Source organism: Halorubrum shenae, from assembly GCF_051194165.1.
GTDB lineage: Archaea > Halobacteriota > Halobacteria > Halobacteriales > Haloferacaceae > Halorubrum.
This window is the reverse complement of record NZ_JBLZNI010000001.1, coordinates 384,090-494,839: the sequence shown is the minus strand read 5'-3', so window position 1 is coordinate 494,839 and position 110,750 is coordinate 384,090. Positions and strand designations below refer to the sequence as shown.

The 110,750-nt window shown below is 65.1% G+C and carries 115 protein-coding genes, 4 tRNA genes and 3 pseudogenes (1 of these 122 only partly in view); 56 read left to right on the top strand and 66 right to left on the bottom strand.

The window, feature by feature from the left end:
* Positions 1 to 50: 50 nt before the first annotated feature.
* Positions 51 to 3,404 carry an LAGLIDADG family homing endonuclease gene (locus ACNS88_RS02630; RefSeq protein WP_435093616.1) on the top strand — a complete coding sequence of 1,118 codons (3,354 nt, stop codon included), beginning with the start codon at positions 51 to 53 and terminating at the stop codon, positions 3,402 to 3,404.
* A 12-nt stretch (positions 3,405 to 3,416) separates the two neighbouring features.
* Here ACNS88_RS02630 and ACNS88_RS02625 read toward each other — a convergent pair whose 3' ends face one another.
* Complete coding sequence (locus ACNS88_RS02625; protein WP_435093615.1) at positions 3,417 to 4,181, bottom strand: sugar phosphate isomerase/epimerase family protein; 765 nt, start codon at positions 4,179 to 4,181, stop codon at positions 3,417 to 3,419.
* A gap of 133 nt (positions 4,182 to 4,314) precedes the next feature.
* On the opposite strand from ACNS88_RS02625, the gene ACNS88_RS02620 reads away from it, so the two are divergent.
* The 4 genes from ACNS88_RS02620 (at position 4,315) to ACNS88_RS02605 (ending at position 9,022) form a co-directional block, all read left to right on the top strand.
* Positions 4,315 to 6,033 (top strand): thiamine pyrophosphate-binding protein, encoded by a 1,719-nt coding sequence (locus ACNS88_RS02620; RefSeq protein WP_435093614.1) that lies wholly within the window; start codon positions 4,315 to 4,317, stop codon positions 6,031 to 6,033.
* A 94-nt stretch (positions 6,034 to 6,127) separates the two neighbouring features.
* Entirely contained in the window at positions 6,128 to 6,568 is a 441-nt protein-coding gene (locus ACNS88_RS02615; RefSeq protein WP_435093613.1) for a hypothetical protein, read from the top strand.
* A gap of 98 nt (positions 6,569 to 6,666) precedes the next feature.
* Positions 6,667 to 7,737: a Gfo/Idh/MocA family protein gene (locus ACNS88_RS02610; protein WP_435093612.1), complete on the top strand. Its 1,071-nt coding sequence runs from the start codon at positions 6,667 to 6,669 to the stop codon at positions 7,735 to 7,737.
* 82 nt (positions 7,738 to 7,819) lie between these two features.
* Positions 7,820 to 9,022 carry a DUF418 domain-containing protein gene (locus ACNS88_RS02605; protein WP_435093649.1) on the top strand — a complete coding sequence of 401 codons (1,203 nt, stop codon included), beginning with the start codon at positions 7,820 to 7,822 and terminating at the stop codon, positions 9,020 to 9,022.
* A 249-nt stretch (positions 9,023 to 9,271) separates the two neighbouring features.
* Here ACNS88_RS02605 and ACNS88_RS02600 read toward each other — a convergent pair whose 3' ends face one another.
* The 7 genes from ACNS88_RS02600 to ACNS88_RS02570 form a co-directional block, all read right to left on the bottom strand.
* Positions 9,272 to 9,991 carry a fumarylacetoacetate hydrolase family protein gene (locus ACNS88_RS02600; RefSeq protein WP_435093611.1) on the bottom strand — a complete coding sequence of 240 codons (720 nt, stop codon included), beginning with the start codon at positions 9,989 to 9,991 and terminating at the stop codon, positions 9,272 to 9,274.
* A gap of 55 nt (positions 9,992 to 10,046) precedes the next feature.
* Positions 10,047 to 10,481 (bottom strand): DUF8048 family protein, encoded by a 435-nt coding sequence (locus tag ACNS88_RS02595; RefSeq protein WP_435093610.1) that lies wholly within the window; start codon positions 10,479 to 10,481, stop codon positions 10,047 to 10,049.
* Positions 10,481 to 10,822, bottom strand: a complete 342-nt coding sequence (locus tag ACNS88_RS02590) for a MoaD-like domain-containing protein (protein ID WP_435093609.1) — start codon at positions 10,820 to 10,822, stop codon at positions 10,481 to 10,483. The genes ACNS88_RS02595 and ACNS88_RS02590 overlap by 1 nt, the downstream gene beginning before the upstream one ends.
* Positions 10,819 to 11,106 carry a ubiquitin-like small modifier protein 1 gene (locus ACNS88_RS02585; protein WP_435093608.1) on the bottom strand — a complete coding sequence of 96 codons (288 nt, stop codon included), beginning with the start codon at positions 11,104 to 11,106 and terminating at the stop codon, positions 10,819 to 10,821. The genes ACNS88_RS02590 and ACNS88_RS02585 overlap by 4 nt, the downstream gene beginning before the upstream one ends.
* Positions 11,107 to 11,171: 65 nt before the next feature.
* Positions 11,172 to 11,555, bottom strand: a complete 384-nt coding sequence (locus ACNS88_RS02580) for a DUF7971 family protein (RefSeq protein ID WP_435093607.1) — start codon at positions 11,553 to 11,555, stop codon at positions 11,172 to 11,174.
* A gap of 36 nt (positions 11,556 to 11,591) precedes the next feature.
* On the bottom strand, positions 11,592 to 12,341 hold the full coding sequence (locus tag ACNS88_RS02575; protein WP_435093606.1) for an alpha/beta hydrolase: 750 nt from the start codon (positions 12,339 to 12,341) through the stop codon (positions 11,592 to 11,594).
* 11 nt (positions 12,342 to 12,352) lie between these two features.
* Positions 12,353 to 13,351, bottom strand: a complete 999-nt coding sequence (locus ACNS88_RS02570) for a PhoU domain-containing protein (protein ID WP_435093605.1) — start codon at positions 13,349 to 13,351, stop codon at positions 12,353 to 12,355.
* A 248-nt stretch (positions 13,352 to 13,599) separates the two neighbouring features.
* Between ACNS88_RS02570 and ACNS88_RS02565 the strand changes: the two genes are divergently transcribed.
* Complete coding sequence (locus tag ACNS88_RS02565) at positions 13,600 to 14,007, top strand: MaoC/PaaZ C-terminal domain-containing protein (RefSeq protein WP_435093604.1); 408 nt, start codon at positions 13,600 to 13,602, stop codon at positions 14,005 to 14,007.
* Positions 14,008 to 14,165: 158 nt separating this feature from the next.
* Here the strand turns inward: ACNS88_RS02565 and ACNS88_RS02560 are convergent, their stop codons facing one another.
* The 10 genes from ACNS88_RS02560 to ACNS88_RS02515 form a co-directional block, all read right to left on the bottom strand.
* Complete coding sequence (locus tag ACNS88_RS02560; protein ID WP_435093603.1) at positions 14,166 to 14,372, bottom strand: cold-shock protein; 207 nt, start codon at positions 14,370 to 14,372, stop codon at positions 14,166 to 14,168.
* 140 nt (positions 14,373 to 14,512) lie between these two features.
* Positions 14,513 to 15,532, bottom strand: a complete 1,020-nt coding sequence (locus ACNS88_RS02555; protein ID WP_435093602.1) for a 3-oxoacyl-ACP synthase — start codon at positions 15,530 to 15,532, stop codon at positions 14,513 to 14,515.
* Complete coding sequence (locus tag ACNS88_RS02550) at positions 15,529 to 16,713, bottom strand: branched-chain amino acid ABC transporter permease (protein WP_435093647.1); 1,185 nt, start codon at positions 16,711 to 16,713, stop codon at positions 15,529 to 15,531. Before ACNS88_RS02550 ends, ACNS88_RS02555 begins: the two co-directional genes overlap by 4 nt.
* A gap of 154 nt (positions 16,714 to 16,867) precedes the next feature.
* Positions 16,868 to 17,905 carry a branched-chain amino acid ABC transporter permease gene (locus tag ACNS88_RS02545; protein ID WP_435093601.1) on the bottom strand — a complete coding sequence of 346 codons (1,038 nt, stop codon included), beginning with the start codon at positions 17,903 to 17,905 and terminating at the stop codon, positions 16,868 to 16,870.
* Positions 17,902 to 18,600 (bottom strand): ABC transporter ATP-binding protein, encoded by a 699-nt coding sequence (locus tag ACNS88_RS02540; protein WP_435093600.1) that lies wholly within the window; start codon positions 18,598 to 18,600, stop codon positions 17,902 to 17,904. Before ACNS88_RS02540 ends, ACNS88_RS02545 begins: the two co-directional genes overlap by 4 nt.
* Positions 18,597 to 19,487, bottom strand: coding sequence for an ABC transporter ATP-binding protein (locus ACNS88_RS02535; protein ID WP_435093598.1), 891 nt, complete (start codon positions 19,485 to 19,487; stop codon positions 18,597 to 18,599). The genes ACNS88_RS02540 and ACNS88_RS02535 overlap by 4 nt, the downstream gene beginning before the upstream one ends.
* A complete protein-coding gene (locus tag ACNS88_RS02530) occupies positions 19,487 to 20,923 on the bottom strand; it encodes an ABC transporter substrate-binding protein (RefSeq protein ID WP_435093594.1) in 1,437 nt (478 codons plus the stop codon). The genes ACNS88_RS02535 and ACNS88_RS02530 overlap by 1 nt, the downstream gene beginning before the upstream one ends.
* Before the next feature lie 93 nt (positions 20,924 to 21,016).
* Positions 21,017 to 21,718 (bottom strand): helix-turn-helix domain-containing protein, encoded by a 702-nt coding sequence (locus ACNS88_RS02525; RefSeq protein ID WP_435093592.1) that lies wholly within the window; start codon positions 21,716 to 21,718, stop codon positions 21,017 to 21,019.
* 60 nt (positions 21,719 to 21,778) lie between these two features.
* Positions 21,779 to 23,362, bottom strand: coding sequence for an AMP-binding protein (locus tag ACNS88_RS02520; protein WP_435093590.1), 1,584 nt, complete (start codon positions 23,360 to 23,362; stop codon positions 21,779 to 21,781).
* 1 nt (position 23,363) lies between these two features.
* On the bottom strand, positions 23,364 to 24,170 hold the full coding sequence (locus ACNS88_RS02515) for an alpha/beta fold hydrolase (RefSeq protein ID WP_435093588.1): 807 nt from the start codon (positions 24,168 to 24,170) through the stop codon (positions 23,364 to 23,366).
* Between the two features lie 160 nt (positions 24,171 to 24,330).
* Between ACNS88_RS02515 and ACNS88_RS02510 the strand changes: the two genes are divergently transcribed.
* From ACNS88_RS02510 to ACNS88_RS02500, 3 genes are all read left to right on the top strand, one after another.
* Positions 24,331 to 24,441: transfer RNA gene (locus ACNS88_RS02510), tRNA-Glu, on the top strand.
* Between the two features lie 104 nt (positions 24,442 to 24,545).
* Positions 24,546 to 25,772: a cystathionine gamma-synthase gene (locus ACNS88_RS02505; RefSeq protein WP_435093586.1), complete on the top strand. Its 1,227-nt coding sequence runs from the start codon at positions 24,546 to 24,548 to the stop codon at positions 25,770 to 25,772.
* A gap of 40 nt (positions 25,773 to 25,812) precedes the next feature.
* The gene (locus tag ACNS88_RS02500) at positions 25,813 to 26,760 is read left to right on the top strand and encodes a D-2-hydroxyacid dehydrogenase (RefSeq protein ID WP_435093584.1); all 948 of its coding nucleotides are present in this window, start codon (positions 25,813 to 25,815) and stop codon (positions 26,758 to 26,760) included.
* An 87-nt stretch (positions 26,761 to 26,847) separates the two neighbouring features.
* Here ACNS88_RS02500 and ACNS88_RS02495 read toward each other — a convergent pair whose 3' ends face one another.
* The gene (locus tag ACNS88_RS02495; protein WP_435093582.1) at positions 26,848 to 27,618 is read right to left on the bottom strand and encodes a ferritin-like domain-containing protein; all 771 of its coding nucleotides are present in this window, start codon (positions 27,616 to 27,618) and stop codon (positions 26,848 to 26,850) included.
* A 242-nt stretch (positions 27,619 to 27,860) separates the two neighbouring features.
* On the bottom strand, positions 27,861 to 28,427 hold the full coding sequence (locus tag ACNS88_RS02490; protein ID WP_435093580.1) for a peptidylprolyl isomerase: 567 nt from the start codon (positions 28,425 to 28,427) through the stop codon (positions 27,861 to 27,863).
* 341 nt (positions 28,428 to 28,768) lie between these two features.
* Here ACNS88_RS02490 and ACNS88_RS02485 point away from each other — a divergent pair, with 341 nt between their 5' ends.
* Both ACNS88_RS02485 and truA read left to right on the top strand, forming a co-directional pair.
* Positions 28,769 to 29,239: a universal stress protein gene (locus ACNS88_RS02485; protein WP_435093578.1), complete on the top strand. Its 471-nt coding sequence runs from the start codon at positions 28,769 to 28,771 to the stop codon at positions 29,237 to 29,239.
* The gene (gene truA, locus ACNS88_RS02480; RefSeq protein WP_435093576.1) at positions 29,236 to 30,123 is read left to right on the top strand and encodes a tRNA pseudouridine(38-40) synthase TruA; all 888 of its coding nucleotides are present in this window, start codon (positions 29,236 to 29,238) and stop codon (positions 30,121 to 30,123) included. The genes ACNS88_RS02485 and truA overlap by 4 nt, the downstream gene beginning before the upstream one ends.
* Before the next feature lie 7 nt (positions 30,124 to 30,130).
* On the opposite strand, the gene ACNS88_RS02475 is transcribed toward truA, so the two are convergent.
* Complete coding sequence (locus ACNS88_RS02475) at positions 30,131 to 30,664, bottom strand: Rrf2 family transcriptional regulator (RefSeq protein ID WP_435093574.1); 534 nt, start codon at positions 30,662 to 30,664, stop codon at positions 30,131 to 30,133.
* A 444-nt stretch (positions 30,665 to 31,108) separates the two neighbouring features.
* On the opposite strand from ACNS88_RS02475, the gene nadE reads away from it, so the two are divergent.
* From nadE to ACNS88_RS02460, 3 genes are all read left to right on the top strand, one after another.
* Positions 31,109 to 31,933 carry an NAD(+) synthase gene (nadE, locus tag ACNS88_RS02470; RefSeq protein ID WP_435093572.1) on the top strand — a complete coding sequence of 275 codons (825 nt, stop codon included), beginning with the start codon at positions 31,109 to 31,111 and terminating at the stop codon, positions 31,931 to 31,933.
* A gap of 104 nt (positions 31,934 to 32,037) precedes the next feature.
* Positions 32,038 to 32,108: transfer RNA gene (locus ACNS88_RS02465), tRNA-Gly, on the top strand.
* Between the two features lie 130 nt (positions 32,109 to 32,238).
* A complete protein-coding gene (locus ACNS88_RS02460; protein WP_435093570.1) occupies positions 32,239 to 32,556 on the top strand; it encodes an RPA12/RPB9/RPC11 RNA polymerase family protein in 318 nt (105 codons plus the stop codon).
* Positions 32,557 to 32,698: 142 nt separating this feature from the next.
* Here the strand turns inward: ACNS88_RS02460 and ACNS88_RS02455 are convergent, their stop codons facing one another.
* Both ACNS88_RS02455 and ACNS88_RS02450 read right to left on the bottom strand, forming a co-directional pair.
* On the bottom strand, positions 32,699 to 33,109 hold the full coding sequence (locus ACNS88_RS02455; protein ID WP_435093568.1) for a hypothetical protein: 411 nt from the start codon (positions 33,107 to 33,109) through the stop codon (positions 32,699 to 32,701).
* 54 nt (positions 33,110 to 33,163) lie between these two features.
* Entirely contained in the window at positions 33,164 to 34,600 is a 1,437-nt protein-coding gene (locus ACNS88_RS02450) for a KaiC domain-containing protein (RefSeq protein WP_435093567.1), read from the bottom strand.
* 142 nt (positions 34,601 to 34,742) lie between these two features.
* Here ACNS88_RS02450 and ACNS88_RS02445 point away from each other — a divergent pair, with 142 nt between their 5' ends.
* Both ACNS88_RS02445 and ACNS88_RS02440 read left to right on the top strand, forming a co-directional pair.
* Positions 34,743 to 35,570, top strand: a complete 828-nt coding sequence (locus ACNS88_RS02445) for an NAD(+)/NADH kinase (protein WP_435093565.1) — start codon at positions 34,743 to 34,745, stop codon at positions 35,568 to 35,570.
* A gap of 77 nt (positions 35,571 to 35,647) precedes the next feature.
* On the top strand, positions 35,648 to 36,325 hold the full coding sequence (locus ACNS88_RS02440) for a TVP38/TMEM64 family protein (RefSeq protein WP_435093563.1): 678 nt from the start codon (positions 35,648 to 35,650) through the stop codon (positions 36,323 to 36,325).
* Positions 36,326 to 36,610: 285 nt separating this feature from the next.
* On the opposite strand, the gene ACNS88_RS02435 is transcribed toward ACNS88_RS02440, so the two are convergent.
* The 4 genes from ACNS88_RS02435 to larC all read right to left on the bottom strand — a co-directional run bounded on the left by ACNS88_RS02435 (position 36,611) and on the right by larC (position 40,768).
* Positions 36,611 to 37,288, bottom strand: a complete 678-nt coding sequence (locus ACNS88_RS02435) for a DUF4382 domain-containing protein (protein WP_435093562.1) — start codon at positions 37,286 to 37,288, stop codon at positions 36,611 to 36,613.
* A 1-nt stretch (position 37,289) separates the two neighbouring features.
* Positions 37,290 to 37,586 (bottom strand): hypothetical protein, encoded by a 297-nt coding sequence (locus tag ACNS88_RS02430; protein WP_435093560.1) that lies wholly within the window; start codon positions 37,584 to 37,586, stop codon positions 37,290 to 37,292.
* Positions 37,587 to 37,844: 258 nt separating this feature from the next.
* Positions 37,845 to 39,149: an aspartate--tRNA(Asn) ligase gene (gene aspS / locus ACNS88_RS02425; RefSeq protein ID WP_435093558.1), complete on the bottom strand. Its 1,305-nt coding sequence runs from the start codon at positions 39,147 to 39,149 to the stop codon at positions 37,845 to 37,847.
* Positions 39,150 to 39,283: 134 nt separating this feature from the next.
* Positions 39,284 to 40,768 (bottom strand): nickel pincer cofactor biosynthesis protein LarC, encoded by a 1,485-nt coding sequence (gene larC / locus ACNS88_RS02420; RefSeq protein ID WP_435093556.1) that lies wholly within the window; start codon positions 40,766 to 40,768, stop codon positions 39,284 to 39,286.
* 171 nt (positions 40,769 to 40,939) lie between these two features.
* Here larC and ACNS88_RS02415 point away from each other — a divergent pair, with 171 nt between their 5' ends.
* Positions 40,940 to 42,106, top strand: coding sequence for an inorganic phosphate transporter (locus ACNS88_RS02415; protein ID WP_435093554.1), 1,167 nt, complete (start codon positions 40,940 to 40,942; stop codon positions 42,104 to 42,106).
* 19 nt (positions 42,107 to 42,125) lie between these two features.
* Here ACNS88_RS02415 and ACNS88_RS02410 read toward each other — a convergent pair whose 3' ends face one another.
* Complete coding sequence (locus ACNS88_RS02410) at positions 42,126 to 42,791, bottom strand: undecaprenyl diphosphate synthase family protein (protein ID WP_435093552.1); 666 nt, start codon at positions 42,789 to 42,791, stop codon at positions 42,126 to 42,128.
* Positions 42,792 to 42,893: 102 nt separating this feature from the next.
* On the opposite strand from ACNS88_RS02410, the gene ACNS88_RS02405 reads away from it, so the two are divergent.
* The 6 genes from ACNS88_RS02405 to ACNS88_RS02380 all read left to right on the top strand — a co-directional run bounded on the left by ACNS88_RS02405 (position 42,894) and on the right by ACNS88_RS02380 (position 46,660).
* A complete protein-coding gene (locus tag ACNS88_RS02405; protein ID WP_435093550.1) occupies positions 42,894 to 43,439 on the top strand; it encodes a DUF8056 family protein in 546 nt (181 codons plus the stop codon).
* Between the two features lie 56 nt (positions 43,440 to 43,495).
* Positions 43,496 to 44,179 (top strand): hypothetical protein, encoded by a 684-nt coding sequence (locus ACNS88_RS02400; protein ID WP_435093548.1) that lies wholly within the window; start codon positions 43,496 to 43,498, stop codon positions 44,177 to 44,179.
* Between the two features lie 58 nt (positions 44,180 to 44,237).
* Positions 44,238 to 44,321: transfer RNA gene (locus ACNS88_RS02395), tRNA-Ser, on the top strand.
* Between the two features lie 346 nt (positions 44,322 to 44,667).
* Entirely contained in the window at positions 44,668 to 45,267 is a 600-nt protein-coding gene (gene sod, locus ACNS88_RS02390; RefSeq protein ID WP_435093546.1) for a superoxide dismutase [Mn], read from the top strand.
* A 155-nt stretch (positions 45,268 to 45,422) separates the two neighbouring features.
* Positions 45,423 to 45,758: a DUF5827 family protein gene (locus ACNS88_RS02385; RefSeq protein ID WP_435093544.1), complete on the top strand. Its 336-nt coding sequence runs from the start codon at positions 45,423 to 45,425 to the stop codon at positions 45,756 to 45,758.
* Complete coding sequence (locus ACNS88_RS02380; RefSeq protein WP_435093542.1) at positions 45,755 to 46,660, top strand: ATPase; 906 nt, start codon at positions 45,755 to 45,757, stop codon at positions 46,658 to 46,660. The genes ACNS88_RS02385 and ACNS88_RS02380 overlap by 4 nt, the downstream gene beginning before the upstream one ends.
* Before the next feature lie 61 nt (positions 46,661 to 46,721).
* Here the strand turns inward: ACNS88_RS02380 and ACNS88_RS02375 are convergent, their stop codons facing one another.
* The 3 genes from ACNS88_RS02375 to ACNS88_RS02365 form a co-directional block, all read right to left on the bottom strand.
* Entirely contained in the window at positions 46,722 to 47,210 is a 489-nt protein-coding gene (locus ACNS88_RS02375) for a hypothetical protein (protein WP_435093540.1), read from the bottom strand.
* Between the two features lie 83 nt (positions 47,211 to 47,293).
* A complete protein-coding gene (locus ACNS88_RS02370; protein WP_435093538.1) occupies positions 47,294 to 47,641 on the bottom strand; it encodes a 4a-hydroxytetrahydrobiopterin dehydratase in 348 nt (115 codons plus the stop codon).
* Between the two features lie 123 nt (positions 47,642 to 47,764).
* Positions 47,765 to 47,839: transfer RNA gene (locus tag ACNS88_RS02365), tRNA-Val, on the bottom strand.
* Positions 47,840 to 48,009: 170 nt separating this feature from the next.
* Here ACNS88_RS02365 and ACNS88_RS02360 point away from each other — a divergent pair.
* A complete protein-coding gene (locus ACNS88_RS02360; RefSeq protein WP_435093536.1) occupies positions 48,010 to 49,131 on the top strand; it encodes a M24 family metallopeptidase in 1,122 nt (373 codons plus the stop codon).
* Between the two features lie 34 nt (positions 49,132 to 49,165).
* Here ACNS88_RS02360 and ACNS88_RS02355 read toward each other — a convergent pair whose 3' ends face one another.
* Positions 49,166 to 50,554, bottom strand: coding sequence for an NAD(P)/FAD-dependent oxidoreductase (locus tag ACNS88_RS02355; RefSeq protein WP_435093534.1), 1,389 nt, complete (start codon positions 50,552 to 50,554; stop codon positions 49,166 to 49,168).
* A gap of 199 nt (positions 50,555 to 50,753) precedes the next feature.
* Between ACNS88_RS02355 and ACNS88_RS02350 the strand changes: the two genes are divergently transcribed.
* The gene (locus tag ACNS88_RS02350) at positions 50,754 to 52,109 is read left to right on the top strand and encodes a sodium-dependent transporter (RefSeq protein WP_435093533.1); all 1,356 of its coding nucleotides are present in this window, start codon (positions 50,754 to 50,756) and stop codon (positions 52,107 to 52,109) included.
* Between the two features lie 18 nt (positions 52,110 to 52,127).
* Here the strand turns inward: ACNS88_RS02350 and ACNS88_RS02345 are convergent, their stop codons facing one another.
* The 6 genes from ACNS88_RS02345 to ACNS88_RS02320 form a co-directional block, all read right to left on the bottom strand.
* On the bottom strand, positions 52,128 to 52,967 hold the full coding sequence (locus tag ACNS88_RS02345; RefSeq protein WP_435093531.1) for a glycerophosphodiester phosphodiesterase: 840 nt from the start codon (positions 52,965 to 52,967) through the stop codon (positions 52,128 to 52,130).
* A complete protein-coding gene (locus tag ACNS88_RS02340; RefSeq protein WP_435093529.1) occupies positions 52,964 to 53,161 on the bottom strand; it encodes a hypothetical protein in 198 nt (65 codons plus the stop codon). The genes ACNS88_RS02345 and ACNS88_RS02340 overlap by 4 nt, the downstream gene beginning before the upstream one ends.
* A 92-nt stretch (positions 53,162 to 53,253) precedes the next feature.
* Positions 53,254 to 53,910 carry an AIM24 family protein gene (locus tag ACNS88_RS02335; protein WP_435093527.1) on the bottom strand — a complete coding sequence of 219 codons (657 nt, stop codon included), beginning with the start codon at positions 53,908 to 53,910 and terminating at the stop codon, positions 53,254 to 53,256.
* 91 nt (positions 53,911 to 54,001) lie between these two features.
* Positions 54,002 to 54,667, bottom strand: a complete 666-nt coding sequence (locus tag ACNS88_RS02330) for a cytochrome C biogenesis protein (protein ID WP_435093525.1) — start codon at positions 54,665 to 54,667, stop codon at positions 54,002 to 54,004.
* 36 nt (positions 54,668 to 54,703) lie between these two features.
* The gene (locus tag ACNS88_RS02325; RefSeq protein ID WP_435093523.1) at positions 54,704 to 55,267 is read right to left on the bottom strand and encodes a TlpA family protein disulfide reductase; all 564 of its coding nucleotides are present in this window, start codon (positions 55,265 to 55,267) and stop codon (positions 54,704 to 54,706) included.
* A complete protein-coding gene (locus ACNS88_RS02320) occupies positions 55,264 to 55,965 on the bottom strand; it encodes an SCO family protein (RefSeq protein WP_435093522.1) in 702 nt (233 codons plus the stop codon). The genes ACNS88_RS02325 and ACNS88_RS02320 overlap by 4 nt, the downstream gene beginning before the upstream one ends.
* A gap of 213 nt (positions 55,966 to 56,178) precedes the next feature.
* Between ACNS88_RS02320 and ACNS88_RS02315 the strand changes: the two genes are divergently transcribed.
* The 3 genes from ACNS88_RS02315 (at position 56,179) to ACNS88_RS02305 (ending at position 61,117) form a co-directional block, all read left to right on the top strand.
* Positions 56,179 to 56,385 carry a cold-shock protein gene (locus ACNS88_RS02315; RefSeq protein ID WP_004046191.1) on the top strand — a complete coding sequence of 69 codons (207 nt, stop codon included), beginning with the start codon at positions 56,179 to 56,181 and terminating at the stop codon, positions 56,383 to 56,385.
* 198 nt (positions 56,386 to 56,583) lie between these two features.
* Entirely contained in the window at positions 56,584 to 57,291 is a 708-nt protein-coding gene (gene radB, locus ACNS88_RS02310) for a DNA repair and recombination protein RadB (RefSeq protein ID WP_435093520.1), read from the top strand.
* Positions 57,292 to 57,481: 190 nt separating this feature from the next.
* Positions 57,482 to 61,117, top strand: a complete 3,636-nt coding sequence (locus ACNS88_RS02305; RefSeq protein ID WP_435093518.1) for a S8 family serine peptidase — start codon at positions 57,482 to 57,484, stop codon at positions 61,115 to 61,117.
* A gap of 113 nt (positions 61,118 to 61,230) precedes the next feature.
* Here ACNS88_RS02305 and ACNS88_RS02300 read toward each other — a convergent pair whose 3' ends face one another.
* Complete coding sequence (locus ACNS88_RS02300; protein WP_435093516.1) at positions 61,231 to 62,370, bottom strand: CBS domain-containing protein; 1,140 nt, start codon at positions 62,368 to 62,370, stop codon at positions 61,231 to 61,233.
* A gap of 114 nt (positions 62,371 to 62,484) precedes the next feature.
* Here ACNS88_RS02300 and ACNS88_RS02295 point away from each other — a divergent pair, with 114 nt between their 5' ends.
* From ACNS88_RS02295 to ACNS88_RS02275, 5 genes are all read left to right on the top strand, one after another.
* Positions 62,485 to 63,168: an HAD family hydrolase gene (locus ACNS88_RS02295; protein ID WP_435093514.1), complete on the top strand. Its 684-nt coding sequence runs from the start codon at positions 62,485 to 62,487 to the stop codon at positions 63,166 to 63,168.
* 93 nt (positions 63,169 to 63,261) lie between these two features.
* Positions 63,262 to 64,038 (top strand): aldo/keto reductase, encoded by a 777-nt coding sequence (locus ACNS88_RS02290; protein WP_435093512.1) that lies wholly within the window; start codon positions 63,262 to 63,264, stop codon positions 64,036 to 64,038.
* A 131-nt stretch (positions 64,039 to 64,169) separates the two neighbouring features.
* On the top strand, positions 64,170 to 65,096 hold the full coding sequence (locus tag ACNS88_RS02285) for a bifunctional methylenetetrahydrofolate dehydrogenase/methenyltetrahydrofolate cyclohydrolase (RefSeq protein ID WP_435093510.1): 927 nt from the start codon (positions 64,170 to 64,172) through the stop codon (positions 65,094 to 65,096).
* An 83-nt stretch (positions 65,097 to 65,179) separates the two neighbouring features.
* Positions 65,180 to 66,238, top strand: a complete 1,059-nt coding sequence (locus ACNS88_RS02280; protein ID WP_435093508.1) for an N-acetyltransferase DgcN family protein — start codon at positions 65,180 to 65,182, stop codon at positions 66,236 to 66,238.
* A complete protein-coding gene (locus tag ACNS88_RS02275) occupies positions 66,235 to 67,284 on the top strand; it encodes a dipeptide epimerase (RefSeq protein ID WP_435093506.1) in 1,050 nt (349 codons plus the stop codon). Before ACNS88_RS02280 ends, ACNS88_RS02275 begins: the two co-directional genes overlap by 4 nt.
* 25 nt (positions 67,285 to 67,309) lie before the next feature.
* Here the strand turns inward: ACNS88_RS02275 and ACNS88_RS02270 are convergent, their stop codons facing one another.
* Both ACNS88_RS02270 and ACNS88_RS02265 read right to left on the bottom strand, forming a co-directional pair.
* Positions 67,310 to 68,194, bottom strand: a complete 885-nt coding sequence (locus ACNS88_RS02270) for a PspA/IM30 family protein (RefSeq protein ID WP_435093504.1) — start codon at positions 68,192 to 68,194, stop codon at positions 67,310 to 67,312.
* Positions 68,195 to 68,301: 107 nt separating this feature from the next.
* Entirely contained in the window at positions 68,302 to 68,874 is a 573-nt protein-coding gene (locus tag ACNS88_RS02265; RefSeq protein ID WP_435093502.1) for a hypothetical protein, read from the bottom strand.
* Positions 68,875 to 68,967: 93 nt separating this feature from the next.
* Between ACNS88_RS02265 and ACNS88_RS02260 the strand changes: the two genes are divergently transcribed.
* On the top strand, positions 68,968 to 69,939 hold the full coding sequence (locus ACNS88_RS02260; protein WP_435093500.1) for a sugar phosphate isomerase/epimerase family protein: 972 nt from the start codon (positions 68,968 to 68,970) through the stop codon (positions 69,937 to 69,939).
* A 15-nt stretch (positions 69,940 to 69,954) separates the two neighbouring features.
* Positions 69,955 to 71,088, top strand: coding sequence for a Gfo/Idh/MocA family protein (locus ACNS88_RS02255; protein WP_435093498.1), 1,134 nt, complete (start codon positions 69,955 to 69,957; stop codon positions 71,086 to 71,088).
* Positions 71,089 to 71,120: 32 nt separating this feature from the next.
* Here ACNS88_RS02255 and ACNS88_RS02250 read toward each other — a convergent pair whose 3' ends face one another.
* Positions 71,121 to 71,576, bottom strand: a complete 456-nt coding sequence (locus ACNS88_RS02250) for a type IV pilin domain-containing protein (RefSeq protein WP_435093496.1) — start codon at positions 71,574 to 71,576, stop codon at positions 71,121 to 71,123.
* A gap of 155 nt (positions 71,577 to 71,731) precedes the next feature.
* On the opposite strand from ACNS88_RS02250, the gene ACNS88_RS02245 reads away from it, so the two are divergent.
* Both ACNS88_RS02245 and ACNS88_RS02240 read left to right on the top strand, forming a co-directional pair.
* On the top strand, positions 71,732 to 72,346 hold the full coding sequence (locus tag ACNS88_RS02245; RefSeq protein WP_435093645.1) for a YIP1 family protein: 615 nt from the start codon (positions 71,732 to 71,734) through the stop codon (positions 72,344 to 72,346).
* A 107-nt stretch (positions 72,347 to 72,453) separates the two neighbouring features.
* On the top strand, positions 72,454 to 74,673 hold the full coding sequence (locus tag ACNS88_RS02240; protein WP_435093494.1) for a DHH family phosphoesterase: 2,220 nt from the start codon (positions 72,454 to 72,456) through the stop codon (positions 74,671 to 74,673).
* A 33-nt stretch (positions 74,674 to 74,706) separates the two neighbouring features.
* Here the strand turns inward: ACNS88_RS02240 and fer are convergent, their stop codons facing one another.
* On the bottom strand, positions 74,707 to 75,360 hold the full coding sequence (fer, locus tag ACNS88_RS02235) for a ferredoxin Fer (RefSeq protein WP_435093493.1): 654 nt from the start codon (positions 75,358 to 75,360) through the stop codon (positions 74,707 to 74,709).
* Between the two features lie 153 nt (positions 75,361 to 75,513).
* Here fer and fen point away from each other — a divergent pair, with 153 nt between their 5' ends.
* The 4 genes from fen to gcvPB all read left to right on the top strand — a co-directional run bounded on the left by fen (position 75,514) and on the right by gcvPB (position 79,934).
* Positions 75,514 to 76,491, top strand: coding sequence for a flap endonuclease-1 (gene fen / locus ACNS88_RS02230; RefSeq protein WP_435093491.1), 978 nt, complete (start codon positions 75,514 to 75,516; stop codon positions 76,489 to 76,491).
* 183 nt (positions 76,492 to 76,674) lie between these two features.
* Positions 76,675 to 77,058, top strand: coding sequence for a glycine cleavage system protein GcvH (gene gcvH / locus ACNS88_RS02225; RefSeq protein WP_435093489.1), 384 nt, complete (start codon positions 76,675 to 76,677; stop codon positions 77,056 to 77,058).
* 116 nt (positions 77,059 to 77,174) lie between these two features.
* Complete coding sequence (gcvPA, locus tag ACNS88_RS02220; protein WP_435093487.1) at positions 77,175 to 78,503, top strand: aminomethyl-transferring glycine dehydrogenase subunit GcvPA; 1,329 nt, start codon at positions 77,175 to 77,177, stop codon at positions 78,501 to 78,503.
* A complete protein-coding gene (gene gcvPB / locus ACNS88_RS02215) occupies positions 78,504 to 79,934 on the top strand; it encodes an aminomethyl-transferring glycine dehydrogenase subunit GcvPB (RefSeq protein ID WP_435093485.1) in 1,431 nt (476 codons plus the stop codon).
* 76 nt (positions 79,935 to 80,010) lie between these two features.
* Here the strand turns inward: gcvPB and ACNS88_RS02210 are convergent, their stop codons facing one another.
* The gene (locus ACNS88_RS02210) at positions 80,011 to 80,742 is read right to left on the bottom strand and encodes a helix-turn-helix domain-containing protein (protein ID WP_435093483.1); all 732 of its coding nucleotides are present in this window, start codon (positions 80,740 to 80,742) and stop codon (positions 80,011 to 80,013) included.
* An 86-nt stretch (positions 80,743 to 80,828) separates the two neighbouring features.
* Here ACNS88_RS02210 and ACNS88_RS02205 point away from each other — a divergent pair, with 86 nt between their 5' ends.
* The 4 genes from ACNS88_RS02205 (at position 80,829) to ACNS88_RS02190 (ending at position 86,245) form a co-directional block, all read left to right on the top strand.
* Positions 80,829 to 81,860, top strand: coding sequence for a decarboxylating 6-phosphogluconate dehydrogenase (locus ACNS88_RS02205; RefSeq protein WP_435093481.1), 1,032 nt, complete (start codon positions 80,829 to 80,831; stop codon positions 81,858 to 81,860).
* A gap of 179 nt (positions 81,861 to 82,039) precedes the next feature.
* A complete protein-coding gene (locus ACNS88_RS02200) occupies positions 82,040 to 82,384 on the top strand; it encodes a DUF5802 family protein (RefSeq protein ID WP_435093479.1) in 345 nt (114 codons plus the stop codon).
* A 555-nt stretch (positions 82,385 to 82,939) separates the two neighbouring features.
* Entirely contained in the window at positions 82,940 to 83,851 is a 912-nt protein-coding gene (locus tag ACNS88_RS02195; RefSeq protein WP_435093477.1) for a Vms1/Ankzf1 family peptidyl-tRNA hydrolase, read from the top strand.
* A 231-nt stretch (positions 83,852 to 84,082) separates the two neighbouring features.
* Entirely contained in the window at positions 84,083 to 86,245 is a 2,163-nt protein-coding gene (locus ACNS88_RS02190; protein WP_435093475.1) for a hypothetical protein, read from the top strand.
* A gap of 27 nt (positions 86,246 to 86,272) precedes the next feature.
* On the opposite strand, the gene ACNS88_RS02185 is transcribed toward ACNS88_RS02190, so the two are convergent.
* From ACNS88_RS02185 to ACNS88_RS02175, 3 genes are read right to left on the bottom strand one after another with little or no spacing between them, the layout of a single operon-like run.
* Complete coding sequence (locus ACNS88_RS02185; RefSeq protein WP_435093473.1) at positions 86,273 to 86,683, bottom strand: rhodanese-like domain-containing protein; 411 nt, start codon at positions 86,681 to 86,683, stop codon at positions 86,273 to 86,275.
* Positions 86,683 to 87,009 carry a cupin domain-containing protein gene (locus ACNS88_RS02180; RefSeq protein WP_435093471.1) on the bottom strand — a complete coding sequence of 109 codons (327 nt, stop codon included), beginning with the start codon at positions 87,007 to 87,009 and terminating at the stop codon, positions 86,683 to 86,685. Before ACNS88_RS02180 ends, ACNS88_RS02185 begins: the two co-directional genes overlap by 1 nt.
* 42 nt (positions 87,010 to 87,051) lie before the next feature.
* A complete protein-coding gene (locus tag ACNS88_RS02175; protein ID WP_435093469.1) occupies positions 87,052 to 88,038 on the bottom strand; it encodes an alpha/beta fold hydrolase in 987 nt (328 codons plus the stop codon).
* A gap of 269 nt (positions 88,039 to 88,307) precedes the next feature.
* On the opposite strand from ACNS88_RS02175, the gene ACNS88_RS02170 reads away from it, so the two are divergent.
* Both ACNS88_RS02170 and ACNS88_RS02165 read left to right on the top strand, forming a co-directional pair.
* Entirely contained in the window at positions 88,308 to 89,783 is a 1,476-nt protein-coding gene (locus ACNS88_RS02170; protein ID WP_435093467.1) for a sulfatase family protein, read from the top strand.
* Positions 89,783 to 90,205, top strand: coding sequence for a GtrA family protein (locus ACNS88_RS02165; protein ID WP_435093465.1), 423 nt, complete (start codon positions 89,783 to 89,785; stop codon positions 90,203 to 90,205). The genes ACNS88_RS02170 and ACNS88_RS02165 overlap by 1 nt, the downstream gene beginning before the upstream one ends.
* Positions 90,206 to 90,371: 166 nt before the next feature.
* Here ACNS88_RS02165 and ACNS88_RS02160 read toward each other — a convergent pair.
* A pseudogene (locus tag ACNS88_RS02160) lies at positions 90,372 to 90,587 on the bottom strand (restriction endonuclease); the annotation flags it as partial.
* A gap of 91 nt (positions 90,588 to 90,678) precedes the next feature.
* Between ACNS88_RS02160 and ACNS88_RS02155 the strand changes: the two are divergent.
* Positions 90,679 to 91,920, top strand: coding sequence for a hypothetical protein (locus ACNS88_RS02155; RefSeq protein WP_435093463.1), 1,242 nt, complete (start codon positions 90,679 to 90,681; stop codon positions 91,918 to 91,920).
* Positions 91,921 to 92,041: 121 nt separating this feature from the next.
* On the opposite strand, the pseudogene ACNS88_RS02150 reads toward ACNS88_RS02155, so the two are convergent.
* Positions 92,042 to 92,152: pseudogene (locus ACNS88_RS02150) on the bottom strand (restriction endonuclease); the annotation flags it as partial.
* A gap of 210 nt (positions 92,153 to 92,362) precedes the next feature.
* Here ACNS88_RS02150 and ACNS88_RS02145 point away from each other — a divergent pair.
* Positions 92,363 to 93,364 (top strand): DUF4352 domain-containing protein, encoded by a 1,002-nt coding sequence (locus tag ACNS88_RS02145; protein WP_435093461.1) that lies wholly within the window; start codon positions 92,363 to 92,365, stop codon positions 93,362 to 93,364.
* Between the two features lie 134 nt (positions 93,365 to 93,498).
* Here ACNS88_RS02145 and ACNS88_RS02140 read toward each other — a convergent pair whose 3' ends face one another.
* The 7 genes from ACNS88_RS02140 to ACNS88_RS02110 all read right to left on the bottom strand — a co-directional run bounded on the left by ACNS88_RS02140 (position 93,499) and on the right by ACNS88_RS02110 (position 96,592).
* A complete protein-coding gene (locus ACNS88_RS02140) occupies positions 93,499 to 94,107 on the bottom strand; it encodes a hypothetical protein (RefSeq protein ID WP_435093459.1) in 609 nt (202 codons plus the stop codon).
* A 163-nt stretch (positions 94,108 to 94,270) separates the two neighbouring features.
* A complete protein-coding gene (locus tag ACNS88_RS02135) occupies positions 94,271 to 95,359 on the bottom strand; it encodes a tyrosine-type recombinase/integrase (protein WP_435093457.1) in 1,089 nt (362 codons plus the stop codon).
* A gap of 121 nt (positions 95,360 to 95,480) precedes the next feature.
* Positions 95,481 to 95,642 (bottom strand): hypothetical protein, encoded by a 162-nt coding sequence (locus tag ACNS88_RS02130; RefSeq protein ID WP_435093455.1) that lies wholly within the window; start codon positions 95,640 to 95,642, stop codon positions 95,481 to 95,483.
* Entirely contained in the window at positions 95,639 to 95,905 is a 267-nt protein-coding gene (locus ACNS88_RS02125; protein ID WP_435093453.1) for a hypothetical protein, read from the bottom strand. Before ACNS88_RS02125 ends, ACNS88_RS02130 begins: the two co-directional genes overlap by 4 nt.
* Positions 95,902 to 96,207: a helix-turn-helix transcriptional regulator gene (locus ACNS88_RS02120; RefSeq protein ID WP_435093451.1), complete on the bottom strand. Its 306-nt coding sequence runs from the start codon at positions 96,205 to 96,207 to the stop codon at positions 95,902 to 95,904. Before ACNS88_RS02120 ends, ACNS88_RS02125 begins: the two co-directional genes overlap by 4 nt.
* Entirely contained in the window at positions 96,204 to 96,443 is a 240-nt protein-coding gene (locus ACNS88_RS02115) for a hypothetical protein (RefSeq protein ID WP_435093449.1), read from the bottom strand. The genes ACNS88_RS02120 and ACNS88_RS02115 overlap by 4 nt, the downstream gene beginning before the upstream one ends.
* The gene (locus ACNS88_RS02110) at positions 96,440 to 96,592 is read right to left on the bottom strand and encodes a hypothetical protein (protein ID WP_435093447.1); all 153 of its coding nucleotides are present in this window, start codon (positions 96,590 to 96,592) and stop codon (positions 96,440 to 96,442) included. The genes ACNS88_RS02115 and ACNS88_RS02110 overlap by 4 nt, the downstream gene beginning before the upstream one ends.
* A 178-nt stretch (positions 96,593 to 96,770) precedes the next feature.
* Here ACNS88_RS02110 and ACNS88_RS17640 point away from each other — a divergent pair, with 178 nt between their 5' ends.
* The 4 genes from ACNS88_RS17640 (at position 96,771) to ACNS88_RS02095 (ending at position 99,841) form a co-directional block, all read left to right on the top strand.
* Entirely contained in the window at positions 96,771 to 97,106 is a 336-nt protein-coding gene (locus ACNS88_RS17640) for a winged helix-turn-helix domain-containing protein (protein WP_496923264.1), read from the top strand.
* Positions 97,107 to 97,108: 2 nt separating this feature from the next.
* Positions 97,109 to 97,435 (top strand): winged helix-turn-helix domain-containing protein, encoded by a 327-nt coding sequence (locus tag ACNS88_RS02105; RefSeq protein ID WP_435093446.1) that lies wholly within the window; start codon positions 97,109 to 97,111, stop codon positions 97,433 to 97,435.
* 2 nt (positions 97,436 to 97,437) lie between these two features.
* The gene (locus ACNS88_RS02100; protein ID WP_435093444.1) at positions 97,438 to 98,049 is read left to right on the top strand and encodes a hypothetical protein; all 612 of its coding nucleotides are present in this window, start codon (positions 97,438 to 97,440) and stop codon (positions 98,047 to 98,049) included.
* 229 nt (positions 98,050 to 98,278) lie between these two features.
* Positions 98,279 to 99,841, top strand: coding sequence for a hypothetical protein (locus ACNS88_RS02095; protein ID WP_435093442.1), 1,563 nt, complete (start codon positions 98,279 to 98,281; stop codon positions 99,839 to 99,841).
* Here the strand turns inward: ACNS88_RS02095 and ACNS88_RS02090 are convergent.
* Entirely contained in the window at positions 99,833 to 100,843 is a 1,011-nt protein-coding gene (locus ACNS88_RS02090; RefSeq protein WP_435093440.1) for a hypothetical protein, read from the bottom strand. The genes ACNS88_RS02095 and ACNS88_RS02090 overlap by 9 nt on opposite strands.
* The gene (locus tag ACNS88_RS02085; RefSeq protein WP_435093438.1) at positions 100,843 to 101,382 is read right to left on the bottom strand and encodes a hypothetical protein; all 540 of its coding nucleotides are present in this window, start codon (positions 101,380 to 101,382) and stop codon (positions 100,843 to 100,845) included. The genes ACNS88_RS02090 and ACNS88_RS02085 overlap by 1 nt, the downstream gene beginning before the upstream one ends.
* Positions 101,383 to 101,746: 364 nt before the next feature.
* Here ACNS88_RS02085 and ACNS88_RS02080 point away from each other — a divergent pair, with 364 nt between their 5' ends.
* On the top strand, positions 101,747 to 102,958 hold the full coding sequence (locus ACNS88_RS02080; RefSeq protein WP_435093436.1) for a DNA cytosine methyltransferase: 1,212 nt from the start codon (positions 101,747 to 101,749) through the stop codon (positions 102,956 to 102,958).
* A gap of 120 nt (positions 102,959 to 103,078) precedes the next feature.
* Here ACNS88_RS02080 and ACNS88_RS02075 read toward each other — a convergent pair whose 3' ends face one another.
* Positions 103,079 to 103,816, bottom strand: coding sequence for a hypothetical protein (locus ACNS88_RS02075; protein ID WP_435093434.1), 738 nt, complete (start codon positions 103,814 to 103,816; stop codon positions 103,079 to 103,081).
* A gap of 200 nt (positions 103,817 to 104,016) precedes the next feature.
* Between ACNS88_RS02075 and ACNS88_RS02070 the strand changes: the two genes are divergently transcribed.
* Positions 104,017 to 105,207, top strand: coding sequence for a hypothetical protein (locus ACNS88_RS02070; RefSeq protein WP_435093432.1), 1,191 nt, complete (start codon positions 104,017 to 104,019; stop codon positions 105,205 to 105,207).
* 156 nt (positions 105,208 to 105,363) lie between these two features.
* Here the strand turns inward: ACNS88_RS02070 and ACNS88_RS02065 are convergent, their stop codons facing one another.
* The 4 genes and pseudogenes from ACNS88_RS02065 to ACNS88_RS02050 all read right to left on the bottom strand — a co-directional run bounded on the left by ACNS88_RS02065 (position 105,364) and on the right by ACNS88_RS02050 (position 106,658).
* Complete coding sequence (locus tag ACNS88_RS02065) at positions 105,364 to 105,849, bottom strand: hypothetical protein (RefSeq protein ID WP_435093430.1); 486 nt, start codon at positions 105,847 to 105,849, stop codon at positions 105,364 to 105,366.
* On the bottom strand, positions 105,850 to 105,972 hold the full coding sequence (locus tag ACNS88_RS02060) for an SH3 domain-containing protein (RefSeq protein WP_435093428.1): 123 nt from the start codon (positions 105,970 to 105,972) through the stop codon (positions 105,850 to 105,852).
* An 82-nt stretch (positions 105,973 to 106,054) separates the two neighbouring features.
* Positions 106,055 to 106,296 (bottom strand): annotated as a pseudogene (locus ACNS88_RS02055) (restriction endonuclease); the annotation flags it as partial.
* A 53-nt stretch (positions 106,297 to 106,349) separates the two neighbouring features.
* Complete coding sequence (locus tag ACNS88_RS02050; protein ID WP_435093426.1) at positions 106,350 to 106,658, bottom strand: WYL domain-containing protein; 309 nt, start codon at positions 106,656 to 106,658, stop codon at positions 106,350 to 106,352.
* Between the two features lie 581 nt (positions 106,659 to 107,239).
* Here ACNS88_RS02050 and ACNS88_RS02045 point away from each other — a divergent pair.
* A complete protein-coding gene (locus ACNS88_RS02045; RefSeq protein ID WP_435093424.1) occupies positions 107,240 to 108,316 on the top strand; it encodes an alpha/beta fold hydrolase in 1,077 nt (358 codons plus the stop codon).
* A gap of 703 nt (positions 108,317 to 109,019) precedes the next feature.
* Here the strand turns inward: ACNS88_RS02045 and ACNS88_RS02040 are convergent.
* The 3 genes from ACNS88_RS02040 to ACNS88_RS02030 form a co-directional block, all read right to left on the bottom strand.
* Complete coding sequence (locus ACNS88_RS02040) at positions 109,020 to 109,274, bottom strand: hypothetical protein (RefSeq protein ID WP_435093422.1); 255 nt, start codon at positions 109,272 to 109,274, stop codon at positions 109,020 to 109,022.
* 407 nt (positions 109,275 to 109,681) lie between these two features.
* Positions 109,682 to 110,005, bottom strand: coding sequence for a hypothetical protein (locus tag ACNS88_RS02035; RefSeq protein WP_435093420.1), 324 nt, complete (start codon positions 110,003 to 110,005; stop codon positions 109,682 to 109,684).
* Positions 109,998 to 110,750 carry the 3' portion of a hypothetical protein gene (locus ACNS88_RS02030; protein ID WP_435093418.1) on the bottom strand. The gene runs 2,925 nt beyond the window's last position, so 753 of the gene's 3,678 nt are visible here — the last part of the coding sequence; the start codon falls outside the window, past its right edge; the stop codon is at positions 109,998 to 110,000. Before ACNS88_RS02030 ends, ACNS88_RS02035 begins: the two co-directional genes overlap by 8 nt.

Here is a 110,750-nt window from a genome sequence, read left to right as displayed (position 1 = left end):
TCCCGAGCGCGGACGCTACCCATTTCCCCCTCGCGGCCGAAGCGGCGACAATGACCGACGACTCCGGCGACCGCTCCGCCGGCGACCCCACCGCGGGCGACGACTCCGATGCGGGTCCCGATTCTCCCACTGAGGACGCCGTCGAGGACATCTCGCTCGACCGCTTCCACGAGGCGTTGGAGGCCGAGGAGCGACCGGTGGCGACCGCGAGCGAAGTCGCGCGACGGCTCGGGACGACGCAGGCGAACGCTCGCGACGCCCTCGCGGCGCTCGTCGACCGCGGCGACGTGGACCGACTCGACGTCGAGAACGACCCGATCGTCTTCTACCCGACCGACTGGGGCCGACTGGCGACCCGCGAGCGCGTCGTCGCGTTCCCGGACCGCCGAGAGATCGTCGTCGACCGGCCGACGCAGTTCACTCGCGCGCGGCTCTCGCAGTTCGCGCACCTCGTCGACACCACCGGCACCGAGCCCGGCACGCGCGGGTACCTCTACCGGATCAGACAGGAGGACGTGTGGGCCGCGCCGTTCGACGACGCCGACGGCCTCATCGCGAGCCTCCGCTCGGTGCTCCCGCGCCGGTTCGACCACCTCGAAGAGTGGATCCGCGACCAGTGGCGCCGCGCGCACCGCTTCCGTTTATATACCCACGAGGACGGCTACGTCGTCCTGCAGGCCGCCTCGGAGAGCCTGATGGGCAACGTCGCGGACCAACACCTGGAGGACGACCACCTCCGTGCGCCCATCTCCGAGACGGAGGCGTGGGTCAACGAGGACGCCGTCGCCGCGGTCAAACGCGCCCTCTACGACGCCGGCTACCCGGTCGAGGACGACCGCGACCTCGACGTGGGCGACCCGGTCGACGTCGACCTGACGACCGACCTCCGGTCGTATCAGGAGACGTGGGTCGAGACCTTCCTCGACGCGCGCTCCGGAGTGTACGTCGGTCCGCCCGGGTCCGGCAAGACCGTCGCCGCCATCGCGACCATCGCGGCGGTCGGCGGCGAGACGCTGATCCTGGTTCCCTCCCGCGAACTCGCCGACCAGTGGCGCGAGGAACTGCTCGAACACTCGACGATCGACCCGGCCGACATCGGTCTGTACCACGGCGGCCAGAAGGAGATCCGCCCGGTGACGATCGCGACCTACCAGATCGCCGGGATGGACCGCCACCGAGCCCTGTTCGACTCTCGGAAGTGGGGGTTGATCTGTTTCGACGAGTGTCTGACCGGAGATACGATTGTTGAAACACCGTCTGGAAGGACGACGTTCGATGAACTTGATGAGAGGTATGAGTTGGAGGATGGGTGGACGACAGATATCGATCTCTCGGTCCGCACGTTCAACCGAGAGCGAGGCACGTACCGGTTCACTCCCGTCACGGGTATTTATAAATCGACGGCACCGGTCGAACGAATCGAAACACGCCAGGGATACCCGATAACGGCGACTGCGGGACACACTCACTTCGTCTTCGATCCCGAGTCAGGACGTATCTCGAAGCAAAAAGGTATCTCGGAGGGTGATTTCATTGTTAGACCGCAAACAGAATCGAAGAATTACACGGAGATAAACGCGCCCAGTACCGCATCTGCCGAACTGCTTGGTTGGTTCCTTGGGGACGGTCACCGAGATCGTCACGGACACGCAAAGTTCTCGTTCGCACGGAACAAGCGGGAACAGATAGGTATACTCGAAGATCTGTGTGATCGGCTCGGGCTCGACTACTCGGTGTTCGAAAACAGTAGGGGTGACCTCACGCTATGGTCGAAACGCTTTGCAGACAAACTTCCGTGGGATATTCTGTCCGGGAGTAAGGCAAGGAGAGTGACCGTTCCGCCGGAAGCATACGGATGGCACCCGAACCAGGTCGGTGCGCTGTTGAGAGGGTTATTTGACGCAGAGGGATCTGTTGATAAGAAAGGACGAATACAGTTTAACACGGTCTCAGAACGACTCGCTAAAGACGTCATCTTGCTTCTACAGCACCTAGGAATCCCGTCGAGATATCTCAAGATAGACCGAGATGCTCCTCACAGCAATCTGTTTCGGATACTGATTGCCTCGCGGTACGGCGTATTATTCTCTGAGAAAGTCGGATTCAGATTACAGCATAAATCGGACCGGATCTCAGTTGGCAAGACACCTGCAACAGGGGTTCCTGTTGGAACATATCTGAAACGAATCAAAGACGACGTGGAACTCTCGAACGAACAGATCGCAGATATGACCGACGTCTCCCGACAAACGATCGGAGATGTCATCCGTGGAAACAACCGTCTGGGGCAACGGCATCTGAGTTCTCTCGCTGAGGGGCTTCGAGAATATGCGAAGACAGATCCAATCTCAACCAATGATATGCGTGAAGATAATAACGTCACATACGCGGAAATCGGCGACAAACTAGATGTCTCAACCGGTCATGCGTACACTCTGGTTGGCCAAGGAGATGAACGAACAGAGAAAGTGATCGGTGAACGTGATCAAAACTGTCGTATAAAGGCAGCCGAGCATGCAGATCGGTTAGATATATTCAAAAATTTACAGATTGTCGAAGTCACATCGGTCACGGAACAAGGAGTTGAGACGGTCTATGACTTCGAGACTCAGGATCATACGTTCATCGCAGATGGCTATCTAACGCACAACTGCCATCATATTACGGCTCCCGTCTTCTCCAGGTCCGCCGAACTCCAGACCAAACACCGCCTCGGCCTCTCGGCCACCCCGGTCCGGGAGACCGGCAGCGAGGAGGAGATATACACCCTGATCGGTCGGCCGATCGGCGCCGACTGGGACGAGCTGTTCGAGGCCGGTTTCGTCCAGGAGCCGGAAGTCGAGATCCGGTACGTCCCGTGGCGCGACGAGATGGCCCGCAACGAGTACGCCAGCGCCGACGGACGGGAGCGACGCCGGCTCGCGGCCGAGAACCCCGCGAAGATCGAGGAGATCCGGTATCTGCTGGCCGCTCACCGCGACAAGAAGGCGCTCGTGTTCATCGAGTACCTCGATCAGGGCGAGGCGATCGCCGACGCGCTCGGCGTCCCATTTATAAGCGGCGAAACGCCTCACCACGAGCGCGCCGAGCTGTTCCGTCGGTTCCGCGACGACGGGGAGTCGTCCGGCGCGGATCGCGACGACATCGACACGCTCGTCGTCTCCCGCGTCGGCGACGAGGGGATCGACCTCCCGAACGCCGAGCTCGCGATCGTCGCCAGCGGGCTCGGCGGGTCTCGCCGACAGGGTTCACAGCGCGCGGGGCGCACCATGCGGCCGTCCGGCTCCGCGCTCGTGTACGTCCTCGCGACTCGCGGGTCGAGCGAGGAGGAGTTCGCCCAGCGGCAGATGCGACACCTCGCGCGCAAGGGGATCCGTGTGCGAGAGACGAACGTCGCGGAGTAGCGCGTCCCGAATCTACTCCAGCGCGTTTCGCAGCGTCTCCGCCCCGTTCTCGAGCGACCCGATCGGGTCTTCGGGATCGTCGTGTTCGTAGACGAGCCACTCCGCGTCGGCGGTCCGCGCGCTCGCGACGACCGCGTCGAGGTCCACGTCCCCCTCGCCGAGCGCGACCGACTCGCCGCGGTCGACGTCGATGTCGGCGGCGTGGACGTGCGTGATCTGGTCGCCGTGCCGGTCGATGAGCGCCGCCGGGTCGGCGCCGCCGGCGAGCGCCCACCCCACGTCGATCTCGAATCCGACGCGGTCGTCGGTTCGGTCGATCAGCCGTTCGATCGCGGGCGCGCCGTCGACAGGCGCAAACTCTTGATCGTGGTTGTGGTACGCGAGGCGGATGCTCTCTGCGCCGAGAGCGCCAGCAAGGTCGTTCAACCGCGCCGCGACCGCGTCGACCGCGGCTGCGCTCTCGAAGTGCTCCGGGTCGAGCCACGGGACGACGAAGGTGTCGACCCCGAGTCGGTCGTACAGGTCGACGGTCTCGTCGAACTCGTCTTCCAACGCCTCGGTCGGCGTGTCCTCCAACGCCTCGATCGGGACGTGCGCGGACGCGGCGTCGAGGTCGTTCCGATCGAGGGCCGCAAGCACGTCCTCGACCGGCGACTCGCGCACCCGATAGGCGAACTCCACTCCGTCGTAGCCGGCCTCTCCCACGCGATCGAGACGCTCCGGAAGCGGCGCGTCGAGCGAGCGCAGCGTGTACAGCTGAACCGCGATGTCGAGCATACCCGAACTCTCTCGCCCAGCGATGTATCGGTTCGGGTGTCCCGCGACCGCGGCGTAAGCGTCCGCCCGGACGTCGCGCCCTCGGAGTCCGCACCATCGAAGGTTTCAACAGCCGCTCCGTCGACCTCGCGGTATGGACACGGGCGAGTCTCCGACTGACGCGGGTCCGGTCGCGGTCGACGCTCCGACCGTCGGCGAAGCGGTCGTCGACTGCATGCTCGACCGCGGAATCGACGTCGCCTTCGGGATCCCCGGCAAGCAGACCCTCCCGCTGAATCGGGCGCTCGGCGAGCGCGACGCCCGGTTCGTCGTCGCGCGCCACGAGACCGCCGTTACTCATCAGGCGTGGGGGTACGCCGAGACGAGCGACTCCGGGGCGATGGCGGCCTCGATCGTCGTCCCCGGCCCCGGCGACATGAACGCGATGAACGGCCTCAAAAACGCCCTGAACGACTGCGTCCCCCTCCTCCACCTCGCGGTCGAGACCGAACGCGAGGTCCGCGGCGGCGACGGCATCCACGAGACGCCGCCCGAGACGTACGACACGGTCGTCAAGGAGAACGTCCTCGTCGACTCCCCCGCCGGCGCGGTCCCGGCCGTCGCCGAGGCGATCCGAGTGGCCCGCGAACAGCCGCAGGGGCCCGTCCGCGTGGGGATCCCGAAAGACGTACTCGCGAGCCGCACGCCTCAGCCGGCAGTCGGGCAGCGAGAGCCGGCCGCGCCGCCCGCCCCGCCCATGGACGCGGTCGAGCGGGCGGCCGACACGCTCGCCGAGGCCGACGCGCCGGTAATTCTCGCGGGCGGCGGGGTCAGGCGCGCGGGGGCGAGCGACTCGCTCCGCGCGGTCGCCGAGCGCCTCGACGTTCCGGTCGTCACGACGTATAAGGGAAAGGGGACGCTTCCCGAGACGCACCCCCTCTCCGCGGGCGTGCTCTGTGGCGGGTCGAGCGCCGAACTCCGCGACCTGCTCGCCGACGCGGACTGCGGGCTCGTCGTCGGCTCCGACCTCGACGCGGTCGCGACCGCCTCGTGGTCCGTGTCGCTGCCCGAGCGCCTCGTTCACGTCACGCTCGACGGCGACGACATCGGGTTCGGCTACGAGACCGACCTCGGCGTCGTCGCCGACGCCGACCGGTTCCTCCGGGCGCTCGGAGAGCGGCTGGAGCCGAGCGAGAACGGGTCACCTTCGCAGTCGCCCGGCGCCGCGCGGGCCGAGGCCGTTCGCTCCGCTGACCGCGACCGCTTCGCGGCGCTCGCTGACCAGCGCGCCGCCGACGATCCCCTCCAATCCGTCGAAGTCCTCAGCGAGGTCCGCGAGGCGCTCCCGACGGAGGCCGTCGTCGCCGCCGACGCCGGCGGGTTCCGGCTGTGGACGCTCGTCTCGTTCCCCGCCGCCGGGCCCTCTAGGTACGTGAATCCGGGGTCGTGGGCGACGATGGGGACCGGGCTTCCGTCGGCGATCGGCGCCAAACTCGCGAATCCGGACCGCGACGTGGTGGCGCTCACCGGCGACGGCGGGCTCATGATGTGCGTACACGAGCTACACACGTTGGCGGCGGAGGAAATCGACGTGACCGTCGTCGCGTTCACCAACGACGACTACGCGATCATCAGCGAGGAGGCGTCGCGCTCGTACGACCTCCCGGCGGGCGCGTACGGCTGGGCGGAGACCGGAATCGACCTCGTCGCCGTCGCGTCCGGGATGGGCGTCCGCGCTGAGCGGGTGGCGGAGCTGGATGGAGTCGGCGAGGCGGTGGCGTCCGCGCTGGCTCACGACGGGCCCGCGCTGATCGAGGTCGCGACCGATCCGGACGAACCGCAGGCGAGCGAGTGGATGACGCGGGAGCGCTGACCCGGTCGTCCGCTTGCCCGTCTCGGTTCCCTTCACCGCCCTCGTTTCGGAGATCTGAAGCGAGGTATATGTCAGCGGGAGAGTGATAGTCGGTATGCGCAACCCCTGGGTCCACGACGACATGCCGGACGGTGCCGGCATCGGGTACAACGGCCACGTCCGTCTCTTGGCGATGCTCGTCTGGGGGACGCTCGCCGTCGCAGTCGGCGGGTTCGTCGTCCTCTCGGGGACGGGAGTCGTCGATCCGGCACTCGGCGGGTCGGCGGAGACGGTCGTCACGTACGTCGTCGGCGCGCTGGCCGCGGCCCTCTTGCTCCCCCTCATTCTGCGGCTGCTCCTCATCTCGCGGCTCTTGGCGACGATCGCGTTCCTCGGGAGCGGCTGGGTCCTCGGGCGGTTCATGTGGACGCGGGAGTCGGAGCACATCGAGCGGTTCTTGACCGACGGCGAGCGCCTCGGTGCCGGCACGGAGTCGGTCGATCAGCTGATCGAACTCCTCGACGTCCTGCTTGGCGCGCTGACGGCCGTTGTGTGACGGCCGTGTGAGGGCTTCTCAGGGGGCCCAGTTATAAACGATCTTCCTGCCGCTGATCGGTTCGTGAACTTTAACAACATTCGTTGTGAATTCGGCTCATGACTCACCCCAGCGACGTGGCCGTCGGGATCGTCGGTCTCGGCGGAATCGGTCAGCACCACGCGACATTACTCGTCGAGCGCGGCGCCGCCCTCGTCGGCGGAATGGACATCGACGCGGACGCGCGCCGGCGGTTTCACGAGGAGTTCGACGTACGGGCCTACAAGGACGAGTCGGACCTCTACGCGAACTGCGACGCCGTCTTTATCACGACGCCGAATCGGTTTCACGAGGAGTACGCGATTTCCGCGCTGAAGGCCGGCCTCGACGTGCTCTTGGAGAAGCCGCTCGCGCACACCGTCGAGAGCGCGGAGCGTATCGCCGAGGCCGCCCGCGCCGCCGAGGGCTTCTGCATGGTCGGGTTCAACAACCGCTTCGCAGAGCCGGTGCAGGTTCTGAAAGGGTATCAGACAGAGGGTCGGTTCGGCGAGACGACTCACGTCGAGGCCAACTACGTCCGCCGGCGCGGCGTCCCCGGTCGCGGCTCGTGGTTCACGTCCGAAGACGTCGCCGGCGGCGGCGCGCTCATCGACATCGGCGTCCACGCGATCGATCTGGCGCTCTACTTCCTCGACCATCCCGAGGTCGTCGAAGTGTCCGGCGAGACGCGCTCGGAGTTCGGCGGACGCGACGACTACGCGTACGTCGACATGTGGGGGGACGATGCCGGCGCCGACGGGTTCGAAGTCGAGGACTCCGCGACGGCGTTCATCCGCGACGCCGACGGCAACACCGTCTCGCTGGAGGTCGCGTGGGCGACGAACCGCCCGACCAACGACGAGTTCGTGATCCGCGGGACGGAGGCGGGCGCGACGTTCGACCGCGGGAGCAACGAGCTCACGCTCCACGAGGCGACCGCCTTCGACGGCGACCACCACCACTTCTCGGACGCCGCGATCGAGACGCGCGGGAGCGACGGCCACGCCGCCGAGCAGGGGGCCTTCCTCCGGGCGGTCGCGGCGGGCGAGGCGCCCGACATCAACACGATCGACGAGGGGCTATCCGTCCAGCGCGTCATCGACGCGATCTATCGGTCGTCGGAACGCGGCGAGGCTGTCCGGCTGGACTGATCGGTCCGCGTCGCTCCCGGTGTCGCCGATCGGCCGCTATCCGAACCTATTCGGTCCTGCGTCCCAATTCGTGAGTCAACTCGTGACCCGTGACGCCGGCCCGACGCCACCCTCCGAACGCATCGTCAGCCTCGACGCGCTCCGAGGGCTCGCGTTACTCGGTATCCTCCTGATCAACGTCTGGGTGTTCGCGATGCCCGAACAGACGCTTTTTAACCCGACGGTGTACGGCGACTTCACGGGCGCGAACTACTGGGCGTGGGCCGTCAGCCACGTGTTCGGACAGAACAAGTTCATCACGCTGTTCTCGGCGCTGTTCGGCGCCGGGATCCTGCTTTTCATCGACAGCAAGGAGGAGAAGGGACAGGACGCGATGCGGCTCCACTACCGGCGGACCGGGATCCTCATCGCGATCGGGCTCATGCACGCCTACCTGCTGTGGTACGGCGACATCCTCGTCGCCTACGGGGTGACCGCGCTGGTGGTCGTCGCGTTCCGAGACCTCGAAGCCCGGCAGCTCGCAGGGGTCGGCGTTGGCTTCCTGCTGTTTCTCCCCGTGGTCGAGCTGTTCGCCGCGGTCACGCTCGGCGGCGACGCGATCGCGTCGAAGTGGGCGCCCGCGGAGGCCGCGATCGAACAGCAGGTCGCGACGTACCGCGGCGGCTGGCTCGAGCAGCTCGACCACCGCGTCCCCTCTTCGTTCAACCGACAGACGACCAACTACATCAACGGGACCTTTTGGCAGGTCGGCGGCACCATGCTCCTCGGGATGGCGCTGTACCGCTGGGGCGTGTTGACCGGCGAGCGCTCGTCGGCGCTGTACCGGCGACTCGTCGCGGTCGGCGCCGTCGGCCTCGCGATCACCGTCGCCGGCCTTGTCTACATCGAGGCCAACGACTGGAGCGCCGATGCCGCGCTGGTCTGGCGGCAGTTCATCTACGTCGGGAGCTTCCTCCTCGCCGGCGGCTACCTCGGGCTCGTGATGCTCTACACCAGGTGGCGTCCTAACGGGCCCGTGGTCCGCGGCCTCGCCGCGGTCGGGAGAACCGCGTTCACGAACTACCTCCTGCAGACCGTGATCGCGACCACCGTCTTCTACGGCCACGGGCTCGGGCTGTTCGGCTCCGTCAGCCGCGTCGAACAGCTCGGGTTCGTTTTCGTCGTTTGGGTGGTCCAGGTCGTTTTGTCGGTCCTGTGGCTGCGGTCTTTTCGGTTCGGTCCCGTCGAGTGGGTCTGGCGGACGCTCACGTACGGGGAGCGACAGCCGATGCGAAACCCGGAGTAGGTGGACGATGGGCGTGTTGAGCTGTTTGACTGGCGTTCTGACGTGACTTCCTGCTGAACTTCAGCCGCTCGCTTATAAACCGCTACTGGCGGATCGACAGCGAACACCTCCAAAGCCCCAGCCGCGCCGCTCGCTTGGGGCTCCCTTCGGTCGCCCACGTCGCTCGCGGCGTCCCTCGCGCGTGCGAGTCGCGCCCTTCGGGCGCTCCTCGGCACGCGCCACCGCACAACGGCTTAAAAAGGATCGCGGCTACTCTCCGTCGACGACCGGGTTCGACAGCGTCCCGACGCCCTCGTAGGTGATCTCGACGCGCTCGCCGGGCTCAACGAGCCCCGGATTCGCCGGGCTCCCGAAGGCGATGCAGTCGCCGGGCTCGAAGGTAAACCGCTTCGAGAGGTACGAGACGATCTCGCGCGGGCCGAACAACATCAGTTCAGTGTTGGCGTCCTGTCGCTGCTCGCCGCCGACGGTCGTCGAGATGTCGAGGCTCGTCGGGTCCACGTCGGTCTCGATCCACGGACCGAGCGGGCCGGAGCCGTCGAACGCCTTGCGCGCGGTCCGACCCTGCTGGTCGAGCGCGTCCATGTCGTTCATAATGGTGTACCCGCGGACGACCTCGGGTACGTCGGCGGGCTCGACGTCTCGGCACCGCTCGTCGATGACGGCGACCAGCTCGCCGGCGTACGTCAGTTCGTCGGTCCACTCGGGGTACCGGATCGGCTCGCCGTGCGCGAGCAGGCTCGCGGGCGGCTTGATAAAGAAATCCGGCTCCTCGGGGCGTTCGTACTCCATCTGGTCGAGCGTCTCGGCGTAGTTCCGGCCGACGCAGTAGAGCGCGCTCGGGTCGCAGGGCGGGAGAAGCCGCCCGTCGCGACCGACCTCGTAGCGGCCGTCCTCTGTGACCACTGTTCCGTCCTCGTAGCGTCCCGAGACCGGGCCGTCCGGAGTGAGCAGGCGAGCGAGTCGCATGTCGACACGTCCCGCGCGGGGCGCCGAAAAGGCGTCGGTGACCGCAAGCGGGCCGTCACTTCTCGTCGCGGTCGTCCGGGAGACCGATCACGACGCCGGACCGGATCTCGAGGGCGGTCTCGAACTCCGCCCGTTGGTCGCCGTCGCCGGCGCGCTCGACGGCGGCCTCGTGAGCGCGGACGACGGCGTCGCGTTCGCGGTCCGAGAGGTCGAGCCGCTCCGCGACGCCCTCCCAGTGGGTGAGTTCGACGAGGAACGTCTCGCGGTCCGGCTCCGTCGCGATCCGCTCGTACTGCCGCCGATACTCGTCGATTCGCGGGCCGAGGTCGGCCTGCACCCGCGCGAGCAGTTCGGGGAGGCGCTCGGCCGGGACGCTCGCGAGGGCCGCCGCCTTCACGAGGGCCGTCCCCTCGATGGGATACGGGCCGGGTTGGGAGGAGTCCCCATCGGCTCCGTCGCCGTTGACCCCGGGTCCGTTGCCGTCGGCCATCACCCGCCCGCGCGCATCGCCTTCTGCCGGTATTTCGGGAGCAGCTCAGCGAGCGCCTCGGGGTCGCCGGCGAACGACGCGGTCACCTCCGTGAGCGAGATGGCGCCGGCGGCGTCCACCGTCTCGGCGCTGAGCCCGACCCGCCACTCGTCTCCGTCCACGCGGGTCGCCTCTGCGGGGTCGTCGGTCCCCACGAGTTCGCCGCCGAGATTGACGAGGTAGTGCGCGGCGAGCCGCCGCGAGATGCCCCGGTACGCGATCTCCTCGCGCTCCCAGCCCGCCTCGGCCGGCGGCCGGGTCTCAGACCCGCTGGCTGACTCGTCGTCCTCGTCGTCGCTCATGGCTCGCACCCGCCCGCGACCGGCGGGAACACCGAGAGCCGGTCGCCGTCGGCGAGGGGCGTGTCGAGCCCTTCGAGGTGGAGCACTTCGCGCCCGTTCTTCAGCACGTTGATCTGCGGGGCGAGTCTCCCGTCGACTATCAGGCGACCGTTCATTCCCTCGTACTCCGCCTCCAGTTCTCGCAACACGTCGCCGACGCTCGACCCCTCGGCGAACTCCGCCTCGACGATTTTCCCGCCGGCGGCCTCGCGAAAGGTCGCGAAGAACCGCAGTTCGAGTTCCATACGGGGGTATCGGGCCGCGGCGGCTTAAAAACGGGCGACACCGGAAACCGTCGGCGTCGCGACGCCTACAGATCGGACAGCCGGATCCCGTCTTCGACGAGCCGGAAGTTACGTTCGCGATCGAGGTCGTCGCCGAGCCACTCGTGTTCGTACAGCTGGCCGATGAGCTCCACGTAGAGGTTCCGCCACGCGATGGCGTAGATCGGCGACTGGCCCCACGCGCGCAGCTCCGGGACGAACTCGTGGTACGTACTCGCCTGCGCTTCCATGCGCTCGACCGCGTCGGCGACGACCTCGGCCGCCTCCGCGGGCTCCGCGCCCTCAATTTCGTCGTTCAGCCGGGACTGGATCCCGACGATCGCTCGCCGCATGTCTTGCTCGGCGGTTCCGTCCTCCTCGGGTAGCGACTCGACGACTCCTCTCGGCACGCCGAGTTCGATCTCTGGCATACCGATCCGTCCGACGGCGACGCTCAAAAAACCCGCTCACGCGGCGAGCCACTCGCCGGTGACGTTGCCGACGCGCTCGCGCATCGCGGCCGGTTCGGTCGCCACCGCCCGGTCGCCGCGCTGTGGCCCGTACGCGCCGAACCCGGCGTGGTTGACCCCGTCGAGCTCGACGACCCGGGCGTCTGGCGGGAGATTCGCGCGGCTCTCGCGCTCGCGCTCGGCGTCGATCACGCCGTCGGCCGCGCCCAGCACCGAAAGGATGCGGAGCCCGCTGCCGGAGACGTCGCGGTCGCAGTACGAGGCGTGAAGGACGAACCCCGACAGCTCGTCGGCGTTGTCTCCGGCGTACCGGCAGGCCATCGCCCCGCCGAGCGAGTGGCCGCCGACCGACCACGACTCGATCGCCGGGAGCGCCTCCCGAGCGTCGTCGGCGCGGTTCGGACCCAACACGGCCAGATTCAGCGGCACGTCGACGATCACGACCGCCGCGTCTCTCCCCGCGACCGTCTCCGCGGCGGTCGGGACGTAGCTCTCGGAGTTCACCCGCGCGCCGGGGTAGTAGATCAGTCCCTCTGTCTCTGCGGTCACCGGACCACTCCGGACCACGACCGCGCCGTCGAGCCGCTCGACGGTCACGCCCTCCGCGGACTCGACCGCATCGACCGCGCTCTCGTCGGGACCGAGCCCGATTGCGAAGTAGACCCCCGCACCGCCCGCCACGAGCGCGCCGACGAGAAGCAGCGCCGCGAACGCGATGCCGACGGTTCGGCGGTCGGGCCGCCTCACGGAGCCGAGCCTCACGGCGTCGGCGCGGCCTTCTGCAGCGCCGTCTCCGCGATGTTCCCGCCGTAGTCGGCCGAGCGGAGCACGGAGTCGACGACCAGCCCGAGCAGCTGTGCGCGGGTGGGGTCAAGATCGCGGAGCAGCTCGTCGATGGCGCGCACTCGCTCGTCGATCGCCCGGACGCCGGTGCGCGCCTCGTTTGCGAGGCGGGTCGCCTCGTCGCTGTCATCGTTGAACAGCGCGTCCATCGCGGTGTCGACCACTTCAACCGCGTCGTCGTGGAGGTCGCTGACCGCCGCAACGACGTCGTCGGGGAGGGGCTCGTCGATGTTGAGCGTCAGATGGGCGATCTTCGTCGCGTGGTCGCCGATCCGCTCCAGCTGGCGAGCGCTGGAGTGGTAGTCGAAACACTCCTCGCGGGGGAGTCCGAGCTCCTCCGCCGCCTTCGGCGTCCGGAGGGTCGCTCGGAAGATCCGCGAGACGACGAGCCAGAGTCGGTCGAGGTCGTCGTCACGCCCGATCACGTCCGTCGCGAGGTCGTGGTCGCGCTCGGAGAGCGCCGTAATGGCGTCTTCGAGCATCGACAGCGAGATCAGCCGCATCCGCGTGACCGCGTTGTGGATCGATAGCTCCGAGGAGTCGAGTAGGTCCTGTACGACGACTCGGTCGCGGGTCTCCTCTAACACCTCCAGCCCGACGAGACTCTGGACCGCCTCGCGGATCGTCGACCGTTGCTCGGTGGTTATCTCGCCACCTTCGAGTTCGATCACGTCGAACCCGCTGACGTACATCGTCGTCACCGCCCGAGTGAGCGCCCGTCCCGACAGATCGGTGACGTCGAGCGTCCCGCGAGTGCGCTCCTCCTCGGAGCGCGGCGTGAGGAACAGCGAGTCGCCGTCGGGGTGGAACTCGATCTCCGTTCCAGCCTCGACATCGTTGTCGGTCGCCCACGTCTTCGGAATCGAGACCGTGTACGTCGAACCGCCGGTGACTTGCACCTTCCTCGTCTCCATATCACAGTATGACACACCTGCTCCCTTAAATCTATTCGAAATATATACTCACGTACGAGGGGCTCAAGATAGCAACAGACCGCTTTTTAACAGATTGTAGGGCTACCCTCTCTCACGAACGCAACTCAAGAAGCCAGAAATAGCCGATTTATATAGAGATATATAGTCTACTGACCAATCGGTATCACGCCACCGACGTTCGAGGGTGAACCCCGGGGTTGAGGCCGCCGGCGACCGACTCACGATCCATGCCAGTCGCAACCCTCGGCGAGGCGGCGTCACACGAGGTAGAAGTCACGGCGGAGACGATCGACGCGTTCGCGTCGCTCTCCGGCGACGAGAACCCGATCCACCTCGACGAATCGTACGCCGCGGAGACGATGTTTGGCGGCCGGGTCGCGCACGGAATGATCGCCGCCGCGGCCGTTTCGGCAGCGCTCGCGTCGCTTCCGGGTGACATCGTCTATCTCCAGCAGGACCTCACGTTCGAGGACCCGGTCCGGCCCGACGAGACCGTCAGGGCCGCGGTCGAGGTGATCGAAGAACTGGACGGCGATCGGCTCGGTGTGCGGACCGAGGCGTTCGTCGACGCGCGCGACCAGCGCGTTCTCGACGGGGAGGCGACGGTGCTGTCGCTGGCGCACGGAAACCAGTGACCGGCTGACGAGAGACGACAAATCCGTCGACGTCGTGTATCCGGTCTCAGCAGACGGCTGTACTACGTACAACACAGGCTGAGAGAACTGACTAACCGTACAAGCGTCTGAGAGAACAGATTTCCGGCCATCGCTACAAACGAGGGCAGAAGTAGTCGTTAGTTGCGGACGAGGTTCGTCGCGCGGGGTCCCTTGGGGGACGATTCGATGTCGAACTCGATCTCCTGACCTTCTTCGAGGTCCGGGCCGCCAACATCCTCCATGTGGAAGAACACGTCTTCGCCGTCGTCGAGATCGCCGTCGTCAGTCGAAATGAAACCGTAGCCGCCAGTATCGTTGAAGAAATCAACTTTTCCGTTTGCCATTGCAATCAAACGTACACCCTTCCGCCGGATAACGCTTCCGAACGTCACGGTACCACGGCTCTCGGTCAACGAGGCGTGTTGGCTCGGGATCTAGAGCCGAGACCGAAGGACCGCTCCCGACACGCTCGCTTATAAATCGGTCATCCGTGCCACCGGAGTACCGTCGCCGCCCACGTGTACCCGGTCCCGGCGGCGAGGAAGCAGACGAGGTCGCCGGCGGCGAGCCGACCGTCGGCCAACCCCTCCTCGACGGCGAGCGCCTGATCGACGCTCTGGACGTGGCCGTACTCGTCGAGGTAGTAGCCGTCGCGCTCGGGATCGAGCCCGAGTTCCGAGAGTACGCGCTCGTGAAACGACCGCTTCATATGGGTGAGTGCGACGAAGTCGAGGTCGTCGCGCTCGAATCCCGATCGATCCAGCGCCGCGTCCGCGACCGAGCAAAACGCCGGCAGCGAAACGGGGGCCAGTCGTTCTTTCATCCCGTCCGGGTCGGGCACGCTGAGGGTGTGGAGCCCCTTTCGGACCGTCTCCTCGGTCGCCGGGCGCTTCGAGCCGCCGGCGGGCATCACCACGTCACCGGCGAAGGAGCCGTCGGTCTCGGCGGCGCTCGCGTGGACGGTCGCCCGGGCGCGGTCGCCCGGGTCCGACTCCACGACGAACGCGCTCGCGCCGCTCCCGAAGTTGAACATGAACGACGCGTCCTCGTCCTCGTAGTCGACTAGGTCCTCCTCGCGGCTCGCGGACACGAGCAGCGCGGTATCGGCCTCCTCGACTCGGAGCTGGGCCGTCGCCTGCCGGAGCGCGATCGGCGCGCCTGCACAGAGCGTGTAGCTCTCGGTGGCGTAGGCGTTCTCGGCGCCGATCGCCTCCGCGATCGCGGCCGCGACCGACCACACGACGTGATCTTTGTACTCCGAGCCGTGGTATAAGAGAAGGTCAACGGCTTCGGGCGCCACCCCCGCGTCGTCGAGCGCCTCGACGGCCGCCTTCTCGGCCATGTCCGTCGCGTGGTCGTCGTCGGGCGGGCAGACGCGCTTCTCGACGACGCCCATCTTCTCGACGACGACCGTTTCCGGGATCCCGCTGATCTCGGCGATCTCCGCGCCGGTGATGGTGTCGGACGGAACGTACGTCCCGAGCCCGGTGAGTCCGACCGTCATCGGCGGTACCTCCGTAGCCGCTCCGGAAGCCGCTTTCCGACCGTTCCGCCGAGCCGATCCCGAACCGTCCCCAAGATACCGTTCGGGACGAACAGCACGAACAGCACGAAGACGATCCCGAGGTAGAGCGGCGCTCGACCGTCGACGGCGGTGTTGACGAACAGTTCGATGCTGACGCCGAACAGCTCCGCGTCGAGGACCGCCTCGGGCAGCCCCTCGCGTAGGTACGTCGCCAGCCCGCCGCTCTCGGTCGAGAGCACGTCTTCGAGCCACTGGTGGAACGCCGTCCCGTACAGCGGCCCCGCCAGCGTGCCGAACCCGCCGATGATCGTGGTGATCAGGGCGTCGGCGGTGACGAGGAAGAAGTACGAGTTGTCCGGCGAGACCGACCGGGCGTAGGCCGCGAAGATGCCGCCGGCGATCGCCCCGAAGAAGCCGCTGATCGCGAACGCGGCCATCTTGAACCAGTAGGTCGGGTAACCGACGGCCCGGGCGCGCTCCTCGTTCTCGCGGATCGCGACCATCACCCGCCCGAACGGCGAGTGAAGGATCCGCTGCATGGCAAAGTACGAGACGAAGACGACGACCCCGAGCGCGTAGTAGGAAACGACCGTCGCCGACACGTCGATCCCGAGCCCGAGCAAGTTCTGGACGCTGTCGCCGGTGAGCCGGCCGACCCGGAGACTCAGGGCGTCGACGTACGGGACGCCGATCGCCAGCCCGTCGCCGCTTATGGTGGCGCCCTCCCGGGGGTTCGAGGAGACGTACCCCCACGACCGGATCAGCTCGTAGATCACCTGTGCGAACCCGAGCGTGATCATCGCGAAGTAAACTCCGGTGAGCCGGAAGGAGACGGAGCCGATCACCAGCGCCACCACTCCGGCGAGCACCGCGCCGAGCAGGAGCGTGATCATGAACGGCGTCCCGCCTGGGATCCCCGGAATCTGGCCGTTCGCAGCGAGCACGACGAAGTACGCCCCGGTACCGAAGAAGGCGGCGTGGCCGAAGGAAAGGTAGCCGGTGTACCCGCTGATGAAGTCGAAGCTCATCGCGAACAACCCCATGTACAACACGACGATCATGAACGTGATTCCCGGGAGGAACGCCTCCGTCTCGGAGGCCAACGGCGACGACAGCAACGCGCCGTTGACGGGCGGGTACAGCAGGAACGCCAGCGCCACCGCGAGATGGACCGCGTAGTCGCGCACCGCATCGGCGAGACCGACGGTGCGATCGGTCGTGGTGTCGGCGGTTCCACGGTCGCTCTCGGCGTTCGGGCCTCCACGGTCGCTCTCGGCGTCAGTCCCCGCCTCGTCGACGGGGGAGTCGGGGTCGCTAATGGCCACCCACCTCCTCGACGCCGTAGAGCCCCTGCGGACGGACGATTAGCATGCCCACCAGTAGCAGGAAGATCGTCACCTCGGAGAGGCCCGAGAACGTGACGACACCGGTGGTGAACAGCCACGTCGTCACCGAGTCGGCGATCCCGACGATCCCCGCGGCGACGACGGTGCCCCGGAAGCTCCCGAGCCCGCCGATGATCACGACCACGAACGCGTACAGGAGCACGTCGATGCTCAACAGGACGCTCGGCCCCCAGATCGGGTCCCACATCAGCAGGACGCCGCCGACGGCCGCGAGGCCGGTTCCGATCCCGAAGACGACGGTGAACGCCCGCCGGACGTCGATCCCGAGCGCTTGTACCATCTCCGTGTCCTCGCTGCCGGCCCGGATGTAGAGCCCGTACAGCGTCTTCGTGAGGAACAGCCAGACGGCGACGAGTACGACCGCACCGATGAGGATCTCGAACAGGTACAGGGGGCGGATCGAGACGCCGAGCACGTCGGCCCGCCGGAGCAACACGTCGGGGGCGGTTCCCATCGGCGCCTGCCACTGCGGGTCAGGCTGGATGCCCCGGACAGTCAACGCGATCCGGACGACCTCCTCGATGATCAGCGAGACGCCGAACGTGAGCAAGATCTGGTAGGTCGGCGTTCGGTCGTAGATCGGCCGGATGAGTTTCAGTTCGATGACGCTCCCGGCCGCGGTCGCGACCGCGAACACGATCGCCATCGCAGCGAAGAAGATGCCAATCGTCGCGAGCGTTCCCGTCCCGGAGCCGACGACTAACACGAGTACGAGCCCCCCGAGGTACGCGCCGACCATCGTGACCGCGCCGTGCGCGAAGTTGAGGACTCCCATTAGCCCGAACACGAGGGTGAGCCCCACCGCGATGGTGAAGTAGACGGCCCCCTTGCCGAGCCCCTCGACCAGAACGCGCGCGGCGGTTCGGACGCCCTCGAACCCGCCGCCCGTCGAGAGCAACGCGGCCGAGTCCGCGACACCGAGCGCGACCGATGTTCCCCCCGTCATGCCGTGAGGTACCTCCGGATACGCTCGTCGTCGCTCGTGACGCCCGCGGTGTCGCCCTCCTCGACGACGACGCCGTGGTCGACGAGGTAGAACCGGTCGGCGAGGTCCATTGCGAGCCGGAAGTTCTGTTCGACCAATACCATCGTCGTGTCGGCGGAGGCGGCCCGCAGCGCCTCGACCACGTCAGAGACGATCTGCGGCGCGAGCCCCTCGCTGGGCTCGTCGACTAACAGCAGGTCGTTGTCGCCGAGCATTCCGCGGGCGATCGCGAGCATCTGCTGTTGGCCGCCGCTGAGGTCGCCGGCCTCCTTGTCCGCGAACCGCTCTAAGGCCGGGAACAGCTCGTACGCCTCGTCGAGGCGGGCGCCGGGGTCGGCCGCGGTGTGCGCGGCGACCCGGAGGTTCTCGGCGACCGTAAGGTGTGCAAACACTCGACGATCCTCCGGGACCCATCCCATCCCGCGACCGGCGATGACATGCGGTTCGACGCCGGTCACGTCCTCGCTTTTGAACTGGACCGTCCCCCGACGCGGCGGGGTCAACCCGAGTGCAGTCCGGAGCGTCGTCGTCTTTCCGACTCCGTTGCGACCGACGAGCGCGACGATCTCGCCCGCCTCGACCGAGAGGTCGAGCCCCTGGAGGATGTGGCTCTCGCCGTAGTAGGTGTGGACGCCGTCGAGTTCCAGCAGGCTCACCGACGACCACCCCCGTGAGGTGGGACGCCGAGCGAGACTCCTCCGTCTGTGGCGGCCGGGGACCCGTCGCCGGCCTCGTTGTTCGTGTCGGCGTCGGTCTCGTCGCCTTCTCGACCGTACCCACCGAGGTACGCCTCTTGGACCGCCTCGTCGTCACGGACCGACTCCGGTGGGCCGTCGGCGATGAGCTCGCCGCGGTGGAGCACGGCGATGCGGTCGGAGATGCCCATGACGACCTCCATGTTGTGCTCGATCAACATGACGGAGTGGTCGGCGGCCACGTCTTCGATCAGCGCGACCACGTCGTCGACGCCCTCGCTGGAGACGCCGGCCGTCGGCTCGTCGAGCAGGAGGAGGTCGGGGTCGCCGGCGAGCGCGACGCCGACTTCGAGGCTGCGCTTTTCGCCGTGGCTGAGGTTCTCCGCGACGGCCTCTGCTTTGTCGGCGAGCCCGATGCGCTCCAAGACGCCGTGTGCCTCCTCGTAATGCGCGTCGAACGACCGCACGTTGCGCCAGAGCTTCCAAGCGTCGCCGCCCCGTGCCGCCTGCGCCGCGATTCGGACGTTTTCCAGCACCGTAAGCGTCGGAAAGAGGTTCGTGATCTGGTACGAGCGGTGGATCCCCGCGAGCGCCGTCTCGTGGGGCGACGCGTCGGTGATGTCGCGGGCGCCGGCGTTCGGTCCGCCGTCCCCTCCTGCCGGTGCGAACCGGATCGCTCCGCTGGACGGCTCCAACACCCCGGTGAGGAGGTTGAAGAACGTCGTCTTCCCGGCGCCGTTCGGACCGATCAGCGAGCAGAGTTCGCCCGCCTCCAGCGCGAAGTCGACGGCGTCGACGGCGGTGATCCCGCCGAACCGCTTGGTCAAGCCGTCGGTTTCGAGCAGCATTACAGCGAGCAGCTGGCGTCTTCTTCGGGGACCATCACGTCATCGGCATCGATCCGTTCGAGCGGCTCGCCCGGCATGATCGGCGCGCCCCACGTCTCGGCGTACTCGTCGCTGGTCGGGACGGGCCACGCGACGGTCATCTGAGAGGCCGCCTGATTGTTGTGCCCTTGGAAGGTGTAGCCGTCGGCTCCTTTGGGGGTGTCTGCGACCGTCATCCCGCGCATCGCCTCCGCGATGTCCGCGCCGTCGGTGGAGCCGGCCTCCGTGACGGCCTGGGAGAGCGCGGAGGCGGCCGTGAACGTCCCGGAGCTGAACAGGTCGGGGACGATATCGTACGTGTCGATGTGCATTTCCCGGAACGCCTCGTTGATCGGATTCTCGTACTGGTTCCAGTGGTACCGGCTGGTGAATGGCCCGAGCCCGGCGTCACGGATGTCCTGCTCGGTGAAGTCCTCGCCGAGCGCCGACTCGATGGTGCCACCGATGAGCTGGGTCGTCAGCAGCGCTGCGAACCCGCCGAACACTTGGACGTCGAAGGATATCGCCGAGGTGAGGAACTGCGGCAGCGTCGCCGCCGTGAACCCGCCGACGACGCCTGACGCGCCGTTGGAGACCGCCTCGTCGAAGAGGCCGTCGAACTCGGAGTAGCCGACCTCAACGAACCGCGGCTCCAACACCTCGACCCCTTGGCCCTCGAGGACTTGAGCGTAGTTGCTCGCGACGCTCTGCCCGAACGCGTTGTCGGACGCGAAGATCGCGACCGTGTCGATGTCGAAGTTCTCGGCGACGTACGTGCCGCCCGCCCGCGCGTCCATCGCCGTGTGCTCGCTCGCGCGGAACGCCAGCGGGTGACAGTACTCGTCGCTCACGGTGATGCCGGCGTCGGCCGCCGGGCCGATGAGGTACGGCACCTCCGACTCGTCGACGACGGTGTCGATGATCCGGCGCGCGCTGTCCGAGGATGTCCCCCCGAAGAGGACGTCGACCTCCTCGTCGAGCACGAGGGTAGTCGCGACGTTTTGTGCGGTGTCCGGGCTGAACTGGGTGTCCTCGACGATGATCTCGTAGGTCGGACCGTCCGCCGGCTCTACCGTGTACGTCCCGGGCGTGAGTTCTTCGATCGGGTCCGTGTCGTGTTTGTACGCCAGCCCGGAGTAAAAGCCCATCAAGCTGATCTGTCCGTAGTATTGGAGGTCGCCGGAGGTCGGCTGGAGGGCCCCGATTCGGATCGTCTCTCCGGAGAGGTCACCGCCATCTCCGCCGCCGTCGGTACCGTCTCCCCCGTCGCTACCGCCTCCGCCGCCGTCGGTACCGTCTCCCCCGTCCCCACCGTCTCCGCCGTTCCCCGAACAGCCGGCGAGGCCGGCCAACCCGACTCCTCCGGCCGCGGCACCAGTTCGTCGCAGATACGATCGCCGTGTGGTTGCGTCTCGCATACCTATATCGGTGTGGACCTACCGACAAAAGAGGGCGAGTTAAGATGTTAACAAGCAGCGTGGATCTGACGGGTTCCGACCGTTCGGCCTGGCTCAGTTGATTCGGTCGAGTGCCTGCACGACGCTGCGGAGCAGCTTCTTCTCGCCGCGGCGCATGTTCTTCGAAACCGCCGCGGTCGACACGTCGAACTCGTCTGCAAGCGTCGACAGCGTCGCCTCACGGGGCGACTCGAAGTAGCCCCGATCGGCCGCCGTCTCGATGGTGTCGCGCTCGACGTCGGTGAGGTCGCGACAGGCGTCCAACATCGTCGACGCCGCGTTCGCGTTGCGCATGGTGTCGAACAGCGAGTCCATCGACGGCTCCGACCGGTCTTCGACGACGAACTCGTTGCCCTTCTCGAGGTCGTGAAGCGCCGCCTCTATCGTCGTCTCGTCGTCGAACCCGACCTGCCACTGCTCGGAGCCGTCCGCGATTCGGAAGGGCCCGGTGATGTAGCCGCCGTGGTCGGTGATCGTCGACATCGCGTTCGTTTCCTCGATGACGGTCCGGATGATCGCGGTGCCATCCCGCTTGGAGAACAGCTTGTACTCCGCCATGTTCTCGTGGTCGCGGAGCGTCGAAAGCCCCTCGCCAAGCTCGTAGCGGTCGGGGGACTCGACGAGCAGCCGCGTCTCAAGCTGCTCGGCCGCCGTGTCGAGCTGCCAGTGCATCGCGGAGAAGCCGACGTCGTGATCGGCGGAGGTGTCGATGAACGGGCAGTCGAACTGCTCCATATCCATCGTGACGTCGATCATGGACTGACCTTGGCTCCTACATATATAATGGTTATTCCTTAGAGAACTTTCCAACGCACGTCACTCGCCGAACCGCTCTTTCAGCGCCGTCCGATCAATCTTGGACGGGCCAGACGTTGGCATTTCGTCGACAAATGCCAGTTCCTTCGGTACCGCGAACCGCGCGACGCGAGAGGCGAGATGCGATCGCACGTCGTCGAGGGTCAGCGACTCGTCGCCCACGAGAACCGCCTTGCCGATGGTCCCCCACTCCTCGCTCGGGACGCCGATCACCACGGCCTCCTCGATCCCCGGGTGGTCCGTGAGTGCGTCCTCGACGCGGGGCGGGTAGACGTTCTCCCCGCCGGAGACGAACATGTTCTTTTTCCGCCCCTCGATGTGGTAGTAGCCGTCGCCGTCGACGCGGGCCAGATCGCCCGTCGAGACCCAGTCACCGAACGTCGCTGCCGTCTCCTCGTCGTTGTTCCAATACCCGTCCGCGGCCGCCGGCCCGGCGAGTTCCAACTCTCCGACCGTCCCGTCCGGCACCGGACCGTCCTCGTCGACCACCCTCGCGTCGACCGCGAGGGCAGGCACCCCGACGCTCTTCGTCTTCGCTTCCGGGAAGCCGTCGGGCATCGCGAAGTTGTTCGGGCCGCACTCCGTGAGCCCGTACCCCTGTGAGATTTCGACGCCGCGGTCGCGCCACGCGTCGATCACGCTCTCACGGCAGGGCCCGCCGCCGCTCTTGACGAACCGGAGCGTCGAGAGGTCCGTCGCCCCCCACTCCTCGTGACGGGCCATCATCCGAAGGACGGCGGGAACCGCCACGAGCGTCGTCGCGCCCTCGCGCTCGACATCAGCGAGGACGCGACCCGGGTCGACTTCGGGGCTCAACAAGATCCGCGCGCCCATCTGGAAGAACGGCACCGTCAACACGTTCCAGCCGCCAGTGTGGAACATCGGGAACACCATCGGGGTCACGTCGTCCTCGCGGAGCCCCCACGCGGTGATGGTGTTGTACCCGTTCCAGTGGACCGCGCCGTGGCTTATCACGGTCTCTTTCGGGATCCCGGTTGACCCGCCGGTGTGGAGGAAGAGGCGAGGGTCGGCAAGCGACACGTTCACCGTTTCGACCGGCGACCCGTCAGCGGGCAGGTCGGCGGTGTAGGGTCGCCAGGCGTTGTCCTCGTCGGAGGGGATCGCCCGGACCGGAGGCTCCGCGTCGGCGCGCTCCAAGGCGTCGACCACGTCGCCCTCGAAGGGTGTCTCGACCATCAGCAGCGCGGGGTTGACGTCGCCGAGGACCGCGGCCAGCTCTCGCTCGGCGAGCCGATGAGACAGCGGAGCGAGTACCGCGCCGATCTTCCCGGTCGCGAAGAACAGGTCGACGAGCTCCACCCGGTTCCGCGAGACGACCGCGACGCGGTCGCCCTTCGAAACGCCCGCATCGCGGAGGAACCGCACGGTGCGGTTGGCGCGCTCGTCGAGTTCGGCGTAGGTGTACTCCTCGCCCGCCGCGGTGTCCGTAACGGCGACGCGGTCCGGCGAGAGGCGGGCGCGTCGCGCCGACAGCGACCCCACCCAGTCGTACCCCCGATCGGCGTGTGGATGCGGTCCGGGGTCGGCGGTCACTCCGGTCGCCCGCGGATCGTTCCCCTCCATGTCAGGCGACCTCGTCGAGGAACGACCGGATCCGGTTGTCGATCTCGTCCCGTCGTTCGATGAAAAAGAGGTGCGGGCCGCCCTCAATCCGCTCGACCGTCGCGTGCGGCAGGTGTTCGGCGAGGAGATCAGCGTTCCCCACCGGAAGCACCCGGTCGCCGGTGCCGTGGAGAACGAGCGTCGGGATCGAAATCCCGTCGAGCCGGTCGGTCGCGTCGAACGCGACCACCGCCCCGGCCTGCGCCTCCCGGCCGCTCGGCGTCGCGTCGCCCGCGAGCCGCCAGTCGACGATCCGGTCGACGAGGTCCGGCTCGCGCTCGTAGAACCCGTCGGTCACGGCGGGCTCCATCAGGTACCGGATCCGCTCGCGCGCGCCGAGGTCGTCGGGCGCGGAGAAGATGTGCTCTCGGACGTCCGCCGGCATCTCGGGCGCCGCTTCGCCCCCCGGCGAGGTACACAGCAGCGTCAGCGATGCGACCCGGTCGTCGGCGAGCGCGAGCTCCTGCGCGATCATCCCACCCATCGACGCCCCGCAGACGTGGACCCGATCGACCCCGTGGTCGTCGAGGACTGCCCGCGCGTCGGCGGCCATCTCGTCGATCGTGTACGGCCCCTCAGGGACGTCTGAATCGCCGGTACCTCGGTTATCCGGCCGGACCACTTCGTACTCGTCGGCGAGGTCCTCTGTCAGCCACCGCCACATCCAGCGACCGTATCCCAACCCCTCCAACAGGAGTACCGTCGGGCTGTCGCTCGTTCCGTCGGCGGCGTAGTGGATAGAGACGCCGTCCCGCATTACTCTCGGCATACGTAACACGAAGCGCACGGCGGCCTATCAACCCGCACGTTAACGTTTCAACCAGCGGTCGCCGACCGCGCTCGAACCGGGAGACCGGACCCTGGCGACGCCTCCCACGGTGCCGCGAGTTAAGAAGAGTTAAATTGGATGCGTCATTAGTCATGATTGCGCTCGGTTGGTGTAGTCCGGCCAATCATGTTGGCCTTTCGACAGACGCGGCGCGACGGCGCGCCGGTTTGGAAGACAGCCGACGACCAGGGTTCAAATCCCTGACCGAGCACTTCTCACAACACCCGCATCGCCAGCGGCTTCGCTCGTCGTTTCCCGTTCCCCCTCCCGCCTCGGAAGGGAAAGAATCACTCCCCTCGGCGTCGAGAATTGGGTATGAGCGACCGATCCGACGCCGGCGATGACGGTGACCTCCACGAGCGCGACGACTCTCGCGACGGCGACGCCGACGACCATCGCTTCGAGACCCGTGCGATCCACGCCGGACAGGAGCCCGACCCGGAGACGGGCGCGCTGATGACCCCGATCCACGCGAACTCCACGTATAAACAGGACGGACCGGGCGACCACCGCGGCTACGAGTACAGCCGGACCGGAAACCCGACGCGGACCGACCTCGAGGCCAACCTCGCCTCGCTGGAGTCGGGGAGCCACGCGCGCTGTTTCTCCTCCGGCATGGGCGCGATAAACACCGTCCTCAATCTGCTCGAGGCGGGCGACCACGTCGTCGCCGGCGACGACGTGTACGGCGGGACTCACCGCATTCTCACGCAGGTGTACGAGCAGTACGACATCGAGACCTCTTTCGTGGACACGACCGACCACGACGCGGTCCGGGACGCGATGCGAGAGGAGACGGAGCTGGTGTGGGTCGAGACGCCGACGAACCCCCTTATGAACGTCAACGACATCGGCGGGCTCGCCGAAATTGCCCACGCCACCGGCGCGCTCTGTGCGGTCGACAACACGTTCGCGACGCCGTACCTCCAGCGCCCGCTCGAACACGGCGCGGACATCGTCTCGCAGTCGCTGACGAAATACCTCGGCGGCCACTCCGACACCATCGGCGGCGCGCTGATCGTCGACGACGCCGACCTCGACGAGCGGCTCGGCTTCTACCAGAACTCGGTGGGCGCGACGCCCGGTCCGTTCGACTCGTTCCTCGTGTTGCGCGGGACCAAGACGCTCTCCGTCCGGATGGACCGCCACTGCGAGAACGCGATGGCGCTGGCCGAGTGGCTCGAAGACCACGACGACGTGAGCCGCGTCTACTACCCCGGACTGGAGAGCCACCCGGACCACGAACTCGCGGCGGAGCAGATGGACGCGTTCGGCGGGATGCTCTCCTTCGAGTTCGACGGCACCCTCGACCAGGCGTCGACCGTCGTCAGCGAGACCGACGTGTTCACGCTCGCGGAGTCGCTCGGCGGCGTCGAGAGCCTGATCGAGCAGCCGGCGGCGATGACTCACGCCGCGATTCCCCGCGAGGAGCGCCTCGCGGCCGGGCTCACCGACGGCCTCATCCGGGTGTCGGTGGGGATCGAGCACGTCGACGACATGACGGCCGACCTCCAGCGGGCGTTCGACGCGGCACTGGCGTAGACGGACACCCTTTATATATATCGCGCCGAGTCTCCGCGCCATGAGCGACCCAGACGTCGTCGTGTTGCGACAGACGATCCACGGCTCGGGCGGCCCGGAGCTGGCCGCCGCGATCCGCGAGCGACTCCCCGACCGGTCCGTCGCGCTGGCGCGGACGCCGGCGGAGGAACGCGAACTGCTGGAGACCGCGCGGATCGCGGTCGGGCTCTATATCGACGAGGAGCTGCTGGACGTCGCCGAGAACCTGGAGCTGTTCGCCTGCGTGTTCGCCGGCACCGGCCACCTCCCCCGGGACGCGCTCGCTGACCGCGGCGTCGCTCTGACGAACGCCTCGGGGGTGCACAAGCCGAACATCGCCGAACACGTCCTCGGGTCGATGATCACCCACGCCCGTCAGTGGCCGCGCGCACACCGCCAGCAGGAGCGCCGGGAGTGGCGGACCTACGAGACGACCGAGGTGTTCGGCTCGACCGTCGCCGTCGTCGGGCTCGGTGCGATCGGCACGGCGATCGTCGATCGCCTGGAGCCGTTCGACGTCGACACGGTCGGGGTCCGGTACTCCCCCGAGAAGGGGGGTCCGACCGACGAGGTGTACGGGTTCGACGAGTTCCACGACGCGGTCGCGGACGCCGAGTACGTCGTCCTCGCGTGTCCGCTCACGGAGACGACCCGCGGGCTCGTCGACGGCGACGCGCTCCGGACGATGCGGGCCGACGCCGTCGTTATAAATATCGCGCGCGGCCCGATCGTCGACACCGACGCGCTCGTCTCGGCGCTCCGCAACAGTCGCATCCGCGGGGCCGCGCTGGACGTGACGGACCCCGAGCCGCTCCCCGAGGACCACCCGCTGTGGGGGCTCGGTAACGTGACGGTCACCCCGCACAACGCCGGCAACACCCCGCACTACTACGAGCGCGTCGCCGACATCCTCGCGGAGAACGTCGACCGGCTCGACACCGGCGAGGAGCTGGAGAATCTGGTGGTGTGAGCGGGCGGGGGCAGCGAGGCTGTGTGATTTGCAGGGCGAAAAAACAGCGGCCGTGGCCGTGGGAGGACGTCACTCGGTCTGTCGCTACTAGTCGTCGTCGTTGTCACCTGACACGATGAACGGACCGACGGCGTCGAGAACGGCCTGCTGAGAGAGAGCCGAGTCGAACGCGTTCGGGAAGGGGATCTCGCCGTTGACGTGGTTGAGGAACGCGGCGTGACGCGCCTCGACGCTGTGGATCGACAGCGCGGCACTCGCGAGGTCCGGGCTCTCGATGAACGGCGCCGCACCGGCGTAGGCCGCGACTCCCGTGTTCTCGAACACTTGAGCGGTCGCGAGGAACCCGTCCACCGTGTCGACTCCGAAGTCGTAGGAGGCCTCGGGGTTAGGCTCACCACCGAGCAGCGTGATCGCCTCCGCGAGGACGTCGACGTGGGTCGCCTCGTGTTCGCCGATCACCTCGACGTAGTCGTACGTCATCTGGACCGTTTCGGCGGTCTCCATGCTGAGGTCGTCGAGGTTTTTATCGTACATCTCCCGCGCGAAATCGTCCACGCTGAACATCTCTAGCGCCTCACGATAAAACGCGTTTTCGAGGTGTTCCAGCGTGAGCGCGTAGTTCAACACGTCGATGTCGGTCCCCTGCACGTCGTCGAACATTGCCTCCAGTTCGTCGTCGTCGTCATCGTCGTGTTCCGAGGCGAGGCCCGTGCCGCTACCGAGTGCGAGTAACGCCCCTCCGGCCAGCACCGAGCGGCTCAAAAACTTCCGACGGGAACCGCCAGTACCCTCCGCCTGTTCTTTCACCGATTCTGCGATCCGTTCCGCGTACGTCTCCGGGTCGTCTACATCTGTCATAGTTAGACTGGGGGGTCCCCAGCGTGTCCACAGTCGTATATATGCTTGATAGTTATAGACTCGTCAAAAACGGTATCACGATATTATTATTTTTTAATTTAATATTATATTTGAAGCAAAAACCTGCGAAGATGGCAATCTCACCGGTTTTTCTCAGAGTAACGGCGGTTGTTGAGGCTTCGGAGAGAGCCACCGCCGGAATCGGCTTCAATTACTTATAAACGACTCCGCGGATCGACGTCCTACTCGTCGACCGCGACCTGCTCGATCTCCACCGCGTCACGGGGCTCGTCCTGACGGTCGGTCGGGACGGCACCGATCTCCTCGACCACGTCCATCCCGTCGATGACCTGCCCGAAGACGGCGTGCTTGCCGTCGAGGTGGGGTGTCGCGTCCAGCGTAATGAAGAACTGCGAGCCGTTCGTGTTCGGGCCGGAGTTCGCCATCGAGAGGATACCCGGGCCGTCGTGGGTCAGGTCGTCGTGGAACTCGTCGTCGAACTGGTAGCCGGGGCCGCCGCGGCCGCTCTCCATCGGGTCGCCGCCCTGAATCATGAAGTCCTCGATGACGCGGTGGAAGACGTTGCCCTCGTACAGCGAGTCGCCGCGAACTTCGCCGCTCTCGGGGTCTTCCCACGTGTTCGTGTCGCGGTCGGGGTCCGCGTCGGCGGCGGGGTCGTGGCGCGCTAATCCGAGGAAGTTCTCGACCGTCTTCGGGGCGCGGTCGGCGAACAGCTCGACGACGACGGCGCCGTGATTCGTCTGGAGCGTCACCTGCGGGTTGTCGGGATTGGAAACGTCTCGTGCCATGTGACCGTAGAGGGGCGCCCGTCTGAAAACCCTACCCATCCGCGGCGTGGGGAGCCGCCGACGGGCGGTCCGCCGAACGCGCCGGACCGGCCCGGAACGTCGCCCTTAAGAATCAACGCCGCCGAACCGCCGACATGAGTTCCACGTCCGTGGTGACGCTCGCGGCGCTCGTCGTCGGCGTCACGGTCGGCGCGCTGTCTGGGGTTCAAGCTCGTCGGCTACGCAGGGGTCGGCTTCGATCTCCTCGACGCGCTCGGGCTGTAGCGGCCCGCTTCAGAAGACCGACGTTCCGCACCATGATCGCCGGTACCGTTTTGCACCCGGCGGGCGGATTCCCGCGTATGTACGACCAAATTCTCCTCCCTGTGGCGCCGGGTAGCGAGGCGAACGACGCGATCCCGCACGCGAAGAGCCTCGCGGAGCGGTACGACGCGACCGTGTACGTCGTCTCCGCGATCGACACGGTCGCACAAACGCTGCGCGGCCCACAGGCCGGCTCCTTCGCCGAGCGCATCGGGGACGCCGCCGAGAAGCGCGTTGAGTCGGTAACAGCCGATCTCGAGGCGGACGGTATCGAGGTGGTCGGCAACGTCGTCCGCGGCCAGCCCGTCGATATCATCGAGAATATGATCGATGACGTGGGTGCCGACATCGTCGTGATGCCGAGTCACACCCGGTCCGGGATCCAGCGCGTCCTCCTCGGCAGCGTCACCGAGAAGGTCGTGCGAGTCTCTTCCGTCCCGGTCGTTACGGTACCGATGGCCGACAGAGCGGAGGGGGCGGCAGACGCGGAAGATGCCGACGCGGAGTGACTGAAACTCCGACGGTGACCCGCGCGTTTCGGGTCGCGTACGACGGTCGCGAGTACGCCGGCTTCCAGCGCCAGCCCCACGCGACGACCGTCGGGGGGACCCTCCTGCGGGCCCTCGCCGAACACGGGATCCTCGACCGGGGCGACGGACCGACGCACGCGACGCCGACCGGGTACGCCGCCGCGGGGCGGACGGACGCCGGCGTCTCCGCGGTCGGACAGACGGTCGCGTTCGCGGCGCCCGAGTGGCTCACCCCGCGGGCGTTCAACGGACACCTGCCCGGCTCGGTGCGGGTGTGGGCGGCCGCAGACGTCCCGGAGGGGTTCCACGCGACTCACGACGCGGTTCAGCGGACCTACCGCTACCACCTGTACGCGCCCGCCGGTGACGAGGGGCCAGATCACGCTCACGATCCCGCTCACGTCGTCGACGACGACCGCATCCACGACGCGCTCGCCCGGTTTTCGGGCCGGCACGACTTCCACAACCTAACGAGCGATGAGACCGGGACCGTCCGGGACCTGACCGCGACCGCGACCCGCGAGGGCGACCTCCTCGTCGTCGAGGTGAGTGCTGGCGGGTTTCCGCGAGCGCTCGTGCGTCGGCTCGTCGCTGCGATCCGCGCGGTCGGCCGCGGCACGGCGGACCCGTCCCTGATCGACCGGCTGCTCGCGTCCGAGCCGATCCCCGGCGAACTCGGCGTCGGTCCCGCACCGCCGGAGCCGCTGGTGCTCTGGAACGTGTCCTACGAGGGCGTCGCGTTCGAGGTCGACCCCGAGGCGGCCGAGAGCGCGCGCGTCGCGTTCGAGGAGCGGTACCGAGACGCCCGACACGCCGCCGCGGCGACGGGCGCGATACGGGACCGGATCGCGGAGACGGACTGACCGAGACCTACGCGGCGGACCCGTTGCCCGGCGTCTCCATGCCCTCGACACGGACCAATAAGGTGTTGCCATCGACGTGGGTCGCGTCGACGACTCCGGAGAGCCGGAGCCCCGCGCCCGGCGTTGGACCGACGGTCACCCGATCGCCCGTGTCGAAGGAGCCGACAGGACCGCGGATCACGAGCTCCGCCCGGCACAGATCGGGGTTGGCGACGCTGGAGAGGTCGATCTCCTCGACGTTCACGCCCTCTACGGTATTGCCCTCGCGCTCGACGGGTGTGCGCTCGGCGTCGTCCATCCGCTCGACGCCGAGGGTCTCGTAGGCGGCGTCGGTCGGGACGTACCCGCCTTTCGGGCCGGCAACGCCCTCGACCAACCCGATGGTCCGGAGGCTCTGCATCTGGTTTCGAACCGTACCGGCGCTTCGATCGATCGACTCGGCAATCGCTCGGCCGGTCACCGGCTCGTCCGCGTTCTCCGCGAGGTTCACGAGCGCCGTGAGTACCCGTTTCTGACTGCTCGTGAGCTGTATCGTCGACATGGTCGCAGGGAGCGAATATGTGTGTATAAATGTTTGGGTATTTTCCCCTTATATTGTTTATTCGTGCGTATCTCTGCCTATTTTATTTATAATCTAGTAGCTATACGAGAAATAACGCATTTTTGTAGTGTTCTTAGCTATTAGAGTAGCATTATTTCTTTTATAGTACTTTTTGTGCGTATCTTATGAGTTGTCTGCCGTTTATTCTGGCGGAACTGCCGGTTCTCTGCGTGAAATGGGAAAGTCCTTAAACAAATTACACCGTGAGTATTTACCCGTCCGTTCGGAAGCGACGGGCGACCATGAACTCACGAACTGGCCCCCGCACCTGTCCGCGGCGTGTGCAAGTCACGGCTCGCATTCGAACGACCGGCGTGCCGCGGGCTTCGACCGGGTCGACTCCCGACGAGTCGGTCCCGGAACCACCGTTTGGAGGGCGTACCGATGGGTGACTCGCGATCGACCGCGTTTGAGCCGGGAGCGATATCCGACCGCTCCGCGGCCGCGGTGTCGAGTGACGAGGGCTCACCGTCTCGCGACCACCCCGACGACGCCGTCGACCCGTCCGACACCCCCGAGCCGTTCGACGCCCCCGACCCGACCGCGGAGCGCGAGCGGATCCGGGGATTCATCGAAGACCGGGTCGCGGCCGCGGACGGGCTGATAGTCAACATGAGCGGCGGGCTCGACTCGACGGTCACGGCGGCGCTGGCGGTCGAGGCGCTCGGTGCCGACCGCGTGTACGGACTGATTCTGCCCTGTAACAAGATCGGGGCGCCCCACGCTCGCGATGCCGAGGCGCTCGCGGACGCGCTCGGAATCGACCACGACACGGTCCACCTCCAGCCGCTGTTCGCGCAGTTCGGCGCGGTCGCGCCCGATCGGTTCGACCTCCACGACGAGCCGATTCTCTCCGGGAACGCGATCGCGAGACTTCGGATGGCGATGGCGTACCTCGCCGCCAACGCGACGAACCGGCTCGTCTGCGGGACGACCAACCGAAGCGAGCACCTCCTCGGCTACGTGACGAAACACGGCGACGGGGCCGCCGACCTGCTCCCGCTCGGGCACCTGTACAAAACCGACGTTCGCGCGCTCGCCGCCGAGCTCGACGTCCCCGACTTCGTGGTCGAGAAGCCGCCGACCGCGGGATTCCTCCCCGGGCAGCGCGACGCCGACGAGAGAACGGTCACCGACCTGCTCGCGCGCCACCGGGCCTCAGCGCACAAGCGGACGACGCCGCCGATGCCGACCGGACGGGGGGAGTGATCGGTCGAGCGCATGGGGTCGGCGCCGTCGGCGACGTCGGGGGCGGCGGCTTCGAACACCTGAAACGCTACGTTCAAGTGTGGCGATTCGGTACATTCGAGTGAGCACCGTTGGTCCAGTGGTAGGACATTAGCTTCCCAAGCTAATAGCCCGGGTTCAATTCCCGGACGGTGCATTTTCTCTCTGACTCCGCTAGTGTTTTTGTTTCGAATAGCGCCGGCACAGTCAGCATGAACAGTTGCCCGAAATCCACGACGGATCGAAAGTTAACAGATATATCCGACAAGCGTGTATCTCTCCGTTACATGCAATTCTGCGACGAGTGCGGTTCGATGATGCACACGGAGGGCGACACGTGGGTGTGTCGCTCCTGTGAAACCGAAGAGCCGCGGGACTCGCGTGCAGAATCGGCGATGACGACCCAGGATGGACAGCGGGACGACGGGACACCCGCCGTGGCCGACGCGACCCAGGGCTCCACCGAAACGATGCGGGAGCCCTGCCCGGCGGACGACTGTGACGGCGACCGGGCACACTACGAGATGATCCCGAAGCCGGGCGGCTCCTACGAGGTTCGGCTGTTCAGCTGCGTCGAGTGCGGCCACAAGTGGCGCGAGTCCTGACGGCGCATCTCGCGAACCCCCGCCCCTTAAAGCGAGACGATCGGTCCCACTTTGCTCGCTCGAGTTCGGAACTCTGCAGTGCTGTGGCGAGCAGCAACAAGGATTGATGCGAGGTCCCCGAAACCACGCTCTCTCACTCGCACTACGCGGCCACCAGCCGACGGAAACCGTACTCCACACCGCCCGCGACCAGCGCCGCCCCGAGCACAACGACCCACCCGATCAGGTACCAGCCGAACGGCGTGGGATCGACCGGCGTCGGGGTCACGTCCGGCGCGACGGACACGGACCACGTCCCGTACGCCGACACCGCGAGCGCGACGACGACGACGATCGACGGGACGACGAGTCGGTTCTCGACCAGAAGCACCACCGGCACCGCCCCGAGCAACAGGCCGCCGACGGCGACGTACCCGAGGAACGGGTTGACGTTCATCGTGAACCCGAACCACTCGGCGAGCGCGCCGGTGACGATCAAGTGAACGAGACCGGCCAATAGACCGATCCCGAGCGCTCGACGGGCGGGGACGAGGGCCGCGATCGCGGGGGACATGACGATCCGTTGCGCGATGCAATTTATAAAACCACCCCGCTGCGCGGACGCCCGTCAGAAGATGTTCGCCTGTCCGTACACTGAGATCCCGGTGTCGGTGATGTCGTACGGCTTCGACTGTCGGGAATGGTTCGCGTCGCGGATCTTCTGGATCTCGACGGCGAGTTGGGTCTCGCGGAAGTCGCTGCCGCGGATGTACTGGAGCACGAACACGGCATCAGTGAGGTACTCGACGATTCCGTGTCGGGAAGCGTAGGGGTTCTCCTCGCTCGCCTCCGAGGTGAGGAGCGTGGTGACGCCGGCGTTCTTCAACGAGCGGGTGAACCCGAACACCTCCGAGCGGCGCTTCGCCGGATGATCGTACATCATCTCCAAGAGGGAGACGGAGTCGAGCACCAACCGGTCGGCGTCGAACTCGGCGATGAGCCGCGTGAGGTCGTTTCGGATCGACGCCAGCGAGTTCGCCATCTCGATCGGGTCGATCGCGACCACCGCGAGCCGGTCCGCCTCCGCGTGCTCGCGGAACGACCACCCCTTCTCCTCAGCCGTCGAGAGAATCGACTCGCGGGTCTGTTCGAGAGTGATGTAGATCCCTTTCCGGTCGGATTCGAGCGCCTCGTTGAGGAACTGGAGCGCGAACGTCGTCTTCCCGGTCCCCGCGCCGCCGATGACCGACAACAGCGAGCGACGCGGGACCCCGCCGAGGATCATCTCGTCGAGCCCTTCGATCCCGATATCGGTGCGCTCGATCGATGACTCGAACTCGTCGGGGTCGACATCGAACTCCGACGACGCGTCACCACCCCCACCGTCACCGAACCCCCCGAAGTCGACGTCTTCCGGGCCCCCAGGGCCACCAGCGGAGTCCCGGTACCCACCAAAGGGATCCACCGAGCCGCCGCCGGCCGATTCGGTTCCGGCCTGCCCACTATCGCTCGACTCGCCACCCCCACCGCCTCCGCCGCTTCCTCCGCCTCCGCCGAACGGATCGTCACCGCCGAACGACCCACCACCGAACGGATCGTCACCGCCGAACGACCCGCCACCAAACGGATCGTTGCCGCCGGACGATCCCCCACCGAATGGATCGGAGTCACCCGTCTCATCGTCGGAGAGACCGTCATCCTCCGGCATACGCGGTTCCGGCTCGTCGTCCCTCGACTGCTCACTGCCGAACACACCGCTGTCGAAGTCGCCACCATCGAAGTCGCCACCATCGGTGTCGTCACCGCCGAGAACCGCACTGACGTCCGGCGACGGGTCCCGCTCTCCATCCCGGATTCCGCCGAACGGGTCGCTCTCCCGCTCGTCTTCGGGCTCGTCACCTCGGTCCGAATCGCGCGATCCTCCGCCCGCATCCTCGTCTTCGTCTGTGTCACCGGTCTCGGCGTCTGCGCCGGTTGCGTCGCCGTCTTCCTCATCGCCGGTCGCGCCGCTGTCCGCGTCGGTGTCCCGCAATGCGCGCTCGAACCAGTCGTCTTCCTCGCTCATGGTTCCAGTCGCCCGTGAGGACTCGGCATACATCTTGCAAGGCGGGCGGGCGGCTTGAAACTTTCCGGACCCGCAGATCGGTGTATCCGGACCGGCAGTCCGATGTCCGCATGCTTTTGTTCGGCGACGAGAATCAGAGCGCATGGAGGTCGGAATCGTCGCGCGGAAGGGAAGCGAGCGAGCGGTCACCGTCGCCGACGAACTCCGGGAGGCGGTCGCCGACGCCGGGGCGTCCGTCTGGCTCGATGCCGAAACCGCCGCCGCGCTCGGCGAGCCGGCTGCCGGCCGCGCGGTCGGCGCGCTCGCTGACTGCGACCTCGCGGTCGCTGTCGGCGGCGACGGGACGTTCCTCTTCGTCGCGCGCAACGCCGAGGACACGCCGATCGTCGGCGTCAACCTCGGGGAGGTCGGCTTTCTCAACGCCGTCCCCCCGGAAGCGGCCGCGGAGGCAGTCAGATCGGAGGTCGAGGCGTTCGACCGCGGTGCGATGAACGTTCGGGAGGCGCCGCGACTCGCCGCTCGGACCGACGACTGGACCTCCGTCCCCGCGGCCAACGAGATCGTGATCCAAGGCGGTCGGCGCGGCCCGGGCGCCGGGATCGATTACGAACTCCGCGTGGACGGCAGTCGATACGCCGGCGGACACGCTGACGGGGTCCTCATTGCGACGCCGACCGGCTCGACCGCGTACAACCTCTCGGAGGGCGGACCGCTCGTCCATCCCGCGGTGAGCGGGCTCATCGTCAACGAGATGGCCGCCGACGATGGGATGCCCCCGCTCGTGGTCGACGCCGACGCGACTGTGAGCGTGGCGGTCGAGGGCGTCGAGGAGGCCGTCGTCGCCAGCGACGGACGGAACGTGGCGACCCTCCCAGCCCCGACCGAGGTGGCAGTCCAGCGAACGACTCCATCGATGTACATCGCGGGCCCTCCCTCCGACTTCTTCGAGGCGCTCGGAAAGCTGTCGTAGTTCGTCGGGCGGACAGCGGTTCGTGAGAGTCGGACCGCTCCACAAAGCGTTTATCACCCGAGGGAACACCAACGCTCGTGAATCGTCGAACCGGGATCCTCGGGTACGTGTTCGCGGGGGTCACACTGGCCGCGCTGGCAGCGCTCGCCTGGGCTGTCTCCCCCGACGCCGTGCTCGGGCGGCTGTCGTGGTTCGCCGCCGACCCGGTTCGGTTCGGCGCCGCGCTGCTCGCGCTGACGGCGATCAGGCCCTTCCTCGCGTGGCCGACGACGTTGCTCGCCGTCGTCGCCGGATTCGGGTACGGCTGGGTCGGCCTCCCGGTCGGCGTCGCCGCGATGGTCGCGACAGCGCTCCCGCCGTACTGGCTCGCTCGGGCCGGGCGCGTCCGGGCCCGCGAGGGATCGCGGATCGCCGACCGGCTCTGTGGCGCCGGCGAGCGGCTGGCCGACGCCACCGGCGGGGTCCGAGCCGTCACCGCGACCCGCCTGTTGCCGGTCCCCTCGGACGCCGTCTCGGTTGCCGCCGGTGGGTCCGGGATCAGCCGCCGGTCGCTGCTCGCCGGCACGGCGCTCGGGGAACTCCCGTGGGCCGTCATCGGCGTCGCGATCGGGGTCTCCGTCGACCGGCTCGCGGAAGGGGGAACCGCTTCGATCGATCCGACCGTGTTGGTTGCGATGGCCGGTTTGGGTGCGCTACTGCTCGCCGGACCGCTGTATCGAACGTTTATAAGAGATCGCGGGTCGCCGACTGTATGATCCGCACCGGCACCGTCTGCGTCGTCTCGCGTCGTTGCATCGAGTGAATCCCGACCGTCCCGGCGCGTGGAACCGCGGCGGGACGATCGAACGGGTCGTGTGCCTCCGACGAGGGACCGATGCGAGCGTGCATTCCCCTGGTCCCCGAATCCCGGGACGACACCCAGCCCTAACCCCGAAGCCGCGACCGGACCGTGGTCGGACCGTGACGGGTCCGACCGACGATCCGGTGCAGCCGAACCGCGGCTTCAACGGGGGACCGAGGGGAACGCGACGCGTCGCCGGCTACTCCGTCTCCTCGTAAGAGACGTCGATACCGCTCGGAACCGGGCGCAGGAGGTACCGCCCGGTACCGCGGCGAACCGGGGCGAAGTCGGCGGTGAACACCGTTCGAGTGTTTTCGCTAATGTCGAACGCCGCGTTGAACGTCAGCGGGGCGTTCCCCGGGCGATCGACTTCGGCCTCGTCGCCGCCCTCGAGTGTTCCCTCGACGTTCGAGATGTCGAGCTGGAGGAACTGGTACGTGCCGACCGACAGCTCCCGCTCGTCGATCAGCTGCGTCTCGCCGTTCTGTAGCTGGACGAGGTCGGCCTCCTGCGGCTCGTCGAACTCGTGGTACTCGCGGCCGGCGGGTTCGGTGCCGTCTTTCCCGTCGCTCCCGTCGTCGGTTTCGTTGCCGGCGTCGGTTTCGTTGCCGGCGTCGGTTCCGTCACCGTCGTCCGTCTCGTTCCCATCCGCGCCGCTTTCCGCGCCCTCGGGACCGAGCCAGATCCCCTCGATGGTGACCACGAGCGACTCGAAATCACCGATGTCGGCGGGCTGGTCGGTGACGGCGGTCGCGAGCGTTCCGGTCGCGCGTCCGACGCACCCGGCGAGTCCGGCCGCGCCGAGCGCGGCGGCGCCGGTCGCCTGGAGGTAGGTTCGTCGGTCAAGCGCGTCGAGGTCGGGCGTTCGGTCCGTCACGTTACGCCTCCTCTCCGTCGCCCGCGTCGCTCTCGGCTTCCTCGCCGGCACCGTTCCCGGCGATGTCGCTCACGGACTCACCGAGGTCGTTGACGCCGCCCGACAGGAAGTCGTTCACGCTACTCAGGATGTCGCCGACGAAGTCCGGAACCTGCTCCGGCAGATCGCTCGGCGGCCCCACGTCGCCCGAGGCGTTGTCCGGTCCGGGAGTCGCCGCGACGGCGCCGGCGGCCGCGCCGGTCCCGATCAGTACCACCGTGGCGAGCGCCACGATCAGTGTCGTTCGGATCGCGTTCATGACGATTCCCGCTCGGCGCCCTACGCCCTTTAATAGCACAAGCCGTTTGGCCGAATTGTGTCCGATTTAACCCGGATTAGCAGCCGGTAGCGGTTCGAAAACGGCGTTTCGGCGAGATCGACGCCTTGCTTATAAAAGAACGGGTCGGACGGCCGCTGTCGACGGCGCGGGCGCGGACCGCGTCAGGAGAACAGTTCTGCGGGTGCGACGGTGAGTCTGTCCCGCCAGGGATCCGGGTTCACCGAGGCGCTGGCTCGCTCAGGGCTCCAGCCGGTTCGGGTCGCGCGGGAACATGATCGCCTCTTTGATGTTGTCGAGGTCGGCGACCTTCTGGACGAGTCGATCGATACCGAGCCCGTAGCCGCCGTGAGGCGGCGTGCCGAAGCTGAGCGCCTCGATGTAGAACTCGAAGTTGGCGGTCTCGACGCCCTCCTCCTCCATGACTTCGACCATGCGGTCGGCGTTGTGCTCACGCTGGCCGCCCGAGGAGAGCTCCTGACCTTTATAAATGAGATCGAACTTCCGCGAGGCCATCTCGTCGCCCTCGACGTCCTGCATGTAGTAGAACTTCTCGTCGGGGTAGCCGACCACGAAGAACGCGGGGTGACCTTGTTCTTCGAAGTGCTCGCCGAGCAGCTTCTCCCCTTTCGTGTCGAGGTCGGTCGGGTCGTCCGGGAAGTGACCGAACTCGGTTTCGAGGATGTCGAGCGCCTCGTCGAAGGTGATCCGCGGGAAGTCGTCTTCGGGCACGTCGAGGTCGACGTCGAGCAGGTCCAACTCGCGCTCGGCGTTCTCGGCGGCCTCGCGGAGCGCGTACCGCAGCGACTCCTCCTGGACGTCCATCACGTCGTCGTGGTCGTCGATGTACGCCAGCTCCACGTCGAACATCGAGATTTCGGAGACGTGACGAGAGGTCGCGAAGTCCTCGGCGCGGAACGCGGTGCCCGTCTCGTAGACGGCCTCGTACCCGGACGCCATCAGCATCTGCTTGTACAGCTGCGGGCTCTGCGACAGGAACGCGTCCTTGTTGTAGTAGAGGATCGGGAACAGCTCCGCGCCCCCCTCGGCGCCGCCCTTCGAGATGAGCGGGGTCTTGATGTCGACGAACCCCTCGTCGTCGAACCACTCCTCCATCGCCGTCATCAGCTCCGAGCGGAGGGTGAACACCGCGAGCGTCTCCGGCTTCCGGAGGTCGAGCGCGCGGTTGTCGAGCCGAGTCGAGAGGTCGACCTCGATGTCCTTCGAGATCTCCAAGGGGAGGGGAGAGTCGGCCTCGTCGATGACCTCGTACTCGGTCGGCGCGATCTCGACGCCGCCGGGCGCCTGATCGCTCTCTAGCGGCTTGCCCACGACCCGGACCACGTCTTCGGCGCCGACGTCTTGGACGGCCTCGAACAGATCGGGCTCGCGTTCTTCCTTGAAGACGATCTGGATGAGTCCTTCGCGGTCGCGCACGATGAGGAAGACGAGGCCTCCCAGGTCGCGGATCTCGTGGACGTGGCCGGCGATGGCGACCTCGTCCGCGTCCGGTTCGACGTCCGACGTGTGGATTCGCTCGATCATAACGGTGTCTGCTTACGCGCAACTGGTCGGGCGTTCGGCATAGGCCTGTCGTCTCGCGGTCGACGGAACCCGTCGCACGCGGCGGTCTCGGCCGGGATTCGCGGCACTCAGTGGTCAGGGATCCCGTCGACGGGCTACTCGCCGACCTCCTCGCGCACCCACGCCTCCGCCCGTCGGAGCACGTCCCGAATCGGGAGGTCAGTCGCTTCGGCCACTCCGGCCGCGTCGTCGTACTCGGCGCTCACGTCGTAGACGTCGCCGTCGGCGGTCGACGCGATCTTCACCGTCACCTCGTGGTCGTCGCCGCCGACCGAGATGACTGCGGTCTCGAAGTCGCGCTCGGCGATCCACCGGTGGCTCGCGCTCGACTGCCGGACGCCGAGGGTACCGGTCTCGCGGGCGAGCCGCTCCGCGACCGCCTCGGCGTCGCCCGGCTTGCAGATCACTTTCACGAGGTGGCCCGGCCGCGACTTCTTCATCGTGGTCGGGACGATCGTCACGTCACGGGCGCCGGCGCGCTTGAGCGTCTCCTGCAGCCCGCCGAGTACCTCGGGAGCCGCGTCGTCGAGGTTCGTTTCGAGGACGGTGACATCGTCGTGGACGAGGCCGTGGTTCTGGTGGTCGTCAGTGTGGGGGGCAGCGCCGTCGTGATCGTGAACGTGCTCGTCTACCTCCGATTCGCGCCCCTCTCCGACCAGCGCTCGGAGCACGTTCGGGTGGTCCGAGAAGGTTGCGTCGCCCGCCCCGTAGCCGGCGGCGTCGACGTCGAGATCGGGGATCGCGTCGACGCCCTCGGCGACCGCGGCGAGGATCGCGGCGCCCGTGGGCGTCAGCAGTTCGCGGTCGACCGGCCCACCTCTCATCGCGAAGTCGGCGCCGGCCGCGACCTCGGTCGTCGCCGGCGCGGGGACCGGGTAGACGCCGTGGCTCATCTCGACCTCGCCGCCGCCGGTCGCGACCGGGGTCGTCACGACCCGGTCGAGGTCGAGATCGTCGAGTAACAGCGCCGCGCCGACCACGTCGGCGATCGCGTCGTCGGCGCCCACCTCGTGGAAGTGGGTCTCGTCGAGATCGGTGCCGTGGACCGACGCCTCTGCGCGACCGAGGCGCTCGAAGGCGTCGAGCGCGACCGACTCGACGGACTCGGGGAGGGCCATCGACTCGACGAGCGCGACGACTTCGGGGTAGCTGCGGTGAACGCCCGATCCCTCGGCGTGGGTGTGTTCGGGGTCGGCGTTATCGCGGTCATGAGAATGGTCGTCGGAGTGGTCGTGAGAATGGTCATGGTCGTGGCTGTGACCGTGACTATGATCGTGTGTGCGATCGTGAGTGTGATCGTGAGTGTGATCGTGAGTGCGATCGTGAGTGCGATCGTGACCGCCACCGTCGCCGTGATCGTGACTGGCATCGCTATCGCCGTTGTCACGGTCGCCGTCGAGGAGCACGTCGACCGTCGTCGCCCGGATCCCGTTTTTCGTCGTCTCGCCGACCTCGTACCGGACCGGGAGCCGATCGGGCACGGGCGCGAGGGCATCGGGGTCGGCACCGGCCGCGATCAGCGCGGCGCAGATCATATCGCCGGCGGCGCCGGTCCGACCGTCGAAGACGAGCGTTCGCATGGCCGATCGGAGGCCACCGCGGGACAAATACTCCCGGTATCCGACTCGACGGGGTCAGTGTCTGATTTTTAAGTGAACCTCCGATTCCGCCGATCAGTCGAGTCTTCCGTCCGTCTGTCGAGACGCGGAAACCTGTTCGTTTAACCCGCTGTGTATTGTTACACCCAGTATATGGTAGAGGTCTTACTTCTCGTCGGCTTCGTGGTCGCGGCGTTCGTCGGGTACAATATCGGCGGTGCGACGACCGGACCGGCCTTCGGGCCGGCGGTCGGTGCGGATGTACTCTCCAAGTCGGGCGCCGCCGCGCTGATGTCGGTGTTCTTCTTCATCGGCGCGGGAACGCTCGGTCAGCGCGTCGTGACGACGCTCGGCGAGGATCTGGTCACCGGCGGGAGCGTGTTCACGCTGGAGACGAGTATCGTCGTGCTCTTCTTTATCGGGGGCGCGCTCTTTATCGGGAACTTCGCCGGCGTGCCGGCATCGACGTCGATGACGGCGGTCGGCGCCATCGCCGGACTCGGACTGGCGACAGGCACCCTTGACCAGGCCGTGATGGGCGAAATCGCCATCTGGTGGGTCGTCGCGCCGATCATCGGGTTCTGGGTCTCCGGCGTCGTCGGCCGGTACTTCTACCCCGCGATCGACAGCTGGGTGGCGATCGAGAGCACCGAGGGGTCGCTATTCGTCTTCGACCGGTCCGGGATCATCCCGAAGCCGGTCCCGGGACCGAACACGACCCGCCGCGAGTTCGTCGGCGGGTTCGTCGTCATCGCGATCGGCTGCCTGATGGCCTTTTCCTCGGGCACGTCGAACATCGCGAACGCGATCGCGCCGCTCGTCGCGCTCGATAATGTCGAGATGACGCCGATGATCCTCCTCGGGAGCGCCGCCGTCGCGGTCGGGGCGTTCACGATCGCGCGCCGGACGCTCGACACGCTCGGTAACGACATTACCGACCTCCCGCTGACTGCGGCGATCGTCGTTGCCTGCGTCTCCTCGGGGATCGTCATCAGCCTCTCGGCGGTCGGCATCCCGGCGTCGTTCGTCATCATCGCGACGATGTCGATCGTCGGCCTCGGGTGGGGACGCGCGACGCGGACCGTGACGGTCAAACAGGGGATCAGCGGCGAGAAGGAGCCGAAAGTCTCGGTCGGCGCGCTGAAGGCCGACGAGACGGGACCGATCGGCGAGGGCGACCCGTCGGAGATCCCCTCGGCGTCGGACCTGTTCAATCCGACCACGAGCGCGCGCGTCGTGCTGATGCAGAACGTCGTCCCGCTCCTCTCGACGGTCGGAGCGCTCGTCACCTTCACGCTACTGTTCCAGTTCGTCTGGTAAGCCGAGAGAGCCAGACCGCCTACCGCCCAAACCGTCGCTGCCGGTCCTGAAAGTCGAGTACTGCACGGAGGTAGTCCCGTTTTCTGAAGTCCCGCCAGTTCACGTCGGTGAAGTACAGTTCGGCATACACCGACTGCCAGATCGCGAAGTCAGAGAGACGCTCCGCGCCCGTTTTTACCACGAGGTCCGGTTCCTCGGGGAACACCAGCCGATCCGAAATGTCGGTCGCGTCGATCGACTCCGGATCGAGTTCGCCGGTGTCCACGTCGACCGCAATCTCACGGACTGCGGCCGCGAACTCGGCCTTCCCGCCGAGCCCGACCGTGATCCGGATCGGCGCGTCGTCCGGTCGCTCGCGCAATCGCCGTCCGGACTCGGCCTCCGTATCGACGCTCGCGCGGCCGATCGCTGCGTCCTCCGGTCCCCGAACGACGAACTGCCGGGGGGCGTCGACCTGGCGGAGCTCGCGGAGGAGCGTCGAGACGACCGCGGCATCGAGCACGGACACCGAGACGGTGACGCGCTTCGCGCCGTACTCGAAGGCCCACCCGAGCGCCGCCGACAGCGTGTCGAAGGCGCCGTCGACGAGGAGGTCGCGCTCGGTGATGACGAGCGCGACGTGCTCGGGGGGAGCGCCGTCGTGGAAGCGGTGGCGGACAGCGAGGTACGTGTCGTACAGGCCCACGTGAAGAGGTCCCGTCGCGGGGTATAAAAACTCCCGACCGCTCTCGACCTCGCCGCAGCCGGTGACGAGGGGTTTAATTCGCTCTCGGCCGTAGTATCGTTGATGGTAGACAGCTACCGTGGGGTGTTCGGCGCGATCCCTTATGCGATCCGCGAGACGGAGTCGTGGACTATGCGCGTGTACGGCGTGGTCGGGGCGCTCTCGGCCGGGCTGATCGCGACGGTGGTCACTCTCGCGCTCGTCGTCTGGATGGCTGAGACCGCGAACGTACAGAGCGGAACGTTCCTGTTCTCGCGGTCGCTGTACGTGGTCGCCGGCTTCGCCGCGGTCGCGCCGTTGCTCGCTCCCTTGCTGTTCGTCGCTCGACGACACCGCCGCGGCGACCCCGTGAAGGCCGGCTACGATCGAACGCTCGCGTACGGCGGCTTCCTGTTCCTGCTCTCGCTGTACGTCGGGATGCTTATTTCTGCGCCCGCCGAACTCCGCGAGCCGACCGGTTCGGCCGTCGTCGACGTCCTCTATGGGCTCCCGCAGCTCGCTGGCGTCGTGCCGCCGGTCCTGGCCGCGCTCGTCGTGTTCGCGATCCACTACCGGCTTCGGGGGACCGACTCGGTCGACGCAGACGACGCGGACGGCGCGCGCAACTAAAACGCTCGTTTGTTCCTCGGGTACGTATATACGGTCGGCGCGACACGGTTCGCCCGATGCGACGACGCTCCGCAATCACCGGGTTCGCCGCGGCGGCATCGGCGATCGGAATCGCCGGCTGTGCTGGATTTCCGACCGCCGGAAGCGACGGAGGCGACGCCCCGTCGGTCGTAGACGGGTTCGCGGAGGACAGCGGCGACCCCGACGACGACAATGCCGAGGTATCCCCCCAACCGGAACGGCCGGAGTGCGAGGTCGATTCGGTAGTGATCGATGTCGATATTGGCGGCGAGACGCGCGAGTTCGGGACCGCCGCGACGGTCCCGTATCCGGATCCGCCGGAATCGACCGGAGAGACCGCTTCTATCGAGGAGGCCGCTGTCCTCGACTACGTTCCGGCATTTGAAGAGGCGTATCTCACACAGGAGATTCTCTGTGACCAGACCGGTTCGGGACACGTTTTGAGCGTCGACTACCGGACCGACCGGATCGAACCGTTCGACCGAACCGGTGGCGGTCGAATCGTGTACCTTCGGTACGTCGGCGGCGCCACGGCGGGCGTCGACGACGGGGGGATGTGGCAGGCTGACATCGCGTTTACCGCGGTCGCATACGCGGTCGACGCCACCGGGACGGCGCGGATCGAACTCGACGACCCGCGCGAGAGGAGCCGGTCGGAGATCCGGTCCGATCTCCCGGATCCGGTCGAGGAGGGGGATCTCGTTGCCGCCTTCAGGTGATCGACGACTCAGCCGACACCGACACCCCTTAGTCGCATGCCCCCAAGAATCAGCGTGTGGTGGGATGGCAGAGCGGCCTATTGCGCCGGTCTTGAAAACCGGTAGCCTCACGGCTTCCTGGGTTCGAATCCCAGTCCCACCGTCAGCGCGCGGCGCAGTTCGCGCCGCGGGCGTTTCGTGCGGAATTCGAATCAGAGAGCGACCGGAAGGGAGCGACCGTGGTTCGAATCCCAGTCCCACCGTCAGCGCGCGGCGCAGTTCGCGCCGCGGGCGTCTCGAACGATACTGTGAAACTGGTTATAGTTACATCCCGGAGCGACATCGAGACCGATTGGCTCGATCCGACGATCTCGCACCGGCCTGAACCACGAGTCCAGCGCGCTCGATCCGAAGCGATCGAGATCGGCCGCGTCGGGTGACGCATGGTATCGTGTGCCGCATTATCTTTAACAGGATTCCGGTACATGTTATAGATAGGTGATACAACAATGAGTTACGAACTCGATCCGCTACCGTACGATTACGACGCGCTGGAGCCGCACATTTCCGAGCAGGTGCTCGAATGGCATCACGACACCCACCACCAGGGGTACGTAAACGGCTGGAACTCGGCCGAAGAAACGCTCGAAGCGAACCGCGACGCCGGCGACTTCTCGTCGTCGGGCGGCGCGATCCGAAACGTGACCCACAACTCCTCGGGTCACATCCTCCACGATCTGTTCTGGCAGAACATGAGCCCGGAGGGCGGCGACGAGCCCGAGGGCGCACTCGCTGACCGGATCGAGGAGGACTTCGGCTCGTACGAAGCCTGGAAGGGCGAGTTCGAGGCGGCGGCGTCCGCGGCGAGCGGCTGGGCGCTCTTGGTGTACGACACGTTCTCGAATCAACTGCGTAACGTCGTGGTGGACAAACACGACCAGGGCGCGATCTGGGGCGGTCACCCGGTCCTCGCACTGGACGTGTGGGAACACTCCTACTACCACGACTACGGTCCGGCCCGCGGCGAGTTCGTCGACAACTTCTTCGAGGTCGTCGACTGGAACGAACCGTCCGATCGCTTCGAGCAGGCCGTCGAGCTGTTCGAGTAACGTCCCACACCCGGACGCGCCGCGACGTGCGCGCGTCGAAACCCCGAAATTTTTTCGACCTGCTGTATGCTGAGAGCCGCGGCAGGCGCTTCTGCTCTTAAGGCCCCGATCGTCGTATCGGCAGCGTTTACGGACCCGACGCCGTAGCGACGCGCATGCCCGAGCCGAAGTCGACCTTCGACGCGACCTACCCGTGTGACTTCTACGAGCCCGCGGAGCTGTTCGAGCCGGATCAGATGTACACCATCCCGGAGATCGCTCGTCTCCTTCAGGAGTTGGAGCCGGACGCGGAGATCGACCCCGACACCGAGGCCGTGCTGATCGACTGGGCGATCCCGTGGGTGATGGCTCACGCCGACGACCTCGTGATCGCGGAACCGCTGGCGGAGGACGGTCCGGGTTACTACGGGGTCGCGCCGCACGCGATCGACGGGGAGGAGGAAGAAGCGGGAGACGAAAGCGAAGACGCCGACCCCCACGACGGAGCGTGAGCCGGGAGCGATCCGACGCACCTGTGATCCTCGTCGCCGGCGGCGCCCGCGTCGACGCCGGCAAGACGACGTTCTCGACCGGGGTGGTGGCAGACCTCGCCGCGCGCGCCGGCGACGCGGTCGGCGTCAAACCCCGCGCCGGCAACGACTACTGGTACGACCACGACGACTACCGGATCGCGAGCAATTCGGGCCGTCTGTACGGGAAGGACGCGAGGCGCCTCGCGGCCGCGAGCACGCGACCGCTCGCGGGCGTCGAGGGGCGGAGCCGCCCCGAGACGATCACCCCGGAGGCGATCAACCCCGTCCACCGACTCTGGCGACCGACGCCCGACCGGACCGGTATGCTGGGCGACGAGGACCGGACGTTCCTCTGCGATCGGGTGACGACCGAGGCGGGCTCCCGATTTGTCGTCAACGGAGCGGCCGAGGCGGCGGGACTGCTCCCCGACGGGCTCGTTGACCACCTCCCGGTCACGGAGGCGGTTCGAGTCGACGACGTAGCGGCGTTCAACGACGTGATGGCGGCCGACTACCTCCCGGCGTTCGACCGCCTCGCGACTCGCGTCGCGGCGACGTCGGTGCCCGTCGTCGTCGAGTCGTACGCTGACATCGCCGGTCCGCTTTCGCGAGACGGACCGGTCGAAGCCGACGCGGTGGCGGTCGTCGACCCAGGCCGCGCGCGCATCTACGCCGGCGACCGATACGCGAAGGCGCGCGCGGTCGCGTCCGGCAGCCCGCGCGAAGGAACGATGGAAGAACACACCGGAGCCGTGACGGAGATGATCGAGCCGCTCGCGACCGTCGGTCTGCCTGCGCTGTCCGGCGACGAGCGCGGGAATCCGGCCCGCGTCGCGGAGCGCTACGGCCACGCCTACGAGACGCTCTTGGATGCGGTCTAGCGGAAGAAGCTGTGCGTGATCGGCGCGAGAAGAAACTCGGCGAGAATCGTCGACGGCGCGGTCAGGCGTCGGCGTTCCGCTTCGAGTAGTGCTCGATGGCCGACTCGATCGAGGAGAGCTCGGCGTTCACCCGGCCGTCGGCGACTCGCATGAAGCCGGGAGTGTACGACTTGGAGTAGTCGAAGATCGCGTTGACCGCGCGCTTCGGGGCGGAGACGGCCGCGAAGTCCGTGATCGTGTATACGCGCGTCGTCGGGAACGCGGTCCAGAAGGTGCTGGAGACCCAGCGGTCCTCGTCTTCGAAAGTCGTCCCGATCCGACCGGTGGCGAGATACTCGTCGTCGTGATAGAAGAGAACGAGGTCGCCCTCGTTCATCCGCTCGAACGTCGAGCCGTTTCCGCTGTCGTCGTCGACGGCCCACAGACGACTCTCGTCGAGGTCGGCAAGGGGGTCCGGACGGTCGTCGTACTCGGCAAGGTCGACCGCAGACCGGACCGTTCGATCGAAGTTCTCGGGGTCGATCGGGACCAGGAAGACGTTCGCACTCATTATCCACACTTCCGTCGGGAGGGGTTTAAAACCGTTCGTTGCCTCGCCGGTCTCTCGACTATCGCCCTCTGATTGATACCGGCTCAGTCTCCGCCCCCGTCGTAGAGTCGATCCATCCGCGCGGCCATCACGAAGTCGGACTCGTGAAGCCCGCCGATGTCGTGGCTCCACATCTCGATCCCGACCTCGCCCCACGAGAGGTGGATATCGGGGTGGTGCCACTCTTCCTCGGCGAGCTCGCCGACCTCGTTCGTGAACGTCAGCGCGTCCGCGAAGTCGTCGAAGTCGTAGGTCGCTTCGAGGTGGTGGTCCTCGATGACTTCCCACGCCGGGCCGAGCGCGTCGAGGTACTCGGCGTACTCGTCTTCGGTCAGCGGCTCGGCTTCTTCGTCGGCCGACTCGACCGGCTCGTCCGCGAGTGGCGGTGACATACCACGCCTTTGGGCGACGAGCGGCTTGTACCTTCCGCGGGTCGAGACGGTGAGACTCGGCTCATAGTCTGTCGCGTTGCTCGGCGCGGATGCCGGCCTCTAACGATCTAACTGAAACAAAAGTGGGTTGGGGCAGATTTGAACTGCCGGCCTCCTCCATGTCAAGGAGGTGTCATAACCGGACTAGACTACCAACCCGCAGGGGCTTACTGAGGCATATAGTCGTATCCGGGGGACGTAATTGAACCTTTCGTTTCGGTCGTCGACACGGGAGTGCGGTCGGTCGATTCGCCGGAGGCATCGGTCGCTTTCTCGCGGACTGCACCTGTTCCGACCGGTTTTATTGCTTCGAGAAGAGTCGTCGGTGTATGGTCGATCTCGCCGCCCGCACTGAGAGGCTCGACGCGTACCTCGACGAGCGCGGGCTCGAAGCAGTCTGGTTCGCCAAGCCGAACGGGTTCGCGTGGCTCACCGGCGGCGACAACGTCGTCAATGCCGATGCCGACTTCGGGATCGCCGCCGCCGGCTACGACGGCGACCTCCGAGTGATCACCGACAACATCGAAGCGGACCGCCTCGCCGACGAAGAACTCCCCGACGCCGTCACCGTCGAGTCGGTCCCGTGGCACGCGAACTCACTGACGGACGCCGTCGCCGATCGCTCTCCCGCTCCCGCGGCCGCCGACTTCGACGTACCGGGCTTCGAACGCGTCGACGGGAGCCAGCTCCGGCAGCCGCTCACCGACGGCGACGTCGAGCGCTACCGCGAACTCGGCCGAGAGGCCGCCGCCGCCGTCGAGACGGTCTGTCGCAACCTCGAACCGGAGGATCCGGAGTACGAAGTCGCCGCCGGGATCGACATCTCGCTCGCGTCTCGCGACGTCGACACTCCGGTCGTGCTCGTCGGCGGCGCGGAGCGCGCCCAGCGGTATCGCCACTACACCCCGAGCGACGCGGTACTCGGCGACTACGCGCTCGTGTCCGTCACCGCTGAGCGCGCCGGGCTCTACGCCTCTCTGACCCGCACAGTCGCGTTCGACGCTCCCGACTGGCTGGAGGAGCGTCACCGCGCGGCCGCCCGAGTCCAGGCGACTGCGCTCGCGGCGACCGAAGCGGCCGCGGCGGGGGAGCTGACGGGCTCCGACGGTCCGGACACCGCCGGCAACGTGTTCGGCGCGATCCGAGCGGCGTACGACGCCGTCGGCTTCGGAGACGAGTGGCGCAACCACCACCAGGGCGGGGCGGCAGGCTTCGCGGGCCGCGAGTGGATCGCGACCCCCGAGAGCGACGCGCCGGTCCGGTGGCCGATGGGCTACGCGTGGAACCCGACCGTGCAAGGAGCGAAAAGCGAGGACACTCACCTCGTGGCGCCCGACCGGACCGAGACGCTGACGAAGACGGGACAGTGGCCGACACACGAGGTGAAACCGGTCGACATCGAGGGAATCGCGACCAAGCCCCGAGAGCTGTCCGCGCCGGTCATTCGGTGAACAGACGGAGCCGGAACGTGCCGAACGAGCGGCGTCAGTAGACGTACTCGCTCTCGTCGATGCCGACGTAGTTCTTCTTGACACGCCGTTTGTTCCACTTGTAGCCGAGCAGCAGCTTCACTGACTCCCAGCCGGACCGGTACGGCTGCGAGAGGAGTCCGTCACCGGTATCCGCGGCGAGCATCGCGTCGGCGGCACCGATGATCCGGTTCCAGTCGTCGGGGTCGTAGTCGGCGACCATATCCGCCATCGTCACGTTCCGGACGGCTTCGTCGCCGATCGCTTCCTTCCAGCGGCGGTTGTAGGAGGCCATATCGCCCGCAGCGGCCAGCTCGCCAGCGATTGCCCCGGTGCGGACCGCGACGTGGTCGCCCCCCTCGTGGAAGGCGGAGGTGGTACCCATCGCGCCGCCGACGACGGCGATCCCGGCTTCAGTCGGCGAGTCGATGGGACGCGTCGAGGAGATTGGGTACGTCTCGGTTCCGTTCCGCTTGCCCGCGTCCTCGACGATCGGGAAGTCCTCCTCGACGTCGTACTCGTCTCCGTACTGCCACTCCAAGAGGCGACGAATGTACTCGCCGCCCCGCGGGATCGATTCGTCGTCGGCGTCGAGTAAGGCATACGCGTCCCGGTCGAAGTCGTCGATGTCGAGCCCGATCGGCATCGTCAGCCCGATCCGGCAGACGCGGTCGGCGTTCGGGAAGATCCACGGGTACGCGGTCTCGCCGGGCATCACGCCCCACCAGAAGACGAGCGCGTCGTTCACCGCCTCGTACACGTCCTCGGGGACGCGGCGGTACTCCTGGTACGCGATGTGGTTCGCCGTCCGCGAGGCGAGTCGCTCGGAGGCGGCCGCGTCCGCGGGCAGATACTCGTCGAGTACCTTGTTCGTCACCGTACGCTGGGGGCCGTCGGCGAGCACGACGAAGTCCGCGCCGACCGTCTCTCCGGAGGCGAGTTCGACGGTGTGACGCGGCTCGTCGCTTCCGGCCGAGACAGTGAGGTCGGTGTCGACGCCCCGGACCGACTCGCCCGCGCGGTACTCCGCCCCGGCGTCTTCGGCGCGATCGCGGAGCCAGTCGTCGAAGCGAGCGCGTTGGAAGGTGTAGCCAAACTTGTCGTACGAGGAGTCGATACCGGTCGTGGTGAGCGTGGCCGACTCGTTCGGGCCGCGGAACTCTGCGCGGTTCAGCTCGCGCTGGACAACTCCCTCGTCGAACTCGTCGGGGTGGATCCCCATAATGTCGACCCAGTAGTCGAGGATGCCTGCCGCGTCGGTCGAGTCGGGACCGAGCCGGTCGCGGTCGGCGCGGGGAACTCCCTTTTCGAGCACAAGCGCGTCGGCGCCGTCGGTCGCGGCCGCGTGCGCTGCGGCGGCCCCGGCCGGACCGCCACCCACGATTGCGACGTCTACGCGTTCCATATTCCGTGAGGTCGCCGTCCGGCTATTAAATTCACGGTCCCCGACGCGGCTCGGACCCGACCCGGTCTTCGACGTAGACGCGCGACACCGAACCGCCCCCGACTGCGCCGGTGACCGATTGATCATGTTTGATGATTAGCGGTTAGAGCGGCAGAGAGACACGTTTTTACGAGGGTGCGAAGATTCTTCCTGCACACCAATGGCACGCGAGACATGGGCGACACGGGCGGGATTCATTCTCGCTGCAGTCGGCAGCGCGGTCGGGTTGGGGAACATCTGGCGGTTCCCCTTCATCACCGGCCAGTACGGCGGATCGTCGTTTCTGATCACCTATTTGGCGTTTGTCGCGCTGATCGGGTTCCCGGCGATTCTCGTCGAGTTCGTGATCGGCCGTCGAACCGACCGAAATCCCGTGGGCGCACTGCGGGAACTGGGTAGCGGGGCGTGGTCGTACGCCGGCTGGCTGTTCGTCGTCACCGGCTTCATCATTTTGTCGTACTACAGCGTCGTCGCGGGCTGGTTCCTCCGATACACCCTCATCGGCATCACTGAGGGATTTACGCTCACCGATCCGGCCGAGGCGGAGGCGCTGTTCGGGACGGTCTCGACCGGGCTCGACACGCTCCTGTTCCACGCCGTGTTCATGCTGCTCGTCATCGGCATCATCGCCGCCGGCGTCAGGCGCGGCATCGAACTGAGCGTGAAGGTCATGGTCCCCGCAATCATCTTGCTACTGATCGGGCTCGCCGCGTACGGGTTCACGCTTGACGGCGCGAGCGCGGCGTACACCTACTACCTCTCGCCGGACTTCGGGACGATCGCCGCGAACTGGACTGAGATCCTGCCGGCCGCTGCCGGACAGGCCTTCTTCACCCTCTCGCTCGGGATGGGCGTGATGATCACCTACGCCTCCTACCTCGGTGAGGACCGGAACCTCGCCGCCGACGCCGGCATCATCGCGGCCCTCGACACGATCGTCGCGGTCCTCGTCGGCTTCGTCGTCTTCCCCGTCCTCTTTTCGGTCGGGATCGAGCCGGGGACGGGCGGCGCCGGCGAGATATTCGTGAGCCTCACCGCGGCGTTTGCCGGTATCCCCGGCGGTCGAATCCTCGGTGTCGTCTTCTTCGGAATGGTCGGCATCGCCGCGCTCTCGTCGGCGATCAGCATCCTCGAAGTCCTCGTTTCGTACCTGATCGACGAGCTCGGTGTCGCTCGGGTACCGGCATCGGTCGCACTCGGGACCGCGGTCTTCCTCCTCGGAGTTCCGGTCACCATCGATCTGATGTTCCTCAACCTGTACGACCTGCTCGCAGACGGCATCCTGCTCGTTCTCGGGTCGTTGATACTGGCGCTGTTCGTCGGCTGGGTCATCCCGGACATCGCTCGCGACGAGCTCAAAAAGGGTATCATCGGCATCGGCGGCCTCGGCGACGCGTGGATCTGGGCCGTTCGAGTCCCGATTCTGATCGTCGTGATCGTCTCGCTATACCTCGGTATCGTCGACTACGTCGACTTCCTCACCGGCGACTTCGCCGACTGGCTGGCGGCGCGGTAGGCGGAACCGGCCCCGTTTTCAGCGCTTTTCGAGCGTCGAGTAGTCGGCGATCAACCCGTCGACACCGGCCGCCGCGAGACGATCGGCCTGATACCACGTCTCGACCGTCCAGACGTTCACCGCGCGCCCGGCGTCGTGCGCGGCCGCGACCACGTCGGCGTCGCCGAACTGCGACGCGTCGAAGAAGGGCGTCCCCCGGACCGCGTCGATCGGCGGATGCACGGCGGCCGCGTCGTACCGGCGGGCGATCGCTAACGCCTCCTCGACCGACTCCGAAAACAGCGTCGCGACCGGACATCCGGACAGCTCTCGCGTCGCGGCGAGCGCGGCCTCGCAGAACGACGAGATCAGCAGATCGTTTTTTCGCCCCTCAGCGACGTTCAACACTCGCTCGACGAACGGGCGCCAGATCGCTTTTTGCTCCCCCAGTGCGTCTCGGGTGAGCGCCTCGTCGGGTCGGAGAGTGGAGGGCGGCTGCCCGGGATTCTTGAGTTCGACATTCACGCCGACCCGATCGGGGACCGCGTCGAGGACCGACCCGAGACGCGGCACCGTCTCCCCGCTGTCGAGAACCTCGGCGGTGGTGACGGTCTCAGTGTCGGTCTCCCAGACGACGCCGGTCGCGTCGGTGAGCCCGTGATCGTTGTCGGAACCGGGAGGCCCGCCGCGCCCGGAGAGCGCCGCGTCGTGGAAGACGACTGCGTCGCCGTCGGCGGTGGGAACCACGTCGATCTCGACCCAATCGGCGCCTCCGACACTCGCCGCCGCCTCGACCGCTCCGACGGTGTTCTCGGGGTTCTCGCCGGCAAATCCGCGGTGGGCGAACAGGAGCGGTTCACCGTCGGTGGTCCGGGTCATAACGCGTCGAGCACGGCGTCGACGACGACACCAACCGTCTCGGTTCCAACCGATCTGGCCCGCGAGAGCGGCCCGGACGACGCCGTGTTCTCGCTCTCTCCGCCGCCTCCGTCCGGGCGATCGTCTCCCGTTACGTCGGTCCGAGTCGCATCCGGCGAGTCGTCGAGGTCGGTGCGTTCAGTGTGCTCGTCCATCTGTCGGTGGCTCGGGGCGACGAATCAAAAAGATACTCGTCGGCTCGGGTCCGGAGACACGAGAAAAGACGCGCGCTCGAAGCGGTCGCCGACTAGACGTGTTCCTCTCGCGGCTGGACCACGACGAAGCCGTCGAGACCGTCGAACCGCATCTGGTAGCGCTCGCCAGACTCCTGACCGATCATGTCCGAGAGGCTCCGGTTCACCTCGATGTCTGGCGAGGTCCCGCCCCACGCGACGGTCGCGCTCGGGTCGGTCGCGACCGGCGGTTCCAAAACGATCGGGTCGCCGTGGGTGGTGAGCGCCACGTAGCCCGGCCCTTCGAGGTAGACGTTGCTGAAGCCGCCCGCGAGCGCGCCGGCGAGGCTGTCGATGGTGCTGATCTCGTAGGAGAGCGACTCCTCGAACGCGAGCACGTCCTCGCCGTTGACCGTGATCGACTCGCCGGCGTCGAGCTCGACGACCTGTACCTTCTTGCCGTCGTCTGCGAAGTAGACGTGACCCTCGCCCTCGACGGCCATGATGGGCGTGCCCTCGCCGGTGGCGGCCTCCTTGAGGAAGCCCTTGATCCCCCCCTCGGCCGAGGCCTTTCCGGTGAACGAGACGTCACCCGTGTACGCGACCATCGACCCGGCCTTCGCCATCACGGTGCCGTCGACGTCGACGTCCAAGGTGTAGCTGTTCTCGCGCTGAAACGGTTCGTCGCTCGCTGTCGGTGCGTTCTCGGCGGTGAACTGATCGAGATTCATGTGCGGGGACCGAACCCGTGGGTCCGGCTATACGGGGATTCCGCGGTATCTCTTATGAATGTACGGGCCGGTCGACCGCCATCGGCGCCGATCAGTAGACGACGAGCGAGAGGTAGAGCTGTCCGATACCAGCGGCAATCATCACCGCGCCCGCGACGCGCTTCAGCGTACCGGCGTGGGCCATCACCCGGTTGGCGTTGCTGATCAGCCCCACGCCCGTCGCGACAGTCGTTGCGGCCATCAGGACGGCGACGGTGCCCGCGTACACCGAGAGGACGAGGAACGCCGTCTCTGACGGGAGCGCGATTGCCCGGGCCACGACCCCGAGAAACACCGGCGCCACGCAGCCGGCGCCGGCCAGTGCGAACCCGGCGCCGAACAGGCCGAATCCGAACACGCCGGTGCGTCGCTCCGGCAGCGGCACCGACATCGACGGGGCGCGCCCGGAGACCACGAGCAGCCCGAAGACTACCAGCAGCCCGCCGACGAGCGTCTCGAACACCGTGATGTTTGCCAGCGTCGAGTACCCGATCCGGACGGTGGCGCCGGCGAGCAGCGCGAACGTCGCCAGCACGCCGATTGCGGCCGCGAGCCCTCGGGCTCCCGCCCCCAGGACCGACGCGGAATCGGCGTCGACGGAGTTCACGTAAAACCCCACGTACCCCGGCAACAGCGGGTACGCGCACGGCGAGAAGAACGTCGCGACGCCCGCGGTCACGGCGAACGGAACGTTAGTCGCGAGCGAGATGTCGGTCATCGGTCGCCTCGTCTTCTCATCGGTCGCCTCCTCTCGTCATCGGTCGAGCGCTCGCTCGATACCGTCGACGAACTCTTCGGTCGTGTGCGTCCCGGAGGTGGCCCACCGGACGCGTCCGGAGGCGTCCACAGCGCGCGCGCTGGGGAAACTACCGATAGGGAACCGAGACGCGAGTTCGGCCGAGACGTCGGCCGCGACGAGCCAGTCGCCGTCGTTCTCGCGCCACCAATCGACGACCTTCTCCTCGCTGATTGTCTCGCCGACGGGCTCCGTCGTTACCGAGACGAACAGCACCTCGTCGCCGATCCGATCGTGGGCCTCCACGAGGGCCGGCATCTGCTCGGCGCAGGGGGGACACCACGTCCCGAAGAAGTCGACGAACGTCGGCCGGTCGGGGGACGGGAGCGTCACCTCGCCGTCACGGCTCCCGGGCGCCTCGATCGTGTCGAGCGTCACCGGTTCGATCGGCTCCGGCGCGTCGCTGTCGCTGCCATTGGAGGTGCCGCCGAATGCGCCGGGTACCCCGCCAGTCGCGACGGCGCCCGCCCCGCCGAGGGCGCCGACGCTCGCGAGCCCGGCCAGTAGGTGTCGTCGTCTCACGCCGTGACCACCCGCTCGAAGTCGCTCACGACCCGCTCCGGGTCCACGATCGAGCCGCGTGGATAGGACCGTTCGACGACGCCTCGCTTGTTGACGAGCAGTATCAGGCCGTAGTGCTGGAACGTGTACTCCAGCCGTTCGTACTGGTTCTCGTCGTCGTACGCCTTCTCGATCTTCAGGCCGAAGTGTTCGTCCATCAGTTCCTTCCCCGCCTCGTAGCTCTCGGGGCGGAGGAAATGCCAGTTCCCGGCGTCAAGGTCGACGCCGCGTTGGTCGGCGTACTCGCGGAGCACGTCGGGGGTGTCGCGCTCGGGGTCGAAGGTGAGCGGGAGGAACGCGGCCTCGTCGCCGAGCCCTCGCTCGGCGGCGACCTCCTGAACGCGTCGGAGCCGGAGGATCAGGGCCGGGCAGACGCCGTCGGGGCAGTTCGTGTAGAAGGAGGTCCACAGCACGGCGCGCTCGCCCTCGAACTGCGCCGTCGAGATCTCCTCGCCCGTGATCGGATCGGGGGCGGTGAACTCGGGCATCTCGTCGCCGTAGCTCGGATGGACGGCCTCGCTCAGATCCATTTCCGGCGGGCCGAGTACCGTTCCTTCGGCACCGGAGTCGCCGAGAACACCGGCACAGCCGGCCGTAGCGGTTGTGCCGGCAGCGACGCCGGTGGCGGCGAACGAGCGGAGGAAGTGGCGGCGATCCATGTCGTTATCAGACGTACGTGGTCGCTCGTAAATGAACCCCGCGGCTGATGGCGTGCGCTGAACACAGGCGCACGCGGCGGCAGACGACCACCCTGGGCCGTGTCAGACTGCGCCGAGGCCCTCCCGATCACTCCAGACCGCACCAATCGCAACCGCCGTGGTACCGTGACCCTCGCAAGGGTTATCCCCAAATGGGCAGTATGTTTGTTTGCAATGGCAAACGGTAAGGTTGATTTCTTCAACGACACTGGCGGCTACGGTTTCATCTCGACTGACGACGGCGACCTCGACGACGACGAAGACGTGTTCTTCCACATGGAAGACGTCGGCGGCCCGGACCTCGAGGAGGGTCAGGAAGTGGAATTCGACATCGAGTCGTCCCCCAAGGGACCCCGAGCGACGAACCTGACGCGTAACTAACGATTCTACCGCGGACACCGCGTCCGCACGCAATATCGGATCACGGTCGTCGCTCAACGCGATCGACACCATCTCCGTTTCTTTCACACTTATCACCTCTCGACGAGCGACAGCGCTTCCGCCGACGGGCGACGGCGCGTCCGCCGCCGAGCGACGTGATCGACCCTTTAAATACGACCGCGAGCGAAACACTTCTCAGTGAGCGATCCGATTCCGACCGGCTGCCGGCCGGTCGACGACCTGATAGGCGGAGGGTTCGAGCGCGGGGTCGTCACCCAGGTGTACGGTCCGCCCGCGGCCGGCAAGACGAACCTCGCACTCGCCGCAGCCGTCGAGGTTGCGGCCGGTGGGGACCGCGCCCTCTACATCGACACCGAGGGACTCTCGATCGACCGGTTCGAGCAGATGGCTGCGGGTCGGGCCGACCGGCCCGACGCCGAGGAGACGGTCGAACAGATCGCCTCGCGGCTGGTGATCTCGGAGGCGTACGACTTCGACGATCAGCGCGAGGCCGTCCGCGACGCCGAGGAACTCGCCGAGGAGGTCGATCTCATCGTGTTGGACTCCGCGACCGGGTTCTATCGACTGGAGCGCGCCGGCGACACCGAGGGCGGCCAGTCGCTCCGCAAGGTCGCAAAGCAGGTGACGCACCTCCTGTCGCTGGCTCGCAGACACGACATTGCCGTCGTCATTACGAACCAGGTGTTCACCGACCCCGACAGCGACCGGGACCGCGCGCTCGGCGGCAACACCCTCAACCACTGGACCGGCGCGATCGTTCGCGTTGACCGGTTCCGCGGTGGAAACCGCCGGGCGACCTTAGAAAAACACCGATCGAAGCCCGCGGGCGACACCGCCACCTTCCAGATCGTCGCCGACGGGCTCGCCGAGGGCGCGGACGCGTGAGCGTCGGTCGCGCGGCGTGGGAGGTGACGTGCGGGGCGTGCGGGTTATCAGCGGTGACACGCGGGACGTGGGAGTTATCAGCGTCGCGCCGTCGTAGCCGGTAGTGAGCGATCAGTCGGCTTTTTCATCTGTAACTGCAGTCTCGGTCCTTCTCGCTGCCTGTCTGATCGTAGCCGCCGTCGCGCCGGGCATGGTGGCAGGCGGTTTCATCGCCGGGAGTTCTGCTGCGGTCGATTCCGGCACAGTCGATTCGATCGGGGCTCAACCCACACCGACGGATTCCGTCGCTGTCAGTCCCGGTTCGACCCCTGAAAGCGACGCGGTACCTCCCGGCTTGCGCTCGGCGAACGGCACCGTCGAGGTCGTGGTGCGGTTCGCGGGCGACGCGCGCCTCGGAACCGCCGGCGGTGGAGATGAGAAATCTGGCGGTTCGGGCGGTTCGGGAAGCTCGGCGACGCTTTCTGCGAACGATCTTAAAACGAACGCCGCGAACTCGCAGGCCGACTTCGAGTCGTTCGCCGAGCGGAAACCCGGCGTCACCGTCGAGCGCAGCTTTTGGCTCGCGAACGCGATGCTGGTCACGATCGACACCGAGAGCGTCGCGGTCAAACGCCTCCTCGACGTGCGGGGCGTCGAGCGCGTCCACGAGAACTTCGAAGTCAAGATCGACTCGGCGGCCGCGACCACAACGCCCGACAACGGTGGTTCGAAGGCGATCCGAACCGGCGATCCACCGTCCGCACCCACTCCCGAGGCCGTCTCAACGTCATCGACGGGGACCAACGCCACCTACGGCGTCGAGATGGTCCGCGCCCCCGAGGTCTGGGAGACGTTCGGGACCCGGGGAGAGGGTGCAACCGTCGCGGTGCTCGACACCGGGGTCGACCCGAATCACCCCGACCTGACGGTGAACGGATGGGCAGAGTACGATGCGAAGGGGAACCTGGTGAGCGAGGGCCCCGAGAACGCGTTCGACGTCGACGGGCACGGGACCCACGTCGCGGGGACGGTCGCCGGCGGAAACGCGAGTGGAACGGCGATCGGAGTCGCGCCAGAGGCGGACCTGTATGGAGTAAAGGTGTTGAACGACACCGGATCAGGGACCTTCACCCAGGTCGTCGCAGGGATGCAGTATGCGACGGAGAGCAAGAATGTCGACGTGATCCAGATGAGCCTCGGTGGTGAGGGATACGCTTCTGGGTTCATCGAGCCGGTTCGGAAGGCACGCAGTGCCGGAAAGACTGTCGTCGCGTCGTCTGGGAACAGCCGTCAAGGTTCGTCGAGTTCGCCCGGGAACGTCTACGACTCGCTCGCAGTAGGGGCAGTCAACGACACTCGTGATGTCGCCGACTTCTCCAGCGGAGAGACGATCGACACGTCAAACGCGTGGGGCAGCGACGCCCCCGAAGCGTGGCCGGAGACGTACGTGGTTCCGGACGTGTCCGCACCGGGGGTTTCAGTCAACTCGACAGCAGCAGGTGGTGGCTATCGCAATCTCTCCGGCACCTCCATGGCCGCTCCGCACGTCAGCGGCGTCGTCGCGTTGATGCTCTCTGCGAACTCAAGCGGTCTCACCGACGACGAGGTCCACAGCACGCTTCGAGACACGGCCAAGCACCCTGATGGCGCGACCGAACCGGACGACCGTTACGGAACCGGGATCGTCGACGGATTCGAAGCCGTCTCGTCGGTCACGAGCCCCGAATTTACGGTAAGCGAGTTTGACGGCCCGAACGAAACCGATCCCGGGGCAACCGTCGCGGTCTCCGCAACGGTCACTAACACCGGTGACGGACCGGGTAACGGCAACGTCGAGTACCGCCTGAACGATACCGTCGGGAACGACACAACCGTCTCGCTCGATCCCGGCAACGCGACGACCGTCTCGCTCACTTACGTCGTCCCCAACGAGACTGTTCCGGGCGAATACACGCACGGCGTCTACACCACAGATTCGAATCAGACCTCGGCGATTACCGTTCGGAAGCCCCCCTCATACACGGTTGCGAACCTCACGACTCCACAAACCGCCGAACGTAGTGGTCCCCTGAACGCCACGGTGAACGTGACGAACGACGGCGAGGTGGCCGGCGACAACCGCACCGTCGAACTCCGTCTCGTCGACCCCGCGAACGCGAGCAACGTCACCACTCTCGCCACGGAGAACGTCTCGCTCGGCCCCGCAAACGCGACGACTGTCTCGCTCAACGGAACCGTCCCGACCGAGTTCGGGACCGGTGAGACGACCCTGACGGTCGCCTCCCCCGAGGACAACGCCTCGGCGCCGATCCGGATCGCTACAGCCGTGGGGACAATCAACGGGACCGTCACCGACGCAGAGACGAACGAGACTCTCGCCGATATCGACGTGGTCGTGACGAACGGCACGGAGGTGGTGGGGACGACGGTGACGGGAGCCGCGGGCTCTTACGCGGTCGACGTCCCGACGACGGATCTGACGGTCACCGCGAGCAACGCGACGTACGCCCCGGCGAATCAGTCGGTGACGCTGAGCGAATCGGGAGACACCGCGACTGCGAACGTCTCGCTTGAACTCCGAAACGGCACGCTGAGTGGCGCCGTCGACGCAAGCGACGGGCTCGGTCTCCCGTCGAACGCGACCGTGACGGTCACGAACGAGACGGACGTGAACGTCGCGACCGTTGACGCCGCCAGCGACGGCGCCTACTCCGTCGGACTCCGTCCCGGCACCTACAACGCCACCGCAGAGGCGCCGGACTTCGAGAGCCGGGCGATAACCGGTCGGGGGATCTCGCCGAACGTGACGGCGACCGAGAACTTCTCGCTGACTCCGCAGCCGGCATCGCTCTCCGGTGTCGTGACGAATGTGACCGACGGGCCGGCGATCTCGGATGCGACGGTCACCGTGGGTGGGGGACGGTCAGCGACGACCGACGCGAACGGAACGTACGCGCTTGGCGACCTCGACCGCGGCGAACGCGAAATTACCGTCTCGGCGGACGGATACACGCAGGATAGCCAGACGCTCAACCTCACCGCGAACGACACCCGAGAGCTGAACGTCTCGCTATCGCCTCGCGGCGTGTTCAATGTGACCAAGCTCTCCGGGGATACCGAACTCGAACAAGGGTTGAGCGGCAGCTTCGATCTCACCGTGCGAAACGACGGGCGAGTTACCGACGATGCGACCGTTGACGTTACGCTGAACCGGAGCGGCTCCGTGAGCCCCAACCCCGTCGTACTCGACAGCGTCGCGGTCGGCGATACCAAGTCGGATTCGTTCACCGTGTCGATCGGGTCGACTGCATCGACCGGGACGTACGCCCTGACTGCCGCCACGTCCGACAGTAAGAAGACGCACGCGTTCGTCGTGACGAGCAGCAGTGACGGCGGAGACACCGATGACGGCAGCACCGACGGAGGCGGTGGTGGCGGCGGTGGCGGTGGTGGCGGTGGTGGCGGCGGTGGTGGCGGGGGGCAAACCTCACCACCCGCAGACGACACTGACGACTTGACGAACGAGACGGACGACCTGACGAACGAGACGGACGACCTGACGAACGAGACGGACGACCTGACGAATGAAACCGACGTCCCGATCAATGAGACGGACCCGGTGGACGACGGGAACGAACCGATCGACGGCGGGCCAGCAGACGGTGATGCCGAGGCAGACGCGGAGGGCGGCGAAGCCGGCGAGGCGACCGATGGGGCCGCAGGAGGCGACGAGTCCGCGGACGAGGGCGGTTCGACCGACGGAGCGCCCGGGTTCGGTCCTGCTGTCGGCGTCCTCGCGGTGCTTGCGGTAGCACTCCTTGTCGGGCGGCGCGACGGGCGGGGCTGATACGGCTGACACGGATGTTGCGAGCGACAAGGTAAAAATCGGCCCGCGTCGAAACGCGCGGAGTCGACCGAAAACGACGCTTTGCGAGCCGGCCGCGCGAAGCGCCTACCGGCTCACAGCTGACCGAGCTTGCGGAGGAGCTGACCGCGGTACTCCTCGTCGGCGTTGACGCCTTTGATCTCCAAGACGTTGCGCTCCAGCTTGTCGAGCGCGACGTGGAAGGAGTGCTCGGCACCGTACCCCTCGCCGGAGCCGCCGACCTGTCCCTCGTTGGTTCGGAGGCGAATCTGACACTGGATCAGGGGGGTGCCCCGAAGCTTCTCCTTGTGGGCGTGGAGCCGGACGTGCGCGTGGATGACATGCATGTCCGCATACTTGCTCACGACCTGCTCGATGGACTCGATGATGTGCTCGCGGGAGGTCGTGTCCAGTAGCTCGACGTTGGTGATCTGCACGTCCATCGAGTCCTGCTCGGTGAACGTGAGTGCGCGCAACACGTCGGTCTTCGTCACCATCCCGGCGACGGTGTCGGCGCCCTTCGGCGTGACGACCAACCCGGAGATGTCGTTGTCGAACATGCGCTGAACGACGGTCTCCGCGGTCTCGTTGGCAGTCGCGGTGACGACGGGACTCGACATAATGTCGTAGACGGGGATGTCGAGCATCCGGTCGATGTCGCCGGCGCGGTCGCCGCTGCCCTGTCGTTCGTGGTCGCGGACGACGAACTCGACGATGTCGTTCGTGGTGACGACGCCGACCAGCTGGCCGTCTTCGTCGAGCACTGGCAGCCGAGAGATCCCGTTCTCGCGGAGGCGGTTGATCGCGCTTCCGACGCTGTCCTTCTGGTTGATCCCGATCACGTCCTCAGTCGCGATCTGACCGACGGTGATCGCGTCGAGGCTGTCGAGGACGGCCTCGAGGATCTGATCGACGGTGACGATCCCGTAGAGCTTCTCGCCCTCGTAGACCGGGGCGATCTTCACGTCACCCTCGACGAGGAGGCGGGCGGTCTCACGGAGGTCTTCGTGGCGGTCGACCGACGGCGCCGACTTCATTACGGCCGAAACCTTGGTGTCGTCCTCCATTCGGGAGCGCATGAGCTGCTTTTCTCCCACCACGCCCGCGTACTCGCCGTCCTCGGTGACGATGATCCCCTTCGGATTCTCGCGCTCGAAGATGGACCGGACCTTGGCGAGTCGCTCACTGACGTCGACTTCGACGTACTCCGGCTCCGCGATATCAACAATATTCATGGTCCAATATGCAGGTTGGACGCGCCGGGTATTGAAAGTGCGGGAGTCACGGCGCTCGCTGAGATTCCGCCCGCCGGTGAAAGGCTTTTGCCGGTTACCGACGGAGAGGAGGTCGTGTACGATGCCGTCGTCCTCGATAAGGACGGGGTCCTCGTCGGTCGGACCCCGTTCGACACCCTCAGGGAGGCCGCTTGGGACGCCTTCGTGAGCCTCGGCGTCGAGGATCCGGACCTGGCCCACGTCGACGACATCGCCGTCGGCGTCGACCCCGCCACCCTGACGGACATCTGCGAGCGCTACGGGCTCGATCCGGTCGAGTTCTGGCGGGTCCGGGAGGAGACCGCCGCGGCCGCTCAGGTCGACGCGGCGCGGAGCGGGCGCAAGACCCCCTACGACGACGTCGACGCGCTCCGCCACCTCGACGCCGCGCTCGGCGTCGTCTCCTCGAACCAGCAGGCGACGGTCGACGCGGTCCTCGACCACTTCGGGCTCTCCGGGCGGTTCGAGGTCGCGTACGGCCGCGAGCCGTCCATCGCGAGCCTCTCGCGGAAGAAGCCGTCACCGTACTACATCGAGCGGGCCCTCGAGGACCTCGACGCCGACACCGCGATCTTCGTCGGCGACAACGAGTCGGACATACTCGCCGCCGACAACGCCGGTATCGACTCCGCGTTCGTCCGACGCCCGCACCGGCGATCGACCGAGCTATCCTGTCAGCCCACCTACGAGATCGACGACCTCCACGACCTCGTGAGCATCTGCGGGCGGGCGCCCGTCAACCCGGACAAAGAGATCTGAACCGGACAACCCGGACGAGGAGATATGAATCGGACAAAAACGCTCAGTCGTCGAGCCGATCGCTTTTTGCGTCGGTCGGACGGAAATGTGTACATGAACCTCCCGCCCGTCGGCCTCGGGACGATGGGGATCGACGACCCCGACGTGGTCGCGACCGCGCTCTCGCTCGGCTACCGCCATCTCGACACCGCCCGGATCTACGACAACGAGGCCGTCGTCGGCGACGGGCTCGCCGACGGACTCGCCGCGAGCGATGTTGACCGGGACGCGGTCACGATCGCCACGAAGCTGTGGGTCGACGACCTCGGCGCGGAGGACGTGGGCCCGACCGCCCGCGAGAGCGCCGACCTGCTCGGCGTGGAGACGCTCGACCTCCTGTACGTCCACCGTCCGCGGGGAGCGTACGACCCGGCGGAGACGCTCCCCGAACTCGACCGCCTCGTCGACGAGAGGGTCGTGCGCGAAGTCGGTGTCTCCAACTTCGAGGTCGACGAACTCGATCGCGCGATCGACGCCCTCGACGCACCGCTCGCGGCCCACCAGACGGAGCTGCATCCCCTCTACCATCGACCGGAGCTGCTGGAACACGCCCGCGAACACGGGTACGCGGTCGTCGCCTACTCGCCGCTGGCGGGCGGGCGAGTGCGTGAGATCGACGCCGTGGTCGAGGTCGCAGAGGCCCACGAGACGACGCCCGAGGCGGTCGCGATCGCGTGGGCGACCGCGAAAGAGCCGGTCGTGACGATTCCGAAGGCGTCGAGCGAGGGACACCTCCGCGCGAATCTGGCGGCCGCCGAACTCGATCTGACGGCCGACGAGGTCGCCGCCATCGACGCCGTCGAACGCGAGGAGGAGCTGTTCCCGGAGTGAACGCCCGATTCGGGTGAGACGAACGACGGAACGGCGGGACGATCCACGCTCTCGCATATCTCGCCCGTATATAAGCCAGATTTAGACACGATCCCGCGTCGCTTTTATATCACCTTGCCCTCAGTTTCGGTATGACCGAGAGTAGCGGTGAGGACGCTGCCGACGGGACGCAGATCATCGACGGCGAGGCGGTTGCCGCCGACGTGCGCGACGACGTGACCGCGCACGTCGAAACGCTGGAAGCGGCGGGCGTGACGCCGGGACTCGCCACCGTGCTGATGAGCGACGACCCCGCGAGCGAGACGTACGTCTCGATGAAACAGCGCGACTGCGAGGAGGTCGGCATCGAGAGCGTCCACGTCGAGATCGACGCCGACGCCCCGGCAGAGGAGCTGTACGAGACCATCGACGACCTCAACGAACGCGAGGACGTCCACGGGATCTTAGTCCAGATGCCGGTCCCCGATCACGTCGACAAGCGGCGCGTCCTCCGGCAGATCGACCCCGAGAAGGACGCTGACGGCTTCCACCCCGAGAACGTCGGGCGGCTCGTCGCAGGCGACGCCCGGTTTAAGCCCTGCACGCCGCACGGCGTCCAGAAGCTGCTGGCGGCGTACGACGTGGAGACCGAGGGCGCCGACGCGGTCGTCGTCGGGCGGTCCGATATCGTCGGCAAGCCGATGGCGAACCTCCTGATCCAGAAGGGGCCGGTCGGCAACGCGACCACGACCGTCTGTCACTCCCGAACGGAGGACTTGGAGGGGAAGCTGGCGACCGCAGACATCGTGATCGCCGCGGTCGGTGTCCCCGAGTTCATCGACGGCTCGATGCTCAAGCCGGGCGCGACCGTGATCGACGTGGGGATCAACCGGGTCGACGCGGACACCGAGAAGGAGTACGAACTCGTCGGCGACGTGGAACACGAGTCGGCGACGGAGGTCGCGGGCGCGATCACGCCCGTCCCCGGCGGCGTCGGCCCGATGACGCGCGCGATGCTCCTTTATAATACGGTGAAGGCGGCGGGACTGCAGTCCGACGTTTCGCTCGACCTCGGCTGAGTCGGCCCGACCGCCGACGCGGCGACTCGACGGTCCGCCCGCGGCTCGACCCTTTTAAGCCCAGCCGGGGCGAGCGACTCACTATGACCGACGACCGGATCGTCATCCTCGCCCACGAGAAGTTCCCCGACCGCGCGAAGACCGCTCTCGGCGTGATGCGCTACGGCGACCAGACGGTTCGCGCCGTGCTCGACCGCGACCGCGCCGGCGACCGGGTTCACGATCACGCCCCCGACCTCGCCGACGCGCCGATCGTCGGGTCGTTCGCGGACGCGTACGCGGCCGCCGACGGCGACGTGGACGCGTTATATATCGGGATCGCGCCGATCGGGGGCGGCTTCGACGAGTCGTGGCGGTCGGACGTGGAGGCCGCGATCGAGGCCGGCTGCGACGTGGTGAGCGGGCTCCACTACTTCCTCACCGAGGACGACGAACTCGCCGCCCTGGCCGACGAGCACGGCGTCGACCTCGTCGACGTCCGCGAGCCCGACGACGACCTCACGGTCGCCACCGGGGCCTCCGGCGACGTGGACGCCGACGTGGTACTCACTGTCGGCACCGACTGCTCGGTCGGGAAGATGACTGCCTCGCTCGAAATCGTCGCCGCCGCCCGCGACCGCGGGATCGACGCCGCGTTCGTCCCGACCGGCCAGACCGGGATCATGATCGCCGGGTGGGGGAACCCGATCGATCGCGTCGTCTCCGACTTCACGGCGGGCGCGGTCGAGGACATGCTCGTCGAAATCGGCGACGACCACGACCTCCTCGTCGTCGAGGGGCAGGGAAGTATCATCCACCCCGCCTACTCGGCGGTCACCTGCGGTATCCTCCACGGCTCGATGGCGGACGGGCTCATCCTCTGTCACGCCGCGGGCCGCGAGGCGGTCCACGGCTACGAGTCCTTCTCGCTCCCGCCGCTTGCCGACTACGTCGACCTCTACGAGGGGCTCTCTGCGCCCGTTCACGAGGCGAGCGTCGTCGCCGGCGCGCTCAACACCAAAGACGTCGACGACGACGCGGCCGCCGCGGACGCGGTCGACGGCTTCGGCGACGCGGTCGGCGTCCCGGCCGCCGACCCGGTCCGAGACGGCGCCGACCGGATCGTGGACGGGATCGTCGAAGCGGGGTTCGGCGATACATGACTCTCAAAACGGAGTTCGAGCGGGTCTCGTTCCCCTTGGAGAACCCGTTCACGATCGCTCGGGGCACCCAGACGGACGCCGAGAACGTGATCGTCCGGATCTGGGACGAGGCCGGGATGACCGGCGTCGGCGGCGCGGCTCCTTCGACCCACTACGGCGAGACCGCCGACACGGTCGAAGCCGTCCTTCCCGGACTCCTCGACGCGGTTGAGCGCATAGGGGACCCGCACGCTCTCCACGAGATCGAGAGTGAACTCGTGACGGTCGTCAACGACAACCCGGCCGCTCGCGCCGCCGTCTCGATCGCGGTCCACGACCTCGCCGCGAAGCGGCTCGGCGTCCCCCTCCACCGCCTCTGGGGGCTCGACCCCACGGCTGCGCCCGAGACCTCCTACACGGTCGGGCTCGACGAGACGGAGCGCGTCCGCGAGAAGGCCGCGGCCGCGGTCGATGCCGGCTACTCGATCCTCAAGGTCAAGCTCGGGACCGATCGCGACCGCGAGCTGATCGACGCGGTCCGCGAGGCAGCGCCCGACGCCCGGCTCCGCGTCGACGCCAACGAGGCGTGGACCCCCCGCGAGGCGGTCGAAAAGAGCGAGTGGCTCGCCGAGCGCGACATCGAGTTCGTCGAGCAGCCGGTGCCCGCCGAGGACGCCGAGGGGCTCCGGTTCGTCTACGAGCGGTCCGCGCTCCCGATCGCCGCCGACGAGTCGTGCGTCACGCTCTCGGACATTCCCGCGATCGCCGATCGTTGCGACATCGCGAACCTGAAGCTGATGAAGACCGGCGGGCTGCTGGAGGCGAGGCGGATGATCGCCGCCGCGCGCGCTCACGGACTGGAAGTGATGTGCGGCTGCATGATCGAGTCGAACGCGTCGATCGCAGCGGCCGCACAGCTCGGGCCCCTGCTCGACTACGCCGATCTCGACGGGTCGCTGCTGCTCGCCGAGGACTCGTACGACGGTATCGGGATGGAAAACGGCGAGATCCGGCTCGGGGAACAAGAGCGGGCGGGGACGGGCGCGCGACCGAGCGCGGAGCAGTAGCGCGTCAGCTCGCGGTTTATACGCGTCAGTTCCGCTGCTCGTCGGCGTCGGCCTCGGACTCCTCCAGTTCCACGTCGACCTCCTCGTCGGCGTCGGCGTCCCCGTCAAGGTCAGCTTCGAGGTCGTCGCTGTCGATCTCCGACTCGATGTCCGCCAGCTCGTCGTCGATCTCCTCGTCGCTGCTCGCCTCTCCGTCGTCGCTCGCGGGCTCGCCTTTGCCGAGTTCGCCTTTTAACGTCTCCAGCTCGGCGTCGACCTCGCTGTTCGTCGAGAGGCTGTCCAGCTCCCGGTCGATGCTGTCCTTGTCCGAGAGCGCGTCCTCGAAGGCGCCGGAGTCCTCCAGCTCGTCCATCGCCTCCGCGCGCGCCTCCATCTCCTCGGTGCGCTCCTCGGCGCGCTCGATGGAACGGCTCACGTCCTCCATCTCGTCGCCGACGCCCGTCATCGCCTCAGAGACGCGTGATGACGCCTCCGCGGCCTCGTAGCGGGCCTTCATCGTCTCCTTCTTCGTGCGGAACTCTTCGATGCGGTTCTGGAGCTTGTTCTTCTTCTCGACGAGCTGCTCCTGTGTGTTGTTCAAGTCCGCGATCTGACCCTCTAGCTCCTCGATCTGGGACATCTTCGATTTCTTCTTTTCGAGGGCCTTCCGCGCGAGGTCGTCCCGGTCCTGCTGCACCGCCTCGCGGGCCTGTCGGTTGTGTTTCTCGACGTTCTCGTCCAGCTTGCGCTTTTGAATCTCCAGGCGCTTTTTCTGGGTCGTCAGGTCGGCGATTCCCTGTTTCACGTCCTGGAGCTCGTCGCGCATCTGTTCGTACGAGTAGTCGAGCGACTCCGTCGGGTCCTCCGCTCGGTTGAGGAGGGCGTTCAGCTTCGAGCGGACGACGTAGGAGGCGCGAGAGAGAATTCCCATACCCATCGTACGCGCTCCACCCGTTAAAACCTCATGTGGTGTGGCGGTCGCGGAGAGCGACAAGCGACTCCCACACTCGGGGCAACCCCGGCGCGTCGCCGTTCGACTCAGCGTTCTGTACGCGGTCCGCTCTCGACGGAACTTGCTGCGGTCCCTTCGTCGTCGGCCCCTTCGCTCCCGTCGTCGGCCCCTTCGCTCCCGTCCGCAACCCCCTTCTCGTCCGCTTCGACGCCTCGGCCGCCGTCAGCGGTGGGTGTGCTCGGGGTAGTCTCATCGGCCGATGTCGCCGTCGTGGACGATCCCCCGGCTGAACCGGTCTCTCCCGACTGCTCGTCAGAAGCGGACCGCTCCGCGGGGGTCTGGTCAGGAACCACCTCGCGCTCCACGGTGTTGATGACGCCGGTTCCGTGGATGCGGAAGAGTAGTGTCGTGCGACCGACGCGCCGGACGACGAGCCCTCCGACGACGCCGCCGGCGAGGAGCGGAATATTCATCGGCGCCGCGATCACCGCCTGAAGCAGTTGCTGCGGTCCACCCGTCGCCCCTCCAACTGACGCCACTGCCGGTTCGATAAGCCCGATCCACAGCGCGACGGCCACGATCGCGCCGCCGATAAACGTCGGGAGAGATGCTACCGCGTGGTACTTCAGCGCCTTCTTGAACGCAGTCCCGAATCGCATAGATATGTCATTCACAAAGACAGTCATAAAACTTCGGACAGTATCTCGACAGTTTCCTGAAGCTTTAATTTGGCCCTCCGAGGAGTTCCCGACATGGATATCGGTGCGCTAACAGTTCCCGTAGGCGACGAACCGGTCGACGGCGCCCTCGCGTACCTCGACGAACTCGGCGTCGACGCGGTTGAGCTCGGCGTCGGCGGGTGGCCCGGCGAGGACCACGTTGACCGCGAGGCGCTCCTCGGCGACGACGCCGCACAGGCGGCGCTTGATGAGCTGCTCGACGAACACGGTCTCCGGATCTCCGCGCTTGCGACCCACAACAACCCCCTGCATCCGGACGAGGAGCAGGCCGCCGAGGCCGACCGAGAGCTCCGCGAAGCGATCGCACTGGCCGACCAGCTCGACGTCGGCACGGTGACCTGCTTCTCCGGCCTTCCGGCGGGAGCGCCCGGCGACTCGACGCCGAATTGGGTCACGGCACCGTGGCCGAGTGAACACGCCGACGCGCTCGACTACCAGTGGGACGAGGTCGCGGTCCCGTACTGGCAGGACCTGGCGAAACACGCCGAGCAGCACGGCGTCGACGTCGCCATCGAGATGCACCCGAACATGCTCGTGTACGAGCCGACCGGGATGCTCGCGCTGCGGGAGGCGACGAACGAGCGGGTCGGCGCCAACTTCGATCCTTCACACCTCTACTGGCAGGGGATCGACGTGACCGAGGCGATCCGCTTTTTAGGCGACCACGACGCGATCCACCACGTCCACGCCAAGGACACCAAGGTGTACGACGCGAACGCCCGCGTGAAGGGCGTGCTCGACACGACGAGCTACACCGACGAGGCCGACCGCTCGTGGCTGTTTCGGTCGATCGGCTACGGCCACGACGAGGGTCACTGGAAAGACGTGGTCTCGACGCTCCGAATGGTCGGCTACGAGGGCGCGCTGTCGATCGAACACGAGGACTCGCTCACCTCCGCGCGGGAGGGGTTAGAGAAGGCGGTCGACGTGCTCGACCGCGCCGTCTTCGAGACGCGGCCGGGAGACGCCTACTGGGCAGAGTAAGCGGAGGGCAAACCAATGACACAGGACCCACTCAACATCGGCGTGCTGGGGTATCGATTCATGGGCAAGGCGCACTCGAACGCGCTCGCGCGGCTCCCGATGTTCTTCCCGGACGCGCCCGAGGTCGAGCGCCACACGCTCGTCGGGCGCGACGAGAAGGCGCTCGCGGACGCCGCGGATCGGTTCGGGTTTACACACACCGCGTCCGACTGGGAGGAGACCATCGACGAGGTGGACGTCTTCTACAACCTCGGGCCGAACCACGTCCACGCGGAGCCGTCGATCGCAGCCCTCGAGGCGGGTGTTCCGGTCCTCTGTGAGAAGCCCCTCGCGCCGACCCTCGACGAGGCCGGAGCGATGCGCGACGCCGCCGCGGAGGCGGAGGTGCCCGCGGGCACCGCGTTCAACTACCGGTTCGTCCCCGCGATCCGCTACGCGAAGGGGCTGATCGAGGACGGTGAACTGGGCGAGATCCGACAGATCCGCGGACGGTACCTCCAAGACTGGCTCGTCAACCCCGAGGCGCCGTGGGCGTGGCGGATGGACGCCGACATGGCGGGCTCCGGCGCGCTCGGCGACCTCGGCGCGCACACGCTCGACCTCGCCGACTTCCTCGTCGGCGACGCGGTCGGCGGGGTGGACCGGATCTCCGGCCACCTGCAGACGTTCGTCGACGAGCGGCCGGTCTACGACGGGGCGGGCGACATCGACGAGTATCGCGACGTGACCGTCGACGACGCCTACTCCGCGCAGGTCGCCTACGAGTCGGGGGCGATGGGAACCTTCGAGGCGACCCGCTTCGCGGAGGGCCACAAAAACGATCACACGATCGAGGTACACGGCTCGAAGGGGAGCCTGACGTTCTCCTTAGAGCGGCTCAACGAACTGGAGGTGCTCCGCGAGGGAGATCGCGGGTACCAGACCGTGCTCGTCACCGACGAGACCGACCCGTACGTCGACCACTGGTGGCCGCCGGGTCACGTGATCGGGTGGGAACACACGTTCGTCCACGAAAATTATGAGTTCCTCTCCGCGGTCGCTGCGGGCGACGCGTTCGAGCCGTCGTTCGAACAGGGATACAAGGTCCAGACGCTCCTCGACGCGATCGCCCGTGCCGACGAGCGCGGCGAGTGGGTGTCAGTCGAGTAGGGGTGGCGGCGGCGTAGCCCCCGATTGGGATTTTAAATACCGGTCGCGCCCAGCGGGTCCCGTCCGGCGCTGCCTTCGATCGCCGAGTCCTCGCCGCTGTACGTCCCGAGCGTCTCGTGGGTGTCGAAGGCGACGGGCTCCCAGACGATCTCGATGTCCTCGTTGCCGGTGGCGTTGGGAACGGTCACCCGATCGCCCGGTTGGACGACCCCGCCACCGGGCCACGCGCCGAACTCGACCGCCTCGTCCGGGTCCTCACCGCGAACGTGTAGCTCTTCGGCCGCCACCGGTTCGGGGCCGATAGCGACGACCACCACATCGCTCCCGTTTTTCTCGATTTGGAACTCCGCGTCCGGCGGCGCGACCCCGTCGATCATCCCGAAGACCGCGGCGCCGACCAGTGCTAAGAGCACCACGACGATGCCGACGAGCATCCCCGAGCCGGCTAGCGGGGTGAATCCCCGTTCGTCGTTCCGGAACGCACTCATTCATCCAAAACTCGAAGAAGCGCGGTATAAGCCTTTACGCGCCGGCTATCAGACGAGATAACGGAACCGAGGGTTTACACGACCGGCGGGGCCCGACTGTGAGCGTTCCCGACGCGAACCGGAACGCCGTTATTCCACCCGCCCGAAAGGCGACCGTGACATCGTGGTTCGAAGAGCCGAAGGGGGGCCGGGCACGTGGGCCGCGCGCGCTCGCTCGGGCGTGGTTCGAGGTGCTTGTCCGGCCGCGTCGCCTCTTCGCGAACGGCGTGGCACCCGGCGATCAGGCTCCGGCGCTGACGTTCGCCGTCGCCGTCGCCGCCGTCTACACGCTCGGATGGATCGTCTCTGACCCGGGAGTCGTCCCCGGAATCGTCGTGTCCGTGCCCGTCTCCGCGACCATTCTGTTCCTCCTCGTCGTCGTGTTGCTCGCGCCCGTCGGGCTCCACCTGACCGCCGCGGTCGCGACGGTGTCGGTGATCCTCGCCAGCGTCGAACTCGACGGCGGTCTCGCGTTGCGCGATCGGGGCGGCGTGAGCGAGACGGTACAGGTGGTCGCGTACGCCAGCTCGCCGATGGCGCTGGCCGGCCCGCCGATCCCCGAGCTGCGGGTCGTCTGTGGGGCCTATGCGGCGGTGCTCCTGTTAATCGGATTCCGCACCGTTCACGGGACGACCCCGGCTCGCACGCTACTCGCCGGCATCCCACCTGCGCTCCTCGGATACGGCGTCGGCTACCGTACCGTCGCCGCGGTCCGAACGCTGATCGGGTGAGGCTGCGATCGGGCACCGAACCCGACCACGCCGAGGGTAGATCCGGCCGTTCACTCCCGGGAGGGTTTCGACAACCGTTTTAGGCCCGAGGCTCTCGGTGTATTCAAATGGGATCCTGTATCATTTGTGGCGTCGACGTTGACGGCGGCGGTCGCATCTGCGATCCGCACCAGGAGGACGTCGTGTTCGACTTCCGAGGCAACTCCCCGGATCAGATCGTTCCGAGCCGCTTCTATCGCGGTGTCGTCGACGGCTACGCCGAATTCGGCGTGTTCGTCGATCTCGCGCCGGGCGTGACCGGACTCCTTCACCGCTCTGAGCTCGACCGTCGACTCGACACCCTCGACTGGGAGCCGGGCGACGACGTGTTCGTGCAGGTGAAAGGCGTTCGCGACAACGGGAACATCGACCTCGCGTGGTCGATCCGGCAGGCCGACCGCGAGTTCCGCGGCGTACTCGTGCAAGACGGCGACGCCGAACATCTCCCCGAGGAAGACGGCGACGAAGAAGACGAGGAGCCGGACGCGGGGACCGACGCGGAACCGGTCGCAGCGGACGAGAGCGACCACGAGCCGGCGGACACAAGCGACGGCGAATCGGTCGGAGTGGACAAGATTGCCGCGGTCGACGAGCCGAGCGAGACCGAGGAACCGGACGAGCCGGACGAGATACACGAAGTCGACGGTAAGCCAGAGGCTGAGGCTGATGACGACGACGTCTCCGAATCCGATGGAGACGAAGAAGTCGACGGAACCGAGGACGTCGCAGAGGCAGAGGAAGCCGACGCCGACGCGACCGCCGAAGACGACGAAGACGACCTCGAAGACGCCCGCGAACGAATCGATATCGGCACTCTCGCGGACGCCGTCGGCAACGCAGCGCGGATCGACGGCGAGGTCGTGAGCGTCCGGCAGACCGGCGGGCCGACCGTCTTCGAAGTTCGCGACGAGACCGGCGTCGTCGACGTGGCCGCGTTCGTCAAACCGGGCGTTCGCGCGTACCCGGACGTCGAGGTCGGCGACACGGTGCGGATCGACGGCGAAGTCGAAAGCCACCGGGGCGACGTGCAGGTCGAGGCCGAGGCGCTCGTCCTCTTGGAAGGCGAGGAAGCCGAGGCCGTCCGCCGCCGGCTCGCCGAGGCGCTCACCGCAGAGGCTCGCCCGGACGGACTCCAGCCGCTCGCGGGCGACGAGACCGTCGCTGAGCTCGCTGACGGGCTCCTCGACGCCGCGGAGGCGATCCGCCGCGCGGTCCTCGAATCGCGCCCGATCGTCGTGCGCCACCCGGCCACCGCCGACGGCTACGTCGCCGGCGCCGCGGTCGAGCGCGCGGTCCTCCCGCTGATCCGCGAGGAGCACGCGAAAAGCGACGCGGAGTACCACTACTTCACCCGCCGCCCGCTCGACGACCCGGTGTACGGGATGGACGCGGCGACGAACGACGCGACCCGCATGCTGCAGGACCGCGACCGCCACGACGAGCAGCTCCCGCTGTTCCTGCTGGTCGGCACCGGCTCGACGACCGAGTCGGCCGACGGAATCGACCTGCTGTCCGTCTACGGCGTCGACGCGGTCGTCGTCGACGCTGAGGTCGCCGACCCCGAGACGCGCGACGCGGTCGACACCCTCGTCTCGCCGCAGATCGACGGCGTCGACGCCGACCTCTCGACGGGCGCGCTCGTCGCCTCGCTGGCCTCGGCAGTCAACGACGAGGTCCGCGAGGACCTCCGTCACCTACCGGCGGTGAGCTACTGGGCGGAGACCCCCGACCGCTACGTCGAACTCGCTCGCGACGCGGGCTACGACGCCGAGCGCGTCGCGGAGCTCCGCGAAGCGGTCGCCTTAGAGGCGTACTACCAGTCGTACCAGGACAAACGGGAACTCGTCGCCGACCTCCTCTTCGAGGACGGCGGCAACCTCGCGGCCCACGTCTCCGAGCAGTTCCGCGAGAAGCTGGAGACGGAGGTTCAGACGGCGACGGAGAACACCATCACAGAGGCGGTCGACGGAGTCGAGTTCGCCGTCCTCGACACCGACGGCTACACCCACCGCTACGACTTCCCGCCGACGCCGCTCCTGCTCGACGACCTCCACCGACGGAACGCCAACGGCGAGGCGTACGCGACGGTCGGCATCGGGATGGACGAGCTGTACGTTCGGACCACCGCGGACGTCTCTGTCCGTGACGTGGCCGAGCGCGCGGCCGAACTGGCGCCGAACGCCGACGTCGCCACCGCCGGCCTCCGCGAGGGGAAAATCGAGTTCCTCTCCGGGGAGCGCGACGCGGTCGAGGACGCGGTCGTCGCGGCCCTCGCCGAGTCGTTCTGAGGAGGCTCCGCGATCCGAGGCCTTCCCCGGAAGTCATCGCCGAGTGAACGGTCCCGGCGGAAGAATGAGATCGTCGAGTTCGGCCAGCTGCTTGACGTTGAACACGACCTTGAGCTCGTCGCTTACCGGGTAGCCGCTACAGGAGAGCCGGAACCCCCGCTCTGCCAGATCGTCGGGCATGATGTGGTCGGTCGGCTGCGAGAGCTCTCCGTCCACGAGGAAGACGGCGCAGTTCGCGCACGCGCCGCCGCGACAGGAGAAGGGCCAACCGAACCCGCGGTTCTCGGCCGCTTCGAGCAGGCTCTCGTCCGGTTTGACCAGCAGTCGGCCGTGCGCCGCCTCGTCGAGGTCGGCGTGCGACGCCTTCCGGAACAGGTCCTCGTCGTCAAGCGACCAGCCGTAGTCGTCGATCGCTTCGTAGTCGAGAAACTCGACGCGAACCGGCTGCACCGCGTCGGCCTCGCCGTCGTCGTCAGTGAGGTCGATATCGGCGGGATCCGTCTCGTCGCCACCGCCGTTTCGGTCTCGCTCGTCGAGTTCGCGGTAGGCGCGCCTGACGAGCTGGAACTCCTCGAGGGTCCCGCCCTGGTCCGGATGGGCCCTCTTCACGCGGTCGCGGTAGGCACGCTCGATGGTCGCCTCGTCGGCGTCCTCGTCGACACCCAACACATCGAACGGCGAGACCATTCAGTGCCGATCGGTAGTCGGTTCAGACACATAAACGCTCCACAAGCCGGCAGGCGGGGGCGTATCCGGTGGCCCGCGAAAGCCGTGTCCGCCGGTCGGCGAGCCGACACCGCGAATCGACCCTTTAAGAGCCGCGACGACGACCGATCGATGATGGGAAACGCGGACCTGCGCGACCTCGCGGCGATCCGCGACGTTGCCTTCACGGAGATCGAGGGAAGCGTCGTCGCCGTCGACGCGCACAACTGGCTGTACCGGTACCTCACGGCGACGGTGAAGTGGACCGCAGACGAGACGTACACCACCGCCGACGGCGTCGAGGTCGCCAACCTGATCGGGGTCGTCCAGGGGCTCCCGAAGTTCTTCGAGCACGACCTGATCCCCGTGATGGTGTTCGACGGGGCGGTGACCGATTTAAAGGCCGACGAGGTCGCCGACCGCCGCGAGAAGCGCGAGCAGGCCGAAGAGCGTCGGGCTGCCGCCGCGGAGCGCGGCGACGCGGTCGAGGCCGCGCGGCTGGAGGCTCGGACGCAGCGGCTCACTGACACGATTCAGGAGACGACCCGCGAGCTGCTCCGGCTGCTCGACGTGCCGATTGTCGAGGCGCCGGCGGAAGGAGAAGCGCAGTGCGCGCGGATGGCGGCGACGGGGACCGTCGACCACGCCGGCAGCGAGGACTACGACACGCTGCTGTTCGGCGCACCCACGACGCTCCGTCAGCTCACGAGCAAGGGCGACCCGGAGCTGATGGACCTCGCGGCGACGCTCGACGACCTCGGCTTCGACCGGCAGGGCCTCGTCGACGCCGCGATGCTCTGCGGGACCGACTTCAACGAGGGCGTTCGCGGGATCGGTCCGAAGACGGCGGTGAAGGCGGTGCGGGAGCACGGCGACCTGTGGGGCGTCCTCGACGCGCGCGGCGTCGAGATGCCGAACGCAGAGGCGATTCGCGAGCTGTTCATGGACCCGCCGGCGACGGACGTGGACGTAGATACCGCGGTGAACCCCGACGTGGATGCCGCCCGCGAGTACGTCGTCGACGAGTGGGGCGTCGCCGCCGACGAGGTGGCGCGCGGGTTCGAGCGCATCGCGGAGTCACAGGTCCAGACCGGGCTTGACCGGTGGACCTGAACTGACCTCAGGACCGCCGCGAACATACCTTTTATTTCCTCGTCGTCAGAAGGGTGGCATACGCGTGTCGCGGACCGCGTTTCGACCCCGGATTCCGGCCGTAGCCGACCGACTGGTCGGATTCCACGCTGGTGGCGCGCTTCCGTGCCGGGTCCGGAGGCGGACCGCGACGAAACCTGACCAATGAGCTTCGAAGTACCCGACGACAGGCGGTATCTGGAATCGCACGAGTGGGCGACGACCGGCGGCGACACCGTTCGGATCGGCGTCTCCGACTTCGCACAGGACGAGCTGGGTGACGTGGTGTTCGTCGAGCTGCCCGAGGTCGGCGACGAGGTCGCCGGCGGCGAGGCGTTCGGCGTCGTCGAGTCGATCAAGGCCGTCTCTGACCTCTACGCGCCGGTGTCCGGCGAGGTCGTCGCCGTCAACGAGGCGCTGTTCGACCGGCCGGAACTCGTCAACGAGGACCCGTACGGGGACGGGTGGCTGCTCGAAGTGGCCCCCGTCGAGGGCGGCGACGCCGAGGGGCTCCTCGGCGCCGACGAGTACGACGACCAGATCGCGTAGCGACCGGGTCCCACAGCGGGAACCACCAGTGGATATCTGACCATGACCACGCCACCCTTCGACCGACGACTTGGAACCGGACGACAGAGCGACGACAGACTCGCGGGAGCGATCCGATGAGCGGAACCGGCGGCACGCCGTACGCACCTCACACCGACGCCGAGACCGCGGCGATGCTCTCGGCGATCGGCGTCGACGACGAGGAGGCGCTGTTCGACATCCCGGACGCCGTCGCGTTCAACGGCGATTTCGGCATCGAGCCGCGCTCGGAGCGAGAGATCCGCGGGGAGTGTTCGCGGATCTTCGCGCGCAACGACGACCTCGTCGAGTTCCTCGGTCGGGGACACTACGGCCACTACGTGCCGAGCGTCGTCGACCACCTCGCGGACCGCGCGGAGTTCCTCACGAGCTACACCCAGTACCAGCCGGAGGTGTCACAGGGGTTCCTGCAGGCGCTCTTCGAGTACCAGTCGATGCTCGTGGAGCTGACGGGGCTCCCGGTCGCGAACTGCTCGATGTACGACGCGGCCACCGCGCTCGGCGAGGCGGCGACGCTCGCCGACCGGGTCCGATCGACCTCAGGTGACGTGGTCCTCGTCCCCGAACACCTCCGCGGGGGGAAGCGCGCGGTGCTGGAAAACTACTGTGCGGGCGCCGACCTGACCGTCGAGTCGTACCCGATGGCCGACGGGAACGCCGACGTCGACGCGCTCTCAGACCGCGTCAGTGACGACGTCGTCATGGTGTACGCCGAGAATCCCACCGTTCGCGGCTGTATCGAGGAGCGACTCGCCGACATCGGTGACCTCGCGGCCGACGCCGACGCGCTGTTCACGCTCGGATCGGATCCGGTCTCGCTGTCGGTGCTCCAAGAGCCCGCGAGCGTCGGCGCCGACGTGGTCGTCGGCGAGGCGGGCGCGCTCGGGCTGCCCACCGCCTACGGGATGGGCCTCGGCCTCTTCGCCTGTAGCGACGAGTTCCTCCGGCAGGTGCCGGGGCGGCTCGTCGGGGCCGGGGAGGACGCCGCGGGCGACCGCGCGTTCACGCTCACGCTCCAGACGCGCGAACAGCACATCCGGAAGGAGCGAGCGACCTCGAACATCTGCACGAACCAGGCGTGGGTCGCGCTCCGCGCGGCGATCCACGCGGCGACGCTCGGCCCCGACGGGCTCGTCAAACTCGCGAACGACTGCGTCAGGGAGGCGGCGGCGCTCGCCGACCGGATCGCGGAGGTGAAGGGGGCGGCCGCGCCGGTCCACGACCGACACCACGTCCGGGAGTTCGTCGTGCGCGTCGACCAGCCCGCGGCGGCCATCGCCGGTGATTTAGAGACGGAGGGGTTCGCGGTCCACGCGATCGACGAACACCTGCTCCAGGTGTGCGTCACCGACCTGAACGCGGAGCGAACCGACGGGCTCGTCGCCGCCTTCGAGGAGGTGATCTGAGTGATCCACGATCAGGCCGACTACGCCCGCGAGGGCGAGGACGTTCACGAGCCGCTGCTCTCGGAGAAAGACGAGACGACCGTCGACGTGCGTGAGGCGTCGCCGCTGCCCGACGAGCTGACGCGCGAGGAGCTCACGCTGCCGGCGCCCTCCGAGCCGGAGATCGCCCGCCACTACACCCGACTCTCGCAGATGAACTGGGCGATCGACTCGGGGCCGTACCCGCTCGGGAGCTGTACGATGAAGTACAACCCGAAGTTCACCGAGGACGTGGCCGCCGACCCGAACGCGGCGATCCACCCGGACCGCTCGGCGCGGGCCGCACAAGGGAACCTCGAACTGCAGTACCGGCTTCAAGAGTACCTCGGCAAGATCGGCGGGATGGACGCCGTCACGCTCCAGCCGCCCGCGGGCGCCGCCGGCGAGTTCACCGGCATCGCGGTCGCGAAGGCGTACCATGAACACCACGGCAACGACCGGTCCGAGGTCGTGATCCCCGCCTCCGCACACGGGACGAACTTCGCGACCGCCGCGATGGCGGGCTACGACGTGGTCGAACTCCCCTCCGGCGACGACGGACGGGTCGACGTCGAGGCGCTGGAGGCGGCCGTCGGCGACGACACCGCCGCGCTCATGTTGACCAACCCGAACACCGTCGGCCTCTTCGAGCGCGACATCACCGAGATCGCCGAGATCGTCCACGACGCGGGCGGGCTGCTCTACTACGACGGCGCGAATCTCAACGCCCTGCTCGGTCGCGGCCGCCCCGGCGACATGGGGTTCGACGTGATGCACTACAACGTTCACAAGACGTTCGCGACCCCACACGGCGGCGGCGGTCCGGGCGCCGGCCCGGTCGGCGTCGTCGACGAACTCGCCGAGTTCCTCCCCTCACCGCGCGTCCGGGAGGCGCACGAAGGGAGCGGCTACGAGCCCTTCGAGCCCGACAACACGATCGGAAAGGTCCACGGGTTCGGAGGCAACTGGCTCGTCCTCGTCAAAACGTACGCCTACATCGCTCGTCTCGGCGACGAAGGGCTCGCGGATGCGGCCGCGAAGGCGGTGCTCAACGCGAACTACCTCGCGGAGCGGATCGACCTCGACGTGCCGTACGGCCCCTTCCACCACGAGTTCGCGGCGACCGCGGGCGACCGCGACGCCGCCGACGTGGCGAAGCGCATGCTCGACTTCGGCGTCCATCCGCCGACGACGAAGTGGCCGGAAATGGTCCCCGAGGCGATGTTAACGGAGCCGACGGAGATCGAGGGGCAGTCGTCGCTCGACGACCTCGCGGAGGCGTTCAACCTCGCGTACGCCGACTCTGACGAGGCGCTCGATACGGCCCCGAACCGCACCGCCGCGAGTCGGATCGATCAGGTGGGCGCCGCGCGGGACCCGCGGCTCTCGTGGCAGGCGCTCGACGGAGAGTAGCGGCCTCGAAACCGAAAGTTTCGCTGCCGTTCGACCTCGTTTTTAAGTGAATCGACCGGTCAACTGACCGGCCTCGTCACGGCTCTGAGGCGGCCACTCCAACCGACTCCACTGGGTCGCTCTCGCGCTCCGGGTCGAGATCGTCGCCGATCTGACTTTTGCGCCTCTCGCTGCGCTCGCCGTCGTATTCGGCCGCCACGAACCGCTGTAGTACCCGTCCCTCGGCGCGGTGGAGCGTCTCGCTGCACGTCGACTTCGCGAGGTCGCGGGCCTCGGCGAGCTCCGTGAGCGTGCACTTCCGCGGGGTGTCGTAGTACCCGGCTGCGACGGCGGCGAGAACGAGGTCGCGCTGGGCGTCGGTGAGGGTCGGCTCCGCGTCGGCGTCGCTCGCCCGGATCCCGACAGTGACTCCCTCCTCCGTGAGCCGGCGGCCGAAGGCGGTGAGGCGATCGCGTTCGCCGACCACGTCGAGCGTTGCGCGCCCGTCAGTCACCGCGACCGACTCTTCGATCGGGAGCCCGGCCTCACGCGCGGCCGCGACGTGCGGCGGCGGCGCGGGCGCGAGAACGCGAACCCTCGTCATCGGGCCGGTTCGGTCGACGATGTCGACTCGCTCGACACGGTCGTGTTCGCGCACTGCCGCTACCGTCGCCGCGCGCTCGGTGCCGGCGACGGCGACCGCGGTGACCGCTCCCTCTCCGGCAGCGATCGTGTCGATCGCGTGAAGCGTCGCGTTCGGCTGTGCCCGTGACGCGTCACCGAGCCACGAGCCGCTCGGGAAGTCGAGCCGCAGCGTCAGTTTGGTCATGCGTAGGGTACGAATCGGTGAACCCTCCCGCTGCCCCTTCATATGTTTCGGGTTTATAAGTAGCGGCGCGTCGCAACGGTCGTTTGGTGGTCGGCGTCGATGGTCGGTGCGGCCGGCCCGTCAGCGGGTGTTCGGGGCAGCAGGGGAACGCTGTTCGAACCGGAACCACTACGGCGACCGGTCGCCACCCCTCGCGCATGGAACTCGGTGTTATCGGACTTGGGCGAATGGGGCAGATCGTCGCAAATCGGTCGATGGACGCGGGCCACGACGTGGTCGCGTTCGACCTCTCGGCGGAGGCGACGGCGACCGCGGCGGAGGCGGGCGCGGAACCAGCGGACTCGGTCGCGGACCTCTGCGATCGGCTCGACGGGTCGGGCGCAGAAAACGGCAAGCGCATCTGGCTCATGGTCCCGGCCGGCGACGCGGTCGACGCCACGCTCGCGGACCTGGAGCCGCATCTCGACGCCGACGACGTGGTCGTCGACGGCGGGAACTCGCAGTTTCAGGAGTCGGTCCGGCGCGGCGAGGAGACGGACGCCGCGTACCTCGACTGCGGCACGTCGGGCGGTCCCGCCAGCGCCGAGGAAGGCTTCTCGCTCATGGTCGGCGGCCCGGCGTGGGCCTACGAGGCGCTCGTCCCCGTCTTCGACGCGGTCGCGACCGGCCCCGCCGGCCACGATCGCATGGGCGAGTCGGGCGCGGGCCACTACGTGAAGATGGTCCACAACGGCGTGGAGTACGCGCTGATGCAGGCGTACGGCGAGGGGTTCGAACTGCTCACCGAGGGGCGCTACGACCTCGACATGGAGACCGTCGCGCGCACCTGGAACAACGGCGCCGTGATCCGGTCGTGGCTGCTGGAGCTGTGCGAGGAGGCGTTCCACGAGGAGGGGTCGGATCTGGGCGACGTCGCCGACCACGTCGCGGGCGGCTCGACGGGCACGTGGACGGTGCAGGAGGCGCTCGAACAGGAGGTGCCGGTGCCGATCATCTATCAGGCGCTCGCGGAGCGGTTCGACTCCCGGAACGAGGGGCGCTTCTCGCGGCGACTCGCGAACCGGCTGCGGTACGGGTTCGGCCGCCACGAGGTCGCGCGGCAGTCGGACGCGGAGTGAGGCTCCGGCGGCGGAAGTGAAGCCGGGTGGCGGAAGTGAGCCCGGACAGCGGGGCGGAACTGCCGCGGACGGGCGATCGGTTCTGTACTGACGCCGACGGTTGCATCGTCTGACTCTCACACGCTGTCACACCCGAGAAACACTTATGTATGGCCGTGCCAGACAGTATCACGCATAGAATGTTCGAGCGATTCTCAAGCGGCTACTACCTGGGGGAACTGTACGTGGAACCCCACGACGGCGATCGGGCCGTCATACAACGGGCGGACCACGAACACGTCAACGAGCAGCTGTACGCGGACGGCGAGGGCGTCGAGCGACTCGATGCGCCCCTCGTCATGAAGGTCGACGGCAGCCACATCCCGGTCGGCGGCGACGAGGACGTACCGAGCGGCACGCTCGCGATCCCTCAGGTACTCGCGGACGACACCCTCCCGGACCGACGGAACGTGTTGTTAGCGGACGCCGACTGCGCCGAAACGCTGTTGCGCTGGGAGGGCTGGGAGCCGTACGTGAACGCGTAGTGCGCGGGTGTTGGCTCTGGGAGTTGCGGTATCGGCGTTTTCGGTGATCGGTTATAAGCGATTTTTAACTCGGTAGTTTTCTCTACTACCTTAGCCGTTTGCGTATAAGTAGTTGCTGGCGGATCAGCGGTGAACACCTCCAAAGCCCCAGCCGCGACGACTCGCGCGGCTCGTTGCGCTCCTCGCTCGCGTTGCTCGCTGTGGTGCTTACTGCGCCGTGCTTCGTCCTCGCGGCAGGGCGAGAGCGAAGCTCTCGCTTGAAACCGGCGCGTAGCGCCGGTGACAGTGAGGCGCTTCGCGCCTCTGGCAGCCGGCGGCAGAGCCGCCGGCGACTTCCCCTTTGAGTCCCACCCACCCGCGACCATACCGCGCCTCACGCCTCCCCAGCCTCGTCGGTCGGCGCTTATAAGCGCTGGCTGGCTCCCTCGCGCGGTGCTGCTCGCGGGCCGATGGCCCTCTCGCAGGCACGCGCCAACCGCAGTCATTTATAAACAATTTCGCTCTGGTCGCCGCCGTAGACGCACCTTTTAGGTCTCGGGGAGTCGCCGTTCGGGTATGATCGACAGGCTGCTCGGGCGCGCCGAGCTGAAAGAGCGGATCGAGGAGTTGGAGGAGGAGAAGCGCCACCTCGAACGCCGCGCCGAGGCCGAGGAGGAACGCCGGTCCGACGCCGTCGCCGACCGCCAGCGCGCCGAGGAGCGCGTCAACGAACTCGAACACCGCCTCGAGTCGCTGGAGGAGCGCCTCGATCGCACCGGGGGCGAGGAGGAGTCCGTCGAGTTCCGGCGCGTCAGCGACCTCAGCGGTCCGCGGCTGACCGACGCGCTCGACCGCTTCCGATCGGTCGAGAGCGACGACCCCGAGGGGCTCCTCACCGCCTTCGTCCCGGACGACGACGCGGTGCCGTCGAGCGTCGCGGAGTGGTTCGGCGATCGGACCCGACTCGTCAGACGGGCCGCCCCCGCGGTCGTCGTCACCGACGACACGGGAGCGGTAAGCGCGGCCCTAACACCCCCGATCGAACCGGCGCCGTTCGATCGGTGGAGCGACCGGTTCGAGCTCGACGAGTCGTGGTTCCGCCCGACCGGGCGATTCGCCTTCGCACTCGTCCGGTCCGACGTCTTCGCGCTCGGCGTCTACGAGGGCGACGAGCGGGTCGACTTCGAGGGGTTCACCTCCGACGTGAAGGAGACGCACTCGAAGGGTGGCTTCTCGCAGGGACGCTTTGAGCGCCGACGCGATGGCCAGATCGACGATCACCTCAAAAAGGTAACCGCGGCGCTGACGGGTCTCGACGACGCTGACTCCCCGATCGACCGAAAGATAGTCGTCGGCGAGCGCAGCGTACTCGGCGAGGTTCGGAACCACGCCGACATCACTGACGTCTCCGACGCGACCGGGAAGCCGCGGGCGGCGCTCGACGACGCCTTCCGCGACTTCTGGACGACGCGGATCCGCGCGATCTGAGGCTCGGAGCCGCGAGCGGAAGAACGTGTCAGGAATAGAGACTTTCAAGGCGCGCATAACTAACCTCTCGCACCGACATCTGTCGCACGGAGGGACCTGTCACGCGCTCCCTCCTCCCCCCTACTTTTCGAAGCGTCCGGCGTCGCGTCGGTGTCCCGACGTGACGCCGATCCGTGTCGTGTCAACGCGTCCACGAACAGCCCTATACCCGGCGCGCGCGGTACGGCACATATGAGTCGGTCCGAATCGCCTACGAGTCGGTCCGAGTCGCCTGCTGGCGTTCGAGCCGTCGTTGTCGCGTTCTCGGTCGTCGCACTCCTGCTCGTCGCGCTGACGGTCGCCGGGGGCGCTCCCGTCACCACCGGCGAGCCGAACCCTCCCATCCAGTCTTTCTCGGGGAGCGACGACGCGGATCCGACGGCACAGACCACCGGCGACGACGCCGACGTGATCCGGCTGCGAAACGAGCTGACCCAGACCCAGGAGCGCGGGACCGTTGGCGTCACGACGCGGGCGGCGGTCCCCGACCGCGTCACGGAGCTCGAGGTGAGGCTGTTGAGCGCGTCCGGCGGCGACGACGCCGATATCGAGGCCGACGGGTTCACGCGGGTCGACGGCGCCGAGAGCGGCGAGTCGGTCTGGGAGTGGGACGGCGAGACCGCCGAGCCCTCGCTCACGTATGCGATCACCGCGAACGACACGGTCGAGGGGCAAGGGCCGCTCGCGACCGACGGCACCTACCGCTTCGTCGACGCTGGCGAGTGGGCGCTCGTTCGGACGCCCCGCGTCGCCGCGGCGTGGTCGTACACCGGACAGTACGAGGGCCAGGTCCGCCTCGATCGCAGAACGGTCGTCCCCGGCGAGGGCGTCGCCTCGCAGTCGATGGCGTTTCTCGGGCCGCACGAGGAGTACGTTCGCGAGTCCGCGGGCCAGCGGTACCGGCTGATCGTCCCCGACGCCGCGAATCTCGTCGCGTCGCCCGACGAGGTCTTCGGGGTCTTCGCCGACGCCTCGACCGCGCTGCAGGTCGGGGCCCGCGGCGAGGAGGTGGTCGCGTTCGCCGCGCCCACGGGCGAGGTGTCGTGGGGTGTCCGCGGGCTTCAGACCGGCGACGCGGACCTCTGGGTCCGAGACGAGGAGCCCGCCGGCACGGCCGCGGACGTCTGGACCCACGAGTACGTCCACACCCGGCAGGCGTACCGTACCGAGGCGAGCGGTCGGTGGATCACGGAGGCGAGCGCGACCCACTACGCCGCGCTGTTCGCGCTCGACCGCGGCGCCGCTGACTTCGACGACTTCGAGCGCACGCTGGCCCGCGGCGAGCGCGAGCCCGACGCCTCAGCGGTGCTTTCGGACCCGAACACGTGGGACGGGAACACCGACTACACGAAGGGGGCACTCGTCGCCGGCGAGATCGACCGTCGCCTCCGGACAGCGACCGACGGCGCCGCGTCGCTGGCGACGGTCCTCCGCGAGCTGAACGAGGCCGACGGGCCGGTCACCAACGAGGACATTCTCGACGCCGTCGAGGCAGCGGCCGCAGAGGGCGCCGACGACGCGACGGCGGCCGACATCCGCGCCGACGCCGAGCGCCTGACCACGACGCGGACGACCCTCGAGATGTGGGACCGAGACGCCCACGCGACGGCCTTCGGCGAGACTCCGGCGCAGGTCGGATACGGGCTCGCGGACGACGGGATCCGGGCGACCGGCGAGTACCGGAACCGGACCGTCGCCCGCGACCCGGTCGAGCTCGTCGTCGGCGAGTCGCTCGAAGCGGCGGTCGTCGCGTCCAACACGGGCGGCGCAGCCGGAAGCTACGGCCTGTCGCTCTCGGTCGACGGCGAAACCGTCGAGAATCGGTCGGGGACACTTGCCGCCGACGAAGAGACCGTCGAGCGCTTCGAGCATCGCTTCGGATCTCCAGGCGAGTACGAAGTCCGGATCGGGAGCGAGCGCTTGACCGTCTCCGTCTCCGAGGCCGCGCGCCCCCTCGTTCGAGGCGTCTCGACCGATCGCGATCGCGTGTCGGCCGGCGAGTCGGTCGTCGCGACTGCGACCGTCGGGAACGACGCGAGCGTCCCTGCTGACGGGGAGATCGAGTTCCGGGTCGACGAGGAGACGGTCGCGACCGCACCGGTGCGACTGGACGCTGGCGAGGAGACGACGGTCGGACGCGAGATCGCGGTTGGCGACGACGGAGAAACACTCGGCGTCGGTGGCTCCGAGAACGTGACCGTGCGCGTCGTCGGTCCGGTCGATGAGGCGTCGACGACGGTGGTCGTCGAGACCGACGGCCCGATTCCCGCCGACGACGTTCCCGGGTTCGGTCCCGCGGTCGCGCTCGTCGCGGTGATCGGTGCTAGTGCGGCGCTCGCGCGTCGCGGTCGGTGAGCGGAATAGCTGAGGACGGAAAAACCTTTAAAAGGGCGCGTTAGGTCCTTCGTCGGCGTCTTCGGTCGGGGTCGCGGCCTCGCCGGCGTTCGTCGGAACCAACGCGCCCGCGTCGCGTTCCCACGCCTCGATGCCACCGCGGAGGCTCTCGACGCGCGCGTCTTGCGTTCCCGCGTAGCTCCCGATCAGCTGGGCGGCCTGTTGACTGGCGACGCCGTGGGGACAGACGGTGACAATCCGCTCGGCGCCCTCCACCTCCGCAATTCGGGTCGTCAGCTCCGGGAAGGGAATACACTCGCTGTCGGGGATATGCCCGCGGTCGAACGCGCGCTGATCGCGGATGTCGACGATCCGGAGGGTGTCGGACACCGATTCGCCGCCGTCGGGGCCGTCATCGAGCAGCGCTGCCAGCTCGTCGGGATCGATCTCGCCGTCCATCAGGGGAGCGGGCAGAGGCTGGCCGTGATGACGGCGCGCTCGTCGGTGTCGTTCCGGGCGCCGTGGACGGTTCCGCGCTCGTTCAGGACGACCGCGGGCGCCGCGAGCGACGCCTCGTCGTCCCCGCGGATTAGGGTCGGCGTCCCCTCGAGGACGTGGAAGACGTTCGTGGCGTCGCCGTGCTCGTGCGGCTCGACGGTCGCGCCCGGCCCGAGCGCGAACGCCTTGACGAGCACGTCGTCGGTGACGGCCAGTTCCGACGTCTCGACCTCTCCGGGGGCGGGCGAAAGCCCGTCGACGGCGTCTGCGTATCGATCGATCGTCATACCCTGTCGTCGCATGCGTTTATATAAAAGGCGTTTGGCGCGCTACTCCCGTGCGCCCGGCGGCAGCGGATCGGCGTGGTCGGCGATCGCGTCTGCGACCCGGTGGGGCTCCTCGTGGACGACCCAGTGGGTCGCCGTGTCGAGGATACGGAGCCGACCGTCGGCGCAGTGATCGACGCTTTCGCCGGCCAGCCGCGTGGAGAGGAATCGGTCCTTCGCGCCCCAGATCACGAGCGTCGGGACCTCGACGGTCTCGGCCGTCGGCGTCGGGCGGTCGCGGACGATCGCCCGGTACCAGTTCACCATCGCCTCGAACGCTCCCTCGCGGTTCCACGCGCGGCGGTAGCGTCTGAAGTCCTCCTCGCTGAACGTCCCCGGATCGCTTGAGTCCCGGAGCCCCCGCACGGCGAGGCGCCAGTTTCCGGCGCTGGCGACCGCCTCGGGGAGCTTCGGGAGCTGGAACGCGATCACGTACCAGCTCTTGAGCCGCTGGTCCCACGAGGTTCGGAGCGCGCGCTCGAAGACGGTCGGATGCGGCACGTTGACCGCGACGAACTCCGAGACGCGGTCGGCGTGGTGGAGGGCGAGCCACCAGCCCACCGCGGCGCCCCAGTCGTGGCCGGCTACGGCGGCGGTCTCGCGATCGTACGCGTCGATCAACCCGACCACGTCCCGAGCCAGCGTGTCGATCCGGTAGTCGCTCACGGCGGACGGTTTTTCCGAGAGATTGTAGCCGCGCTGGTCGGGAACGACGACGCGGTAGCCGGCGTTGGCGAGCGGCGCGATCGTCTCGTGCCAGCCGTACCAGAACTCCGGGAAGCCGTGAAGCAGGACCAGCAGCTTCCCGTCTTCGGGCCCGGCCTCGACGACGTGGAGCCGGACGTCGCCGACGTCGACCGCCCGCGATTCGCCCGGTACGCCTTCGGGAATCTCGTCCGACGGCACGGCCTCGTCGAGCGCCTCGACCCCGAGGCGTCGGTCTCCGACCGGCTCTCCATCGCGGCTCGGCTCGCTCGACGTGTCGCTCATGCGGTTTTCTCGGCGCGCGAGCGTCAAATAGCTATCTTCGGTCGGGCCGAGTGTTCGCTGTCTTCTTCGCGACCGAAATCCTCAAGCCGTTGGCAGACCGCCATCGGGTATACTAGTGATTCTGACGGGTGGCCCGACGAGCCGGCAGGGCCTCGCTGGCCCCTCGACTCGACGGGCGTTCTCGTCCCCCTCTTTCCAGGAGAGGGACCCGGCTAGGCCAGCCGGGCCGACCTGCGATTCGACGGCGTCAGAATCTCGTCTCACATAACATGGCATTGGACACGTCGACCTCGGACACAACAGCATCGACCGCATCCCCTGATGGGGAGGTGTCTAACGTCCTCCTCGTCACGATCGACTCGCTCCGGGCGGACGCGATCGGCCCTTACGACGACGACCGACACTCCCCGGTGCTCTCGGATCTCGCCGCCGACGGAACCGTCTTCGACCGGTCGTTCGCGACCGGTAACTGGACCCCGTTCTCGTTCCCCTCGATACTCGCTTCTGAGCCCGTCTTCGCCCGGAACGGCGACATCGGCGTGCAAGACGCTCGGACGCTCGCATCGGTGCTCTCCGAAGCGGGGGTTGCGACGGGGGGCTTCAACGCCGCTAACGGGTTCCTCACCTCCCACTGGGGGTATCCCGAGGGGTTCGGCGAGTTCGAGCCGTTCGTCACGAGCGTCGGGTCGAGCCGGTACAGCCGGTATCTCGCGGCGCACCCGACGGTCGAGGCGTGGATCCAGCTCGCCGCGTCGCCGTTCCGCCGTTTCGGTTCTAAGCTCCGTGGAACCGGCGACGATCGACCCTTCCTCGACGCCTCGCGGATGTTCGACGTCGAGGACGCCGCGACGGACTTCGTCGACGACACCGACGAGCCGTTCTTCCTGTGGGTCCACTACATGGACACCCATACGCCGTACGTCCCCGCACCGCGGTACATCCGCGAGGTGTCGGACGGACTGCTCGGCACCCACCGGATGCTCCACGCCCACACCCGCACGAGCCTCGGCTGGGAGGTCGGCGAGCGGACCCTTCGCGAGCTCCGGACCCTGTATCAGGCGACGGTGCGACAGGTCGACGCCAGCGTCGGGCGCCTTCTCGACAGCCTTGAGGCGGCCGGGATCGCCGACGAGACCGCGATCGTCGTCGCCGGAGATCACGGCGAGGAGTTCCAAGAGCACGGTCACCTCGCACATTACCCGAAGCTGTACGACGAGCTGATTCACGTGCCCCTCATCGTGAACGTCCCCGGCGAGGACGGTCGCCGCGTGTCCGAACACGTCGGTCTCGACGCGATCCCGCCGACCGTCGCCGACCTGCTCGGCGTCGACTCGCCTCCGGAGTGGCGCGGTGAATCCCTCACGTCGGCGGTTAGCGGCGGCGAATCGCCCGATCACGACCCCGTCGTCTCCGTCACCGTTCGGGGCGAGGAAGTGACCGAACAGCCGATTCCCAGATCGCTTTCCGACGGCGACCTCCTCGTCAGCGTCCGCGACGACGAGTGGGCGTACATCGAGAACGCCGACGACGGCACTACCGAGCTGTACCACCGGCCCTCGGACCCCACGCAACAGGAGGATCTCTCCGCGGACCCGTCCGACGAAGCGCTGGCGGTCGTCGAACGGTTCGCGCCGATCGCGGCCGAGCACGTCGCGGAGCTTCGGGATCGGGAGGGAGGCGCGTCGGACGATGGCGAGGTCGACGAGGACCTCGAGGCCCGGCTCGAGGCGCTCGGCTATCGGTGATGATCCGGGGGACCATCCGCAATCTCGTCAGCGGACCGTTCGCCGTCCAGATGCGTCGGTTCGTCATCGTCGGCGCGTTCACCGCGGGGATACAGATGGGCCTCCTGTGGCTGTTCGTCGACATGGCCGGGGTGAACTACCTGATCGGCGCGACGATCGCCATCGAGATCACGATCGTCCTCTCGTACGTGTTCAACAACGCGTGGACGTTCAAGGCGAGTCAGAACACCGGCGTCTCCGAGTATCTCAGCGGCTTGCTCAAGACGAACCTCGTCCGTGGGACGGCGATCCCGATCCAGATCGGTGTCCTCTACGCGCTCGTTGAGTGGGGCGAGATACTGTACCTCGTCGCCAACGCGATAGCCATCTTCCTCAGCGGGCTCTACCGGTTCGTTCTCGACTCGCAGTGGACGTGGGGGTGACACAGAGGGCTCTTTCGGTCGCTTTCCGGGCGTGCGACTTTCGGGGATGCCGACCGATCGCTCTCCGCGTCGATTGTTCTTGTGTGGCGTGTCGGTTGTCTGGCCGGTGCCGGAACTCCACCCAGCTCTGTTTGTCCTCGTCGAAGCGCGCGTTCAGGTCGCAGACGTCGAGCTCCTCGGCACGCTTCTTCGTCCGCAGGTAGTTCTCCAGATCGTCGGCCACGTGGTCGGCAGCCGGCAACTCGATCGCCTTCAGCCGATCGACGAGCGAGTTCGTCTTCGTCGCCGTCTCGCGGAAGTTCGCGAATCCGCCCGCCTCGTCGACGGCGACCGGAACGAAGTGCTCGATCAGGTCCGCCTCCTGCTCCGTGAGGTCCGTGATCCCGACGTCGACAAATACTCTATCTCGGTGTCGTTCATGTTCCGATGATCTTTCATTAGTATTATGTTTGGGTGTCTAATCCAATTAGATAATGCGTTTACACTACGTTCTGGCCGTAGTTGCTATTCTCTTACTCGCGGGTTGTGGGGGATTCGCAGGTGGTACGACAGACAACACGACACAGCCTAGCGTTGAGACGGACGCCTCCACCGAAGAGACAGACCCGGGAAAAGCCGAGATTACAATCTCTGCGATTAACGCTCCCACCGAGATTGATTACAATTCTACACTCAACGGATCCGTCGTTTTCAAAAATACGGGCGATGCAGCTGGCGAAGAAGACTACTATATCACAGTGGCTGGCACTCGTGTCGTCAAGGACTCTGTGCAGCTTGAGGCAGGTGAGACGAAATCCGTCAATATCAAAACTGAGCTACTGACCTTAGATCAGGATAAATATGATATCGAGGTTCATGTAGGGGGTGAGAACGAACGCACGGGCTTCACTCTCATTCACCCGAGCCCGTACGGTTCAGAGAATGTGACTCTGTACGTGAACGATTCGGCCGTCGATCGTAATATCTCAAGCGTCGTTGAAAGTGCTACCACTTATTGGGAACAGAACGATCAGCGATATTTGGGATACGAGATCGAGTACGAGCGGACTGACACCGAAAGTCTCGCTGATCAAACTCTCGTGTTCACCAACGTCGATCGGTGCGGTATCCACGACCGTACCCAGAGACGAATTCTCGGTTGTGGTGACCTCACAGGCCCACAGGAGTCATATCCCACTGTTCAGTCAGAGGTCCAATACAATCTCTCAGATCCACGGATGGAAGATACGATTATTCACGAATTTGGCCACAATCACGGTCTCAATCACTCTCAGCAGCCGCAGTATATTATGAGCAACATGAGTAGTCCAGTGTCTCCGAATACTACCAACGTCTACTTCCGAACTGTTCAGGGGCAGTTACCCAGTTCCCAGCGGCGCTCAATGGAAACTGCCCTTGATCACTTCGCTAAGGACCGCGATGATCTAAACGTTGAGCACGGCTTCCGGTGGCAAGCTGTCGATTCGCCTGAAAAGGCTCACTTCATTATCACCTACGCATACGACGCAGACAGGTGCGGTTTCGATGAAGGCGGTGGTTCGTGTGTTAGCGATGGGGCGTATTACGGTCAACCAGAAATCGTGTTAGAAGATACGGACTCAGAGGTTACCGCTTGGCACGTCGGAGCTAATCTTCAATACTACCTGTATGATGAACCGTTAGATGAATTCGACGGCGATACTGATAGACATGGCCGTGAGGACTGGCCAAATTAGTAGACCGCTCACGTAGCTCCGATACCTATCAGAACTGGTCTCGTGGCGCTTCTCTACTCGCCAGCCAGTGTGCGCTGATCAGGTCGGTCTCGATCTGCTCTCGCTTGTGCTTCGCGTCGCCGTCGTCGACGATCTCGATCTCTTCGTCGGTCAGCCCGTATAGCTCGTAGACGATCTCGTCGATGAGCCGGTCCGTCTGCTCGATCTTGGCGTCGAGCTCCTCGGCGCGATCCGCTCTTGACCGCCGAATTATTGTGCAAAGTATGCGAGGAGCATGATCACACCAAACATCGCCCATTCTCTGTATCCAGCAAGTGTTTCCATCACTCAAACACATATCATCAGAATTACCAGACAAGAATCGCACATAGATTTACCACAGATGTCTTCCTGATTATATTACATGGATAGGCGACATGTACTCGCGACAATATCTGGTGGTATGGCGCTCTCATTAGCCGGTTGCTCCGGTGAAACTGACGAAGAGCCGGAACCGACAAGCGATGGCAGTGATAGCAGTGATAGCAGTGATAGCTCAACGGATAGCTCTGACTCTGGCACTGACGGTAGCGACAACGAAGACGCTGATCCAGAGCAAGTAAGCGCGACTGTCGGTGAACTTGTTGAAGGCGACCAGCTCCACCTCGTCGTCGAAGACGTCGAGCGAGCTTCAAGCCTCGGACGATTCTCTGAGCCGGACGCTGGTAACGAGTTTGTCGTCGTATCACTCGCGCTCAAGAATGTGAGCGATGGGTACGTTTCAGTGAGCAATCTCCTCCAGACACGGCTTCGTGATAACGAGGATTATCAATACGACCAGGCGATCACCGGTGGTGGGGGCAACACGTTCAACGCGGGGCAGTTTGCGCCCGGAGAGGTTGAGCGCGGGACGGTCACGTTCGAAGTGCCAGAGGATGCGTCTGGGCTTCAGTTGGTGTTCGATCTCGACGCTTCGATCATTGGTGGCATCGACCGTGCCCGCATCAACCTAGAGGAAGAGGCAGCGTCTATCGCTGATCTTGAGCAAAACCTCGGCGTCGACACGTACAGTCTCGGCGAAGAGGTCGGCTATCAGGATGTTACCGTTTCTGTTAACGATGTACGCACAGAGTCATCGCTCGGTCAGTTTTCCGAACCGGACGAGGGGAACGAGTTTGTTGTCGTCGACATCAGTATAACGAACAACACTGGAGAAGAACAGCAGTTCTCGACGGTACTCCAGATGATGCTCAAAGACGGCGAGGGGTATACGTATCAGGAAAGCTTGACAGCGACAACCGGGCTTGACCGCGCGTTCGATGAAGGAACACCGCTGAGCGACGGTGAAACCCGCCGCGGCGAACTGCCCTATGAGGTACCAGAGGGAACAGCACCGCTCTACTGGGTCTTCGAGTTCTCGGTATTCGCGAGCGGTGATAAAACGTTCTGGGAGGTCCGAAATTAGTTTTTGAGACTTCCCCTTCAGGACATACTCGCCGAGATAGTCTGCCTAACCTCGAATAAATTTGTGTTCATAGGCGATACAGGGGGAATGGAGACAAAATCCACCCACACAGACCGCAGTTGAAGGTGCTACTTCTACGACTCGATCTGCCACGTGATCGCCGCCCCTTGCGCCTGCACCAGATGCTGCAGGCCGTCGAACTCCGCAACCCCACACACGTCGACGTCGATATCGAACCAGTACTCGATATCGTGAGCCGTCTTGTCGGCCATCCGCTCCGCCGTATACTGTTCGGGAAGATTCACGACGGTTTTGGGGTCGTCATCTGACCGCTTGTAGAACAGCCCGAGCAGTCCCCCGTCTCGATCGAACCCCGACTCGCGCAGCTTCTGGGCGTCACTCAGCAGCGTGTGTTCGTGAAACGGGCTGAAGACTCGCATCGGCATCGAGTCCTCCGGATCGCCGTTCGCCCGCCAGTATCGGAGCAGCTTGCACTCGATCGGGGTCCCGTCCGGGAGAACGAGATCGCAGCTCTCGGCGCTATCGGGATAGCGAACCTCCAACTGGGTGCCTTCATACGCCGAGCTGTGTCGTTGTAGCTCGTCGACGAGGAGTTCCACCTGTCGCGGTTCGTCTTCAGAGCCGATCCCGTCTCCGTACTGTCCCTCGGTGTTTCGATCGACAGTCGGGATGATAGTCGCGATGTCGTCTGCCAGCCGTGTCAGCGGTTTCTTGCTGGTCATGCGGAAGAGTGCGTTACTCGAAGAGTACCTATCATTGGCTTGCGATCGTGCGACAGAGTACACTCACAGACTGAGTCGATCAAAAGTGCGGGAAGTGGGCCGGCACGATGTACATCTAGCCGTATTCGTAGCCGGCTCAAACTGTTCTCCTCCGTCGTTCCGCTCAGTTGAGTTCATTGTCGAAATCCTCGTTTTCCGTCAGCTGATCGACGTAGTCCTGCCGCTGTTCCATCCGGTCTCGGTACCGCCGCCACCGGTCCTCCTTCGAGGCCCAGTCGTAGTGGTTCTCGATCGTCTTCACCGTCGCGTCGACTCGCTCCGCGACGACCTCCGGCGGGATCCCTTGGTTCAGTTGCCAGGTGATCGATCCCGTTCGTATCGGGTGCGGAGATCTCGACGACGGGCACTTGCTCAGGTTCGCGTACTGCGTCCACTCGCAGGTGTCCGGGTCCTTGTCGTGTGGACAGCCTCCGGCGACGCACGGCTGCGTAGCGCCGTAGCTCCACACTCGGACGGTGTTCTCCGTCGGCCGCCCCTTCGCGCTCGCTATGAGCGGCTTACGGCCGTGATCGTCCCGCGTGTCGAACCGGTTCTCTCGCACGTACTCGCTGACGACGCGGGCGACCTCGTCGGGGACGCCGACCGGCCGCTCTCCGCGTCGATTGTTCTTCAGCGGCGTGTCCGTATCCGGGCGATGCCGGAACTCCACCCAGCTCTGTTCGTCCTCGTCGAAGCGCGCGTTCAGGTCGCGGACGTCGAGCGCACGCAGGCCGCTCTGGCGGGCTCCGGTGTACCACGCCAGCTCCAGGAAGGCGTGGGCTCTGCTGGCGCAGTCTTGCTCTGACGCACGGTAGTACTCGATCAGCCTCATCGCCGCCGGCGTCGAGAGGCTCGTCTCGTCGGCGCGGTCCTCCGGGTTGATGTCCGGGATGCGGACCGAGTCGCTGAGGCCGTCTTCGACGGCGTCGATCTGCTCGAGGTACTCCGCGAACATCCGCATCGTCCACATCTCGCCTTCGAGCGTCGCCGGCGCGACCTTCGCGCTGCGGATCTCGTAGTACTCGTCGATGTCGTAGCCGCGAAGCTGGCCGACGTGGTCGAGCCCGATTCCCTCGCACCACTCCACGAAGAGCTTGAGGCGGTACTTCCACGACTTCACGGTCGCCTCCGTGGCATCGGCTCGCCGCCGCCGGAGGTACCGCTGTGCGGCCTTCCGCACCGACATCTCCTCCGGTGCCTGCCTGCTCGTCATGGCCCTCGCTCCGTCGAGAGCATCCCGTCCGACGGCTTCCCGCCGCAGTCCGGACAGGTCCATCCGTTTACGAACCGGTTCACGAGCCGGTCGCACTGGCTGCAGTGCCAGAGCCGGTCGCTCACGCGAGCACCACCCCAGTGTTGAACTCGGCGCCCGAGATCCCGGCCTGCCGGCGAGCCATGTCGATCGCTGCGGCGTCCGTCGCGAGCGGGCCGACCTCGACCGTCTCGACGTGGCGCCCACTCGACGTCCGCAGTTCGACTTTGACGGGTAGGGTCACGGATTTGGCTCCGGCGCGTCGAACTCGTCGTAGTCGAGATCACGGAGCGCGTCGACGACCCAGCCCGCGTCACCCGGTAGATTCCGAGCGAGGCGGTGGACGTCGTAGTCCGTGACGACCGCGCCGGACGTCATCACCGCGTAGAGGAGTTGGGGCGAGTGGTAGCCCGCGGGCTCCAGCTCCGGATCGTCGTCCGGGTCGAGGCGCTCGACGCCGACCGTGTAGGCGGTCGTCTCGCCGTCCGCGATGCGCGTGAACCTCATTCGTCACCTCCCGCCTGCCACGCGCGTCGAGCTTCGAGGGCGCGGCGGGCCGACTCGGTGAGGCGGTACTCGTTGGTCCGCTTGTCGCGCGCCTGCTTGGCGACGAGGCTGCGCTCGACGAGCTTGTCGAGGTTCTGGTAGAGGCGGCTGTGGTTGAGTTCCTCGCCGTAGTAGTCGGCGAGTTCCGCCTTCAGCGAGAGCCCTTTGCGGGCGTTCTCGTGTGAGAGCGCCCACAGGAGATCGCGCTGGAAAGCGGTGAGATCGGCGAGGGTGTCGGCCTCGGCGGCAGAGCTCGCGCTCATTCGCCGTCCTCCTCCTCGATCGGGCGGAAGTTCTGCTGGACCATTCCCGGCACCGGGAGGTGGCCGTCGCGCTCGTAGCCGGCGTCTTCGAGGACGTCGTCGATCTCGTCGACATCCTGCTCGTCGGCGTCGGCGTTGAACACGAAGTGGCCGCGGCCGCTGTCGAGCTGCACGAGGCTGTCGGGGTCGGCGTCGGGCAGCGACTCGACGGCCTCGCGGAGGTCGTCGTCCGTCATTCTTCCTCCGCGCAGTCGCGACAGACGGCGACGCCGCGCTCGGCATCGAAGCCGTCGGCCGGCGCTGGGCAGAACGCGCAGCCCCCGTCGGTGTTTTCGCTCGGTTCGTCGGTCGTCGCGCAGGGCTTAAGCCCCGCAGTTGCCATCATCAGCATGGTTCTGTGCTGTCTCACAGAACCCGACCCGGTCGGGCGCTGGAACGCCGCGACCGGGATTCCTACACATTCTCACTAGCCGAGGGTTCGTCACTCGGGCTCCGTACCTCCACCAATGGGGAGGCTCTGCATAAATGTTATGCTGATGTTTCTAGGTATTATATGTTCGTAAATGGGATATTGCGTACGATTAGTTGAGATGGTACCCAATGGTGATTTAATGAGGCAATCTGCAGATTGGATGACTATCTGGGATGATCGAATCCTGGAATACGTCTTAGAGAATAACGGTGGGGGGGTTGGAGAAATCGCAGATCACCGTAATTTCCATATCTCGAACTCTCACGTTTCCCGTCGGTGCAAAAAGTTAGCCGAGCGGGGACTACTTCGGGCACTAGGAAATGGAGTCTACGTTATTACGCCTCAAGGAGAGCAGTACCTGGACGGCGATCTTGACGCAGCCGAATTGAATGAGGAAAATGGAGGCGAAGGCGAGGCGTCTGCCTAACGATGCGCCAGACTGGTATCTGGATGTGTTCGCTAGACGATCGTATCCTCGAACACCTCCACGAAGAGGAGTGGGCCTCCCCAGCGACGATGGCTGCCGATCTCCAGTTCAACGCGAACCAAGCGCAGCTGATCGAGCGCTGTCGTGTACTCGCTCACGCGGACCTAATCGAGCCCTTCATCGACTCCGCCGACGCCGACACGTTCGAGATTACACAGTGGGGCGAGCTGTATCTGGAAGGCGGCGTCGACGCCGAACTTCGGCGACCCGAGCCGAAGCCGCGACCGCCGTACGCTGAACGACCTCGCGACTGGACGTTGACTACCTAAATATGGACCAATCGAATTTTGACACACGACAGAACGACCCGAGAGCGCAACGCGTCATTCGTGCCATCGAGCGGTTCATCGGAGTATTCAATGACCGCGTCCCGTCAGACCACGCGAAAAATGTACTGTACGGCTCAGCCACCCTTGATGGAAGACAGATCGACCAAGCGCCGGAACGATTTATTGAAGAACATCTGGTTCGAGATGTTGCCGATGTACTGGGGTACGACTACCGACCCCAGCCGAAGGGGTTTGACGGGCTCGAAGGACGTATTCCCGACTTTACGGTGACTAACGGTAATGTCACTGTGATCGGCGAAATCAAGCGTCCAAATGACATTTCGAAGGCCCGGTCCGAATCAGTTGAGTACTTGGATCTTGCCACATCCCGACCGCTTGTCGGAATCGCAACTGACGGTTGGACGTGGGTAAAGTATACTGCTGGAGAGGGTGAGGATCCGACTTACGCGAAACACAGTCCCCTCCGTTCCGTGATCCGAGATTTGGCGCGAGAGCAATCTTCGAAGCGGTCTCCACGTCGGGAACGCCCAAAGCTACGTGAGCGGTGTTTCGAATTCGTTGACGCGTTTGAAATCGGCACGCTTTCCGAGTGATTTGTAGTGTTATCCGATGACAGCCGCTAGCCTTCGTATTGAGATCTACTGGTCGATCACCACGTAGGCACAGCATTTCCTCAGTGAGGACGTTTATTTCCGTCCGGATGTTCCTGTGCCTAATTCCCGATTCCCTCATGCTACTGGTCGGGTTGGTAGGCGGGGTTTCACTGTACTCAGTATAATACCAGTAAATAAATGTTCTAACAATAGTATATCATACTAACTCGTGAATCGAAAGATATCCGCCATATTGGCAATTGGCGTAGTTTCTCTTTTAATTGGCGGCTTATTTGCTCACATTACGAGTGGATCTGAAGTAGGTAAGCAGCCCTTCGCAACGATGGCCACTGTTCAGGGCGCTTTTGTGGGTATTGTGTTTTCCATATTCGTCCTCGCTTCACAAGTTAGTGCCTCGCAGTTTACACCACTAACCCTAGAACAATTAAGCAAATCCCGCTGGTTTGCTGGGTTACTATGTTTCTATATATTGGCAATTCTTTCGAACGTCTATTTCATCCACAGTCAGTCTCTCCCAGGTCCGGTCTCAATTTTCCCTACCGACTGGAATACTGTATTTGGGATAGGGGCTGGATTAACTACTGCTTCACTATTATCTCTCTTAGTCGCGCGCGAATTGCTGGCTGAACTCACCACTCCTGAACACTTACTTGAGAGGACAGCAGCGAGTGTATCTACATCTACATTCAATAAAGAAAGTGACACTTCAAAATCAACACTTTCCTCGCCTACACGGACACCGCTACTTACTATCGAGAGAATACTGCTGGCAGCTCACGACGAGGATGATGAATACACTGCCCAACAATCGATATACCAACTGTGGAAAGCTATTGATCGCTTGATCACCCCGAATAAATTCTTACGCACCCGTCATGAACAGTATATAAAATTACACACAAACGACCTAGACTTAGAACGAATTCTTCAATATTGGTCGACAGCAGTAGAATACGGATCAAAAGACGAAATTAGCAGGATTCAGTTGACTGCGGCCGCACATCGACAACTTCTCGTAAAACTGCTAAGAGCAGATGAAGTTTCTTTTGTTGTGGAACAACTTGGGAACCTTCGTAAATTAACTATCGCCGAGTTCGACCATGATCAAAAGGATTCCGTCTTGTTAAGATACGATGAACTAGCAGTTTATATTGCGGAACATGACAGTTCTGAACCGCTAACAAATGTTATTCAACACCATGCTGAATACACCGAGAACAGAATCGATCATGTTCGGCAGTCTGGTGAAATCAGTAAAAATAATACAATTATTTCTACAATAGTGTGCAACTATATTATGATCTTAGAAAATGTGTGGCTTGGAGATTTAATACCAGAAACTAATAGAAGTCGAACGAGCTCCGTATTGAGCCAATTGGATCGTGATTTGGAGAAGATCTACAAGCTGTACGATGACCAAGCCGATCCGTCATCTCACAAGCAAACTTTGCTAACAGATATTCAACAGCGGGTCATTGCCTCCTCATCAGGACTCGACAAAAATGCCTCACAGCCCGCAAAGCGGTACATTTCGTTACTTTCAGAGATATCTGTCACACTAGAATATAACCCGAACACGGTGGCTAATGATCTTAGAGAATCAACCGAAAGAAAAGAACCCCTCAAATCGATTTTAATTGGCCTGCAGGAATGGAAAACAGATAGCGCATACAGGCCTGAGCTACGAATACTAGATGTCGATGTGGATCAGCTAGAGTGTTTCATAGACGAGCTACAAGACGAGCTACAAGACGAGATGGACTCACACTAAAGACGGCTGCTGCATCTTTTCGAAGACAGAAGGCTTAGCTGTATAGTAAACATCAGATTCTTCGTCCTCTTCTTTTCCTCTCTGTTCAAGAATATCATTTTGAACTAAGAAACTCAGCTTGTCACGCAACTCGAAGCGATGGTAACGTCCAGAACTTCCATACCACTCAATCATATTCTCCTGGATAGACTCCAAGTCTAGATGAAGCTCTGGGTTATTCGCCTCAACTGCATCCACGTAGTATCCGTTGGCAAACTTCGGGAGATGTTTGAGAATACCCAACTGTAGATCACTACTGAGGCGGTGAAAGCCCTGCTCAATTACCTCAGCTAGTATTCGCTCGTTAAATTCATCACCCTCTACATCCCCTAAATCGTACTTTTCTAGCGGTCTCTGGGGATACAGATTACCATCACGATGCTCAATAAATCCAAGCTCTTGAAGAATTTGTACGTATTTAAGTGTCTTGTCACCTTCCTTACCCTGTGCTTTTTTTACCTCTGCAAATGCTACCGGTTGGTAAAGTCGGGTCCATCGTAATATCTGTTTAATAGGATTGAGCTGGTTTTCCACAGCTGGAGTGGTCGCGATCTTCTTATAGATCGCATTAGCCATAGCATGGTCAAGCTCATTTCGCAATCTTTCCTTTGCATTGTCAAATCCATCTTGAACAGATGCCCTAGACTCCAGCTGAATGTTGTATATACCTTCATCATACTCGCCGGAGAGTTCAGCAATCTCATCAATAGCAATGTATTTAATTACGCGGTCACGGTTTGGTCTACAATCACTGACATCCTTTGGAAAAGAATTACCGATGGTGACCGCAACCGAGCCAGTGTCAGCAACATAGAAATCTGAAAGGTATGTACCACTTCCGTAGACCTGTTGGAGCTTATATTCTATAGCGTCCGCTGGATCTTTTTGCTCATCAGCAGGACTGACGGTAATTGCTTGTGGAAGAAAACGTTCCTGCGAATCTTCCTCTGAACTTTTAGACATTAGCTGTACTCCGGTATGCGGCTCTGCTCAGTTTCTTCGATCCAGAGAGTCGTAGTCGTTTCGGATCGCCCCTTCCATGCATTAACGAACTCCTGCTTATCGATCTCTGAAGTCTCTATTCCATGGATCTGATTCGTATTTGTGTTCCCATACCGGAGGGGGTCATAATACAATACAGTTTTGTGATTCACAGCTAGCACTAGGACGGTCAGTTTTCGGGCATGGTGGTTCTCATCTGGTTGAGTATCGTATCCATCAGGGTCAAACATCGCCATGCCGAGTTCCACCGCGGGAAACGAACAGCTAGAGTCTTCGATCACGTTAGACAATTTGCTAACTTTTTCTCCTTCTTTATATTCGGCTGTAAAAGAATAATCACTAATTTCGGCCGAAAGTCGGTGTTCAATATCCAAAGTAACCGGCCCGATATCCCTCTGGTCGCATATTTTTTGTATTTTTCTCTTACCTATATCCAGACCACTTGGTATATTTGACCGGTTCGAGTATTCCTGTAGCATATTCCAGATAACATTAGTCATATCATCAGTCAACCCAGTTTGAGCATTAAATGGAGAAACTGTACTCTTTGCTTTAGATCGATCTTTGTCAGATAGAGTCATATTCCATGCTGACAAATGTCTACCCACAATCAAATTAATCTATTCATTTCATTATGAGGCGACTCCAATGATCTTGACGATTCCACTCACAGACACATTCGTAAGTGATTATTTTCGATGAACTCCTACCCCAACGTATCAGTATTAACTCACACTACGCTGACGTTTGTTGTTTCACCAATCGCGCCGAGTCCCCATGAGAAGCGTCTCCCGGAAAAGTTGCCTTACCGACCATTCCCCCAGTACCAACGATTAAATACGGTTGAGCGGCAGTCTCCAATAGATGAGTGAGCAGGACCTGACCTACGTCGATCTGTTCGCGGGGGCGGGTGGGCTCTCCGTCGGCCTCGAACGGGCCGGCTTCGAGCTCGTCCACGGCGTCGAGGTCGACGACGACGCCCGCGCCTCGTTCGCGAACAATCGCGAGGGTCTGGAGCCGACCGAACTGACGCAGGACATCCGCGAGGTCGACAACCAAGACGTCACCGACGTCGTCGGCCGCGATACCGTCGATCTCGTCGCTGGCGGCCCGCCCTGTCAGGGGTTCTCCGAAGTGGTCAGCCCCGACGGCAGCGACGATCGGAACCACCTCTTCGTCAACTTCATCTCGTGGGTGAACGAGCTCGATCCGAAAGCGGCCCTCTTCGAGAACGTCCGCGGGATGCAGAACACCGCCGACGGGAAGTTCCTCGACGCCGTCGAGGACTCGTTCGCCCAGATGGGCTACGACGTCAGCTACCGCGTCGTGAAGGCCTCCGACTTCGGCGTCCCGCAGCAGCGACACCGTCTGCTCGTGCTCGCGACGAAGCAGTCCACCACGGAGCTGCCCTTCGACGGCTTCGAGCTCGACCCGGTCGAGACGCCCGGCGTGATCGCCGGGATCGGCGACCTTCCCGAAGTCGGCCCCGGCGAAGAGAAGACAGAATACGACGCCGATCCGACGACCGTGATTCAGGAGGACCTCCGCGGCGATTCCACGGAGTTGACCCACCACCAGGCGGCGAGCCACACCGAGGACATGGTCGAAATGATCTCGCACATCTCGGACGGCGGGAACCGGACCGAGATACCGGACGAGCTCCAGCCGTCGTCGGGCTACCACAACTCCTACTCCCGACTCGACTCGCAGGAGCCGGCCGTCGCGATCACCTCGAACATGTCGAAGCCCTCCAGCGCCCGGTGTATCCACCCGTTCCAGCACCGCGGGCTCACGCCTCGCGAGGGCGCACGACTGCAGACGTTCCCGGACTGGTACCGCTTCGACGGCGGGCTCGTCTCGGTCCGCCAGCAGATCGGGAACGCGGTTCCGCCGTATCTGGCGGAGTCGGTGGGCTACTACCTCAAACAGAGCGTCTACGAGCACGAGCTTACTGATGCCGAGCGAGAGCGCATCTACAAGCTTCGCTGCGGCGGGATGGACCTCTCAGAGTTCGAGGAGGAGAAGTCGGATATCGGCGGTCACGCGCAGCAGGTCACGCTCGACTTCGCCGATTAATAGCCCTGTCTGAGACTAACTGTTGATACCGATCCTCGCTTGAAATACCAGTCAGTAGTGGCTTACAGAGGCAGCGTTGAATTACAAACGCGTAATTAGAGAACTGCTATCTAGAAGTATTTAGTGAGACCCAGAAGTCTCAGGAAGGTATTGAGGAACCGTTTCTTGGAAAAATTCCAGGTGCTCACTTGCTAGCCATGGATGAGATGGATGTGGTTTGATCGACAGGACAATAGATTCGGGTTCCTCGGTTATCCTTGCTACGCTGACTTCCGCTGCGAAGTCTTTCTCATCTCTCTCCTGGTGAATCTCCGTGTGTTCGTAGCTGAATTCTAGATCCTCACAAAATTCACTTGCTGTGTATTCCCCGCTAAAATCTAGGACAACGCTTGGGTTGCTACGAACAATCAATTCGCGAATAGTCTCACGACAAAACTGTCTATACTCTGCTTGAGCCTCTTCGCTGGCTGAATCGATAACATCCTGATGATGCGCTTTATCCTCCGTACGGAGGAAGTATCGATTTGTTTCTACGGCGTCTGGTAGGAGATGGCGTTTACCACTGAAGAAGTGCTTGCGTATGCTGCCAGCTACGCGATAACCTCGTTCTCCTTCCTCGTAGTGGCCTTTATCAGGTGGGTTGAAATCAGGATTTTCACCCACAAATTGACCCATATATGAATTTAGTTCAGTGGCGTCACGATTGCCCCCACCAGCATTGTACCCAATAATTACTGCCGACGCATTGTGTCTGAGCGGGCTAGTAAAGAGTTCAAACCCTGAAAGATAGTCTGGAAATTGTGTCTCCCAGAGTTCGAACATTTCCTCTTGTTTCTGTTTTCCCCAGTCGTTGAACACAGTACCTCTGATGTAATGGCAATAACACATAATCTTTCTGTATATCAAAATTATCAAACATATTTCTGGCTCACTACTCCCCACCTGTCAGTATCAACTTGTCTCGAAAATTACTCTCGGGACCCTATCGATTTGTCTGGTCGCTCTTACTCATGATGCCAACCTTTCTAAGAGTGTCTGTTAAGTAGACTGTATACTCGATGAGCAAGTGGACCGACGGTCGCGCCGACCACGAAGACGAAGCGATCGAGGCGTTTCTGACGAGTCACTTTCCGGCCCCTTATTTAGAGGATCAAGCCGATCTGGCTGACTACGGCGACTCCGACGACGAGATCTCCGACGCGGAGCGCGAGGTCATCGACGCGCTCGTTTCAGAGGCAGGAGCGCAGTTCGTCTCCTCGAAGGGGACGCTCGGGCTCGCAATCGACTTCGTGGTCCTCGCCGAGGAGCTGGCGAAACACGACGACTGGATCGCCGGCTTCGAACCGGACATCACGGTCGCTGACATCCTCGACCGGTACGACAGCATGGCGAAGTCGTCGCTGACGCTGAAACGCGGCGACGTCCGCGAGGGAATCCGGACGTTCCACAACGAGCTGATCGAGCTGTTCCGCGAGGATCTGAACCGCACCAACTTCCCGAGCTCGCCCGGCCACCACACCGGCGAGTGGGAGCGGTACGACGACATGCTCGAGCTCGCGTTCCGGCTCTCCCGCGACGGCCGATATGTCGCCGCGCAGGAGCTGTTCGATCTCGGGTTAGAGCGACTCGAGTCGAGCGAGTACGAGCGCCGCGACCCGCCGTTCGAGGACCCGTTCCTGAAGGTGGTCCGCGACTACGGCCGGAAGGCGCCCAACGAGCAAGGTGGGTCGGCGTATCAGGCGCTCTGTTACGGCTACGTCAAAGCCGAGTGGTCGCACCTGTCGCTCCGCGCGAGCAAGGTCCGAACCGGCTCGTCGCGACAGCAGCGGTACGGCGACATCGACGGCTACCACGGCCCGGACCTCATGATCTCGGTCGAGGTCAAGGACCGCGTCATCGACGCCTCGAACGTCAGCGCCGAACTCGGCACGATGATGAACGTCGCGGAGAACACGACCGCGATCGCCATCGCGATCTGCACCAAGGTGAGCACGGAGGCACGCCAGACGCTCGAAGAGGCGGGCGTGAGAGTTCTCGACGACGCGGACCTTGAACGCCAGATCCAGCTGTGGGACTACCACAAGCAGAACCGCGCATTGCACGGTATGCTGCACTTCTTCGCTAACATCGAGGAGAATCCCGACGGTGTTCAGCGGCTGCTCCGGTTCGTCTCGACTGTCGACCCGGACAACCGCGTGCTCGACCACCTCGTGGACTCCGACACGCAAACCTCCCTCGACCAGACATGATGGCGTCAGCAGTCCCTATGCAAGTTTTCTATCGCAAGGTGGCTTATGTCCCATACTGATTAGATAACTGCTACTCTCGTCGCTCAGTACCCAATCAACAGCGTCTCGAGGTGGAGTTCGCTCCAACGTGAAGCGTACACCGTGTCAATCACGTCTTTACGACTCGATCTCCCACGTGATCGCCGCCCCTTGCGCCTGCACCAGATGCTGCAGGCCGTCGAACTCCGCAACCTCACACACGTCGACGTCGATATCGAACCAGTACTCGATATCGCGATCCGTCTTGTCGGCGAGCCTCTCTGCCGTATACTGTTCGGGAAGATTCGCGACGGCTTTCGGGTCCTCATCCGACCGCTTGTAGAACAGCCCGAGCAGTCCCCCGTCGCGATCGAACCCCGACTCGTTCAGCTTCTGGGCATCACTCAGCAGCGTGTGTTCGTGAAACGGACTGAAGACTCGCATCGGCATCGAGTCTTCCGGATCGCCGTTCGCCCGCCAGTATCGGAGCAGCTTGCACTCGACCGGGATTCTGTCCGGGAGAAGAAAATCGCAGCTCTTGGAGCTCTCGGGGTACAGAACCCCCAACTGCGTGTCTCGACACGCCGCGCTGTGTCGCTGTAGCTCGTCGACGAGTAGTTCCACCTACCGGAGTTCGTACTCCGAGCCGATCCCGTCTCCGTACTGTCCCTCGGTGTTCCGATCGACAGTCGGGATGACGGTCGCAATGTCGTCTGCCAGCCTTGTTAGCGCTTTCTCGCTGGTCATGTGGTCAACTTCTCCATCTATCTGTAGAATACTTTTCACCGAAACACTCGACTCTTCTGTCAGCGAGTCGAGCGACCGGCACTCACTCGCCCACCGCCTCCTCAACGATCTCGATCTCCTCCTCAGTCAGCCCGTACAGTTCGTAGACGAACTCGTCGATAAGCTGGTCCGTTTGCTCGATCTTGGCGTCGAGCTCCTCGGCGCGCTCCTTCGTCCGCAGGTAGTTCTCCAGGTCGTCGGCCACGTCGTCGACAGCCGGCAACTCGATCGCCTTCAGCCGGTCGACAAGCTCGTCTTCGTCACCGTCTCCCGGAAGTTCGCGAACCTAAATAACAGTCAGGTACACGGCAATAGCCACCCCTCGGTCAATTCAAGATTTATCTATCAACCTTACAGTGGACCTCGTCGTAATCGTTATTGTCTTGGTCTATATCGTAATCATCACGAACTCTGGTAAAGTCTTCCTCAGTTAACTGTAATTCAGATATGTTTTTCGGCTTGAAATTCCGCCATTGTGGATTGGAGAATGACTCGGACCCGCCTGCAGTCTGGTATCCTTTGAACATTTCATCCCCATCAGCGGTCCATCCGTGGATGTATGGTTGAACCCAACGTGGGTGACCTTTGTAATTGAACTTCAGCTTCTTTTCATTTTCAATAGCTTTACATATTACTTCGTTGGGCATGTTTTAGCATTATATTGTGTGCGGTTTTAATCTACAGGTTATCTCCACCTTGTGACCTGGCGTTGCGTGCGCTATAAGCATGGCATCAGTCCGCTGTGAAGTAGTCGAACTCGGCGATCATTTTGTTTAGAAACAAACGTTAGAACCGTTTCACTTCACGCCGAGAAAGACGTCAGCTCACGATCGTAGCGATGTGGACGTGAACTTTTTGAGGCGCTCGACCGTCTGGAGGTAGTTCTTCAGGTTGTCGGCCACGTCGTCAATGTCGGGCAATTCGATCGCGGCCATCGCCGTTTTTCGCGACGATCGAGTAGATCGTCGGCGGGATCGTGATCGGCGGGTCCGAGCCGGACATTATCGACAACATCTCTTCAGCGCGGTCACCTTCTCAAGGCTGTGAGCCGGTCACACTGTCACTGACAGAGCCTCATGAGTGGAGTAATCGTATCACTAGAACATGCCACGAGACGGAAATCAGTACGTTGTCGGCGAAACGTATCGTAGCTCCTCGGATTTGTCATGTTGCTGCGTGGTACGAGATATAGGAATCTTTATACTTATTCATCATCATTAATAATGTGATGTCTTTAGAAAATCGCTACCTCGAGAACGAGTACTATACCCAAGACGAACACGGCGACTTTGAACTATACGATCTCGGTGATTTTGAACTCGCGAGCGGACAAACACTCCAAGATGCGAAACTCGCATATCAAACGTTCGGTGACCTAAACGATGAGAAGGATAACGTCATCCTCTTTCCTCACATGTATTCCGGGACCCACCGGGATATGGAGCGGTTTATCGGTGAAGACATGGCGATTGACCCAACCGAGTATTTCATCATTCTCCCGAATCAGTTTGGCAACGGCCTTTCATCTTCACCGCATAATACGCCGCCACAAGACGGAGGAATGGGTTATTTCCCCGAGGTGAATATCGAGGACGACATTCGCGCCCAGCACGAACTCGTCACGGAGGAGTTTGGAATCGACGAACTTCAGCTTGTCCTCGGGTGGTCGATGGGTGCCCAGCAGACCTACGAATGGGCTGTTCGTTATCCGGACATGGTCAAGCGAGCTGCACCAATCGCCGGGACGGCCAGGGCTACGCCACACGATCAACTGTTTATCGAGGCGCACAAAGAGATGATCCGGTCAGATCCTGCCTGGAACGATGGTTTCTACACCAAACCGCACGACGCCCTCACGGGACTGCGCCGACACGCGCTTATCTGGTCCGTAATGGGCCTGAGTACCCAGTTCTATCACGAGTCCGAGCAGGCTTGGGATCGGGCAGGATTCCAGTCAGTCGATGACTTCATGGCGAACTTCTGGGAGGATTGGTTCCTACCAATGGATCCGAACAACCTGCTCACGATGGCAACAAAGTGGCAGAACGGAGACGTGAGCCGAAATACCGACGGTGATCTTGAAGCGGCGCTCGAGCGGATCGAGGCAAAAGTGTACGTCATACCCTTTGAAGAGGATATGTTTTTCCCGGTCCGTGACTGCAAGTACGAGGAGGCGATGATCCCTGACAGCGAGTTGCGACCGATCCCCAGTTTGTGGGGGCACTTCACCATGTTCGGGGTATTTGACGAGGATCTTGAAGCGATTGATGAACACATCGGCGAACTCCTAAACGAATCGGTCTGACGATAAGGTCTTTGCAAGTAGACACGTAACCTTCTCTGAATAGTTGGTAAATTAAAGTTCGATATTCAGCAAGGATTTCTCATCGGATAGTGCGAACTCTAACAGTTGATCGTAGCACGGTTTCCTTATTCAGATACTGTGCTGAAACTCGATTAGCAGTTAGAGCTGTTTGGCTCTGTTGAAATCCTATTCTTCAGATATCTTCTCGCCTGAAATAGCCGGTTGATGAGAGCTGCGAACTGGTCAGTCGTTTACTATTTCAGAAAAGTTATCACAAACACCACTCGAACTAGTTTTGATGCCCTCCAAAACAGATGAACTACTTACATCGATTCGCTATCTGCTCTTCATAATTGTATTTTTGCTCGGGCTGGGAGTCGCGGCACTCGGTGATATCGCTGTTGCGGTACGTGGTTACACGACAGGGATATCGACTGCTGCTCGCTCAATCGGGAGCGTAGTCGTACTTACAGAACTTGGGCTTCTCTTTTATACGGTGCTTCGACCGAACGGGAACCAGGACTCAGCGAACTAAGTTTATCGAGTGATTCGTGATTTCCCTGTACTGACCGATCTAACTCAACCAAATTTCCAAATGGTTCTGTGCGAGATTCACGCTCTGTATTCAGCACGTCCCAAAGAACATATCACCTGCTGAGGATTTCAACAGAGCCATGTTTTTGAAAATAGTGGTGGGAGATCTCTACGAGCCTGAATATTTATATTTGAGATACGCTACTGCGACGACTGTTAGAGAGACGAGGACAGCTGCGATAACGACCATCCCGAATAAATAGATCAGTGCGCCACTGGCCGCTAGACCGGAAATTGCAATCCCACCTTTCCAGATGTTAGAATTAAAACTCAATTTCGCATCGTCTACGCCGTTCTGACCTCCTCCTTGATTTGGCGGAGGGGTTTCCCGTTCTTCGTCGTCATATCTCTGATCCGTACTCATGCGCCGAAATACTCGATATAGACTGATAATATTGTGGGTAATGTCAGAACAGATCATATTCGACCGATGCGATTGTAGACCCGTTCAGTCGTCTGAATATTCGCGTGTCGAAGTTCATCCCGTACGTTGTAGAACGGGCTCCCATCGCCAACGTCGAGTATCCGATAGACAACGCTGTACAGGAGCGTGTACGGTGTCATATCTTCCGTATTCTCTCCCGGTTCGACCCTCGCCTCGCTTACCACGTCGCCTGTTGAAGAGTCCAGAGATTTCTCACGTGAGTACCAGAGCCGGAGCGGATCAGCAGCCTCTCCCAACTAGGAGAGTGTAAGACCCTCGCCTATCTCCCAACACGCTCAGTGCGCCAGCACGCCGCGAGAAACATCCGCCAAATCTCGGACGACTCTCTACTCCGCCACCTGTTCGAGCCGGCCGAGCGTCTGTTCGAGCAGCCACTCGCCGACGACATCGTAGAACGCCCGGCCCGCGCCGAGCGCGTCGCCGGTGATCTCCGCGATCGGCGGGTCCCAGTACCCCAGCGCGACGAGCCCGAACAGCGTCACGACGACCGCGACGACCACCGTCGCTCCCGACGACAGCACACCGACCGCCGCAGCGCCGAGCGCCTTGTACCGCCGAAATCGGAGCAGTACGACTACGGCGAGGATCCCGACGAACACCGATTTGCCGACGTGGTCGCCGAGCACCCCGATCAGGAGCGGATCAGGCATCGTCGTCTTCCTCCGCGGTCACTTCGAGGTTCGTCACGTTATCGGGCGTGTTCGCTTCCGCCCGCCACGCCGAGAGCGCTCGCCACCCGAGCGCGAGCACGCCGACGACGAGGATCACGCCGGTCTCCTCGACGAGCGTCTCGCCGAGCTGCGGCGCGAGCACCTGAATGCCGAGGACGCCGACGAGCGCCGTCGAGCCGACCCAGATTCTGAAGTCGAACGCGTCGAACTGCTGGAGCACTAAGAATAGCGCTACCGGCACCGCCCCGAGCGCGACGATCAGCGTCGCCTGCTCGGAGAGGATCCCCGACATGAGCAGCCCCGCCGCGCCGCCGAGGATCAGCACGCCGAAGACGATCTCGTTCGCGAGGATGCGCTCGATGAGCCCACCGATCGTGCCCGCGGCCGAACTCGCCGCGCTCGTGGCGGCGTCCGTGCGCGACTCGGTAATGACGCCGGTGCGCCGACCGACGACCGCCAGCCCACCGAGCAGCGCGACCCCGATCACGAGGATTCGGCTGTCAGGGACGAGCCCCTGCAGCTGTCCGAGCACGCTCCCGCCGCCAGCCGGGTCCATGATACCGGGACCGCCGCCGCCAGCGTTCGAGCCCGAACCGGAGCCCGACGCGCTCCCGTCGTCGACCTGGAAGATCAGCGTCTCCTCGGAGTTGTCGTCGGTGAGCGTGATCGGCGACGACGCGAGCCCCTCATCGCGGACGATCGCGTTCGTCTCGCTGTAGAGGAT

Coding starts and splice junctions, on each gene's coding strand:
- ACNS88_RS02250 (WP_435093496.1), bottom strand. CDS start 71,576: ATGAGTGCGTTCCGGAACGACGAACGGGGATTCACCCCGCTAGCCGGC.
- ACNS88_RS02200 (WP_435093479.1), top strand. CDS start 82,040: ATGTTCGAGCGATTCTCAAGCGGCTACTACCTGGGGGAACTGTACGTG.
- ACNS88_RS02405 (WP_435093550.1), top strand. CDS start 42,894: ATGGTAGACAGCTACCGTGGGGTGTTCGGCGCGATCCCTTATGCGATC.
- ACNS88_RS02485 (WP_435093578.1), top strand. CDS start 28,769: ATGTACGACCAAATTCTCCTCCCTGTGGCGCCGGGTAGCGAGGCGAAC.
- ACNS88_RS02615 (WP_435093613.1), top strand. CDS start 6,128: ATGCGCAACCCCTGGGTCCACGACGACATGCCGGACGGTGCCGGCATC.
- ACNS88_RS02445 (WP_435093565.1), top strand. CDS start 34,743: ATGGAGGTCGGAATCGTCGCGCGGAAGGGAAGCGAGCGAGCGGTCACC.
- ACNS88_RS02560 (WP_435093603.1), bottom strand. CDS start 14,372: ATGGCAAACGGAAAAGTTGATTTCTTCAACGATACTGGCGGCTACGGT.
- ACNS88_RS02045 (WP_435093424.1), top strand. CDS start 107,240: ATGTCTTTAGAAAATCGCTACCTCGAGAACGAGTACTATACCCAAGAC.
- ACNS88_RS02630 (WP_435093616.1), top strand. CDS start 51: ATGACCGACGACTCCGGCGACCGCTCCGCCGGCGACCCCACCGCGGGC.
- ACNS88_RS02590 (WP_435093609.1), bottom strand. CDS start 10,822: ATGAGCGACGACGAGGACGACGAGTCAGCCAGCGGGTCTGAGACCCGG.
- ACNS88_RS02190 (WP_435093475.1), top strand. CDS start 84,083: ATGAGTCGGTCCGAATCGCCTACGAGTCGGTCCGAGTCGCCTGCTGGC.
- gcvPA (WP_435093487.1), top strand. CDS start 77,175: ATGAGCGGAACCGGCGGCACGCCGTACGCACCTCACACCGACGCCGAG.
- nadE (WP_435093572.1), top strand. CDS start 31,109: ATGGGTGACTCGCGATCGACCGCGTTTGAGCCGGGAGCGATATCCGAC.
- ACNS88_RS02455 (WP_435093568.1), bottom strand. CDS start 33,109: ATGTCCCCCGCGATCGCGGCCCTCGTCCCCGCCCGTCGAGCGCTCGGG.
- ACNS88_RS17640 (WP_496923264.1), top strand. CDS start 96,771: ATGGGATATTGCGTACGATTAGTTGAGATGGTACCCAATGGTGATTTA.
- ACNS88_RS02265 (WP_435093502.1), bottom strand. CDS start 68,874: ATGCGATTCGGGACTGCGTTCAAGAAGGCGCTGAAGTACCACGCGGTA.
- ACNS88_RS02135 (WP_435093457.1), bottom strand. CDS start 95,359: ATGACGAGCAGGCAGGCACCGGAGGAGATGTCGGTGCGGAAGGCCGCA.
- ACNS88_RS02620 (WP_435093614.1), top strand. CDS start 4,315: ATGGACACGGGCGAGTCTCCGACTGACGCGGGTCCGGTCGCGGTCGAC.
- ACNS88_RS02125 (WP_435093453.1), bottom strand. CDS start 95,905: ATGAGGTTCACGCGCATCGCGGACGGCGAGACGACCGCCTACACGGTC.
- ACNS88_RS02375 (WP_435093540.1), bottom strand. CDS start 47,210: ATGAGTGCGAACGTCTTCCTGGTCCCGATCGACCCCGAGAACTTCGAT.
- ACNS88_RS02460 (WP_435093570.1), top strand. CDS start 32,239: ATGCAATTCTGCGACGAGTGCGGTTCGATGATGCACACGGAGGGCGAC.
- ACNS88_RS02505 (WP_435093586.1), top strand. CDS start 24,546: ATGAGCGACCGATCCGACGCCGGCGATGACGGTGACCTCCACGAGCGC.
- ACNS88_RS02090 (WP_435093440.1), bottom strand. CDS start 100,843: ATGTCTAAAAGTTCAGAGGAAGATTCGCAGGAACGTTTTCTTCCACAA.
- ACNS88_RS02370 (WP_435093538.1), bottom strand. CDS start 47,641: ATGTCACCGCCACTCGCGGACGAGCCGGTCGAGTCGGCCGACGAAGAA.
- ACNS88_RS02415 (WP_435093554.1), top strand. CDS start 40,940: ATGGTAGAGGTCTTACTTCTCGTCGGCTTCGTGGTCGCGGCGTTCGTC.
- ACNS88_RS02180 (WP_435093471.1), bottom strand. CDS start 87,009: ATGACGATCGATCGATACGCAGACGCCGTCGACGGGCTTTCGCCCGCC.
- ACNS88_RS02515 (WP_435093588.1), bottom strand. CDS start 24,170: ATGCCGAGAGTAATGCGGGACGGCGTCTCTATCCACTACGCCGCCGAC.
- ACNS88_RS02320 (WP_435093522.1), bottom strand. CDS start 55,965: ATGGATCGCCGCCACTTCCTCCGCTCGTTCGCCGCCACCGGCGTCGCT.
- ACNS88_RS02330 (WP_435093525.1), bottom strand. CDS start 54,667: ATGACCGACATCTCGCTCGCGACTAACGTTCCGTTCGCCGTGACCGCG.
- ACNS88_RS02145 (WP_435093461.1), top strand. CDS start 92,363: ATGGCGCTCTCATTAGCCGGTTGCTCCGGTGAAACTGACGAAGAGCCG.
- ACNS88_RS02255 (WP_435093498.1), top strand. CDS start 69,955: ATGACACAGGACCCACTCAACATCGGCGTGCTGGGGTATCGATTCATG.
- ACNS88_RS02530 (WP_435093594.1), bottom strand. CDS start 20,923: ATGCGAGACGCAACCACACGGCGATCGTATCTGCGACGAACTGGTGCC.
- fen (WP_435093491.1), top strand. CDS start 75,514: ATGGGAAACGCGGACCTGCGCGACCTCGCGGCGATCCGCGACGTTGCC.
- ACNS88_RS02100 (WP_435093444.1), top strand. CDS start 97,438: ATGGACCAATCGAATTTTGACACACGACAGAACGACCCGAGAGCGCAA.
- ACNS88_RS02385 (WP_435093544.1), top strand. CDS start 45,423: ATGCCCGAGCCGAAGTCGACCTTCGACGCGACCTACCCGTGTGACTTC.
- ACNS88_RS02275 (WP_435093506.1), top strand. CDS start 66,235: ATGACTCTCAAAACGGAGTTCGAGCGGGTCTCGTTCCCCTTGGAGAAC.
- aspS (WP_435093558.1), bottom strand. CDS start 39,149: ATGATCGAGCGAATCCACACGTCGGACGTCGAACCGGACGCGGACGAG.
- fer (WP_435093493.1), bottom strand. CDS start 75,360: ATGGTCTCGCCGTTCGATGTGTTGGGTGTCGACGAGGACGCCGACGAG.
- ACNS88_RS02185 (WP_435093473.1), bottom strand. CDS start 86,683: ATGGACGGCGAGATCGATCCCGACGAGCTGGCAGCGCTGCTCGATGAC.
- ACNS88_RS02600 (WP_435093611.1), bottom strand. CDS start 9,991: ATGCGACTCGCTCGCCTGCTCACTCCGGACGGCCCGGTCTCGGGACGC.
- ACNS88_RS02500 (WP_435093584.1), top strand. CDS start 25,813: ATGAGCGACCCAGACGTCGTCGTGTTGCGACAGACGATCCACGGCTCG.
- ACNS88_RS02535 (WP_435093598.1), bottom strand. CDS start 19,487: ATGCTGCTCGAAACCGACGGCTTGACCAAGCGGTTCGGCGGGATCACC.
- ACNS88_RS02240 (WP_435093494.1), top strand. CDS start 72,454: ATGGGATCCTGTATCATTTGTGGCGTCGACGTTGACGGCGGCGGTCGC.
- ACNS88_RS02520 (WP_435093590.1), bottom strand. CDS start 23,362: ATGGAGGGGAACGATCCGCGGGCGACCGGAGTGACCGCCGACCCCGGA.
- ACNS88_RS02625 (WP_435093615.1), bottom strand. CDS start 4,181: ATGCTCGACATCGCGGTTCAGCTGTACACGCTGCGCTCGCTCGACGCG.
- ACNS88_RS02050 (WP_435093426.1), bottom strand. CDS start 106,658: ATGCCCAACGAAGTAATATGTAAAGCTATTGAAAATGAAAAGAAGCTG.
- ACNS88_RS02495 (WP_435093582.1), bottom strand. CDS start 27,618: ATGACAGATGTAGACGACCCGGAGACGTACGCGGAACGGATCGCAGAA.
- ACNS88_RS02340 (WP_435093529.1), bottom strand. CDS start 53,161: ATGGACGAGCACACTGAACGCACCGACCTCGACGACTCGCCGGATGCG.
- ACNS88_RS02350 (WP_435093533.1), top strand. CDS start 50,754: ATGGCACGCGAGACATGGGCGACACGGGCGGGATTCATTCTCGCTGCA.
- ACNS88_RS02140 (WP_435093459.1), bottom strand. CDS start 94,107: ATGACCAGCAAGAAACCGCTGACACGGCTGGCAGACGACATCGCGACT.
- ACNS88_RS02430 (WP_435093560.1), bottom strand. CDS start 37,586: ATGAACGCGATCCGAACGACACTGATCGTGGCGCTCGCCACGGTGGTA.
- sod (WP_435093546.1), top strand. CDS start 44,668: ATGAGTTACGAACTCGATCCGCTACCGTACGATTACGACGCGCTGGAG.
- ACNS88_RS02595 (WP_435093610.1), bottom strand. CDS start 10,481: ATGGCCGACGGCAACGGACCCGGGGTCAACGGCGACGGAGCCGATGGG.
- ACNS88_RS02355 (WP_435093534.1), bottom strand. CDS start 50,554: ATGGAACGCGTAGACGTCGCAATCGTGGGTGGCGGTCCGGCCGGGGCC.
- ACNS88_RS02195 (WP_435093477.1), top strand. CDS start 82,940: ATGATCGACAGGCTGCTCGGGCGCGCCGAGCTGAAAGAGCGGATCGAG.
- ACNS88_RS02450 (WP_435093567.1), bottom strand. CDS start 34,600: ATGAGCGAGGAAGACGACTGGTTCGAGCGCGCATTGCGGGACACCGAC.
- ACNS88_RS02070 (WP_435093432.1), top strand. CDS start 104,017: ATGAGCAAGTGGACCGACGGTCGCGCCGACCACGAAGACGAAGCGATC.
- ACNS88_RS02315 (WP_004046191.1), top strand. CDS start 56,179: ATGGCAAACGGTAAGGTTGATTTCTTCAACGACACTGGCGGCTACGGT.
- ACNS88_RS02080 (WP_435093436.1), top strand. CDS start 101,747: ATGAGTGAGCAGGACCTGACCTACGTCGATCTGTTCGCGGGGGCGGGT.
- larC (WP_435093556.1), bottom strand. CDS start 40,768: ATGCGAACGCTCGTCTTCGACGGTCGGACCGGCGCCGCCGGCGATATG.
- ACNS88_RS02035 (WP_435093420.1), bottom strand. CDS start 110,005: ATGCCTGATCCGCTCCTGATCGGGGTGCTCGGCGACCACGTCGGCAAA.
- ACNS88_RS02525 (WP_435093592.1), bottom strand. CDS start 21,718: ATGATCGACGTCACGATGGATATGGAGCAGTTCGACTGCCCGTTCATC.
- ACNS88_RS02305 (WP_435093518.1), top strand. CDS start 57,482: ATGGTGGCAGGCGGTTTCATCGCCGGGAGTTCTGCTGCGGTCGATTCC.
- ACNS88_RS02300 (WP_435093516.1), bottom strand. CDS start 62,370: ATGAATATTGTTGATATCGCGGAGCCGGAGTACGTCGAAGTCGACGTC.
- ACNS88_RS02280 (WP_435093508.1), top strand. CDS start 65,180: ATGACCGACGACCGGATCGTCATCCTCGCCCACGAGAAGTTCCCCGAC.
- ACNS88_RS02585 (WP_435093608.1), bottom strand. CDS start 11,106: ATGGAACTCGAACTGCGGTTCTTCGCGACCTTTCGCGAGGCCGCCGGC.
- ACNS88_RS02115 (WP_435093449.1), bottom strand. CDS start 96,443: ATGACGGACGACGACCTCCGCGAGGCCGTCGAGTCGCTGCCCGACGCC.
- ACNS88_RS02170 (WP_435093467.1), top strand. CDS start 88,308: ATGGCATTGGACACGTCGACCTCGGACACAACAGCATCGACCGCATCC.
- ACNS88_RS02555 (WP_435093602.1), bottom strand. CDS start 15,532: ATGACGGTCGGACTCACCGGGCTCGGGACGTACGTTCCGTCCGACACC.
- ACNS88_RS02165 (WP_435093465.1), top strand. CDS start 89,783: ATGATCCGGGGGACCATCCGCAATCTCGTCAGCGGACCGTTCGCCGTC.
- ACNS88_RS02490 (WP_435093580.1), bottom strand. CDS start 28,427: ATGGCACGAGACGTTTCCAATCCCGACAACCCGCAGGTGACGCTCCAG.
- ACNS88_RS02085 (WP_435093438.1), bottom strand. CDS start 101,382: ATGACTAATGTTATCTGGAATATGCTACAGGAATACTCGAACCGGTCA.
- ACNS88_RS02155 (WP_435093463.1), top strand. CDS start 90,679: ATGCGTTTACACTACGTTCTGGCCGTAGTTGCTATTCTCTTACTCGCG.
- ACNS88_RS02475 (WP_435093574.1), bottom strand. CDS start 30,664: ATGTCGACGATACAGCTCACGAGCAGTCAGAAACGGGTACTCACGGCG.
- ACNS88_RS02040 (WP_435093422.1), bottom strand. CDS start 109,274: ATGAGTACGGATCAGAGATATGACGACGAAGAACGGGAAACCCCTCCG.
- ACNS88_RS02570 (WP_435093605.1), bottom strand. CDS start 13,351: ATGGAGACGAGGAAGGTGCAAGTCACCGGCGGTTCGACGTACACGGTC.
- ACNS88_RS02285 (WP_435093510.1), top strand. CDS start 64,170: ATGACCGAGAGTAGCGGTGAGGACGCTGCCGACGGGACGCAGATCATC.
- ACNS88_RS02120 (WP_435093451.1), bottom strand. CDS start 96,207: ATGAGCGCGAGCTCTGCCGCCGAGGCCGACACCCTCGCCGATCTCACC.
- ACNS88_RS02545 (WP_435093601.1), bottom strand. CDS start 17,905: ATGACGGGGGGAACATCGGTCGCGCTCGGTGTCGCGGACTCGGCCGCG.
- gcvH (WP_435093489.1), top strand. CDS start 76,675: ATGAGCTTCGAAGTACCCGACGACAGGCGGTATCTGGAATCGCACGAG.
- ACNS88_RS02610 (WP_435093612.1), top strand. CDS start 6,667: ATGACTCACCCCAGCGACGTGGCCGTCGGGATCGTCGGTCTCGGCGGA.
- ACNS88_RS02060 (WP_435093428.1), bottom strand. CDS start 105,972: ATGACCAGCGAGAAAGCGCTAACAAGGCTGGCAGACGACATTGCGACC.
- ACNS88_RS02105 (WP_435093446.1), top strand. CDS start 97,109: ATGCGCCAGACTGGTATCTGGATGTGTTCGCTAGACGATCGTATCCTC.
- ACNS88_RS02565 (WP_435093604.1), top strand. CDS start 13,600: ATGCCAGTCGCAACCCTCGGCGAGGCGGCGTCACACGAGGTAGAAGTC.
- ACNS88_RS02260 (WP_435093500.1), top strand. CDS start 68,968: ATGGATATCGGTGCGCTAACAGTTCCCGTAGGCGACGAACCGGTCGAC.
- ACNS88_RS02110 (WP_435093447.1), bottom strand. CDS start 96,592: ATGATGGCAACTGCGGGGCTTAAGCCCTGCGCGACGACCGACGAACCG.
- ACNS88_RS02175 (WP_435093469.1), bottom strand. CDS start 88,038: ATGAGCGACACGTCGAGCGAGCCGAGCCGCGATGGAGAGCCGGTCGGA.
- ACNS88_RS02290 (WP_435093512.1), top strand. CDS start 63,262: ATGAACCTCCCGCCCGTCGGCCTCGGGACGATGGGGATCGACGACCCC.
- ACNS88_RS02400 (WP_435093548.1), top strand. CDS start 43,496: ATGCGACGACGCTCCGCAATCACCGGGTTCGCCGCGGCGGCATCGGCG.
- ACNS88_RS02270 (WP_435093504.1), bottom strand. CDS start 68,194: ATGGGAATTCTCTCTCGCGCCTCCTACGTCGTCCGCTCGAAGCTGAAC.
- ACNS88_RS02210 (WP_435093483.1), bottom strand. CDS start 80,742: ATGACCAAACTGACGCTGCGGCTCGACTTCCCGAGCGGCTCGTGGCTC.
- ACNS88_RS02335 (WP_435093527.1), bottom strand. CDS start 53,910: ATGAATCTCGATCAGTTCACCGCCGAGAACGCACCGACAGCGAGCGAC.
- ACNS88_RS02580 (WP_435093607.1), bottom strand. CDS start 11,555: ATGCCAGAGATCGAACTCGGCGTGCCGAGAGGAGTCGTCGAGTCGCTA.
- ACNS88_RS02345 (WP_435093531.1), bottom strand. CDS start 52,967: ATGACCCGGACCACCGACGGTGAACCGCTCCTGTTCGCCCACCGCGGA.
- ACNS88_RS02360 (WP_435093536.1), top strand. CDS start 48,010: ATGGTCGATCTCGCCGCCCGCACTGAGAGGCTCGACGCGTACCTCGAC.